This window comes from Mucilaginibacter sp., from assembly GCF_025362475.1.
Taxonomy (GTDB): Bacteria; Bacteroidota; Bacteroidia; order Sphingobacteriales; family Sphingobacteriaceae; genus Mucilaginibacter.
Map to the genome: position 1 here is coordinate 1 of NZ_JANYGH010000007.1, position 115343 is coordinate 115343.

Here is a 115343-nt window from a genome sequence, read left to right on the forward strand (position 1 = left end):
CCTCCGAAAGATGGTTGCTTCTACAGCATTTGCTACACGTTCAGGGTGGTCAGTTTGTCCCGGAATCCCCTGGTCAGTTTGCCCCGGAATTGGTGGTCAGCTTGCGCCGGAATCAGGTGGTCTGGTTCATCAGAATCTCCACTCTAATAACTTAACTATATCTGTTAATTCATTTTCATCAAAAATCACAAATCTTGATGAATCATTTTTGATGTTTTTCTTTTCGGATAGTGCCACTGGATTATCAGAAATTATTTTTTGTGTGACCAACGATTTAAAAAAAGTACTCAAATCCATTCGGTAACAATTGTATGATACTTTACCCCATTTCCTATCTTTTGCAGTAGTTTGTAAAAAATTATCAATATCCAGATACGTGAAGGAATTTGGTTTCCTATATAAAAACTGTTTAGCTGTTAGCCATTTCTTGAAGAAATCCATTAGATATGTGTTACTCTTTAAGGCTTTATCACCTATAGCTTCAAGTTTAGCAGCCTCAATACGGGTTTTCAGCCAGTATTCCATACATTCAGATATTGACGATAATGGTGTTATTGGTAAGTCGTTATAAGAATTGGTTACAGGGTTCCAACCACCGGAAAGTAAATCAGTTAAAGAATCAATTAATTCTTTAGCCTGTTTCTTTAGGGTTTTAACATCAGTGTACCTGTCCAGACCGACCGATTTTACAATTTTTTTCTTTTTGTTGGTATCAGGATTTAAATAATTGAAAAATACAAAGGGCTTATTATCTTTATCCCGGATAAATGGTATGTATAAATTGAACTCGATTTCTTCCCACGTTGAGACTAATATAGTCTGGCTTTTTTTCTCTTTCATTTTTTGTAAATTTATGATAATTAATAAAATTTTGTTCCCTGTTTCGTTCCCTACAACCTTAAAAAGTGCCTTAACGATATGAAAAACACACTATTTTGGTTAGTAAAAAGTGAGCCCGTAAAATATAGCTGGGAAAAATTTAATAAAGATGGACGTACCTTTTGGGATGGCGTACGTAACTACCAGGCCCGCAATAACTTAAAACTGATGCAGGAAGGCGACCTGGTGCTGTTTTACCATAGTAATGATGGTAAAGAAGTGGTAGGGGTAGCCAAAGTAGTAAAAGAGTTTTACCAGGATCCTACTACCGAAGACCCAAACTGGGTGGTAGTTGATCTTTCGCCGGTTGAAACGCTTAAAAAATCGGTAACTCTTGAGGTAATAAAAGCTGATGAGCAGCTAAAAGATGTTGGCCTGGTACGCCAGGGCCGCCTATCTGTGATGGCGCTTAAACGCGAGGAGTTTGACCGTATATTGGAACTGGGTAGTTAATGACCACCATATTTAAAATAGAGAGTTATATAAAAGCTGTTTTAATAACCGCCGTATTGCTTGCACCGCAGCTGGCAACGGCTCAATCACCCTTTGCGGGACTCGAAAACTTGTTTGCAGTTCCGCAAAATTATGTGGTAAAATACATTGCTAAGCCGCCGGTTATTGACGGGGATATTGACGATGCAATATGGCAACAGGCAAAATGGACAAGCGACTTTGTGGATATTGAGGGTGATTTGAAACCCAGGCCCCCATTGCAAACCAATGTAAAAATGCTTTGGGACGATCAATACCTTTACGTAGCCGCCCGTATTAATGATCCGCAGGTTTGGGCCACATTAAAAAATCATGATGATATCGTATATCACGATAATGATTTTGAGTTGTTTATTGATCCCTCAGCTACCACTCATAATTATTATGAAATTGAGGTGAATGCGCTGAACACTATTTTCGATCTGTTTTTAAATAAACCTTACCGTAACAACGGCGGCGGACTTATAGGATGGGATGCAAATGGGCTCCTATCGGCAGTAAAGGTGCAGGGTACGTTAAATAACACAGCTGATACCGATAAGGGCTGGACTGTAGAAATGGCTATTCCGTTTCGTGCTGTCACCATGGGGTTTAAATCTGCCCCACCCCAGCATGGAACTATATGGCGCGTTAATTTTTCGAGGGTGGAGTATGATACCAAAGTTGTAGATGGCCGCAACGTAAAACTTAAAGATTCACTCGGCCATGATCTGCCCGAGCATAATTGGGTATGGTCATCACAGGGCGAGATTAATATGCATAGTCCCGAGCATTGGGGATACCTGCTGTTTAGCAAACATGAGGCTGATGATGTGGTATTTACCATGCCTTATGCCGAGGAACAGAAGAAATACCTGTGGCTGGTGTATTACCGCGAAAAGTTATGGTACAAGCAACATCATGAGTATGCATCCTCTCTTGGTAAATTGGGTATAAAAGGCAAATATGATATTGCGGGGAATAGTAATAAACTAAATTTAGAAGCTACCAAAAGTCAGTTTGATGCTTCTGTAACGGATAAAAAGACTAACATAACCTATACCATAAACCAGGAAGGTTTCATAGAACAATTAAAACCGATACACCCATGAATAAGCGCCAATTTTTAAAAGCCGGTTTGTTGGCCGGCGTTGCTTCCCAATTACCTTTATTAAGCAATGCTGCTACGGTAAATACTCCGGTTGCAAAGAAAAAAGTAAAGAAAAACTGGATCTGGATAAACCCGAACCTGAAAGATGCAGACGAGGATTTGAAGGTCAACTATGCGGCTTATAAGGCAAAAGGGATAACCGGGATATTTTTTGAGAACGACAGTGAAAGGCATTTCCGGGCGGCTAAGGCAGCCGGAATAGAAGCTCACCGTTGGATATGGACCTTTAACCGCGCCGAGTTGCTTACCACGCATCCGGAATGGTATAGTAAAAACCGCAACGGCGATTCATGTGCCGATAAACCGCCCTACGTAACATACTACCGCTGGCTGTGCCCATCGCGCCCCGAGGTGCAGGATTACCTAACCAGTACCGTTGATAAGATATTGTCGCTGGATTACGTAGATGGTATTCACCTGGATTATGTGCGTTATTGCGATGTTGTGCTGCCGGTAAACCTTTGGGATAAATATAAAATTGAGCAGACCAGAGAACTGCCCGAATATGATTATTGCTATTGCGAGGTATGCCGGGCTAAATTTAAAGAGCAATACGGCCAGGATGTAAAAGCTATCCAATACCCGGATGCCAGTCTTTCCTGGCGGTTATTTAGGTATGGTAATATCATCAGGGTGGTAAACAGCATTTCGGCAATAGCTAAACAACATAAAAAAGCAATTACAGCGGCGGTTTTCCCAACCCCTGAGGTTGCGCGCCGCAATGTACGGCAAGACTGGACAAACTTTCACCTGGATGGTGTGTGCCCGATGATATACCACGGTTTTTATAAAGAAGGTGTAAGCTGGATAGGCGATGCCGTAGCCGAGGGCGTTCATTTCCTGGATGGAAAGTTTCCGTTATATGCAGGGTTGTATATTTCTGATTTTAAAAATGATGAAGAGGTGCGGGCCGGCATACAATACGCGTTGAAAAACGGTGCTGCCGGGATCTCATTTTTCGGCAGGGTAACACCGTCTATTTTAGATATCCTGCACGAGGAAACGAAGGGGTAGATGTGCAGATTTCAGATTTCAAATGTGCAGATGATGAATATACAGTAGCAGTAAGTTACTTCGCGATAACGGGAATAATTAAATTCAAATGAACAACAGAAATTTTAAAAACACTCCAATAGCCGAAGTAGGTCTGGGTACCTGGCAACTCGGTAGTGCTGATTGGGGGAATGTTAACGATGAAGACGCTTTTAACATATTAAAAGCTTACACCGATGCCGGCGGTAATTTTATTGATACAGCTGATGTATATGGCATGGGCGTAAGTGAATCGGTTATCGGTAAGTTTTTAAAAACTATTGATAAAGAAGTTTTTGTAGCCACAAAACTTGGCCGCAGGGGTGATGCCCCAAATGGCTGGCCACAAAATTTCACTTATGATGTGATGAAGCGGAACGTAGAAGATTCCCTAAAGCATTTAGATGTGCCGCAATTGTTTTTAGAACAACTGCATTGCATCCCAACGGATGAAATGAAGGCGGGTAAAGTGTTTGATCATTTGCGCAGCTTACAGCAGGAGGGGCTGATAACCCATTTTGGTGCCAGTGTAGAAACATCAGAGGAGGCTTTAATTTGCCTGGAGCAGGAGGGATTAGCATCCTTACAGATCATATTTAACTTGTTTAGGCAGCACGTAGCCGATGAGGTTTTTGCCAGGGCAAAAGAAAAAGGTGTTGCTATTATTGTTCGGGTGCCTTTAGCCAGCGGTTTATTATCGGGCAGGTTTAACGAGCAAACACAGTTTGCAGCAAATGACCATCGTAATTATAATGCCAACGGCGATGCCTTCAACACCGGCGAAACATTCTCGGGCATTGAGTTTAAAGAAGGGGTGAAGCTATCGCAAAAAATAAAAGGCTTGCTGCCAGATAACCGCATGCCGCAATGGGCAATCCGCTGGATCTTGGATCATCCGGAAGTGACCACGGTGATACCCGGTGCATCAAAAGTATCGCAGGTTAATAGTAACGTAGAAGCTTCTGCTTTGTCGCCATTGTCGGCTGATGTGCATCAGCATTTAAGAGAATTGTATGATGCAGAGATCTTTGGTAAAATAAGGGGGCATTTTTAAGAGAGGATTGTGCCTTCCCATAACATGTTTAAAAAACTTTTGTCATCCTGAGCGTAGCGAAGGATCTGTTAACAAACTTTACAGGGCGAAGAAGCATGGCGAATAACAGATCCTTCGCTACGCTCAAGGATGATGTTTTTGTTAACATAGTGCATTTAAAAAAAGCCTGTCACCCTGAGCCTGTCGAAGGGGCGCGCGCAGAGGCCTTTGCCCACATGCTTCGACAGGCTCAGCAGGACAGCCCTTTTTAAATGTCATTTTCCTTTCAGTGTCCCCGCGCTAGGATTTTAAAACGCAGGATGTTAAAAAATTTAACTTATCCCCTCAGCTTATCCAGCAGATCGCTGAGTTGGCCTGCTTCTTCGGGGCTCAAATTATCTTTAAGTACTTCACGGGTCTTAAATTCTTCATCCATTTTGGCCAGAGTTTCCAAACCAAGTTCGCTGATACGGATATCCACTGCGCGGCGGTCTTTATTGTTGGTGCAGCGCGAAACCAGTTCTTTTTGCATTAACCTGTCAACAATACGGCTGGCGTCAGACATTTTATCAATCATCCTCTCCTTCAGTAAATTGATTGTTGCCGGCTTAGGGTATTGACCCCTTAATATCCGCAGGATGTTAAATTGCTGCTGCGTAAGGTTATGCTTATCAAAATGACAGCGGAAAAAGTTGTTTAGCCAACCCGAAGTATAGGCAATATTAATAGCTACCTTATGATAGTTATCCTCAAACTTTGTACTTTGTATTTCGTCGTCTATCCGCATAATAGTTTTAATGACTAAAGTGCAAATATCTTTATTTATTTTTAAATTGTTGTTACCTCAAATGAGCTATCGATATTCGCTTAGTTTATATTCTTTGTATCCGCCTTGTTGTCAGGTGTTTTAGGCTTGCCGTAATCCCAGGGACAGTGCAGGCATTTGTTTTTGCAGCAATAGCCCCGGGTAAGGTGATATTGCTTTGTGAAAACAAAGTTACCATCCTCGTTTATGTAGTAATCAACCCCCTCCTGCAACATTAGTTGAGAATTTTTACAAATATCTGGTTATTGAAATGATTTTTTAAATGCTTGCCATCGCCATGCAGGGTCCATACCTGTTTGGGTTGAGTGCGGGCTATGGTTTCCAGGATGTCGTTCCAATCCACATGGTCGGATATGAACAGGGTATCCTGGTTGTTTACCTGCAGATTTTTCCAGCCCGAGGCAAACAGGCGTTTTACACCGGTAGCCCTGATGTAGCTATCAAACGTAAATGGCGGTACAATGTACACAAACTCGTCCTGTACCTTCATCAGCTTACGGCCATACATCTGATATTTACCCGGATGGAATCCCATCTTTTCGTAAATGGCATTAATGGGCATGATTTTATGATGCACCAAGATCTTTTTCTGCGGCGCGTGCTCGGTTATTAAATTGATGAGCCTTTGGCTTTTACCCAGGCCATAGGCACCCAGCAGGATATTGCTTTTAATAGCGTTTATTTTTTTGATCTCTTCAACCGGATCGGGATGAATTACAGCCGGATCGGCAAAGGTGCTTTCGGTGATCAGTACATCTGTAGTTACCCATTCTATAGGTTCACAGGTGGCATCGGGTTGCAGTTTATAGTCGCCGGTGTACAGGTAGCGGGTACCATCATATTCCATTAACACCTGGGCCGAACCCAGCATGTGGCCGGCCGGTATCAGGGTTATTTTTACATTGCCAACATTAAACGGTTCATTAAAAGGGATAATATTGAAAACTTTGGCCGCTGTGCGGTCGTACCGTAACTGCATAACAGATGCCGTAGCCCTTGTGCAAAAAACTTCGTTGTTACCACTTATGGCATGGTCTGCATGGGCATGGGTTATTACCGCGGTTTTTGCGGGTAATTTAGGGTCGAGATAAAAATCGCCGTATTTGCAATACAGGCCTTTATCATCTATCAGTACAAAATCATCAAGTATCATATATATAGGCTAAAAGCCGAATGCGTAAAGCAAAAAGCTAAGATTTGTTTATTGGGATAGCTTTCGGTTGATTTAATTATTAATGTACCAGGTTTAAACTTTTAGCCATTGCTAAATATTTATTGTGCAACGCAAGCACCTGCGGAATTACCAGTTGATGATCATCATTTATAATGATGTCATCGGCCATGTTTTTCTTTTCTTCTTCGGAGATCTGGCGGGCCTCGCGGCTTTCAACTTCGGTACGTAAAATGCCATCGCGCTGCATTACACGTGCAATACGTACATCAAGCGGGGCGGTAACCACTATGGTGCGTTGGCATGTTTTATAGGAGCCACTTTCAAATAATATGGCGGCTTCCCTAATGATATAGGGTGCGCCTTTGGCCTTTGCTTCCAGGTTATCAAAAGCTCTGAAAACTGCGGGGTGTACCAGCGCGTTTAATTTCTGTAATTGGGTGCTGTTATTAAAAACAATGCCAGCAATATGTTTGCGGTTAAGTGAGCCATCCTCAAAATAAGATTCGGAGCCAAAGGATTGTTTGATAGCATCAACCAGGATGGTATCGGTAACCATCACGTTTTTGGCTTCGTCATCAGCGTAAAAAACCGGGATCCCTAAAAGTTCAAAAACTTTGGCTACGGTGGTTTTACCGCTGCCTATATTACCTGTTAAACCTATTTTAAGCATTATTTTTTAATGATAAAATCAATATTAGCCGGGTTTACCTTCACTATTTTACAAAACGGGGGGAAACGGGTTAGCTGTACAGGCAGGGTTGAATAGCCATGATCGCGCCAGAGGTCCAGATCGGCAGTGGCTTCAAACAGGTCTTCGGTCATGTCCTTGTATCGGTTCAGTGAAGTTGTAAAAGTGACCTTAACCTTTTGCGGAAAAACCTTAACGTTATCAAAATGATGGTTATTGATTAGCTTAACCGGAATATCCAGCGTTTTTTCGGTGAACTCATCAACTGGGATAATTACCTGTACAGTTTTAGGGTAGATGTTTAAATTGCCTTCATTAACCGCCTGTAAATTTACACGGGTAGCTATGGTTTCATTAACATCAGCTGCCTGTATAGAATCGGTTTTCCAGGCACTGATTTTTTGCAGGCGATCCGCCGGGCCGCTTACGGTTATATAAGCCGGTTTTATAGTTACATTGCCCGATACTGCAAACTGTTTTTGGTACTTGATGTTCATCATGGCCTGTACAGGTACTTTCCTGGTTAAGCGGTTGCTGAAATCAAAATATAAGGTATCAGGATCAATAATAGTAATCTGCTGGTTGGCCTCCCGCTTGTTGTTAATCTGTTTAAGCTGGGTGCTTAACACCACATAATTGCGGGTCTCTAACGAAGCCAGATCCACCGTAATCGGCTTGCTTTCGGGTTTCATCCTCGAAAACAGCATCTGCCAGCCCGTACCCTGTATAGTAGCTTTAATAGTATCGGCCTGTAAGGAATGAAATGCGCGTTTTTGAGGAGCGTTTTTATAAGCTATAGTTTCATCAACAGTATATGGCAAAGGGCTTGAGAGCGTAGTAAATATCCATGCAATAACAGCCAGCCCCAGGCAGGTAAAAAATGCCGAAAGCCGTCGCCGTTCTGTTGTGGATAATTTTACTATAGCCATTTTTTTGGATCAAGGATTTTTGGATCAAGGATCAAGGATTTCTGGATCAAAGATCAAAGATTTTTGGATCAAGGATTTTGGATAACGGCTTAATAGTCAAAGACTTTTTTAAAAGCATAAAGGCGAAAGTTTAAGGTAAAATTACCGGTCATCTTTCGCCTTTTAAGGTTTTTAGTCTTTTGTCTTTCAGTCCTTATTCCTTGCTCCTTACATCCTTGCTCATAAAAGCTTAAGCTTTTACTACTGCAGGTGTATTTAATGCTTTTGAAGCATCTAAAGATATTGCTGATTTATCAAAACGGATCTTACCATTTTCAACTTCAACCAAAAATGTGGTATCATTAAGATCGATGATACGACCATGGATGCCGGCTGTAGTAACTACTTTGTCGCCTTTTTTTAGTTCATCCACATATTTCTTTTGATCTTTTTGCTTTTTAACCTGTGGGCGGATCATGAAAAAGTAAAATACCACTATAATTAATACCATTGGTATTAACATACCGTAACCACTTGAACCACCTGCCGGTGCCTGTAATAAAATAGTTGCTATCATTGTTTAAATTAATTGAATTATTTAGTTAAAACTTCGCCTATAAGGTGCACCATAGTTTGGGCAGGCACTGTATTGGCTGTAACTGTAATTTGCTTGTCTTGTAAACCGCTTTTACCGGCGCTGTTAAAAGTTACTTGTATTAAAGCACTTTCGCCTGGTTTAACGGGTGTTTTAGGCCACTGAGGTATAGTACATCCACATGTAGCATGCGCTTCTGAAATAATCAATGGCGATTTACCGGTGTTGGTGAATTTAAAATCGTAATTAACCTTATCACCCTGTTTAATTTTACCAAAATCATGACTGTCTTTTTCAAATTTCATGACTGGCGCGTTGGCTGCATTGGCGGTAGTAGTTGCCGCGCTGTCTGCAGCCGCGGTTTGGCCACTGCCTTTTGATTGATTACAGGCCGATAATAACAAACCTGCGGCTATTAAGCTTAAAAATAATTTCTTCATTTGGATGCTCTGCAATGTGGTTATTCTATTAATCCCCGGCCTATTTTACGTACTTTATTTTCGGCCTTAAGGTCTATCAAAATCTTGTCTAAGATACCGTTTATAAATGAATTACTCTTAGGTGTGCTAAACTCCTTTGAAATTTCAAGGTACTCGTTAATAGTTACTTTTACCGGGATAGATGTAAAGTTAATAAACTCGGTAATGGCCATCTTCATCAGCAGGGTATCCATCATCGCAATACGATCTGGTTCCCAGTTGGTAGTTTTGGCGGCTATCAGTTCCTGGTAAGGGCTATCAAAACGGATGCTTTTTTCAAACAGATCAACCACAAATTCGCGGTCTTCTACCCAGTTACCTGTAATTTCGGCCAGGTGATTTTGTTTGTAATCGTCGCTTGAAAAGTTTTTGAAAGTTTTGGCTATCAAAGCCTGCAATACATCACGATCAACCGGCCAAAAAATAAATTTATCTTCAAAAACCTGCTCGGCCAGTGATGATTTTAAAATTACTTTTTTGAAAATGAATTTGATGATGTCCTTGTCCGTTTGGATGGTATCGTCGGTTTTTGCCAGGTAAGCAATATACTCGGGCGAATTTTTAAGAATGGTGAACAACGATTTAGCCAGTTCTGGCTCAAACTGCCACTCTACTTTATATTTTTTTAAAGCGATGAGGTAGTCCCGGTTGTCATTTAAGGAGAGGATAAACCTGTTGCCAAGTATTTTAACGTCAGCATTCAAGTCTTCGGCGGAGGGTAAATATTTGTTGGCTCTTTCTTCCTTGTCGTTTGCCGCATAATTAACCACTTCGGATATTAATGATAACATCCAGATATACATTTCAAAAACCTGGTCGATACTGTGCAACATGTTTTTTTCATGGTGATTGATCTCCCTTGTATCTGACGAGTGGAACGCGTACAGTGCCTGTAATACTTTTACCCTTAGGTGCCTTCTGTTTAACATGTGTAAGAACGATTTGGTGAGCCATCAGGCTCACAGTTTAAATTATAATTAATATGATGATTTTACTTTTTTAATATCAGCTATCCGTCTTTCGGCTATCTTATTTGCCGCATCAATAGTTGAAATGTTTTCGAGTTTCGAAAGCTTTAAAATGTTACGCGTGACCTCGTAAATGTTTTCGGTAAGCTGCATGGTTCGTTTTTTACTAAAACCCTTTAACTCAGAATAGCAGTTGATGATACCACCTGCATTGATCACATAGTCCGGCGCAAACATAATGCCTTTATCCAGCAGCATTTCGCCATGCACGCTTTCATCCAGGAGCTGGTTATTGGCCGACCCTGCAATAATGCTGCATTTTAATTTGTTAATAGTTTCGCTATTTACGGTGCCACCCAACGCGCAGGGCGCATATATATCGGCATCTATATCAAATATACTATTATTTGATATAGCTTCAGCACCATATTTTTTTGCAATTTGCCCAATGCGTTCTTCCTGAATATCGCTGATGTAAACTTTAACGTTTTCATCTCTGAGCAGGCGCACCAGGTGCTCGCCCACATGGCCTACACCCTGTACAATTACCGATTTTCCGGTAAGGGTATCAGTACCAAACTGTTCTTTAACACATGCTTTAATACCCATCAAAACCCCTTGTGCCGCAACCGGGGATGGGTCGCCGCTACCGCCAATACTTTCCGGGATACCGGTAACAAACTCCGTTTCCATACGGATGTATTCCATATCGCGCGGGCTGGTGCCCACATCTTCTGATGTGATGAACTCGCCGTTAAGGTTTTTAATAAAGCGGCCAAACTTGCGCATCAACGCCTCCGTTTTATCCTTGCGCGAATCGCCGAGGATAACCGAATAGCCACCGCCCATGTTAAGCCCGGCAATAGCACATTTATAGGTCATGCTTTTTGACAGGCGCAACACATCATTCAGGGCATCAGCCTCTGATTTATAATTCCACATGCGTGTACTGCCAAAAGCAGGACCGAGTGTAGTATCATGAATAGCTATGATGGCTTTTAAGCCTGTATCCGGATCGCTGCAAAAAACAACCTTTGTATGACCGAATGTTTCGAGCTGGCCGAATATGGATTGTGATGGTAGTTGGACGGACATTGGATATGGCAGTAAATGTTTTTAAGGCGGTACAAAAGTAGCTGTTTTTTTTTGACTGACAAAGTTAATAAGACTGAAAGTAGTTAGCTCAAAGTCATAACTTAGATAAGGAACGTTAGTAAGGCAGCTATTTAACGGTAAAAATTGACCTTTAAAAAGGCCCGTCATATTGAATCCGCCGAAGGCATCCGGGCAGAGGGCTTTAACCGAGTGATGCTTTTACAGACCGGGGTAACAGCCCGGTTTAGAAGGCTGTATCAAATTGGCCGATATACCAAACGCAGTGCACGGCTCAAAACCATACAGCCCTTGTGTTTTGTAAGGGTGAGGGTGATAATCGTCGCAATATCACCCTTAAATTGTCTGTAATAGCCCCCTGCAATAAAAATATTTAATTTTAGGTTTGTATAGCAAAACCCTTCACCACATAAACCAAGCTGTATGTTACTCCAAAACAAAAATGCAATTATATATGGCGCAGGCGGCTCTTTGGGCAGTGCAGTTGCCAAAGCATTGGCCGCCGCAGGTGCCAGGGTATTTTTAACCGGTCGCAATGCTGGCCCGGTACAAAAAGTAGCAGATGAGATTATTGCCCATGGCGGGCTTGCCGAAGTAGATGAAGTGGATGCCCTGGATGAAAAAGCGATCAACGATCATATAAATAGCGTTGTGCAGCAAGTTGGTACGGTAGATATCTCTTTTAATGCTGTTGGGGTTGATGTTGTGCAGGGCATCCCCCTGGTTGATATGCCGGCAGATGACTTCATGAGCCCGGTAACCAATATGCTACAAACCCGGTTTTTGACCGCTACGGCGGCTGGCCGGGTAATGATGCCCCAACACTCGGGCGTTATTCTGTCGCTTACCGCAACGCCCGGAGGAATAGGTTACCCATATACAGGCGGCTTTGCGGCGGCATGTTGCGCTGTAGAAAGTTTTTCGCGGAACCTGGCCGCAGAGTTGGGCGTTTACGGGGTGAGGGTGGTAAATATCCGGTCTGGAGGTTCGCCCGATTCGAAAGTATTTGCGGATGCGATTGCCGCCCAACCCGAAGTAATGGCGCAGGTTCTTCGCCAAATGAAAGCCGACACCATGCTGAAAGAACTGCCATTGATGGAAGATATAGCCAATACCGCCGTGTTCCTTGCATCAGCTATGGCCGGCAAAATAACAGGAGTTACTATTGATGTAACCAGCGGCACGACAGCCGGGTTAAATTATAGGGTGGAACGGGTGGTGACTGATAAATAATCAATCGGCTAAGCATATCGGACGACTCACCCCGACCAGACTTCGCCGGTCGGCCCTCTCTTCAACTTCGTTGAAAAGAGGGCAAAACAGTTTTTTGATCAGAATTTTTAAATCCCCTCTATGCGCGAAGCGGAGAGAGGGGTGATAAGCGCAGCGATGTCGGGGTGAGTCGTCTGCGCACTGCAATCAAATATTCAATATAATAATAGATAACTATTAAAACTTATTCGCCATGAAAATAGTAAGAGTACAATACACCACCACAGCGCAATTTGCCGCAACAAACCAGCAAAACATTGCCGGCATTGTTGCCGAGTTAAAACAGCTTAACCATCCCGGTATAAAATATGGTGCCTGGTTACTGCCCGATGGCAAAACCTTTATGCACTTTGATCAGCTGGAAAACGAAGAAGCCCACCAGGTACTTACCTCCCTTCAATCATTCAAAAAATTTGACGAGGAACTTTGGGCAAGCCAGCTTGAAGTAGAACCGGTATTGAAGTTGTTAACCTTAGTGGCATCAACAGAGGAGTATTTTGGGTAGATAAGAATGCCCCTGTACTAAAGACGACCAGTCAAGATTTTACGCCAATACTGTTTTTTGTTTGATATCGATAGTTACGAAGGTATTTGGTATGCTAAAGACGTGATGCTTTATAATTTAGCGCGTATTAAATTATAAAGTATCTATATTTAGTGTAATAAACCTTTACAACAATTGATGAAAACTTATACCATTAAAGCAACAAACGGAATATCATTAAATGAACTATATAAAGGTTTAAATGAGGGTGCAAAAATTGTAATTTATGGTTATTGCATTTCGATTCTTGCTTTAACTTTCAGACTTATATCTCCCCCGTATTTTATAAGGCCCGGCGAACGGATATCCAAGTATCGATTGCGTTACAATATTCTTTCATTGATTTTTGGTTGGTGGGGATTTCCATGGGGGGCCTATTTATACTGTCGATATGATAAAGATCAACTTTAAAAATGGCGGTGGAATTGATGTTACTGAAGAAATAACAAGTAAGATGACGGAAAAATATAGCTCCTTTAATAAAGATGAAATATTTGTGGAAGGTATTACTGTTGATTTTGATGAAAAGGAACTAACCAGGTGATCTTCGGCGCGTCTTAGCATGTCGAACCTGAAGTACAACAAAAAAACAGAGTTGCGCTCTCTTATATCAGTCTGACATTTAAAGCTTTTTTTCATGAAATTCCCAATGCGTAAAATTCATTTATGTATTTCCATTTTATTTAAGCACATTTAGCGTTAAATACTGCCGCTTAACCATAACGGCATCATTAACCTGATTAAACCCAATTTTACCATTTATAATTATCACAAATTAAATGAATGCTTCGCCTGCTTATCCTGATTCAAAAAAACATTATCCAATTTTAGATGGCTTGCGTGGGGTTGCCGCGCTGCTGGTGGTGGCTTTCCACGTTTTAGAAACCTATTCGGGTAACCGTTTTAACCAGATCATTAATCATGGCTATCTGGCGGTCGATTTCTTTTTCTTGCTGTCGGGTTTTGTGGTGGCTTATGCTTATGATGATCGATGGGGAAAAATGAGCCAGTGGGATTTTTACAAACGCCGGCTAATCAGGCTGCAACCCATGGTTATTGTGGGTACTATTATTGGCGCCTTGCTTTTTTATTTCCAGGCAAGCCCGGTGTTTCCGCTGATAGCCGGTACGCCGGTTTGGAAGTTGCTGTTGGTGATGGTGGTTGGTTTTACAATGATTCCCTTGCCTATATCGATGGATATACGGGGCTGGCAGGAAATGCATCCACTGGATGGTCCGGCATGGTCGCTGTTTTTTGAATACATTGCCAACATCATGTACGCACTGTTTTTTCGCAAAGTTTCGCAAAAGGTGCTTGCGGTATTGGTGGTTATATTTGCCGGTTTACTTGTGCGCTATTTGGTAATGGGCCCGCAGGGGGATGTTATCGGCGGCTGGAGTATTGATAAAACTCAGCTTAATATTGGTTTTTTACGTATGCTTTACCCGTTTTTTGCCGGGATCCTGCTTTCGCGTATGGGCAAGCTGATTCGTATCAAAGGCGCTTTTACCGTATGTAGCCTGTTGATAGCCCTTGTTTTATTTATACCCAGGATTGGCGGTACCGAACATTTGTGGATGAACGGGTTGTATGAGTCGTTTGCTATTATTCTGATGTTTCCGCTGATTGTTGCCATTGGTGCCGGAGGCCACATAGACGGTAAGTTTTCGGCCAAGGTGTGCCGGTTTTTTGGCGATATATCATACCCGATTTATATTACGCATTACCCGCTGATATACCTTTATACAGGTTGGGTTTCAAAAAATAAGGTACCCATGGAGTATGGTATTTGGTTTGGCCTGCTTTTGTTTGTGGTTAGCATTGTCATTGCTTACGCCTCGCTAAAATTATATGACGAACCCGTTAGAAAATGGCTTGCGAAACGCTTTTTGGCGAAAAAAACAGTAGAGGCAAATATTGTAGCTTAACTGTAACTACCGGGGGCCCGCGGGCGTCTTTGCGGTATATTTAATAGTTTGATCATGAAAGCACCTCATTTGTTTTTCCGCATCTGTTTTTTTGTAATGTTTATTGCTGTTGGTTTTACCGCTAAGGCCCAAACCACAGCTTTTAAACCGAAGGACCCTGCGCTGTTTAAAACCATTGCCCGTATGGATAGCGTAATGTTTAACGCTTTTAATAACCGTAATATGGATGTGCTTAAAACCTTATTTGCCGCCGATGTGGAGTTTTATAATGATGGCAAAGGCGTTACCGGTTACGCTGCCACTATGGCCGGTTTTAAAGGGATTTTTGAAAATAAACAAGCGGCCGATCTGCGGCGTGACCTATTGCCCGAAAGCCTGGAAGTTTACCCTATGCCCGGCTTCGGAGCTATTGAAATGGGAACCCATCGTTTTACCCATACCGAAAACGGCTAGCCGGTGATAGGTGTCATGAAATTTGTACACATCTGGCAATATAAGGATGGCCAATGGAAAGTGACACGCGTTGTAAGTGTTGGGCATTGATGGGGCTGGCGCGGCCTGGTAAACTTTAACATGCTGCTTTTGCCGTAGCCGGCAACAAGATATAACACTCATGCAAAAACGGGCGTTAAATTATTTACATCCGTCAGACCTTTACCCTCGAACAATCCTCCCAAATTTTAATACTTTTGATCTGACGGATTTTCGGACTTGCCGGATTTTCGACTTTCGGACTAAAACATGAAAGACCTCGCGTACCTCAATAAGTTTTTTTACAAATACCGCTGGCGATTAATTCCGGGTGTGATGTTTGTAATTATATCCAATATTTTTGGTGTGCTGCCCGCGCAGGTTATCCGCGTAGCTTTTGATTTGGTTACCGAAAATATTGGCGCTTACCAGCTTTTTGCCGGCTTTAACCGTCAAAGTATGATCTATGATATTTTTGGCAGCAGCCTGATGCTTTTTGGCGCGCTGGTATTAGTGCTGGCGCTGTTGCGGGGGCTGTTTCTTTTTTTTATGCGACAAACCATCATCCTCATGTCGCGCCATATTGAGTATGATCTGAAGAACGAAATTTATAATCATTACCAGCTCCTGTCGCTTGCTTTTTACCGCCGTCACAACACCGGCGATTTGATGAACCGTGTTACCGAAGATGTAAGCCGGGTACGCATGTACCTGGGCCCGGGTATTATGTACACCATTAACACGGTGGTGCTATTTATTTTGGTGATATACGCCATGCTTACGGTAAATATAAGGCTGGCCATTTTTTCGGTATTGCCATTGCCTATACTGGCGGGTATTATTTACTACGTAAATAATATAATCAATTACCGCAGCGAGCAAATCCAGGAGCGGTTATCGGGTCTGTCCAGCTTTGTACAGGAAAATATTTCGGGTATCAGGGTCATCAAGTCATACGTGCGCGAAGGCTTTGTGCGCAAAAACTTCGCTGCCGAAAGCGAGAATTATAAAACTCATTCCATGGCTTTGGCCAGGGTGCAGGCTATGTTTTATCCTATTATGTTATTGCTGGTAGGTTTAAGTAACGTAATTACCATGTACGTAGGCGGGGTTGAGGTAATGAAAGGGAATATTACATCGGGTAACATTGCCGAGTTTATTGTGTATTTAAACATGCTTACTTTCCCGGTTATCTCACTTGGTTGGGTAACCTCACTTATCCAACGCGCGGCGGCTTCACAAAAACGAATCAATGAGTTTTTGCAACAGGAACCAGAGATTATGTCTGCTGATGGGGTGGTGCATACCATTAAAGGCGCGCTTGAGTTTAATAATGTGTCATTTACTTACCCGGATACCGGGATACAGGCCTTAAAAAATGTTTCGTTTAAAGTTGATCCGGGGCAAATGGTGGCCATTATTGGCCGTACAGGTTCGGGCAAATCAACCATTGCCAATTTGGTAATGCGCATGTATGATACTACCGACGGCGAAATAACTGCTGATAATATCCCCCTGAAGCAATTTAACCTGGAAGGTTACCGGTCGCAAATTGGTTTTGTGCCGCAGGAGGTTTTCCTGTTCTCGGATACCATAGCCAATAATATTGCCTTTAGTGCCGATGTGCTTGATTTGCCGGTTGTGGAGCAGGCCGCGAAAGATGCCGCTGTTTATAACAATATTATAGAGCTTGAGCATGGCTTTACCACCCTGATTGGCGAGCGTGGTGTTACACTATCCGGCGGCCAAAAGCAGCGGGTATCTATAGCACGAGCAATTTTTAAGCATCCGCAGATATTGATTTTTGATGACTGCCTCTCGGCAGTTGATACCCGTACCGAGGAGGAGATCTTGAATAACCTGGGCCGGGTAATGCAGGGTAAAACCAGTATCATTATCTCGCACCGGATATCGACGATAAAAAACGCCGATAAGATACTGGTAATGGACAAGGGCCAAATTGTTGAGCATGGCAACCATGAATACCTGATGCAGCTTAAAGGTACCTATTTTGACCTGTACGAAAAGCAATTGCTTGAAGAAGAGCAGGACGCGTAAACCAGGAAAATCGCTAAAAAAATCTCCATTTTGCCCTGTTTCTTAACATTTATTTGCGAAAATATTCGGTGCAAAAGTGTTTAAAAATCGGGTAAATTGAATCTCTAAACTGTAATAAATTTAACTTCAACACAAGTAAAGTGCCATTTTGTTTTAAAATGTGTAATAAAGTTGAATAAAATACTTGCTGTTTGAATTTTTATTTATATTTATGCCAACCAAAACTAATTACGGGTATATTCATATGGGAGATTTTGACAATAGAGAGCGGGAAGAGGTATTTTCAAAGAAGGTGAGAGCCGGGAAGAGAACATATTTTTTTGATGTAAAGGCAACCAGATCAAACGATTACTATGTTACTATAACAGAGAGCAAGAAACGTTTGGAGGACGGTGTGTTTATTAAACACAAGATTTTTTTATACAAAGAGGATTTTGAAAAATTTGCCGAAGGCTTAAAAGATACAGTTGACTATATAAAGGCTAACCAGGACGTTGTTGAAAAACGTTACGAATACAGCGAGAACTCTGAAGTTGCAAAAACATCTGCTGATGAGGATTTCTCATTCGAGATATAAGGCCGAACAACCACTAAACTATATTATTACAAGAAAACCCTGCTTTTGGCGGGGTTTTTCATTTTGTATAATAAGTAATACCAGTTCCTGATTCACATAGGTGCCTTTTTAAACACCAACCATAGAATTTTTCATGACTGCTGCAAATGCTATAAAGCCAATAATAGCTAACACATATATACATATGATAACTATGGTTACAATTCCCCATAATTTAAAAAAGGACTTTAGCTTGCCCAGGCCGGCAGTAATGTGAGTACTATCGCTAAAGTTGATACCCTTTTTAATTTTTGTTGCAAACTGATATATGTACAGTGCAAAGAAAAAATAAAGCAAATCAATCAGCAGATAAAAAATAGTAACGCCGCCGCCAAAACCCGCCATCATTTTTAGCCCCGGATTATAGGGCATCATTTCGGCCATTTTTGTAAAAATAGTACCTATTGATATGGCTACAAGTGAAAATAAGGCGCAAAATATAAAGCCAAGAATACCTAAAAAGGTAGCCCATTTACCGGCAGATAACAGATAGCTTTGAGCTTCGGGTGTTAAAATAAGATTGTTGTTTGGTTCTAAAGGAGCAACGTAGATTTCTTCGGTTTCCATTTTTTAGTTTAGGGTTTAAATATTTATATAGTTAGTACTAAAGATATAAATATTTAAACTAAACAATAATAGGATGCCATATTTATGTTAAAGCAACGTACCCTTCATAAACAGCAACGCTATCGAAAAGTAAATAATAAGCCCGGTAACATCAACCAGCGTAGCAACAAACGGCGCAGATGACGTAGCAGGGTCGGCACCTAATTTTTTGAGGATGAGCGGCAGCATGGATCCTGCTAACGACCCCCACAAAACCACACCCACCAGGGCGCAACCTACCGTTAACCCAACCAGCATCCAATACGGACCGTAAAGGTGAGGCCAAAGCATGGCAAAAGCAAAAATACGGAAGAAACCGATGATACCTAAAGTAGCACCCAGCATCAGGCCCGAGAGTAACTCGCGACGCATAACACGCCACCAGTCGGTTACGGTAACTTCGCCAAGCGCCATTGCCTGTATAATTAAGGTTGAAGCCTGCGAGCCGCCATTACCACCGCTTGATATAATAAGCGGGATAAACAGCGCCAGCACAACCGCCTTTTCAATCGACTTTTCAAAAAAGCCCATAGCAGTAGCCGTTAGCATTTCGCCTAAAAATAAAATGATAAGCCAGCCAACACGTTTTTTTACCAGTTTAAAAAGGTTAATATCCAGGTAAGGCTCATCCAAAGCCTCGGTACCACCTATTTTTTGAATATCTTCGGTATACTCTTCGTTGGCTATCCATAAAATGTCATCCACCGTTACTATCCCAAGCAAAATATTTTCGCTATCAACTACAGGCAAAGCCGTGCGGTTGTTCATCCTGAAAATATTGATAGCTTCTTCCTGCGGATCACTTGCACTCAGCGAAATCAGGCGGCCATCCATCAGGTCGCTCACCTTTGTTTCGGGTTTCACCAGCAATATCTCGCGGATGCGGATATCATCCAGCAACTGGCCATTCTCGTCTATAACGTATATTACGTCAATCGTCTCGGAGTTTTTACCGTAACGGCGAATGTGTGATAATACGCGGGTAACGTCCCAGGTTCTTTTTACGGCAATGTAATCAGGCGTCATCAAACGGCCAACGCTATCCTCTTCGTAACCTAAAAGGGATAAAGCTTCCTTGCGGTTTTCCGGCGATAGGTGCTGGATCAGTTTTTGAACCGCATCGCCGTGTAACTCACTAAAAAGCGATGTACGGTCATCAGGCGGGAGCTCATTAATAAGCTCTTCCACTTTTTGGCCCGAAAGTTTTTTGATAATACGCTCCTGTGTTGGGAAATCCAATATGCGGAACACATTAACGGCGCGGTTAATAGAAAGGATTTCAATAAACAGGGCACCATGTTCAGGAAGTTCATCAATCAGTTCTTCAACATCCGATATGTTAAGGTTGTTCAAATAATCCTGTAACCCGGTATTGTCTTTCGTTTCCAGCAACAATTCTATTTGCTCAACCATCTCTTCCATAAAACGCCCTCGTTTTTTTACATCTTATTATAAACTGTTTTCTGTTTTTTTAACGATGGCAAAAGTCGTTTATTTTTTCAAATTATTAGGCAAAAATTTCTGTTATCTTTGCAGCCTTTTGGTCGATAGTCCATAGGCCATGGTCTATAGCAAATATCGGCCTGATAGTCAACTTTAACTATGGTCTGCGGACCATTGACTATGGACATATTTTAGAATTTAGAGTATAACAAAATGGGTTTACAATGTGGAATAGTGGGTTTACCAAATGTGGGCAAATCAACACTTTTTAATTGCTTATCAAATGCCAAGGCGCAGGCGGCCAACTTTCCGTTTTGCACTATTGAGCCAAACGTAGGTGTAATTACAGTGCCGGATGAGCGCTTAACAAAGCTTACCGAAATAGTTCAGCCAAAGTCTATTGTGCCCAACGTTATCGAAATTGTTGATATTGCCGGCCTGGTAAAAGGCGCCAGCAAGGGCGAGGGCCTGGGTAACCAGTTTTTAGCCAATATACGTGCTACAAATGCTATTATCCACGTTTTACGTTGTTTTGATAATGATAATGTGATCCACGTTGATGGTTCTGTTGATCCTATCCGCGATAAAGAGATCATCGATACCGAATTGCAGCTTAAAGATCTTGATTCGATAGAAAAAAAGATTCAGAAGGTTGAAAAGATGGCTAAAACCGGCGGCGACAAAGAAGCCAAAAAAACATTTGATGTTTTAACCGTTTATAAAAACCACCTGCTGCAGGGTAAATCTGCCCGCACCGCGCCGGTGGCCGAAGAGGATAAAGAATACATTGCTGATATATGGCTGCTTACCGCGAAACCGGTAATGTATGTTTGTAATGTTGATGAGGGATCTGTAAGTACCGGCAACGCTTATGTTGACCAAGTGAAAGCTGCAGTTGCAGAAGAAAAAGCCGAAGTACTGATCATTTCGGCACAAATTGAGGCGGAAATTGCCGAGCTGGAATCATTTGAGGAACGCCAGATGTTTTTAAACGATCTTGGCTTAACCGAGTCTGGAGTTAATAAGCTCATTAAAGCAGCGTACCGTTTGCTTAACCTGGCCACTTACTTTACCGCAGGTGTACAGGAAGTACGCGCCTGGACAATTACCCAGGGCTTTACTGCGCCACAGGCTGCAGGAGTGATCCATACCGATTTTGAAAAAGGCTTTATCCGTGCAGAGGTTATTAAATATGATGATTTTGTAAAATACAACGGCGTTGAAGCTACCATTAAAGAGAATGGCAAGTTGGGCGTTGAAGGCAAAACTTATATTGTGCAGGATGGCGACATTATGCACTTTAGATTTAACGTGTAAGGGAATAGGGCGAGAAGCTTTAACATAATTAAAAAAGGGTTTGCTGAAAAGTAAACCCTTTTTTATTGCTACAAGTTTTTCTTTTATATTCATATAATTATAATTAAAGAATTGACTATGAATAAAGCACGTAGACATGAATTGAAAATGCTAAGGTTTAAAAGGAGACTTAAGAACAGAGGCATAGTGGATAATGCTTCGATAAATACAAATTGCTTTCGTACTACCGGTAAGCCCTGTTCATGCTATTTCTGCAGTAGCAGATCCTACAAAGTTACAGGCGAAAAGAAAAAACAGTTTTATGACTTTAACAATGAGCTAAAAGAGGCTCATGGATAAAATCCACTCAAGAACCGCCCTCTAATCTGTTTAAAAGCCCCTAATTGATACAATTAGAGGCTTTATTGTGCTCCCGACGAGATTCGAACTCATATCGATGGTACCGGAAACCATAATTCTATCCGTTGAACTACGGGAGCAGAGACGCAAATATATAAAAATGCCATTACCTATCCGGGCAAATTTAAAAAACGGCAATAATAAAGCTAAACAACAGGCTTACAATGATTTTGCGGATCTGCTTTTGATTGTGTGCCTCTGTTGTAACGGTTTGCTGCAGTGGTTTGTAGGTGCGACCCTCATCATACGAAACAAAAAAAGCAGAGTTTTGGTCTGCTTTTTTTGTTTTGTGCCATTTGTATGCTTACTTAGCCACATCATCATGATCGGTACCGGTTACCACATCATACCAGTTCTCGATATCTTTTTCAAACGCGGCGGTTTTTTCACGGAAACGTTTTAGGGTATCATTACCTAAGGGCAGGTGAACCGGTGGGTTTTCGGCAGCGGCTAGTTTGATAAATGCCTGGGCCAGTTTTTCGGGATCGCCGGGTTGTTTATAATTTGCCTCGGTTGCAAATTGACGCATGGCGCCAACGGTTTCGGCATAATCGGCAATTACATTTGCCGAACGGGTAAGCGACGACTCATCAAGAAAGTTGGTGCGGAAAAATCCCGGGGCCACTACAGTTGCATGAATACCCAATGGGGCAAGTTCCTGTGCCATGGCTTCTGTAATGCCTTCAATAGCAAACTTGGTTGAACCATATAATCCCCATCCATAATAAGCGCTTAATCCGCCTACTGATGATATATTGATCACATGGCCGGCGCGTTGTTTCCGCATATAGGGTAATATTGCCCGGGTGATGTTTAACATTCCAAATACATTAACCTCATAGTTTTGTTTTACCTCCTGGTCGGTAGCTTCCTCAACTGCCGATAGTAAGCCGTAACCGGCATTATTAACCAACACATCAATACGGCCAAAATGATTAATAGCCTTTTCTGTTGCTTCTTTAGCCTGTGCCTCGTTGGTGATATCAAGCTTTACTATGAATAAATTTTCGGGATGATTTAGCTGGTCGGCTAAGGCTTCCGGGTTGCTCCGTATAGCAGCTACTACTTTGTCGCCAGATGCCAATACGGCTTTGGTGATAACTAAACCGAAGCCTCTTGAGGCGCCGGTAATGAACCATGTTTTTTGAGTTTTCATTTTGCTTTTGTTTTTATACACCAAAGGTCGGCAGAAGCAGGAGGGGGGCTTGTAATAATAACAAAGGGCTTATTAATAATTTCAAAGATTGAAATATTAATTAAATTAGTTTAATGAGCTTAAGCCCTCAGGCAGCATGGTAGGCCTTGCGAAATTCGGCAGGTGTAACTCCCGTATTTTTTTTGAAAAACAGGTTAAAGCTTGGCTGTTCGGAAAACCCAATACTGTAACTGATGTTTTGCAGGGTCCAATCGGTTTGTAATAGCAGTACCTTGGCCTCTTCCAATATCCGGTTGCGGATGTGCGTACTTACATTTTGGCCTGTATGTTTTTTAAGCAAAGCGTTGAGGTGGTTGGGGTGTACGGCCAGCTGATCGGCAAATTCCTGCGCAGTTTTTAAACGGATGGATTTTTCAAAGTTGATATTGGAAGCTTCGCTCTCCAGTAAATTAAAAAACTGGTGAATATGACGGTATTCGTCAGATACATGGTCGGGCTTTGGGTAGCGGGCAACCTTCATGCTTTCAACCATCAGCAGTTGCAGGTACGCCTGCATCGAAAAATCCTTGTACTCGCTGCCCGATAATTCTTCTGATTGCATGCTTTCAAAAAGCTGGTTAAGCAAGGGCAGCTCGTTTTGGGCAAGCCGGATAACGCTTTTAGCTTTTTCATTAAACAGGCCAAACTGATCAATGGTAGCTTTTAGTTGCGGATGGGAATGAATGAACGATTTTTTAAAAAGTACATAATAACCGCCAGATTCTTCAGAAAGCTTTTTCCAGGAAATAATATCGTTGGGATGTATGTAAAGGAGGGTAGGTTCTTCAATAAAATAGGTGTTTAGCCCCATGGTAAACACGCCGGTACCTTTGGTAACAAACAATATTTTATAAAATTCGCGGCGGTTTGGAGATAGGTAATTGCGGCATTCGTGCTGCTCGCGATTAAAAACCCTGATGGTCCAGTCCTCAAAATAATCACGCATCACCGGGATCATATCCGGCAAATCGCGCAGGGTATCAATTACTTTACTATCCAGGGTGGCAGGGATCATTGGAGGAATGTTTACACAAAGTTAAAAAATTCCCCTGTTTACAAATACAGCTGTACCATCTGTTTCCAATACCTTGGCCTATGCGCGTAATTATCCCAAATGTATAACCTATGATCAATTCCTTTTGACGAGAGCACGTAGCTAAATTCGCGGTTGCTGGAAATAAAAGGGTCTGTTTGGCCAATAGCCATGATAATTTCTATTTTGCGGATAGCATCTAAATCATACCCTTCGCCGAGGTTGGCTACATATTGCAGTGGCATGTTGAAATAGATATCCTCGTTTCTGTAACCATCAAACAGATCCCTGAATTCTTCTATCTGCCGGGTAAGATCTTGCCGGCCGCTCATACATACTACCTTTTTAAAGATGGTTGGATGTCTTAGGGCCAGGTTTATAGCATGATAAGCCCCCATACTGCAACCGGCAACATCAAAAATGTTGCTGTCATTTTCAATTTTCATAAAGGGAATAACCTCTGTTAATATGTATTGCTCATACTGCTTATGGCGGTCGATACGATCAACAGGGTGTATCCAGGGGTTATAAAAACTTTCGGCATCAATACTATCTACACAAAAAAGCTGCAGTTCACCGTTTTCTATGCGGTGCTGCAGCGCCTCAACTATTCCCCAGTTCTCATAATCGAAAAACCGGGCCATCCGGGTTGGGAAAAATAACACCGCCCTGCCGCTATGTCCAAATATCAAAAGTTCCATATTACGGTGCAAACTTGCACTAAACCATTTATGGTACGCTCTTTTCATTTTAGGTTAGGTCTTTTGGTGCGGAATTTCCACAACAGATGTTACTTCAAATTAAATAAATAGTAATGCTTAGCGATTAATATGATCATTAATCACCTGTTTCCATAACTGGTAACCGGCCGGGCTTAAATGCAAACCATCACCCACAAAATACTCTTTTTTAGGATATCCTTTAGCATCAACCATCTCTTTATATACATTTATAAAATGCCAGTTATCGGTTTTCTTTACAATTTCTGTTTCGATGAGGTTATTGGCGTATTTAAACTTATCAATCATGTTCCAACGGCTGAGGCTCGGTTTTAGTGAAACATAATAGCAGGGCAGATCGCCAAAGCGCTGCTGCGTTTTGGTAACCAGTTGCTGAAAAAATATAAATACTTCCTCGGGGTGGCGGCCATCGCCAAGATCATTATCGCCGGCGTATACAATTAAACGTTTAGGGTGATAGCTGAACATCACCCGTTCAAAAAACCAAACACAGGCTGCTAATGTAGAACCGCCAAACCCAAGATTAATCGGTTTAACGTTTTTGAAATCTTCATTAAGGTTTGGCCATAACCTTACCGATGAGCTGCCATAAAAAATTGTTTCAGGTTCATATTCCCTATTCAAACTAACTTTTTCAAGTTGTTTAATGTCATCTTCGTACCAATACATGAAACTATTTTACTATGTTTTATTAAAAAATATTAATGAATGGTTATTAAATTCATTCGTTGGCAAGATAATATAATCATTTATGTATCATGTTAAATCATCCAACTTTTATAACCCCTGTTTTATACAGCTCAATACACTGTTTCAGGATATCAGTTATGGTTTCAACCGGCAGATCTTCATCTGCATTAAAAAGCATAATTTTCATGCGCGATCGTTTTTCTATGATCAGGGAGGGATGATCAAAGCGATGGCCTTCAACAATGCCGATATAAGGTTTCAGTAGTTTTTTGTGCACCCACAGGTAGCAAAACATTTTGCCCCGGTAACAAAAAAAAGGCATCCCATATTTCAAGGTTGCGGTAACAGCTTCGTCTTGTTTCAGGATGATCTCCCGGAGGGCCAGCAGGCAGCCCCTTATGGGTTCGTCCCTTTGCAGGTAAAAATTATCCAGTGGTGTTGGCATAGGTTTTACAGATCACGTTTTATCAACTCAATGGCCATATTCAAGACCTCTTCAATAATTTCAACGGGCAGCTCTTTTTCTGCATCAAGGATCATGATCTTGATACGCGAACGGTTTTCAAAAGTTAGACTGGGATGGTGCAGCCTTTTGCCCTCACTAAAGCCAATAAAAGGTTGTTGCAGCTTTTTATGCGTCCATATGTAACAAAACATTTTTCTCTTGTACAAAAAAAATGGCATGTTGAATTTCCAGGCGTTGGTAATAGCGGCATCATGGTTCAGGATTATTTGGCGCAGCGCTAAAAAACAACCTTTTAAAGGTTCGTCCTGTTGCAGGTAAAAGGTATCAAGTGCCGTTAGCATAGGCAAATACTTATTTCTTTTTTGATGCAGCTTTTACCGGGATTGTGCGCACATATTCAGCAGCACTTAGGGCAAACTCTTTCCACCGGTCATGATAAACATAGGGGATCTGGATCCATTCTTTCATGGGTCTGTTATCCATCGGATCAAAAAGCTGGGCGCCATCCAAGCTTAATGCTTCATCGCGGGCTTCACCATTAAGTTTTACTACCAGGGTATCCCGCCGAAAGATGGCCGCTGCTTTACCATTAGGCGTTTTAAAACATAAAGCGCCAAACATTTTGCCTGGTTCAACATCCGGGATCTGCCGGGTAAGTTCATGAAAGTATTTTTCTGCTTCGGTCATAAACGTCTCTTTATGTTATGGAATATATAATCACTCAGCGATGCCGGAAAATCCAATCAACCAAGCATCGATGGCGCTACCCCAAACGTTTTTTTAAATGTATAGCTAAAGTGCGAAAGATTCTCGAAACCTACATTCAAATAAACTTCGGAGGGTTTCTGGCCTTTTTCGCGGATAAGGTAATAAGCCTCTGCGAGCCGCTTTTGCTGTAACCATTGCCCCGGCGAAGCGCGGAACACCTTTTCAAAATCACGCTTAAAACTGGCCAGGCTGCGCCCGGTGAGCGTGGCAAACCGGGCCGTTGGCACGTTGTACATAAAATGCTGATTCATATATGCTTCCAGATCTATCTTGTAAGGTTCACTAAAATCGAAAAGGAAATCATAATAATCTGCGCCCAGCCTCAGCAGCAATTCAACGGCTTCCTTTGTCTTTAAGCTGGCCATGGCATCGGTTGCCAAAGCGGGGTGCTCAAAGTAGGGCACCAACGAATCAAAATAACCTTTCATAAAAGGATCCGGGGGTAATATCAGGATCTTGTCGCCTGTGTAGCTGTTTGCCGGCGCCAGTTTATGATCAGAGCTGTACCTGCGTAAAAAGGCCTGGTCAAGATATATGTTTATTGCCCTGAACTCTCCGCCGCCCAAAGGCGGCACTTTTTCTGCTTTCAGGAGCTGGTTCCTGCCTACCAATCCTATGCAGCCAACACCAAAAACGCGTATGCCATCATTCGTTTTTAGGTGGGTTTCGCCCGAAATTATATAGCCCAAAGCATGCTCCTGCACAAATGATTCATTGCTGCGCTGCTTTTTATCAACACAGGAGTATAGCAGGTTATTGAGCAGAATATGACTTTTATCTTCCATGTTGTTACGAACTAAATATACCAATTACTTTAATTGGCTCATAGCAAGCCTATCCATCATCCTATCGGATAGTATCTTCCTTAAAAACAACAACGGCCGGGCTAAAAAGCCACCAACATAGCGGGTTTTAGGTTGTTTGGCCCCAATTGCTTTTTGTACCAGTTTTACAATCACTTCAGGCTCTGCGGCGCGGTGCCCCTGGTTTTTAAACAGATCGATAAATTTTTGCACCATGTTTTTATAATAGCCACTGCCAGAAATTTTGAAAAGGTTTTCTCCTGCTATATCGCTCCATTCAGATTTTACACCACCGGGTTCTATCACTACCACATCAATACCAAATCCTTGTACTTCCATACGCAGGGCATCGCTCAGGCCCTCCAAAGCAAATTTACTGGCGTGGTACCAGCCGCCCAAAGCGCCGGCAAACTTACCGCCAATGGATGATATGTTAATGATGCGGCCAAATTTATGCGCGCGCATGGCCGGTATAACTAATTGCGAGAGGCGGGCTGCTCCAATAACATTTACCTCCAGTTGGTAACGGGCATCCTTCATGGGTACATCCTCCACCGCACCATATGAGCCAAATCCCGCGTTGTTTATCAATACATCTATCCGGCCCTCTGCCCTGATTATGGTTTCAATTCCTTTAACCATGGCGGCATCATCGGTTACATCCATGGCCAAAACTTTTACGCCCAGTTGTTGAATGTCGTCCATTTTTTCAACCCGGCGGGCAGCGCCATAAACTGTATGCCCGTCATTTAATAGCGCGATAGCCATTTCTTTACCCATCCCGGCAGATGCACCGGTTATTAATATGATCTTTTTCATTGTTTTTGCTTTGTTTTAATTACAAAACAAATGTCGTGGTAAAACAGGAGGGCAGGTTTGGTGAGAAGCTCAACTTTGCTTTGGTGTGGGGCTCAGAAAGGATGCGTGCAAAAATAGGTGTAGTAATGTTTCAATTAATGTGATAAGAGTAATTTGTGGGACTCAAACTACGGAAGTGGGAATTTTTTATATGCCTAAAACAAACACGCCAAAGGCACGCCCGAAACAATCACGAGCTATATTATCGCAGTTCGCGGTTATAGCGCTGTAATAGCCCCATTGGTAACGGTTACTTAAAACCTGCCGCTTACCAATCAGCATGTTCAATATCCCCCGTCTTTAATAAACAACCTCTTACTGTGTTCACAATATCAATAAGGTCAAAGGGTTTGGCAATAAAAGCATCAGAGCCATAGTTCCCTAAAGACTCCAGTACCCGCGGATAGGCCGAAACCATTACCACCGGGATATGGGATGTTACCGGGTTTGTTTTTAGCATGTGGCAAAGTTCGCCGCCGTTTATGCCGAAAAGGATGTAATCAAGTATCACCAGATCGGCATTAAATGCCATGGCAGCCTTGCAAATATCATCGGTGTAATTGATGGCTTTAATCTCGAAGCCTTCCATCTCAAGCACGTCTTTCATCACCTCAAGGATATCATCGCTATCATCAAGTATTAAGATCTTTTTAGACATAGACATAGTATTTATAATTGGTCAGATAATAACGTATTGCCTGTGTCCTTTGTTTTTTTTCCTATGAATTTATTTTTGTAATATTTGAGTTACAACTACGCGCGTTTAAGTGCCAAAACCAGGGCGTCAACGGTTTTTAAAACCTTATCGAGGCTGGCGGGTGTATTGGTTACTTTGGCTATCATGATACCGCCCTCAATCAGTGCTATCATAGATAGGGCAGTGCCGCTTATGTCCACATCTTCCTTAAATTCCCCGGCTTCAATACCGGCCTGTACCAGGTTTTCTATTGATTTTTTCCAGCGCAGAACCGCCTGTGCGGCCTTATCTTTTAATAGGGGGTTGGTATCATCAGCATCTACCGCTGTATTTAATATGGGGCAGCCACCAGCAGGGAAGTTTGCCCGGGTAAAGCTGTGGTAAACCTGGGCGTAAACCAGTAGTTTATCATAGTAGGTACTGGCTTTTTGAATGCGCTCCTGTACCTGTTTTCTTATTTTGGCGGAGTTATAGTCAAAGGCGGCTAATGCTACTTCTTCTTTATTGGCAAAATTGCCATAGATGCTGCCCTTGGTGAGGCCCGTAGCCTCTGTCAGATCAGACATGGAAGTGCCGGCATATCCTTTTTTATTAAAGATAGGAGCAGTGGTTTCTAAAATAAACAGGCGGGTTCTTTCTGCTTTTGATAATTCCTTTTCCATATTACAAATATACCAACTGGTATTTGAATGTTATAATTTTTGAGATTGAGAGCACTTTTTCCCCATTCCCCTCTGGAAAGGGGGCGCACCGGACTGTGAAATGGGAGGGGTGTGTTCTACGCGCAACTAACACAGCCCCTCCCTTTTTATCGTTTTTAATGATCACTCACCAGCACTATTGGCCCGGCTTGTTTTTTACGGTTAAGTACCAGGAATAACAAGGGCATAGCCATTAAAAAGAGCAAACCAACAAGTATGTACGCATCCAGATAACTTAACAGGAACGATTGCTTGTCGATACCGTTATTAACTAAAGCCATGGCTTTATTGTGCGCATCAAAACTTGATGATCCCTTCCCAGCAAAATATTGGGTTAAGTTATTAATGCGGTTGGTAGCCTGCGGGTTGTAAACGCTGATGTTGGAGATGAGATCATTCCTGTGCGATCCAAATCTTTTGGCCACATAGGTGTTGATCATTGCTATCCCGAATGAGCCTCCCAATTGCCGCATCATATTGTTTAAGGCCGAGCCCTGCGGAACGTCCTTAGCATCGAGCCCCGAAACTGCAAGCGCTGTTAGTGGAACCGTAAGAAACGCAAGCCCCATAGCCCTGTAAATAAGGATTAAAGCCAAATTGCCGGGAGTAGCTTCTAAATTCAATCCTGCCATTTTATAGCTAAATATCATGAACAGAAAAAATCCCGTGATAATTATTATTAATGGCGATACACCTTTTTTAAGCAAAGTGGCCGAAAATAGTAAACCAAAAATAGCCAGTATAGCACCAGGGAGCAAGGTAAGCCCTGTAATGGTGGGCGGGAATCCCAGTACCCGCTGCGCCAGCACCGGCGTTAAAAAAACGGAGGTGAACAGGCCAACGCCGGTTACAAAGGTAAGGATAGCCGCAACCGCCAGTGATTTGCTTTTTAGTACCCTTAAATCAATAACCGGGTTTGGTGTGGTAAGCTCCCACCAAATAAATGTAAGGATGCTAAATACCGCGGTCACCGTTAAAGCGATGATGTAATTGGCTGAAAACCAATCATCAGTTTCGCCACGCTCCAATACGGTTTGGAGCGAACCTATGCCAATAACCAGCAGCAGTATTCCCCACCAGTCTACCGCCTTGGCCTTAACTTTTATCTCGGGCTCGGTGACCAGTATTGTGCTTGATACGGCTACGGCTATACCAATAGGGATATTGATGTAGAAGATCCATGGCCATGAATAATATTCTGTAATGAAACCACCCAATGTTGGCCCGATGGTTGGGCCTAAAAATACACCTACTCCAAATAGCGCGCTGGCTATACCTGTACGCGCTTTGCCAAATACCTCAAATACAATAGCCTGCGATACCGATAACAAAGCCCCACCGCCCATGCCCTGCAAAAAGCGGAACAGCACCAGTGTCCATATATTGGATGCCAGACCACACATTGCCGAGAAAAAAGTAAAAGCGATAATAGAGCCGATGTAATAATTACGGCGGCCCAGCTTGGTGGCTAAAAAGCTGGTCATGGGTATTACTATAATGTTGGCAATAGCGTAGGCCGTTATTACCCAGGAAGTATCTTCCAGCGTGGCACCCAGATTACCGCTCATGTGCGATAAGGCTACGTTTACTATGGAGGTATCTATCAGTTCCATTACTGCCGCCGCGATAACGGTTATGATAAGAATGTTTTTTTTCATTGGAGTATAAAATTTGTCACTATAAAATATACTGATTGGTATATTTTATAGTGAATTTTTTAAATGGATTACCTTGGCAGGTTAATCACTCTTAAAGCTTCATCTGGGTTTGATAGGTATAAGCGGTAAAAATCCTCTGTATTACCTACCCTTATCTCGTATGTATCGGTTTCCAGGGCTGCAAAAAACTCGTCAGCAACCTGTGATGGTGGGATCCCATTTTTGCCGCCTATTTCTGCCGAAAATTCGGTATCAACCAATGGAGGCATCAGTTCAAAAACCTTCACCCTGGTTTCTGCCAATACCAATCGTAAAGCGCGGGTGTAGGCATGAAGCGCGGCTTTGGTAGCGCCATAAGTGGCTAATCTTGTGCTTGGTGCAAAGGCAACTACCGATGATACGTTCACTATAGCAGCTTCACTTTGGTTTTTGAGTGATGGTAACAGTTTTTCGTTAAGACGGATGACAGACAGGTAGTTGGTCAGCATTTCTTCGCCTGCTGTTTCAAAGGTATTGGTACCGGTAAGCAGGTTATTGAGGTTGGCTGCACCAGCGTTGTTGATCACTATATTTAGTTCAGGAAATTCGGTAGTTAACTTAGTAACCAACGCTTCTACATCTTCTGCATTTGATATATCGGCATTAATGGCTGTCACGTTTTTTAATTGATCGGCCGCTTTTTGCAAACGGTCATTATTACGACCAATAATGATCACATGATTATCTTGTTCTGATAGTTTTTTGGCTAACTCAAAACCTATGCCGGCACTGCCGCCAGTAATGAGTATGGTGTTTTCTGAAGTTTTCATTTTGATATGTTGAGTGATTAAATTCAACACCACAAAAATATACCAATCGGTATATTTTTACAATAGGGAAAATTCATTTCTGTGTCATCATTACAGGCTTGATTTTTAGGCTATGCTTTCGGTTTTTTTAAAGCTGCAAAACAGAAAATTTTGCGTGGTTTCAAATGGGGTAACATGATCTTCGGTAATGCACCTTATCTTTTTAAAGTGCTCGTGGAATTGGTTTTGTAATTGCAATTCGGAGTATTTTTTTATTGGTAAGCCGCTGCATTTTTCGGGGCCGTTTTCAGAAAAAGTACCAATCACTACATAATCACTAACCGCATTGGATACGATGTTCAAATAGTTGGTAATTTGATCTTCATGGGTTAAAAAATGGAAGGCTGCCCTATCATGCCAAAGGGTATAAGTTTCTGCGGGCTTAAAAGCGTTGATGTCGCAAACAATCCAGGTAACCTGGTCGCTTTTATCGCCAAGCCGGGCTTGTGCTTTTGCTAATGCTTTTGCAGATATATCTAAAACGGTAACATTGGTAAATCCCTCCTGCAAAAGGTAATCAACCAGCCTGCTGTCGCCACCGCCAATGTCAATAATTTTATCAGTTTTTGCCAGGTGGAAGCTATGAATAAAATCAAGCGAGGTTTGCGGAACCAATTGTGTCCAGCTTACTTCATTAGGATTTTTAGTTTCATATACCTGCTCCCAATGCTGTTTATTATTTTCTTCCATGGATAATGCTCATCTTTAAAAAATTAAAGTTCAAGATAAATATCCCAAAATGAAGAGAAATTGTTTGATTGCTATATTAAGTTTAATGTTTGTTGGTTTAATATCTATGAATACCCAGGCGCAGACCTCGCCGGCAACCATGCCAACGTTAAGCTCCACTAACCCCTGGACTGCCGATCAGTTAATGGAACCAGCCGAATTAGCTGCAGAAATTAAAGCAGGGGATGCGAAAGCGCCCGTCATTTTTAACATTGGCGCGGTAGAGGATATAAAGGGCGCTAAACATATTGGTGCAGTAAACAATGCCGAAAACCTGGAGAAATTCAAAAACGCGCTTGCTTTGCTGCCTAAAACTACAGTGGTGGTTATTTATTGCGGTTGCTGCCCTTTTGCTAAATGTCCCAATATTCGGCCCGCATTTCTGGAGTTACAAAAAGCTGGTTTTACCAATATAAAGCTGCTTAACCTATCAACCAATTTAAAAACAAACTGGGTATCCAAAGACTACCCTTTAGCCGCTAAATAATCACAAAAAAAAAGCCTGCCGTCAATCAAACGGCAGGCCTAATTAAAAATATATAACTCAAATTTAAATGGGGCTATGTTAGTATAAACACCGATAAACTCCTTGGCCCGTGTGCACCTATGACGAGGGACTGCTCGATGTCGGCTGTTTTTGAGGGACCTGAAATAAAGGCACCATAACCATATTCCGATTGGCCAATTTTTTGATAAGCCTGGGCCATGGTAGGTATAAGGCTGTTTTTACTGATAACTATGGCAAGGTGCTGGGCAATAAATGGCAATACCCTCACCGTCATTTGCTCCTCCGTTAACCAAAGTGCGCCATTTTCGGCCACGCCCAGGTTGGATGCCAGGATGCAAAGCTCTACATCGGCAAAACTGTGCGATAGATCGTGTTTTACATCATCAACAAAAGTATAATCTCCCAGTTCGCGAATGCCCGATATGATCTTTACGCCGGGTTTAAATTCTTTTTGCAGAATAGCTTTAATGGCATCATAATCGGCCACTTCATAAACAAAGCTGCCGCCGGCGCTGCCTACAGTGGTATATCGCTCAACTAAATTGTCGTTAGTGTTTGTTAACGAGCTTAATATTTCAAGATCGGGCAGTTCGGCATGGCTAAACTGGTTGGCTTTTACAGCCGCTAATATTTTTTCCCTGCTCATTTATGTTGATCCTTTCTTTTAGCATACCATTCGCCAAATGATTGCTCGGGTGCTTTGGGCATTTCGCGGTGTTTATACCATGGGTTTGCACCATTATTAACCGCGAATGGCGCATACTTAAATGTCCACCTGCCCATTTTACCAGCTGCGCGGTATAAGGCAGGGGAGGCCAGCGTAAAGGCCATGCCTTTCATAGCTAAAGTTTTAGCTTTGGGCGTGTACCCTGCCTTTACAATAACCTGCCGCCACTTATACAGCTGATCGTGAATATCAATTTTAACGGGGCATACATTACTGCATGATCCGCAAAGGGTGGAGGCAAAGGGCAGGTCGGCATATTTTTCCATATCCAGGTTGGGTGCCAAAATGCTGCCTATCGGGCCGGCAACGGCGGTATGGTAACTATGACCGCCACTTTTGCGGTATACCGGGCAGGTATTCATACAAGCGCCGCAACGGATACATTTTAAAGAGTTGCGGAAATCTTCCCTGCCTAATTGAATGCTGCGACCGTTATCTACAATTACAATGTGAATCTCCTTACCATCCTGCGGTTTGGCAAAATGGCTGGAGTAAGTAGTTATAGGCTGGCCGGTGGCGCTGCGGGTGAGCAGGCGTAAAAAAACACCTAAATGTTTTCTTTGGGGGATGATCTTCTCCATCCCCATAGATGCAATGTGGATCTCGGCCAGGTGGGCGCCCATATCCGCGTTGCCTTCGTTGGTACAAATTACAATTTCGCCGGTTTCGGCAATGGCAAAGTTTACGCCGGTAAGGGCGGCGCGGCGGGTTAAAAACACCTCGCGCAAATGCTGGCGGGCGGTTTCTGTCAGGATCTTGGGATCCGATTCGCCTTTGGCCGAGCCTAAATGCTCATGGAATATATCGCCTATTTCTTCCTTTTTTTTGTGGATGCAGGGCAATACAATATGGCTTGGCGGTTCGCCTGCCAGCTGAACAATGCGCTCGCCCAGGTCAGAGTCGATCACGTCAATGCCCTGTTGTAAAAGGTATTCGTTAAGGTGGCATTCCTCGGTAAGCATAGATTTGCTTTTTACCATGCGGTTGATGCCCTTGTCGCTTAATAGTTTATGGATTATCTGGTTATGTTCCCGGGCGTCGGCTGCCCAATGTACTGTAACGCCGTTTTTGATGGCATTGGCCTCAAACTGCTCCAGGTAGCTGCTCAGGTTTGATAATACATTGTTCTTGATCTGTGATGCGGTTTCGCGCAGTAATTCCCACTCGGGTAATTTATGCGCGGCAATATCTCTTTTGGCCCGTACCCACCACAGGGTTTCGTCGTGCCAGTCAACACGGGGTTCGTCCCGGTTAAATATGGCAGCTAATTGAGGGTGATCTTTTGTCGCGGTGCTGCTCATTTGATGCTGTGGTTTAAAATTTCGGCAACATGTATTACTTTAACATCGCTTCCCTGGCGACGTAAAATGCCTTCCATGTGCATCAGGCAGCTCAGATCGGCCGAGGTGATGTACTGTGCGCCATGCGCAATATGATCGTCAACCCTATCTTTTCCCATTTTGGATGATACGGCTTCTTCAACCACGCAAAAGGTGCCGCCAAAGCCGCAGCAATCATCGGCCCGGTTTAGCGGAACCAACTCCAGTCCCTTTACCATATCCAGCAGTTGTGCCGGTTTGCTGAATGGAGGCGCAACCAGCTCTGTCATTTGTGAAATGCGCAAGCCACGCAAACCATGGCAGCTTTGGTGCAAACCTACTTTATAAGGGAAGCTGGCATCCAAGCTCTCTACCCTTAAAATATCAACCAAAAACTCGGTCAGTTCAAAAACCCGTTTGCGGATGTCGGCCGCCATAGCCTCGTTTTGGTGGGAGTGGAGGTGTTCCTTAATATGCAGCGTACAGCTTCCCGATGGGCATACGATATAATCATATCCCGAAAAATTACCTATAAATAAATTATTGCAAGCGCCGGTAAGGTGCTCATAACCAGAGTTGGCCATGGGCTGCCCGCAGCAAGTTTGATTTTTTGGATAATGAACTTCGCAACCCAGTTTCTCCAGTAACTCCAATGTGGCAATTGCCGCGTTGGGGTAAAACTGATCAACATAACAGGGTACAAATAAAGCTACCTTCATTTTGTGTGCTTAATTAATTGGTTAAAGCAATATTAGCGCTTATGGTTTAAACAACTATCCTTGTGTATCTGCAAAAGTACGGTTGTATACAAGGTATCGAAATTACAGATATAGAGGGCAACTGTTATTCAGTTTTTTTTGCAAAAGGTTGAGTGGAATTAGCGTAATGGCGTAATGGGATAATCCATTAGGTAGATGGGAAAGTGAATGGGGTGATGTAAATATGATGATTGCTTTGTTTTCGTTTGTTATTTGAAAGGCTGTTTAAATTTGACTCATTAATGTTTTTATACTTCTAATGAAGCACTTAACCACCCGTCATTACGAGGCACGAAGCAATCCCAAACTATGCAGATCGGATTTGCAAAGCTTCTCTGCAAGGCCGGGATTGCTTCGTGCCTACCCCATGACGTATTGGATTTTGAAGTGTGTGGGCCTGTCAGTCTGAGCCTGTCGAAGACTCGCGCGTAGAGGCCTTTGCCCGCTATCCTTCGACAGGCTCAGGATGACAGCCATTTCTGTTACGTCATTTCCCCTTCAGAGGTCACCGGATTTTATAAACCGCAATGACGACCTGTTTCTTATTGTTAGACAGGCTCTGAGATGCAAGACCCTGCTTGTCCATATACATGGTGAAAAATAGATCCAATATAAACAGGAGTTTTTATGAGTTGTTGTTATTATGCGCTGAAATTTCGCGACAATATTTTGATTTATTAAGCTGATTTATAGTACATAATGAACTTATTTGAAAATATTCTACTATTCCTATAGGATTTATATAAATAATGTTTTATGTTTGCATCGTCATCAGAGACAAATCGTTCTTTATTTAACTTATCAAGAAAGACTGAGGGAAAGGCCCAAAGACGTCTTAGCAACCTCTACATCCGCATAATGTAAAAGGTGCTAATTCCTGCTCCATTCAACGGAGAAAGATAATAATACCATCTTCGCCCCCTGCCAATCTAATAAGTGATTTTATAGTTTTTTTAAGTCGCGTGACCGAGAGGATAGGTGGGGGTCTGCAAAACCCTAAACGGCAGTTCGAATCTGCCCGCGACATCAAATTTTTTACTACACATTTTCTTAAAAAGCTTTCTTTAATCTCCGTCATAGAGAGGTACGAAATAATCCCCTATTTAAAGGTCTGACTTGCAAGTTTGCTCTGTATCGTTAGGGATTGCATCGTACTTACTTATGACGTATTTACTAAAAAACTTTTGTCATCCTGAACGCAGTGAAGGATCTGTTATTCGCCATGCTTCTTCGCCCGGTACAGTCTGCGAATAGATCCTTCGTTCCTCAGGATGACAAACTTTTCAAACGTCATTTTCCTTTCAGTGTCGCCCCGAATTTTAACAACTTGCGGTGAGGCATGCAGAAAGCACTTTCCTTTCTCTTTTACAAATTCCCGATTGTAACTATATAAGTTATCTTACAAATACGACAGCCCATTATACCCGCTATTGGTATAATAAATCGGTTCAAAACCATCTTCGGCCAGTTCGCAGCTTACCTGCATGGTAGTAAAGGTAACATCCCCAAAAATGTTGGCTATGGCGGTATCGGCGGCATCGCGGCCGGTGGCAATTTTAATGAGTCCGTTAAGCGGCACCAGTTTGGTTGCATCAAACAAAACCCATTTACCACCCAGATAGGCTTCAAAACAAGCATGGAAATCGGCTGGTTTTAAATGATAGGCATAACCCGTAAAGTAGCGGGCAGGTATGGTTAAAGCGCGGCAAAGAGCAATACCTAAATGAGCAAAATCGCGGCATACGCCCACCTGCTCGGTAACGGTATCAAATGCCGATGTTTGGGCATTGCTGTAACCGCTCAGGTATTGTACATTGGTATGGATCCAATCGGTAAGGGTTACTACTTTTTCAAATGGGTTGGTGATATGCCCAAACAGGTTGTGCGATAAACGGTACAACTTATCCGACTGGCAATAGCGGCTGGGGTTAAGATAGGGGAGTACGGTAGCATCCAGCTGGGCTACCATTACCTCGTGCTGCTCGTGGTAATCTGTTAGTTCGTAACAATTATCAACCAGGGCTTTGTAGGTAACTTTAACAGTGCCTGGTTCGCTGATTTCAAAACGCATCAGGCGGTTTTCGCCCTGTGCAGATATTATTTCCTCTATCTTAACATAGGGTTCAACCGTAAACTCTTCGTTTAATACGGTTTGGTTTGGTGTGCGTAAAGCGTGTATGTTTAATATCAATGTGCCCGGCGACCGTACTACATATTCCATTTGGGTAAACACATCGAATTTCATTTGCTTAGCTTCCGGTTTTAATTTCTTCTAATCTGTTAAATGTTGTATCCATCCAGTCCTCGGAGATATGCTCCAGGGCCAGTTTCAATTCTTCGGCCCATTGTGCCGATATATATTCCAGGTCTTTCTTTTCGTACCGTGTTTCAATGATCTCGAAAGTATCCTTTTTGTAAAGGGCCACATCAATAGGGAAATCAACATTATTTGAACTTACCCTGGTTGAATCGAACGAAAGGAAACCTGTTTTCAATGCCAGTTTCAGGCTGCTGTCTTCGGTAAGTATGCGGTTTAAAATCGCCTTGCCATGGCCCGAGTTACCTATAACCACGTAAGGCGCACCCTGCCCCAGTTCAACCCAGTTACCTTCAGGATAAAGTAAAAACAGCTTGTGTTCATCGTCATCCTTTAACTGGCCGCCAATAATGGTGTTCAAATCAAACTTAAATCCGGCAGCTTCCAATGATGCCTTATCCTCAACAGCAACGCGCCTTACCTGTTCGCCAAAGGCATTTACGGCCTTGTACATTTTGTTAAACTCTTTGGTTTCCAGCAGCTCATTAAAATATACAATGGCTTTATCCCTTGCCGACCGCAAGCCGCTGGTCATGATAAAAAGGGAAAAATTGTCTTTTTGTTCTATGGTGATCTTCTTTTTTACAGTAGTATCTGTTCCCGAAGTTATCCGGGTATCGGCAATAGCCAATAAGCCTTCTTTAACCTTAATTCCGAGGCAATAAGTCATTTTAGTAAACCAGGATTTGTTATAAATTTCCCGATTGCCAAAATAGGGAAAAGAATTTTATTAAGACAGAGGATTTTTGGAGTAAGGAGCAAGGATTTTGAAGCAGGGGATTAAGACTTTTGGTGCATTTTGTAAGAACGTTGGAGTGAGGTACGTAACAAAGACTTTTTTATTTCAGGCGAAGTAATAGGCTCTGTATGCTGGCAACGACTCACCCCGACCAGGCTTCGCCGGTCGCCCCTCTCTTCACCTGCGGTGGAAAGAGGGGCGGGGAAGTTTTTTTCAAAGCCCCTCTATGCGCGAAGCGGAGAGAGGGGCAGACGAGCGCAGCAATGTCGGGGTGAGTCGACTCTGCGTCAAAAGGCAGACGTCTTAATTCTTGACTCTAACCTCTTGATTCTCTTCACTACAGTATATAAAATACTGCCTGTTTTTGAGGTTGGTTAGTTATCATGGCACCTATATCCTCTGGCAACTCATCCTTCATCATTTGTTTAAGGTTGTTTTCAATGGTACGGCTGATGGCAGTTGTGGGCGTATCGGTAGGCTTATTCTCGAACGGATCCTGCAGGTGTATGGCCATTTTTTCGATGAGGAAAAAAGCTGATGAAATGGCAATTACCAATGGAACCTGGAAAATACCAAAGAACTCTATAAGGCTAAACGGTAGCAACAGTACAAAAAACATCACCAGCCAATGGATATACACACTATAGGTAGATGGAAAAACCGTGTTTTTGATCCGCTCGCAGCCACCCATTGAGTTCATGAAACCTGTTAATGTACTATCCATAGCTACCTGCTGATATTCGTTTATCCAACCAAGTTTGTACAGCGTGCGCAGGTCATGCCCCTGCAGCTCGTTTATAGCAAGCGGGGTATGATCAAGGTTTTTGATGTTTTTTACATCATCATCACTTAAATAGGCTTCCAGGTTTTCTTTGGCGTTTTGCCCGCGCAGATGGCAGCTTAAACTGTAACACCAGGCCATTTGCCGCCTGATGATACGCTCTTTTAAAGCTCGCTTTTGTTCGCCATCATGACTGCTGTCAACAAAGGTTAACACCTGCCGGGCAAACGTGCGGCTATCATTTACTATGCCGCCCCACAAAATGCGGGCTTCCCACCAGCGGTCATAAGCCTGGTTTGAGCGGAAAGCCAGCAAGAGGGAGATGATAGTACCCAATATGGTTGATACGGTTAAAGGGATTGATACCGCTTTAAAATTATAATACTGGTGGATAAAATAAATTGCCGCAGAGTATACAGCCACCAGGATGAGTTCTTTTTTTATTTTACCGAATACGTAGCTTACCGGTATATTTTCTTTTAGTAGCATAGATGTTTTTTTAAGATGTTAATATTGATGTTCTGTTAATTCCGGCTCGGTAATCAAGATATCAGCCGGCATACCTGGAGTTTTGGGCAGCGCGATTATTTTAATGCTGCATTTGGATATCAGCATTTGGGGCGCGATACTGTTTTTAAAAAGCAACTGGTAGTTATCATGTGGCCTTACAATGGCATCAACCTCGTTAGCCTCCAGGTAATTATTAAATACAGCTACAGTGCTGCCATAAAAAAAGTTAATGGCAATACGGTTAATGAGGTGGCTATGCTTATTTTGCAGTTCGGTACAGCGGGTGTAAAAATTATCGGGGATATGCCTGTACTCCACACTGCGGCGCGATAACATCAGCAGCTCGCTTAATGAGTCGGTAATTTTAAGCATATGCACCAGTACAATATTTACCTTTTCGGGGTAATATTGATGTACCAATGCCGGGATGCCTTGAATAGATTGTTGGGTAAAATCGGTTGGGATTAATAGCGTTTTCATAGTCATGTTAATTATTGTTGAAACTTGTATCGTTTTGTTTGATACAAGTGTAGCAGCCAATAATTAGGATGATTTAAGAAACTTATTAGAATTTGATTAGAATTAATTTCAGCCCCCGGCCCATCCAAAGGAGCTACTGTGTGTGTACACATCTTTTAATAAAAGAAAATGTCATTTCGATAGAGCAATGGGAGGAATAAGTGGGGAGCGAAAGAGAAATCTTCTACACCTGCATAGTTGACTGCATGTCGTACAGGATTCTCCTCGTACCTCGTTCGAAATGACAACGTGTCTTTTACAAGCTCCCGTGGGGCTGAGGCTACTCCACCGGCAAAAAAATCTTAATCTCTGTACCAACGCCTACTTCCGAACTGATGCCCAGGCTGCCTTTATGCAGGCGGATGATGTTTAGCGTTAGCGGTAAGCCAACGCCGTGCCCCTCATAATCATGGGCGTTTGATGCCCTGAAGAAAGGCTCAAAAATATGCTGAAGCTCGGTTTTAGGGATCCCGATACCCTGATCCTTGATGGATACGATGATCTTGTTGTTTTCTGCCAGCAAGGCTACTGTTACCATACGGTTATCAGAGTATTTACAAGCATTGCTGATGATGTTGTTGATAGCCAGCCTTAACAGGTTACTATTACCTTTAACATATAGTAGCTTTTCATCATCGGGCAAATTTTCAAGGTTGATGAATATATTGCTATCCGGGTGGACTCTTTTAACCGATTCTGAAGCGGTAAGTAACAATTCATCCATCCTGATGCTTTCCCAGTTTTGCCTTTTACCATCAAAGCCCGACTGTGCAAGGGTGAGCAGGCTGTTCAGGATTTGTCCTAATTTTTCCGACTCGGCATAAACGGTGTTTAAAATTTCACGCTGATGAGGATTCAGGTCTTGCTTGTTTAAAGCCAGCTCAACCTCTGATGAGATGATGGTAAGCGGGGTTCTTAACTCATGCGACGCGTTGCTTACAAAATTATTCTGTGTTTCAAACGCGGTTTCCAGGCGGTTAAGCATGTCATTAAAAGTGAAGGATAGCTCGGCAATTTCGTCCTTGCCGCTTAATTCATCCAACCGGAAATGGAGGTTGTTTGCTGTAATGTTTTTTACGTTATTGATGATGCGCCGCACTGGCTGAAAGGTGTAAAAAGAAAATATCTTCCCAATAAAATAGATCAATATCATAGCTACCAGGAAGCCATAGATCAGGATCTCCTGCAGATCTTTCATCTCCTGGAAACCGGCCGGGTTTGATGCCGAGACAATCACAATATACCTGGAGCCGTCTTTGGTAAACACCGAGCCCGCGTAAAAAGTGTTATTATTTCTATACTGAGCGGACCCGTTGCTTAATATGTTTTGAATAAGTTTATTACGGATATTGCTGCCAGCCGGTGTTTTTACCTTATTGTTGCTATCGACACTTAAAAAATACCCTTTCTCCGAATCCAGCTTTTCCAGGTATTTGTTACGGACCTCTTGGGTGGCTTCGCTTTTGGCACCGGGGAAAAGATTCACTTCGGCCAGTATATTTACCCGGGCTTCCAGTCGTTTATAAAAATCATCAAAACTGAATTTATAAGCGAAATAAAAAATGGATGCACTGAGTAGTATCAGGATTCCGCCCGATAACAGGAGGAACAGCAGGGTGATCTTACTTTGTATTTTCATCGATATCTCCCTCTTTCATGATATACCCCATGCCAAAAACAGTATGGATCAATTTAATGCCTCCGTTTTTTTCGAGTTTTTTACGCAGGTAGTTTACATAAACATCAACCACGTTGGTCCCCATATTAAAATCAATATCCCAAACGTTTTCCAGTATTTGGATACGGGATAATACCTTTCTTTGATTCTTTATAAAATACTCCAGCAGCCGGTATTCTGTAGCGGTAAGTTTTAATACTTCGTTATTACGTTTAGCAATTTTTGATTCGGTATCAATGTGCAGGTTATCAATAGCAAAACTATTGTTTGCTTGTATTTCGGCACCGCTACGGCGCAGTAGCGTGCGCAGGCGGGCGGCAAGTTCGGCTATTTTAAAGGGTTTTACCATGTAATCGTCGGCGCCGCTATCTAAGCCGCCTACAATATTTTCGGTAGAGTCGAGCGCTGTAAGCATGATAATAGGGACAGTTTTTTTTTGCTCCCTAATGCGTTTACATACCTGTATGCCATCCATTAAAGGCAACATTACATCCAGGATAACGAGGTCGAAATTATTATCGAGCGCCATTTGCAAGCCTGTAACGCCATTAGCGGCAACACTTACCTCAAACCCGTATGTTGTAAGTCCGCGTTTTATAACCGATACCACATTAGGTTCATCCTCCACTAACAATATACCCATAAAAGGCCGATTTATTAATATTTGTTTAATCCTCCGGTTGCCAAAATAATTAAATAATCTGTTGATCAGGATATTTGTTGAAATATAGCGGCGGCATTATTTAACGCGAAGGCTCGTAATTGCCCGGTTAAGCGCAATATATATAGTACAGCAGCGCTATTGGGAATATCCTATTGCTAAACTTTGCCGGTTATATGGTTAACCATATAACCGATGAGTTCTTTGATATATGTATTCCATCCGGTTAGTACACCCGCTTCTGGTATCAGATCTCCAAAAGATAGGTTGCCGGTTCCTGCAAAATAATTGCACGGATAAGCAATTACATCAAAGCCTTTGCTTTTAAATATTTGTAGTGACCGGCGCATATGAAAGGCCGATGTTACCAATATATAGGGCCCTTTCAGTTTGTTTTTAATTAACAATGCTTTTGTTAAGGATGCATTTTCAAGCGTATTGCGCGATTGGTTTTCTACCAGTATACAACTATCCGGTATTTGTAAAGCTATTAGTTTCTCTTTTGCCCAATCAGCCTCCCTAAAGCCATCGGCGAAAAGGTGGCCGTTCCCGCCCGAGATCACAATTTTTTTTGCCTTTCCGGTGCGTTGCAGTAAAACTCCCTGTATAAACCTGTCCGCAGCCCAGTTAAATGCCCACTTGCCTTTGCCGTTATCGCCGGCAAAGCCTCCCAATACAATAACAGCACTGTAGGTTTTGCCCGCATCCAACTTTCCCGGTGCAACGTCCCAGGCTTTGGCGAATAAGTTTAAGAATAGTGGGGCCGAGAAGATCCAAAGTAAAACAAGTCCTGATAACAGGCAGTTACGCTTAGCTTTGGGCTTTTTTGAAAAAACGGCAATAGCCAGTAAAACAAAGATATATAGCAGTGGGATAAGTAAAAATGCCAGTACTTTTGAGAGGATAAAAAACATAGTTGAAGTAAAAATAGTTAAAACATTAAACTTTTTACAACGCTTTGTATCTTATCATAACGGTGCGTAACAAACTGGCACCATCATTGTCATATACTTACTCAATAAACAAATAAAAATATGGGCTTTATAAAAACACTTGCCATTGGTGCAGCAGTTGCGTACGGCATAAATTATGTTACCAAAAAAGGACCAGATGGCAAATCAATCATAGATAACCTGGTGGATGAAGCTCCCGAATGGCTGGACCGCGCTAAAAAATATGGTGAACTTACTTTAGAGCAAATAGCTGTACGCGCGCAAAATTTTAAGGATAATACCAGATATTAATTTTGCACCTGCGCATTTCACTATATGCAGAATATCCTTTTTTTTGGCGATAGCCTAACGGCAGGGTATGGTTTGCCGAATCATAAAACCGAATCGTTCCCTGCCTTAATACAACAAAAAATAGATGCGGAAGGCTTGCCATATCATTGTATTAATGGCGGCCTCAGCGGTGATACCTCCTCCGGCGGGCTTAGGCGATTGGATTATTGGATGAACCGCCCGTTGCACATTTTTGTACTGGAGCTGGGAGTTAACGATATCATTAGGGGGATACCACCTCAAGCCACCGCTAAAAACTTACAGGAAATTATTGATAAGGTAAAACTCAAGTATCCCGGTATAAAACTGGTGATGATGGGCATGGAGATTCCAATGTTTATTCCCGGCTCATTAGGTATGGATTTTAAAGCGATCTTCCGTAAGCTGGCCGATGTTAACCAGATGGTTTTTGTTCCCTTTTATTTGGATGGTGTGGCAGGTAAAGCGCACCTTAATTTACCGGATATGCTACATCCCAACCCGGCAGGGTATAAGGTAATGGCTGATAAGGTTTGGCCGGTGCTGAGAAGAAGCCTCATTTAAAAGTGTACCGGTTAAACAAAGCGCAGCAAAAGTTTTAAAGGTGTCAAATATAACATGGCAAATAAATGATGAATAATACAGCGCTAATACCTAATATTTCTGTGGGTCTTTTCAAACTTGGTGACAATATTAATAATTACAACAGTTATAAATCTGATTATAACAAAAAGAGTCATAACGACGAATACATGGAGGACTATTATGAGTTTGTTGATCCACCTCTTATTGTGTTTGTAAATGGCAATAACGAGATCACGACAATTAATTGTAACGTAGAATGTTTATGGGAAGGCATTAACTTAATTGGATTTTTGTTTGATGCATTTTTAAAGCTTGCGAGTATAAAACCTAATAATCATGAATTAATTTACGTTTTAAAAAATGCAGATAAAGGTCAGAATCAACATGTGTATACTTTTGAAAATTTTGGCATTCAGGTATGGACTTGGAGAAATAAGATTGTTACAGTAAGTTGTACATCTTATAATGTTTAACTGGTCAAAATAAAGGCTTTGACTTATTAACCGCGGATATTTATGTTGTTTTTGGCTTCACAATATTGGCCAAAATTATCTTCCTATTGCTTGAGTCTATTCCGTATACCCACCTTAAAATTTCCATCATACCCAGTTACTCCGTCAGGAGTTACCTGTTTGTAGAAATAGAACATAGCTTTTTTTGCATCATAGATGCTACCCTTCTTTGACAGATCTGTTGATTAAGGGTAGCACCTGCGGCGCAATTTTGCGTTTTTTGGATGTGTGCTACAAACAGGTAGCACCTACGGCGCAATTTTGTTTTTTTTTGCAGGTTCTACAAACAGGTAGCTCCTGACGGAGCATTTTGACATGAATACATGTTAGCCTCTATCAACTTGAACGCTCCAAGGTCTTCAGTCATCCGTACAAGACAGTGCAGGACGCGCAAATAAAAATATCACTTTACATTGCCAATCGTATTTTGAAGGCCCGCTTTCGGGATGTTATTTTTCTATGTTTTTGCTAAAAGCTTTTACTACTTTTATAAACCGATATATCTTGTTCCCATATGAAACAACCTTTATGTAAGCTCATGCTTTACATCGCGTTATTATTCAACAGTATTTTAATAATCCAATCCGCTAAAGCTGCCGAACCGGCCCAGGCAGTTAACCTAAAGTGCGAATATCTCAGCAATGCCATAGGTATTGATGCCAAACACCCGCGTTTAACCTGGGCCATGGCCGATGCACAGCAGGGAGCTGCTCAAACGGCCTATCAACTTTTTGTGGGTACTGATTCTGTTGCTGTTGGCGCTGGCAGGGGAGATAGCTGGACAACCACTAAAATTACATCCGCGGCAAACCTGGTTACCTATGGTGGTAAGGCTTTACAGCCTTTTACCAAATACTACTGGCGTGTTCAGTTATGGGATCAGGCAGGCAAAAAGCTAAGTTCATCGGGAATAACCAGTTTTGAAACCGGTATGATGGAGATGCGCAACTGGAAAGGCTCCTGGATCAGCGATAACAAAGGTATCGCGGTAAATCCGGCCCCGTATTTCAGGAATACATTTAAGGTGGGCAAAACCATCAAATCGGCAAGGGCCTATATCGCGGTGGCGGGTTTGTATGAGCTATATATCAACGGCAAAAAAATAGGTAACCATCGGCTCGATCCTATGTATACCCGGTTTGACAGGCGCACCCTTTATGTAGCTTATGATGTTACTGCCAACCTGCAAAACGGCAAAAATGCTATAGGGGTGCTGCTGGGGAACGGCTGGTATAATCACCAAAGTACAGCCGTATGGTATTTTCACCAGGCACCGTGGCGCAACCGCCCAACTTTTTGTATGGATCTGCGCATCACTTATACCGATGGTACGGTAGAAACCGTATCATCTGATACGCAGTGGAAAACAGCTTTAAGTCCGGTAGTGTTTAACAGCATTTACACAGCCGAACATTATGATGCCCGTAAAGAGCAACCAGGTTGGAACACGCCCGGTTTTATTGATAGCGCCTGGAAACCGGTTATCAACCGCTCGGCGCCATCTACGAATATCGTAGCGCAAAGCCTGCAGCCGATTCGCAATGTGGAGGAGATTGCCAGTAAAACCATCACCAAAATCGACAATAATTTATGGGTGTTTGATATTGGCCGCAATATCTCCGGTGTAAGCCAGATCACCGTAAAGGGCGATTCGGGCACTATCATCCGCCTTAAACATGCAGAACGCCTCAACAAGAACGGTCATGTAGATCAATCCAATATCGATCTGCATTATCGCCCAACGGATGATAAAGATCCATTCCAGACAGACATTTTTATTCTTGGCGGCAAGGGCGAAGAAACTTTTATGCCGAAATTTAATTATAAAGGTTTTCAATATGTGGAGGTAAGCAGCAGCAAACCTATTCAGCTTACCAAAGAGAGTTTGAAGGCTTATTTTATGCATAGCGATGTGCAGCCCATCGGTGATGTGAAATCATCCAACCCAACCATTAACCAAATATGGAGTGCCACTAATCATAGTTACCTGAGCAACCTGTTTGGTTACCCTACCGACTGCCCGCAGCGTGAGAAGAATGGCTGGACCGGCGATGCCCACATAGCCAGCGAAACCGGGCTATATAACTTTGATGCCATCACCATTTACGAAAAATGGCTGGCCGACCACCGTGACGAGCAGCAGCCTAATGGTGTGCTGCCATCCATCATCCCAACCGGCGGCTGGGGTTACGAGTGGGGTAACGGTCCCGACTGGACCAGCACCATCGCTATCATCCCATGGAATATTTATATGTTTTATGGCGATAGCAAACTGCTGGCCGATAGCTATACCAGCATTGAAAAATACGTGAATCATATTGATGAGCTGTACCCAACCGGCCTCACCAGCTGGGGCCTTGGCGACTGGGTGCCAGTAAAATCAGTATCGCCGGTGGAGTTGACTTCTTCGGTTTATTATTATGCCGATGCCAGCATACTGGCCAAAACTGCCAAAATATTAGGCAAACAGGCCGACTTTGTAAAATACTCGGCCCTGGCTACTAAAATAAAAAATGCCATTAACGCCAAATACCTTAACACGCAAACGGGCATTTACGGGCAGGGTTTGCAAACAGAACTGAGCGTTCCGCTGTATTGGGATGTAGTGCCGGAAAATTTAAAAGGTAAAGTAGCCGCCAACCTGGCCCAACGTGTAGCCGCCGATAATTTCCATTTGGATGTGGGTATCCTGGGCGCTAAAGCGATATTAGGGGCGCTGAGCGATAACGGCTATCCCGATGTGGCCTACAAAATAGCATCGCAGGAAACCTTCCCTTCATGGGGCTGGTGGATGGTTAACGGCGCTACTACCCTGTATGAGAACTGGCAGATAGATGCCAAATCGGATATCTCCCTTAACCACATTATGTTTGGCGAGATTGGAGCATGGCTATACAAAGGCATCGCCGGTATTCACCCGGATGTTAAGCAGCCGGGCTTTAAGAACGTGATCCTGGCGCCGCATTTTGTAACCGGATTAAATGAGTTTACCGCCACGCATGATGGTCCGTACGGAAAGATAATTTCTTCATGGGTGCGAACCGGTAATGGTGTCACCTACAAAGTAACTATCCCGGCCAATTCAACGGCCACCGTACAGTTGCCGGCAGGCAAAGCTTATTTGGGTGGCAAGCCGATTGCTAACGTTTACCAGGCAAAAGCAGGAAGCTATGTGTTTGAGGTGAGGTAGGAATACGATTTGCGTGTTGTTACGAACTTCTTAGCATAATTACAACAAAGACCACATCGCTAAATTGATGTGGTCTTTGTTGTTTACAGTGGCATGAATTTTCCAACCTCACCTACTGTATGGATAACGTCTTCGTTTTAAGAAAACGCTTACTTCCGGGTATATTCTTCTCTTCAGCAACTGGCACAGGCGTATACAGTACGATCTCAGTTTGTTTTTTGTCGATAAACACCGGAACTAAAAGATTATCCTTAACTAAAAAGCACTGATGATCTGCAATGGACAGGTAGTATAAGTTGTTTTGTTTTTTATTGTAGCTGATCTTGAAAAAGTAGATTTTGTTTTTGTGCAACTGTAATTTAGGGTTAAAGAAAAAGTCTAGTTTGCCATTTGGATTTTCACTCACCTTAATTTCCACTACATCTTTAGGCTCAATTTCAGGATATGACGGATACTTTTTTCCGGCCTTTGGATACCAACTCAAATCATACCCATTAGCTAAACTATCCATATATTTATTGCAATCGACGATATTGTTCACTGAAATATTGAGCTCATTCAAGCTAGACGTTAATTCTTGGCGACTGGAATATACCGCCAGTAGCTTTGAATTAATATCAAACGCAAACCAACCTTTTTTTTGTTGCCCATCAATAATTACTTCGTCCCCATAGCCATAAATGAAGTTTTTAGAAACACCAAAGCGTGAAAGCATTACTGTATTAGCAATATCCAATTCAAGCAACCATGAACGGCTGTTATCCGTACTTCCGGCTTTATATGGTTTAATGATAGGGATGCATACATAATCCCAGTCTACGGAAATAGTATCGTAAAATTTATCTGTATGTTTTTTACTGTGTGAATTGCAGGCAAGAGTGCATGGCATGACAGCTATCATTAGTATCAGGAACTGAAAAAATTTAGGTCTACAAAGCATGGTCTAATGTATATAATTTTGACCACCATATGGAAAGGTTGCTTATTTATGTCCCTGCATAGTCTCCCTAATATTATTAAGTTAAAGTTTTGCCTGCTCCAGGGGAGCAAAAGCTTTGTAGAAAAACATAAATAATAATTTAGCGTGCCAGAGGTACGCCACATAATGGGCCGCACCTCTGGAGCGGAAAATATCCTGTTTGATTTTTCTACAAAGCTTAGACCTCTCTGAGGTCTTATTTCCTTAGCTTAATAACATTGGAAAGAGCCCTGTTGCGACAAAATTTTCAACATCATGTTTTCGCAGCCCTCACTACTTGCTGAGAAAAAATTTAACTTTAATTATTAATACAAGTAAGATGGATAATTCAAGAGTATACAGAATGTCTTTTGCCAGTGTATATCCGCATTATATCAAAAAAGCAGAGAGAAAAGGTCGCACGCAAGCTGAAGTGGATGAGATCATCTTTTGGCTAACAGGATATAATAAGCAAACACTGCAAAACCATATCGACGATAAAACTGACTTTGAAACCTTTTTTGCCCAGGCACAAATAAATTCAAATGTGTCAAAAATTACAGGTGTAATTTGCGGCTATCGTGTGGAGGAAATTGAGGACAAACTCATGCAAAAAATTCGTTATTTAGATAAGCTGATTGATGAATTAGCAAAAGGAAGGACTATGGATAAGATCTTAAGGAAGAATTGAAATAAAACAATTTGAATGGACAAATCAACGGAAGCTTCAGAAACGCTCTATCACGGTACTAAGGCAAATCTAAAAGATGGGGACCTTATTGAACCTGGTTTTAATTCAAACTATGGGCAAAGAAATAAGGCCAGGTTTGTTTACCTGACGGCCACCTTAGATGCTGCAACCTGGGGTGCAGAACTCGCTGCAGGCGAAGGACCTGGCAGAATCTATATAGTAGAACCAACCGGATTGTTTGAAGACGATCCCAATTTGACGGATAAGAAATTTCCGGGTAATCCCACCAGGTCATACCGCACTAAGAATCCGCTTCGGGTGATTGGTGAAGTCGTGGATTGGAAAGGACATCCCCCGGAACAGCTTAATGCGATGAAAGATCACCTGGAGAAACTTAAGCAACAGGGTATTGAGGCCATCGAGGACTAAAAAAAGGGAAATAAGGCAGGTAAATACTTAGTTATCTCGTCATTACCACTTTGCTAAAACTACGATGTTATAAGTTTGTAACAGCGATTGACTTATAATATTTCAAATGGATACATATACTTTCCATGTTAATACCTACGACCTGGCTCTCTTTGGTACGATCTTTATCGCGCTCACTTTTGTCCTGCTTTTATGGTTCACCCCAAAAATAAACCAGGCTGCAAACCGGCTTTTGGCCCTGGCAATGGTTACGATTGTTTTGTGGATAGCCCGGATATTGGGTATCGACATCGGGCTGTCAACTTATATTACTAATTGGAGCCGGCTACCGCTGCAATTTTCGCTTGCTCTTGGTCCCCTTATTTTTTTTTTCGTGCTTAAAATAACCCGGCCGGAATATAAATTCCGGTCTAAGGATCTGCTGCATTTTAGTCCGTTGCTGCTGGAATTGGGTGCCCAGGCATTGGAAGTTAGGGATAGTATAAATACCGGTGCAGCTACTTATGAAACGCCGGCCTTTAAGCAACTGAACCCGGTATTGCAACTGCTGGCGTTTGTTTCCGTGGTAATTTACCTTTACCTGGCTCACAGGCACATAGGAAGCTTTTACCAGCGGTTAAAATTTAATGGGGGTGACCGTTACCGCAACGAGTTACTATGGATTGATCGTTTGCTTACCGTATTCGGTATGCTATGGTTACTATGGATACCGTTTACAGCGGTTGACTATTTTTATTACCATGATAAATCAGGAGCACAGTATTATTTTCCTTTGTACCTTCTTTTCATATCCCTGATCATTTGGATTGCTGCGAAGAGTCATTTAAAAGCAGAAACTCCTGAGAAGACGGATACTACAGTAAAGCTATTATTACCGGCAGATCTGAAGCTAAAAGGATCCTGGTTAAAAATGGAAGTAAAGGAAAAAGGCCACTACCGGGATGCGGAGTTAAGCCTGAGCTCTCTTGCTGAAAAACTTGGATTGCATACCCATGAAGTATCCCGAATTATTAATACAGTTTTCAAAAAAAGCTTCAACGATTTTATCAATGAATACCGTGTTCGGGAGGTTGCCCTTAAAATGCAGAACCCATCCTATGATCATATCACGCTGCTTGGTATTGCTTACGAATCGGGCTTTAATTCACAAAGTAGTTTCCATCGTGTTTTTAAGCAATTTACAGGTGAAACCCCTTTGGAATATAAAAACCGTATTCAAAAAGTTCTCCCATCTTATAACTTGAGAGGTTTTACTCAGCATATGCCGCTAATATTGAGCCATGTAAACTCTCCGGGGTGGACACATGAAAAATTAACCGGCAGTCGTATGTTTAAAACTTATTTTAAAATTGCATTCCGCGGATTTTGGAGGCATAAGCTATTTACACTGATAAATATTATCGGTTTATCCATCGGTATAAGCGCTTTCCTGGTCATTTACCTTATTGTACACTACGATTTTACGTTTGATAAATTTCACAAGGACAGCGACCGGATTTACCGCGTTGTTATGAATATATCATCTCAGGGGCATAAAATTTATTCGAGTGGCGGACCTGGCCCACTGGCGGATGCGATTAAAAGACAGGCCACAGGAATAGAGAAAATTACGCCGGTATATTCACTGTCGCCTCATTTTGTCTATATCGATAAAGATAAAAACGCACAAAAACGGTTCAAAGATCCGGACAGGATAACACTTGTCGATCAGCAATATTTTAAAATTTTTAATTATGCATGGCTTGCCGGCTCGTCGCAACACGCGCTTGATGCGCCCGGCCTGGTAGTGTTAACATCCCAACAAGCCAGGCTTTACTTCCCATCGTTATCCTATCATGAAATGATTGGTAAAGTAGTTATATATGATACCCTTAAGACAACAGTCAGTGGTATAGTTGAAACGTTTACCGAAAATAGCGACTTTACCTTTCACGATTTTATTTCCTTTAGTACCGCCACAACTAATAAACATTTAGCTGATGATCTGCATATAAACAATTGGGGCAGGTTTTCTTCGGCATCAGAGGTTTTTGTAAAGCTGGCGCCTGGCGCCCCGTTACCCGGGGTTGTAAAACAGATCAATACCATTTTCAGGAAAAGTAATCCGCCGCGTGCCGAACAAAAAATGCCTGCACCCATCGTGGATCTGGCCTTGCAGCCATTGGATGATATTCACTTCAATCCCGACTACAATATTTTTAATTTCTCATGGCCAGCCAGCAAAACAACACTTTACGGATTATTGGCCAGCGCTATCTTTTTGTTGTTGCTGGCATGTATCAATTATGTGAATTTAACTACCGCCCAGGCAGCCCAAAGGGCAAAAGAAATTGGGATCCGCAAAACTTTGGGTAGCAGCCGGATGCAATTAGTTGTTCAGTTTTTAGGCGAAACATTTTTTATAACATTCTTTGCGGTTTGCATATCGGTGTTGCTTGCCCCAATTATTTTAAAAATGTTTGCCGACGTTGTATCCCCCGATATTCATGCGAATATGCTGCAGCCGGATATCATACTCTTCCTGCTGATATTAACTATTGTGATAAGTACTTTGTCGGGTTTTTATCCCGCAGTTGTGTTATCGGGCTACAAGCCGGCATCGGTGCTAAAAAACCAGGTGCAGGGCAATAGTAATAAAATGCGGAACGCGTGGCTCCGTAAGTCGCTCACGGTTTCGCAGTTTGTCGTAGCCCAATTTTTTATAATGGCTACCATTTTGGTAAGCCAACAAATTTATTACGCCTTGCATAAAAACCTCGGGTTTAAAAAGGATGCCATCCTGGTTATTAATACACCCTGGCAAACCAGTAAGGCCAGCACCAACCTGGTATTGCTGAACGATTTTAGGTTGATGCCGCAGGTTGCCCTTGTGGGTTTGGGTAATGACCCACCTTCGGCTGATGCATTTAACAGGACGCGTATGACTTATAACGATGGAAAAAAACAAATTACAACAGAAGAAATAATAGTTAAGTCTGGTGATGAAAACTACATCAAAATATATCAGCTAAAATTGCTTGCCGGCAGAAACATAACCGAAGCCGACACCGGGAAAGCCATCATCATTAACAATACTTACGCTAAGTTATTAGGGTTTACTAACCCCCATGAAGCTATCGGGAAGCAGTTGAGTTGGTTTGGTGGCCGAAATATTAGTATTATTGGCGTAGTTGCCGATTTTAATCAGCGGTCGCTGCATTCCACCATTTATCCATCAATCATAACATCAGGAAGTCCAATCCCCCGGCCAATGATGACCTTACATGTTAGTTTGAAACCTGAAACCGCAGGCGGTAGTGAGTGGAAAACCGCAATTACAAATATGGGAAAGGTTTGGAAGAAGGCTTATCCCGACGATGATTTCGATTGCCATTTTTATGATGACACGATAGCCAGATTTTACGACGAAGAACAACACACATCAACCCTGCTTACCTGGGCAACGGGTCTCTCGATATTGATTAGCTGCCTCGGGCTGTTAGGACTTGCCATTTACACCACCAATCAACGAACAAAGGAAATAGGCATACGCAAAGTATTTGGCGCAAGCGTTGCGCAAATAGTAACCCTGCTATCAACCGAACTGATATCGCTTATTTTATTGGCTTTTATCATAGTAACGCCGATTGCATGGTACGCCGTAAATAAATGGATGGAAAGCTTTGCTGACCACGTAGCTATTAGCTGGTGGGTATTCGTTATCAGCGGCGCAGGGATGCTGCTAACAGGATTATTTACCTTAAGTTTCCGAACCATTAGGGCTGGCATGGCGAACCCGGTGAAGAGTTTGCGAAATGAATAAATTTATATTGCCCGTATCCCGTATCAGTTAACATATTATTTGAAACCATATACGTTCCATATCACCCTTTATGACGCTGCATTCTTTGCAAAGATCTTAGTCGGGCCTAGGATTGCCGTTTTTTGTATAAAGATAAATAGTACGCATGTGATAAACTTTGACCTCTAATTTATTCAAAAAATTTATTTACTCCGATATTTTAAAGCCACGATCGTCTTTATGTCCCCGCAGGGTCTCTCCAAAATTCTATTAAGTTAGGGAGTTAAGACCTCAGAGAGGTCTAAGCTTTGTAGAAAAAGCAAAAATGAAGCTCCGTGCCAGAGGTACGGAACCTTAGGTAGCGTACCTCTGGCACGCAAGACAATTTATTTATGTTTTTCTACAAAGCGTTTGCTCTCCTGGAGCAGGCAAAAACCTTAATTTAACACCATTAGAGATTTCCCGAGGTTCCCTGCGCTTGAGATCGGTCTCCTACGGCATTCAGCCCTGTGATTATTGAAATATTACTTTTCGCCGCCCAATTCTTCGATAGTTCTTTTTGCCTTTTTTAAACGTATCTCCTTGTTTTTAGCAATAAGTTTTTCAGTAGCAAGCTTTTTAAGTTTGTGGTGCAGGGGTACCAGTAAGGCTGCTATAGCAACCAAAGCCAGTAGCATCAATGCCGGAGAATGATGAGTTAATTGCTCCAAAAATGGGTGAAATATTAAATTGATAAATTCAAAAAGAATCAATAGGGTAATCACCCCTAAAAACTCAATCCATTTTGAATTGGTGATAAAACTCCGGCTTAGTAATAAAAACAGGGTTGTAAAAATGAAAAGTCCGACAGCGATCAATGCATATTGGATATTTTCTTTTCGTTCCTGAGCAGCCAGTTTTTTCTCGGATGCGACCTCCCGCTGCCGCAATTGTTCGTTAAATTCCAGGTTTTGTAACCGGGTGATCTTATCAAGGCTGAATACGCTATCTCTTATACCGATCATTAACTGTTGGTATTTAAAAGCGCTGTCAATATTGTGTCTTTCGTTATACAGTTTTGACAGCAGGGTACTTGCGGCCAGTTGCTGAACAAGGTAATGGTATTTTTTATCCATTAACAGACCCTTTGTTGCATAGTAAATAGCTGAGTCACGCTGATGATACCGGTCAAAATGTTCTGCAAATTCAAAATAAGACCTTGCAAGCAATCTGTGTTGATTTATTGCTGAATTTAGTTGAAAAGCCAGCCTGAAATAATCATCAGCCAGTTTTTCTTTACCCATTTTTGAATAAATGATGCCCATTTCAGCATGGATACCCCCGCCTGTCACATTTTTATTATGATGCTTACTCATAATTATTGCCATGGATTCCTGCACATAGATAAAGGCAGAATCTAATATGCCGAGTTGCTCGTAAGCTTTTCCTTTGTCAATGATGGCGGCAAGTAATAGACCATTATCAGGCAGGTGCCTGGCCAAAGCTTCAGACTTTGAATAATAATATATAGCTCGTCTGAAATTGCCTTCGTTCCTGTTAACAGCCGCTAATCCGTTGTAAATTTCGGCTACCAATATGGGGTCGCCAATAGTTTCTGCTTTGGCCAGTGCTTTAAAATAGGTCTCCTGGGCATCAGGATAATTTCCGGCATACCACAATTGGCCGGCCAGGAGAGCTAAAGCATCCACTTCAAAATCCGCCGGATAAATATTTCTATTTTTTATGCTTAGCAGCACTACCCGCTGCGCATAATATACCATTGAATCGGGATTAACATCCTGGTAGCTGGAGCTTTGATCGGCTAAAATCTGCATCCTGTCACTGTCTGTTTTAGCGGCAGCCAGCTTTTGTTTCAAATCTGCGGTGGTGGCTATCTGTGCATAAGCGGCAAATACACCAAACGAAAAAATAATTGTAAATACATGTTTGATCTTTAGTACAGACATGGTTCGAATTACGTAAAAGCAGTGCATTTTCCGTTGCTTTATTATGAGGTATTATTTTGATGTAATGATCATTGTGATGTATAAAGATAAAGGTTATCAGTGACTTATGTTTTGTCTTGCATTTTATTTCTTGCTTTATTGAACTTTCGGAAACAGCTTGATTTCTTTGTCAAGGCAAAAATAACAGTATTCTCCGCGGCTACCGAGCGAGCCAATGCTGTTACTACCACCAGGCAAACTCACAGCCCGCACACCCAATTGCCACGCCAATTTCACATTTATGTTAACCCAATGAGCAAATGACCCTGTGTTGACAGGTAAAATGAGCATTTGGCCTGTTTTGTATATAGATTTGTTACATTGAATATCGAAACTCAATGAAAAACATGTACAAAAAACTAACCTTATTATTACTGCTGATAGTAAATGTTGCTTTAGCGCAGGGCGACGAAAACTGGGTGTTAAAAACCAATAACGATGGCGTAAAGATTTTTACCCGTAAAGTAGCCAATTCAAGCATTAAGGCCATAAAGGTGGAGTGCTCTTTTGATGCCACTCCTTCACAGTTGGTAGCGGTATTATTGGATGTAAAAAACAGTGAGGATTGGTTGTATCATACCTCATCAAACTATATTGTAAAGCAGGTGTCACCATCGGAGTTATATTATTACTCGGTTGTAGAAGTGCCCTGGCCGGTACAAAACCGCGATTTTATTGCCCACATCAAGGTATCGCAGGATACCGAAACCAAGGTAATTACCATTGATGCCCCTTGCGTGGCCGATATGGTGCCCGTGAAACCTAAAACAGTACGTGTTGCCGATTCAAAAGGCAAATGGGTGATTACCCCTATAAGCAAGCACCAGGTAAAAATTGTATATACGCTGCATGCCGATCCGGGAGGTAGTATTCCCGCATGGTTAAGCAATATGTTTGTAACACAAGGTCCGGCAGAAAGCTTTAAAAAGCTAAAGCTGCAATTACAAAAGCCGGCCTATAAAAATGTAAAGCTTGCTTTTATAGCAGAATAATTGCTGATTGTAAATGTTTATTTCGCTGTGGTGGTAAGGCATGTAATGTGGCGTGCCGCTGGCACGCAAAAAATATTATTTTGTTTTGAGCTACAAAGCTTTGGCTCCTCTGGAGCGTGCGAATCTCAGCTCAATAATATTTAAGAGTAGTTAGTTGTCCTTTGTCCGGCATCCCTCATCCTTGTTTCATCTAACGAAAACCCTCGTGAATAAAATAACTTTTGGTAACGGTGCGCATACGGCTTTTGAGCATAACGTTGAGTTTAAGGGTAGTTTTCCCGTTTCTTAGCAGGCCATCTTTTATAATCAACAATGCCTTTTTTACAAATAGCAGTTGATTTTTTTCGCCCTGCACGTAGGCAAAGGCAGTAAAATAATAATCCTCATTAAAGCGCGTAAGATCAATAGTGAGGCCGGTATGCAGATTGAGCCTAAACAGCTGCCTGGCGTTTTTGCCAGTAATGTTTTCGTTGGTTTTGGGGTTACTCATAACCCAATCTACCAGCCCGGCCTCTAAAACCGGGAAAATCTCGTTTAAATAAGCTTCGGCCATGGCTATTCAAACAGGAACAGTTTCAACTCTTTTGTACATAGGCTGCTGCACCGGGGTATGGTTTGCAAATAGTATTCTGTTTTAAGTACCCTGGTAAAAAAATAATCAACCGCGGCCTTAAAATGATCAATATTTACATCCGCGCTTATGGGTAGGTTTTGGGTATCAATAGCCTCAAAAAGGTAGCTGCTATCTTTCACAAACACACCATCTTCAACGTACAACGTAGCCTCCAGCAAAGCCGAATTAGTTTCCTGCAGCGGCTTCCGGTTTTTTTTAACACTCATTTTAAACGGGTTATGCAACCGCTCTACAATGGTTAACCCGTCCTCTACCGTTATTGTGTACTCTTCCATTTGCCTTTGTATTTAATAAAACAAAATTGCTAATAAAATTAGCAAAATAGCAAATGGAAAGAAAGTTTATTTTCCACAAAATGAAAACGGATTTTGGTTTTATTTCAGTTTCTCAATTCTATATATGGTCGTTGCCTGCGACAAAAACTACTGATCATTTTGCCTGAATACCCTGATGGTTTTTAAATACCTGCCGTTGTAATAGGAGTTAAAAGGCGTTTCGGTTACGCCCTGGGCCTTGCCGGATGTGGAATGTAAAAAAGTGAGCGTTTTACCTGCGCTTACTTTTAAGATACCCATATGCCCCGGCACCCGCAGCGCGCTGTCGAGGCCGGTGAAAAGCACCAGGTCGCCGGTTTTGGCCTGGGCAATGGGAATCTGCCGGTTTACATATGTAAAATCAACCGAGCGCCGGGGTACAGCAATATTGAAATGGTTAAAAACATAGGTAATATAGCCAGAGCAATCAAAGCCACGGGCAGGATCAGTAGAGGCATACAGGTAAGGGATACCCTGCAGGCTTTGGGCAAATGCAATTAGTTGAGCCGGTGTTGTACTCCCGGTAACTACTCGGGTTACAAAACCGGCGCTGTCGGGTGGCGGGGGCGACAGGGTATCACGGCGTAATCCGCTCGCCGAACCAATCACCAACGCCTCTTTGCCACAACCATGGCAGCCGCTCAATGCCACAGCAACAATAAATAACAAAGCCAGGTACCGCATACAGGGTACTACATGCTTATGGCTTTAAATGTTTCTGCTTTCAGTTTTTATATAGATTGGGGTGGTAATCCATCAATAAAAGCGTATAACTTTTGTATTCGCCCATCCTTAAGCACTACCACATCCTGCCCTGTGACAGTATCTGGTTTATCCGGAGGCCCAAAATGCCAAAATATGCTGGCAATATGGTGGTGACTATTCACTGCACCCGCAGGCGTAAATACAAATCCCGGATTTTTGCTTTGCAGTTCATCAATAAAATGGTCAAGCTCCCGGGCGCCGGCAAAGAGTGAAAACGGGTCAATAAATTCCACATCGTTGGTGTAAATTTCCGCTATGCCGCTTTTGCGTTTTTCCGCATCGGTTTCGCTCCATATTTCCAAATGCTTTTTAAGCAATTGTTCTGCTGTCAGGGTTGCCATTGTATTATTTGTTTATTTGGTGTGCATCAAAATGAGCAAATGGCGTATATACTGTCGGTTCGCGTGTAACGCCCAGGTCTGCCAGGGTTTTTTCAAAAGCCACAGTTTCGGGTTTCTTCATCTGGATATTTAAAAAATCTTCCATGCTATAATTCCATGTTTCGTAAACCAGGAATTCTTCTGGTTTTTCAAGCCCTTCATGAAGGGTCGCATTTACAAAGGTGGATTCTTTGCTTATGACGTGGAAAAGATCAGTTATAACCCTTTTAAATTCATCTTTAGTTTCGGGAGTGGCCGTAAACTTTATGGATAATGTGAGCAGTTTCATTTTTTTGTTTTTATGAGCTGATAGATGCCCGGTTAATTGATGACATAAAGGTACAGTAGCAAAAAAAGACTGAGATTGATTGAATGTAAAAATTGAACTGATTTAAATGGTGGGCATCCTCATAGCGAGAATGCTGACATTGACTTAAACCAGATACTATTGTCCCTAATATCTTCGGCAAAAACATAAATTGCTGATTTTAATTTTTTTATCCAATATAATTATAGATATTTTCATCTTGATTCCTCCATCGTATTTTAATGAGTGAAGCTCTCCGATTATTAGCTGTTGAACGATTTGTAAATTATAATTTACAGCTCGACAACGAATTACAACAGCTCACCTTAATGGCATCCGAAATTTGCGAAACACCGGTTGCTTTGATTACGCTTATTGATAAGGATAAGCAATGGCTGAAAGTAAGACTCGGCACCGATGAAACAGTTCTTCCGCGGGAATTTTCGTTTTGCAGCCATGCTATTGAGCACGACCGGATTATGATAGTGCCCGATATGCTGAATGATGTTCGCTTTGTTGATAATCCGCTGGTTGTTAACGATCCCAATATTCGGTTTTATGCAGGGGCGCCATTGATTTCACGTGATGGATTTCGTCTGGGAACACTGTGCGTAGTTGACATGCAACCGCATGAGTTAAACAAATATCAACAGTTGATGCTTGAAATACTTTCAAGGCAGGCTATCAACATTATGGAGCTTAAGGTAAGCCGCGATTTACTCAGCAAACATGCGGCGGAGGTAGCAGAACAGAGAAGAATAATTGAACATGCCGAAACCAGGTTGCGGTCGTTTTTTGAAAGCTCTTCCAGCTTTCATGTTCTGTTGGGTGCCAGGGGCGAAGTGCTGGACTTTAATAAAACAGCCTATAATTTTCTTAAACGAATTCATAATGCCGAAATAAATATTGGTTGCCAGATGATCAGTTTCATAGATATGGGGTTTAAGAACGCGTTTTTAAAAAAGTATAATTTAGCCTTATCCGGAAAAAAATCTGTAGCAGAAGGTAAAACAGACTATCATAAGCACGGCTTAATTTACTGGGAAGCAACTTTTGAACCGGCAAAAAACAATGATGATAAAATTATAGGTGTATCCTATTTAATACAAAATGTTACCGAGCGAAAACTACAGGAATTGAAGATCATAGATCAAAATGAATCATTAATAAATATAGCCTATATTCAGGCACATGAGTACCGTGGGCCGCTAACGTCCATAATGGGCATGGTGAACGTAATTAAAGATGAATCTTATAACTTACCCGATGAAGTAATAAGTTTATTAGACGGTGCCGCAAATAAACTTGACAGAAAAATAAACGAAGTGATTAATACTGTTAATAAGATAGTTGAGACGGGTAATTAATTTGCTTCGTTTATAGTCAGTAGGGTAATTTTAAAAAGAATACTGTATGGCATTCACTTGCCTGCATTGGAATGGCAGGCCTCCCATGAATCCAATTATGAAAGGACAAAAAATATATGCTTTAGCCCTGCTCGTAAATGAAACATTGATTGGAATGTCAAGTAGTGTAACAGAAGAAGAGAGGAGGGGGAAGTATGACCAATATTTGAAATTTATTAGGATAGCTGCCTATCAGGGCCATGTGGAGGCTTTATTTGATATGGGGCAACAATATGAAGATATTGGTTTTCTGGGTATGCCCAATCCCATGTATAATGCTAAAAAATGCGTATACTGGTATACTAAAGCAGTTGAGAAAGGACACGCTGAGGCTTGCAATAATTTATCGAATTTTTATGCTTTAGGTGATGGCTGTAAACAGGATTTTGACATGGCCCTGGGATTGCTTAAGCGATCTGCTGAATTGGGATCTGTTCTTGGTAAAAAGAATTATAAGATGAAGCTTAAAGATTTGGCTAAAACAGGTAGGTACTTAAAATAAATAATAAGATTGCTGCTGCTGTGCGCGCTGCTCGTGTCATCATCATACAAACTATTTCATAACCAGATATTTTTTTAATTTAAGTAATTTTAATGCAGGTATAAAAAAAGCCAATTCGTTTTTCCGTTAAATTTATCAATCCAAGGCGTCAAATGGTTAAGCAAAATCCAACAACACGAAACCACATCCTGATCTTCAATTGGATTTTTATTGCCGGGCTGCTATTATTAGCGCTTAATGACCATTTCTTCAAGTGGAAATTCTCCAATTGGTTTACAGAGAAAATATCTGATTTCGCCGGGTTGCTCATCTTTCCTATGTTTCTGCAATTCCTGTTTCCGCGGCTTTCCAGGGTATCAGTATTGCTGACGGGGCTGTTGTTTGTTTTTTGGAAATTGCCTGTTTCAGCATGTTTTATCGATATTTATAACAAGGTTGCGCTTATCCCCATTATCAGAACAGTTGATTACAGCGATTTTATTGCCTTATCAATCCTTCCTTTCTCCCAATATCTTATTCGGCGGATTGATCAATACCGGGTAAGCCGTATTTCGGGCAGTTTTGCCGGCTACTTAATGGTAATACCAACAGCTATAGTTTTTATGGACACATCGCCTCCAATAAGTTATTATATGCAACCCGGCGGGGATATTCATATAGGTAAATCCTACAAAATGAAAATATCCGGGGAGCAAGCCTTAGCTAAACTTAAAGCGAAGGGATTTTTCATCACCCCAGATACCTCACAACATACCGGGACAAAGGCCGATTATTATATCATGAAAAACGTTGTTTTGGATGGTGGAAAAGATACCATTGAAGCCATACAATTCGGTTTTTTGGGGCATGGAGAAAAGCCCTCGTTATTAATTAACAATGTGAAACTAAAGCATGGTAGCAAAGTGAGCGATTTGAAAGTATTAAAGAAATATTATCAGCAACTTATTCGGTCGGAAATTGTTGAAGAAGTTAAGTGAATTTTGGCCTATGATTGTCGTCATCAATCCTTTTTTGGATTGGGGGCAGGCAGATAACATTTATAATTAAGGGAAGGCTGCCTTTAATCAACCTCCCCAACCCTAATTATTAAATCGTTTATCTAAATATCAGGATAACCATTTGATAATTAATAAACTATTGTTAAATTGTAACATAAGTGCGAAATTTTGTACAGGTAATGTGAATTGATTTCTTGGATAACTGTTTGGCCGGTAAATGTGATTTACTTGCACACAAACGATATTGTTAGATTGTTAATTGTGGCACCAATCCAACTCACTCAACAAATAAAAAACCATAAACAGCACAAATGAAGACAACAAGTAACACCATCCTCATCACCGGCGGGAGTGCCGGCATCGGATTCGAAATGGCAAAACTGTTTTCAGAAAACGGCAACCAGGTCATCATCACCGGTCGTAACCAGGAAAGAATGGCACAAGCCATCTCCAAACTAAAAAACACCAGTGCCATAGTAAGCGACGTAACAAACGCCGAAGACGTAGAAAAACTGGTAGCGCAGCTAAATAAAGATTTTCCCGGACTCAACGTATTGATCAACAACGCAGGTACCGCCAATTATTACGATATGACTATACCTGGCATTAACGCGTTCGGCAAAGCCAGCGAAGAAATACTAACCAATTACCTGTCTGTTATCCGCCTGAACGAATTGCTGCTGCCCCTGCTTAAACAACAGCCCGAAGCAGCCATTGTTAATGTATCATCTATAGTGGCATTTGCTGCAAGGGCCAATAGCCTGCCCACTTATGGCGCCAGCAAAGCCGCGTTGCACTCGTATACCAATAGTTTGCGCATTATGATGGAAGATACCCCGGTAAAAGTATTTGAGCTGATGCCACCGTTGGTAGATACTGAGTTCTCGGCAGAAATTGGCGGCGCCGCCAACGGCATCCCTCCAAAACAAGTGGCCGACGACCTGCTTACCGCCATGCAGAACGACGAATTTGAAATACACATAGGTCGCACGGCGGAAATATTTAACAACTTTTTCCCGCTATTTCCCCAGGCTGTACTGGCAATGAACGGGAAAACCGAATAAATGGAGGGGGATATGGAAGAAGAACAAATACGCGAAGCCCTGAATGCGCACTGGCAGGCGTCGGCAGCGGGCGATGTAAACGCTGAACATGATATTTACGATGATGATGCCATCTGTGATTATCCCCAGTCGGGCGAGCGAATCCTCGGGCGAAACAATTTGCAGGCTTTGCGGAGTCATCATCCGGGTAAGCCATCAGGCTTCAATGTAAGGCGGATTGTTGGAAAAGGTAATCTCTGGATCACCGAATATACCATCACCTACCAGGGGCGACCAGCATTCACCGTTAGCATAATGGAGTTCAGCAACGGTAAGGTAGTTCATGAAACACAGTATTTTGCAGATCCTTTCGAGGCGCCAGCCTGGCGAAGTCAATGGGTTCAGCAGATGGCCTGATGGCTCATTCAGGCAAGATTGATGAAGGTGTGCGGCTATGCTGTGCCTATCTTAACGTAAAAACGATAGCCTATGGCTGCCACTTGAGCCATAAGCCTTTTTAGGAGAATGGCTCAATGTGAATAAGCACATCTCTGATGGAAAGACTGCTTGCTAATAATTTATCTTTTGCCTGATGCGCAATACGGTGCCCTTCTGCAACGGACAAATGTTGATCTACCTGGATGTGCAGGTCGACAAAATAATCAAAGCCCATCTTTCTAACATAGCATTTTTCTATAAGTTTTACCTCATTAACTTCGGCTGCCAAATCCCTCACCTGGTTTACGATCTCGCCCGATGGAGCGGCGTCCATAATTTCGGCCAGGCCGGGGCGTAAAAGCTGTATGGCATTATAAAATACAATTCCAGATGCCAAAAGCGCTGCCCAATCATCCGCTCCTTCGTAGCCCTTACCGGCAATCAGTGCGATAACAATGCCAATAAAGGCCGCTATGGATGTAATAGCGTCGCTCCGGTGATGATAGGCATCGGCCTTCACCGCATTACTGCCAATTTGCTTTCCTACGTTCAGCACATATCTAAACATGCCCTCTTTAATAATGATAACCGCCAAAAGGATATACAAAGTAAATTTTTTTGGCATAGCATGCGGAGTAGCCACAAATGTTATCGCGTGCCAGGCAATCCATACGGCGGCACCCATCAGGAAAAAAGAGATTATAATTGATACAATAGGCTCAGCCTTGCCATGCCCGTAGGGATGTTCCGGATCTGCCGGTTTCATGGCAATTTTTAATCCTATCCACAATAAGGTAGAGCTGAATACGTCTGCACCTGTTTCTGTCGCATCTGCAATCAGGGCGTAGGAATGCCCTAAATGACCCGCAATGGCTTTTATAAAAACCAGTATAATACTGATCCCTATACCTATTTGGGTAGTTCTGATCGCTTTTACCGATGGATGGACATCAATTGCAGCCATAATTCAAATATTTCAAATTTAGGCGGCAAAGGTAAAAGCTTAAACCGTAATTATCCTACTTATTGTGATGTAATTGTTTACATTTTTTTTGGGGATGCCAGTAGCCATACCCTAAATGTGCAAATCCCAGATCAAATAACTATCCGGGATTTGCATATGCGGACACACAAGCCCGGAGGCTTAGGGCAGCGAAAAAAACACTTAGGGTAGCAGAAGTCATTATTACCTTGCTACAACAATTGATGTAATAATTGCGGCTAATTTTGACCTTTATAATTTTAATCATATATATTATGAAAACCATATTAGCCGCTACCGATTATACAGATCTGGCGGAAAACGCAGTTAGGTATGCGGCTGGCGTAGCCCGCCTAAACAATTATAAATTAATCCTGTTGAATGATTTCGCCATCTCTGTACATGCTACAAATGGACTTCTTTCGGCGGCGGGAGTTGAGGAATTAATAGATGAAAACAGGATACTCCTGGAATCAAAGGCTTTATTACTCGCTAATGAATATGGAATTGAAGTACTCGCCAAGACTACTTTTTCCTTTATCGATAATGCCATTAAGGAAGTGGTTTCCGAATACCAACCCGAGATGATCGTGATGGGAATGGAAGAAAAATCACTTGAACAGGAACTTTTAGGAAACACCACCACATCCATTATCAAAAAGTTACGGTCGCCGGTGTTGGCGGTGCCTGCCAATGCAAAATTCAAGATCCCCAAAAAGGTGCTTTTTGCGTGTGATGTATTAAATGGAGTTTCTGAACAAATATTGGCACGGATCAAAAATGTGGCCTTAACTACTCAGGCCGAAGTAGAAGTGCTTTTAATTAACCAAACCGTAGCGGAATTGAAAGAAATGGGCGTTGATGCAGCGGCATTAAACCGCATTGACGATGGTTTGGAAGGCATTGATTACTATTATAAAAATGTGAAATCAGATTCCATCATCGAAGGGATTGCCGACGAGGTGAAGAATTTATCAGCCGACCTGTTAATTATGGTGCCCGAGCAGCACGGATTTTGGGGCTCGATGGTGCATCGCAGCAAAACACGCATCATGGCCTCCGGCCTCAATATTCCCTTGTTTTCAATTCCTGTATAAACAGAACGATGAAAGCCAGGAGTATCGGATAACTCCTGGCTTTTTTATATCAGGAAAAACCTGTTAAACAACATTTAGCAATGAAGACACCGACCATCAACTAACCGGGCGTTTCCCTCCTGCGTCGGGTCAGGCTGTACGTTCATGCGCCTGCAGGCCTTATGCGCTTTGGCCGGTATCCACTTCCATCCCTAACGCGAAGTTGCAGGGTGTTTTAAGCTTATTGCTTGAAAAAGACATCTTTCGCTACGGCAAGGGTCTTCCCAATGTTATTAAGTTAGGAGAGTGATGGGGTGCTCCAGAGGAGCAAAAGCTTTGTAGAAAAACATAAATAAATTGTCTTTTGCGTGCCAGAGGTACGCTACCTAAGGTTCCGTACCTCTGGCACGGAGCTTCATTTTGGCTTTTTTGCTACAAAGCTATTTCCCCGCTGGGGGAGAAACTCATTAACATAATAGCATTGAGGGTCTTCCCTTGTGGTCCGTTCGCAAGGTCTGCGCTATGCCTTCGGAACAATCCACTATGTAATTATAATATTAACCAATCTATTGATTTTTATATAATTATTGGAATTGCTATGTAAATATTCGTAGTCGTTTTCTACAAAGCCAGCTACAACCGGGTTATTAAATTAATACATCGGGGTTTGCATATTTATATCAAATATGGTTAAAAATATAAAGACTCTGTATGGCGGCTCTGTGAAGTGTCTCTGTACAGCGTGCCACAAGGGAAGAGCCTTGCGGCAGCGAAAATGCTTGCGGGAGCGGGGGTGTATTTTAAGCTTATTGTTTTAAAAAGCATCGTGATGGCATGCGGGGGACAAGGCAAGGGCTTATTGCAGCGGCAATATATTTCCCATTATGCCAAATTGACGCTTTTTAATTTAATAAAACTGACAGTGATAAATATTTTAATACACTATAGTTAAATAAGTAAAGATGGAAATAATAAATCAGATAATTTTTAACTGAAAGGTTATTATTTGATAATAAGTTATTTATGGCATAATATTTAAGTATTAGGAATTAAAATATTAAACCTGAAACTTATGACATATTTAACATTTGACAATCTAACAAATCAATCTTTTATTAAAGCGGAAACATTTAATCTGAGTTTAAGCTCAAGAACTTATGTCGAAAAAATGGTCTTTTTATCTTATCGCAGAGAAGATAAGCAGTGGGTTGCAGGCATTGTTAGATTTCTAAAAAGTCTTGGTATATCAGTTTATGTAGATTATTTAGATGAAACTCTTGAAGATAAAGCCTCTGATGCTGTTGCCATGACATTGAGAAGCAGAATTAGTAAATGTTCTAAATTTATTTGCCTTGCTACTTCTAATAGCTCTAAGTCAAAATGGATGCCTTGGGAACTTGGACTTGGCGATAGAATAGTTAATTATCTAAATGTTGCAATGCTTCCATTAACAAATGATCCGAATCAATGGGGTGATCAGGAATATGGTAATATTTATGGAAAAGTAACAAGTAATTATTCTTATTCAGTTTCTGATTCAAATGATTGGTATCTCACATATCCCAACGGCAATAAAGTAAAGTTAAAAGATTGGTTAAATAATTAAATATCAAAAATGAAAAGAAAATGTTTTATTTCATTTAAAACGGAAAATAAAGAGTACAAAACATATATACAAGATTACTTGGATATAGATATGATTGATAAATCTTTAGATACCGCTATTGATTCAGAGGATGAAGAACACATTATGCGTAAAATTCGTGAAAATCATTTGCATGATTCTACAGTAACAATCCATTTGATTGGTAAATACAGTGCTGAGAGTTTGGGTACAGAAGAGCAAAAATTCATAAAAAAGGAGTTACAAGCTTCATTATATCATGGACGTGGCAATACTCAAAACGGAATACTTGGTGTAGTCCTCCCTGAAGCCTATGATCAAATATATGGTGGGTCATATCAATGTACAAGTTGTGGAGGTTCTCATAACAGCATTAATATTAATGATAATTCTGTCATAAAAGAGTTTAGTTATAATTTTTACATACCTAACGGAAAATGCTCGCATACAGAAGATGAAAGATTTTGCGTGTTGGTAAAGTGGGACGATTTTACCGTTGATCCTGAAAAATATATTGAACAGGCATTTGATAAAAGAAACCAATCCATTTCAGAAAAAACTCGTGTTAGACCTTAGTTAATAAATTAGTATGCCGAAAGAATTATGTTTTGTTATTATGGGGTTTGGTAAAAAGAAAGACCCAGATTCTAACCGTACTATCGATTTAGATGAAACCTATAAAAAAATTATTAAACCTGCGGTTATAGCTTGTAACTATAATTGTGTAAGAGCAGACGAGATCACAGATTCTGGTTTAATAGACCGAAGCATGTTTGCGTTGTTAATGAACGCAGAATTAGTAATCGCGGACATAACAACTTACAACCCTAATGCTATTTATGAACTAGGTGTGAGGCATGCAGTTCGGCCCTATTCTACAATAATTATTAAAGAAGAAGGCGGAAATATCCCCTTTGATTTTAATCATAATAGAACACTAACCTATAAGCACCTTGGTAGCGAGATCTCGGCAAGTGAGGCAAAGAGATGTATACGCGATTTAAAAAATCTGATAAATACCGTAACCCAGTCGCCACTGATTGACAGCCCTATGTATTCTTTTATACCCAAGGTGCAACGCCCACTGCTATCAGAAGAGGATTTTGCGGAAATAATTGGAGAACTGCGCAATAAGGAGAACACAATATATTCCTTAATGGAAAGCGCTAAAGACTTTATGGCGGAGAAAAAATTCACTGAAGCAGCTTTAAAATGGAAAAAATTAAGTGAATTGGTCGACAATGATTTATTCTTCATTCAACAATATGCATTATGTGTTTATAAAAGTAAGTCACCCACTCAATTGGTTGCTCTAACGAATGCTCTTAATATAATGGAGCGAATAAAACCATTTAATGATGCTGAATCCCTTGGCATTGCTGGCGCAATTAACAAAAACCTATGGAAAGAAACCCAAGAACTTGCATTTCTAAATATAGCTATTGAAAACTATAAAAAAGGATGGAACCTATTCACGGATTATTATACGGGCGAAAATTATGCACACTGTTTGGAACAAAAAGCTCTTCGTGAAAACGAGGTAAATTTAAAAAACTATTACCGAGTGGAGGCGCAGTTGACGCGACAATGTATCATTGATATAGTTCTACCAATGCTATCAGTACCGAAGGATGAGTTGGAGGATATAATGTGGAGATCAGCGACATTATCTAATTGTTATCTTGCACTGGGAGATACAGAGAATGCTAACATTTTTGAGAAAAAGTTTTTGGCGGCATCTCCCGTATCTTGGGAGATTGACACATTTACCACCTCAAAAAACGAATTAATTGAATTATCCTGTCAATAGCCATGGCCACAAATTTTAAAATTTTTATTAGCCATTCGTGGACATACCATCAAGACCTAGTAAACTTGAGAAATCTGTTAGAAGCGAGGGGATATTTTAATGTTGAATTTTTAGAGGCAACATCGGATGTGCCTATAAACTCAACAAATGCAACCTACATTAAACAGGCTCTTAAAACTAAAATATTAAACTCCCATATAGTTTTGGCGATTGCTGGTGTATATGCTACTCATAGTAGTTGGATGAATTATGAATTACAAACGGCTTACGAATATAAAATCCCCATAATAGGAGTTGCTCCACACGGCCAGGAAAGAGTTTCTGCAATAGTACAAAGCTTTGCTAGGCAAACTGTAAGATGGAATACAGAAAGCATTGTACAGGCTATAAGAAGATATTCTATATAATTAAAAGTGATAAATTTAAACTATGAAAATTCAAGAGAACGAATTGCCTTGTTATTATATCGATAGTGATAATGCTTCAAAGAGAGCTCAAAACGTTTACAAAAGAATAACTTGGGGGGCTCTTATTTTGATGTTTATTTCAACAATACTTGTTAGTCTCGCCTCATCGATTACAACTCAAATTTCCAATTTTGATAAGATCAATGGGGTTATCCTTTTTGCTTCTGGCACAATATCTTTATTTTTGGCCTACACTAAACCTGAAAGAAATTGGTACTTGGGCAGGGCCATTGCAGAATCAATAAAAACCCTAAGTTGGCGTTACATGATGCACGCTGAGCCGTTCCAACCTGATGATAAGAATCTTGATTTGAAGATTTTTATAGAAAGAATTGAAGCTATTAATAAACAAGCTAACGAAGATCGCTTTATACCTAAGCCAAACAAGAAACATTCTGATATTATCACTAAAAAAATGGAAGAAATAAGATCCTTCGATTTTTTGGAAAGAAAATCTTATTATGCCACAAATCGCATCGATGATCAAATTAAATGGTACGGCGATAAAAGTGAAAGTAATAGATGCTATGCCAATATTTGCTCTTTTTTAATAATAGCATTTCAATTTATAGCAGCTATATATTTATTCCAATTCTTTGATAAAATAAAAATCATCAATTTAAACAACATTATGGTTTTTCTTGCCACTTCGATTATTGGCGTTATAGAAATGAATAAATACAAAGAGCTATTCCAGTCTTATGGATTTACTAAACAGGAATTAAATATCATAAGGACTAAGTTTGGAACTGTTAATAGTGACGAAGAACTGAACCGTTTTGTTTTGGAAGCAGAACAAGCAATTTCAAGAGAGCATACCACTTGGTTAGCGAGGCGGAGTAGTTCACATTATTAATCAAGGTTACTTTCAAACTATATGTTGGTTCTATGCCTTGTCATCAAAAAGGCAAAGGCTTTAAATTAACATCAATTGCTATCTCTTTTAATGACAGTGGCGATCTGACAAGGGTAAGGATAAGAATGATTTAAGACTTTTCAACTATAAACATAAGGATGCTCAGTTCGAGCTAATCGGATATGAGTATGGTCCTTCTTTAGCTATTAAAACTCGGGGTGGAGCACAATTTAACATTTTATATGAAATAACTGATGACGCTCTCCGCTGCCACAAGGCTCCAGCCTTGTGTGCCCGCATGCAAATCACAATGTTTTTTATAAAGCAATAAGCTTAAAATTTCCCACATCTTCGCGTTAAGGATGGAAGTGGATACCGGCCAAAGCGCTTAAGGCCTGCAGGCGTATGAACGTACAGCCTGACCCGACGCAGGAGGGGAACGCCCGGAGAAAGTATCAGGTAGTTAGTATCAAGTATCGGGATTTTTGGATGTGCGGACAATTTTGTCGGAACCTGGATTAAACGAATTAAGGAATGCACAGAATTATTTGAACGTTGAATATTCAGCTCAGGATAAAATTCTGTCAATTCTTTAATTCTGAAAAACGGCGTCGCCCTCTTGAATTCCTTAAAGATAGACAATACATGAAAAATTCTGATTTAGACAATGTGTTAGGAATTGAAACTAATACCCAACAAAGCGCTTGCTTTTTTTAACTTCTGATATAATGTGCTTATAATCAGTGTTTTTATTGATTGTAAAAAACTGAATGATTAAATTTACCCTGAATGTAAGTATACCGAACACGCTAATACCGCCCCCCTTACCGAACACCAAAACCTGGAAGATGAAAACACTGTTCGCCCTGATGGCGCTGCTGTTGATGCAGGCCTGTAAACCGGTAAAGAAATATGACCTGGCCATAATCAATGCCAGCGTGTTTGATACCGGGAAAGGTATTGTAATAATGCATCGAAGTATCCTGGTTAACGCGGATACCATAGCCGAAGTAACAGAGAGCGACATTTCTGTTAAAGCCAACGGAATTATTGATGCGGGTGGCAAACTGGTTACGCCCGGCATGATCGACGCGCATATTCACCCAACCCATTTCTTTGGCGACTACGATGCTGCACCAAAATACCTGGCCAAAGACTCGCTTAACTTTTTAAGAAAAAAATTCTCTGATAACTACCTGCCTTTTGGGGTAACCGCAGTGATGATTATGGGGCAGCCCGAAACATGGCTCGGCCCGGTTTTAAATTGGTCGGCACATCCGTTGCCTCATTATACGGATATTTATACCGTAGGTGGTGCATTGATCTCGCAGGAGGATCGCAAGCCTTATATCTGCCATACCATAGTCGCATCTCCTGAGGCGGCGAGGCAAAAGATGCTGGCCTATCACCGGATGGGGATTCGGCATATCAAGCTCTATTGGCGATTACGCAAGCCGGAATTTGAAGCTGCCTTTAAAACAGCCGACAGCTTAGGCATGCGGGTGTACGGTCATATTGATGAAGGTATTATGAATATGGATACCACACTCCGGATAGGTTTGATAAACTATGAGCATATCTTTACCATAATCCATAGCCTGCCATGGACGGAAAGTGATGATAAAGCGTTTGTTGCCTGGATGGACCGGTTTTACGGCAAAGGAAAAGGGCAGACCTTACCTTTCTGGGAAGTTACACTGAACGAAATCCGCTGGAGTGTTGACTATATGCCCGGCAGGATAGATGCTTTGATCGGGAGGCTTGCAAAACATCATGCCACATTTTCTACCACTATTCACCTCCCTGGTGAAAAATTCGGGCTAACTTATTTTTCTAACCCCGGTAACCGACCGGATACAGGTGTAAGTAAGGAGCGGGTGCAGCGTAACCGCGATAATTTCAAGGGCCTCATGGCGTTGGTGAAAAAAGTATACGACAGCGGTATCAAGATCAGGATCGGGACAGATGTTCCCAATGGCGGCAAGGCTGTTCTGTCCGAACAGGTATTATTGGCACAATATGGCTTTACGATTCCCTCAATCATCCAGATGGCCACCGTCAACGGGGCCACTGCTTTAGGGATGGCCAATAAATATGGCGCCATTGAGCCCGGCAAAAAGGCCGACCTAATCATTTATGACCAAAACCCGATGCAGAACTACCGCAATTTCCTTTCAAAAAGAACAGTGATCAAAGATGGGATCGTCGGATTTTAGGACTATTGGACGTTCGGACTATCAGACGTTCGGACAAAGGATTTTCGGACTATCGGACTATCAGATTTTCAGACAAAGGACTTTCGGATAAAAGATTAATGGAGCAAGGATTGACCGGATTGGCAGCTTACGTCATTTTGAGAACAAGTATTGTTAAAATCCTTGTTCCTTTATCCAAAAATCCTTTATCCAAAAGTCCGAACGTCCGATAGTCTAAAAATCCGAACTTCCGATCGCCCAAAAGTCCGATCGTCCAAAAATCCAAAAAATCTTATATTTGGCGATATACAGTGCTACCTTACATTAGCTGTACTCTATGCTAAAAAAAATAAACAATCTATGGTTTAGCCTGATTGGCAGCCGGCAGGCTTTCCCGTTAGAGAGCCGGATCTTCCACTCCATTAGTATCGGGTTAATTATAATAGCGCTGGTGTATGTTCCTTATAACTTTTTTGCAGGGCTGTACATTGCTTCATTATCAAGTTTTACCCTCGCCTTTTTTTTTGCGTACCAGTTTTATTATTCCCGTTTTCATGGCAGGCCGCATAATAGTATTGTATTTGGCCTAGCCGGTGTGTCAGTATTTTCGGTCAACTATTTTGCCAATTCGGGCATCAACGGCTCAACCGATTTAATATGGCCGGCTTACCTGCTGCTGGTATTTGCCATTTCGCCCTACCGGCAGCATATATACTGGCTACTGGTTTATTTAGTATCCTTCCTGGTGCTGCACTGGGTAGCATTTCAGTATCCATTTTTGGTTAAATACCCTTTTAGCGCAGGGAAGGGCGAACTGATAGACAGGATTACGGCATTCCCATTACCCGTGATAACAATTTACATTATCATCAATTTTATCAGGAAAAGTTACGACAAGGAAAAAACTATTACCGAAGAAAAAAACTTAGCCATTGAAGTGCGCAACCAACAGATCTTATTGCAAAAAAATCAGCTGGAACAAAGCGACGCCGAAAAGAATAAGTTAATGTCCATTATCTCGCACGATGTGCGGGCACCTCTTATACACATACAAGGCTATCTTGAACTACTAAAAGATCATGAACCAGATCACGAGCACCGCCGGATACTGGAAAACGAATTGCCTGACGCTACCAATAGCACTATGGATATGCTAACCAACCTGCTGCAATGGTCCAGATCGCAAATGGAAGGTTCGTCTGTTAACTTATTGAAATTGAACCTGCTTGCGGTCATAACAAGCACACTTGAAATGGGGAAAACCCAGGCAGAGAAAAAAGATATTACTTTTAACTATGTTATTGAACCTGGAATAACGGTTGTAGCCGATACAGACATGCTGCAATTGGTGGTCCGCAACCTGGTAAGCAATGCCATAAAATTTACGCCGAGCGGCGGCATCATTAACATAAACGCAGCGTTGCTACAGCAGGAGTGCAAAATAACCGTCAGCGATAATGGCAAGGGTATTGATCCGCAAAAACAGGAAAATATTTTTTCTATCAACGCTAAACCGACATTTGGCACCAATAACGAAAAAGGGGTTGGTTTGGGCCTACTGCTATGTAAAGAATTTATTGAACGCCAGGGTGGCCGTATAGGCTTTGAAAGTATTTCTGGGCAGGGCTCCAGTTTTTTTATTTTTATACCCGCGCTACCGGTCTGAAGACAGGGATTTTCAGACTATCGGACTTTCGGACTTTTAGACAAAAGACTAACCGAGCAAGGATTAACAGATTTAGGGTTTGCGGCATGTTTGGAGCAATGATTTTTAAAGTCCTTGTTCCTTTATCCAAAAATCCTTTATCCGAAGGTCTGAAAGTCCGATAGTCTGAACGTCCAAAAATCCAAAAGTCCAAAAGTCCAAAAGTCCCAAAAAATCACTTGATTCGGGCAAAGGCCATAGCATCTGCTTTATACCTGATATGTGATGAAACTGCTTCGCCATTAACATCAGCCTCAATGGTATAGATGTAGTCGTTATCGGTGCTTGATACTATACCGCATTGTTCGGCTCCCTTATTTTCCTGGAAATTAAAGAAAACAATATCGCCGGGTTGGGGATGGTCGGTAGGGGGGATAATATAATTTTTTTGTTTCAGCTGTTTGTAAAAAGCGGTGAGATCACTTGTTTTTATATCGGGCATTTTTGTTTGATTGGTTTGAAAGCACCAGATAACAAAAGGCACGCTCCATTGCGCGCCGTTGGGAGCGCCGGCTGTGTTCAAATATTTGCCTACCAGATTGTGACTGTTATTAGGATTTAATTTGGCGCTGTTGAGCTCAATGAATGCGTTGGAAAGTGCAATACTGCCGGGAGATGCCACTGCAGCACTATTGCCGGGAGTGGCAGCCGACTTACCCACCGCCTTGGATTTGCGCAAAAATATGGTGTTTAAAGCGCCTTGGGCACCCTGGGTATTTAATGTGTTTGCGGTGTTGATGGCAAAGGTGGTATCCATGGTATAAAAACTCAGCAGCGCCAGTTTTACCGTTGTTGAATCTTTACTGAGGATAAAGGGCATGAAGGATTGTATGAGCTGTGCTTTTTTAAAATTATAATCCATGGTAAATAAGGAGTCGTCATGCCGCTGTTTTAGGGTTTGGTGTTTGTAGTCTTCCATTTTTTCGAGCGACGAGCCATGGAGGGTTAAGTAAGCAACCAAAACGGTTGTGATGGTGGTGAGCACTATCGCGATGTTTTTTTCTATCCAGAAGAAAAACCTGTTTTTTGATCTTACAGTCATTGGCTTAGGATTATAAGTTCTAAGCTATGAAAATATTTTTACTGCATCAATTAGGAGGGGACTGTCAGATTATCAGACTATTGGAGGTTCGGACTTTCGGACAAAGGACTATCAGACAAAGGACTATCGGACGTTCGGACAAAGGACTAATGGAGCAAGGGTTTTTGGAAACCTTAAACCGGGTTAATTCTTACGCTATTAGTCCTTTGTCCGAAAATCTGAACGTCCGATAGTCCTTTGTCCGAACGTCCGAAAATCCGATAGTCTGACTGTCCGAACATCCAAAAATCCGAAAGTCCAAAAAACCTTCCCCCGTTCATCCATCTTTTTATATTTTTGTTTACAATCAAAAAAGATCATTACCATGAAAAAATTAGTTTTAGCCCTAACATTAACGATTGCCAGCAGCGCGGCTTTTTCGCAAAGCTTTTTAAAAAAGGTGCAAAGCGCCGCGTCGTCAAATAAAATAAGCACAGCGTCGTTGCCGTCGCTGAGCAATATAGGTGGTGTAAAAGATGCCATTATGGGCAAGCTGACACCAGCATTGGCGCTCACCGCGATTGAAAAACCTTCGGTAGCATCAACCATTACCGATTATTTGAAAAGCAAAGCCGATATTATGCCTTTGGCCAATACCGATAAAACTGCTTATGCCAGCAAATCATCAAGTTTAATCAGCGGCTTATCGGGCAAACTGAAAACCATACTTACCGTTGCGCAATACTCCAAGTTTTTAGGCCTGAAACCTAAAGCGCCAAGTGCCAGTAACGTGCTGTCGAGCCTATTTTTTTAAAGCATAGGGTAGTTGTATGCCGGTAACGATTCACCCGGTCTACGCTTCGCTGGACCACCCTCTCTTCACCTGCGGTGGAAAGAGGGTTGAAAACATTTTTTTACGAGGTTTTCAGCCACAGTGGAAATTGTCTGAACCGGAATTAATAGAATGAGAATTGCTGTTGTTTCCCTTCCCGTCAGCAGATAAGTTTCGGGCGAAAGCGGGCAGAACTTGGTGGGATAGTGCGCAGGAGGGGCATAGTGAACATTGCCGAAGGGTAGGCCTAAAGCGAACGAAGTGGAGGCAAGGTTTAACAGCCCGTGGTTCTGTCCGGTTTGCAGGGCAGAGGCCTGTGCGGCAAAGAAACCTATCTGCTGACTTGATTTTTTTGTTACTTTTGTATCAAGACAAAAGTAACAGCCCTCCCGCGGCAACTGAGCGGGCCAATGCTCTTTCATTCCCACAAAATAAATTCAGCCCCCAAACGGCCTTCCCGAGGCAACTGGCGCTGACTTTTCAGGGTGTTCGGGTCAGTACAATAGGACTGTTCGGAGGTGTTCGGCTACTGATTTCTTAAAATTATAAACTACTGATAATCAGTGTATTTTTATTTCGACTAAAAATAATCGAACGCTTAATTGATTGGCTATCAATAAACTAATTTTTACCAAATCCACCAACACCTGTACACCCACCAAAAAGCGAACACCCGGTAATAATATCCATTACCATGACCCGACAAAACCCTCCTAAAATCTTGCTACATGATACTAACTACTTGCTACTAAATTTCACATCTTTGCACTATGAGCAAGTTATGGCAAAAAACCACTAATGTTAATCAACTGGTCGAGAGTTTTACCGTCGGCCGCGACCGTGAATTCGACCAGGAAATGGCCGCTTTTGATGTGCTGGGTTCCCTGGCGCATACCCGCATGCTGCAAAGCATCGGCCTGATGGATGTTGCTGATCTTGAACTTGTACAGCGCGAACTGAAAGCCATTTATGCCGATATAGAGGCAGGCAACTTCACCATCGAAGATGGGGTAGAGGACGTACACTCCCAGGTAGAGATGCTGCTTACCCAACGCATTGGCGACGCCGGTAAAAAGATCCACTCCGGCCGTTCCCGTAACGACCAGGTGCTGGTTGATCTGAAACTATTCTTCCGCCACCAGCTGCAACAGGTAGTTGAAGAAACCGAAACCTTGTTTCGCCAGCTTATAACGCTAAGCGAAAAACATAAGGATGTATTGTTACCAGGCTATACGCACCTGCAGGTAGCCATGCCATCATCATTTGGCCTCTGGTTTGGCGCCTATGCCGAAAGCCTCTCCGATGACCTGGAACTGGTGCTGGCGGCGTATAAGATCACCAATAAGAACCCTCTGGGTTCGGCAGCCGGCTATGGCTCGTCGTTCCCCCTTAACCGTACCCTAACCACCGAGTTATTGGGTTTTGATAGTCTTAATTATAATGTTGTATACGCCCAGATGGGCAGAGGTAAAACCGAGCGTATTATAGCGCAGGCGCTCTCATCTATAGCCGCCACCCTTGCCAAAATGGCTATGGACCAGGCGTTATACCTGAGCCAGAACTTTGCCTTTGTAAGCTATCCTGATACGCTGACCACAGGCAGCAGTATTATGCCCCATAAAAAGAACCCCGATGTTTGGGAAATTATGCGTGGTAAATGCAACCGCCTGCAGGCCCTGCCAACAGATGTAGCCATGATGACCACTAACCTGCCATCGGGCTATCATCGCGAGCTGCAATTACTTAAAGAACTCCTATTCCCCGCCTTTGCCGATTTGAAGAGCTGCCTGCATATGGCCACCTTTATGCTGCAAAACATTACGGTGAATACCGATATATTAAAGGATCCTAAATATGCCTACCTCTTCAGTGTAGAGGAAGTGAATCGCATGGTGCTCAGCGGCACGCCGTTCCGCGATGCCTACAAACAAGTGGGCCTGGCCATTGAGCAAGGCGACTTTAACCCAGATAAAACCGTTAACCATACCCACGAAGGCAGTATAGGTAACCTGGGCAATGAACATATCACTGCCGCATTTAACAAACTGTTATCAAACTTTGATTTTGGAAAAGTTGAAGGAGCGATAAAGGGGCTGGTAGGGAAATAAATCACAACATATGAACGGACAGAACAGAAGTGACATATACCCGGGGCTTGAAGTAGATATCATCCTGAAAAAAGATCAGCGTAACGGCACCCTTACCCGGGGAATAGTAAAAAGGTTGTTAACCAGCGCAACCTACCATTCCCGTGGAATTAAGGTTCAGCTGGATGATGGGCAGGTTGGCCGTGTGGCCTGGATTGTGGAAGAGGAGGATTAAATTTTCTATAGTTCATCAATTCTACATAATTCATCTCCATATTTACATTTATACTTACCATAGTATAAACCTATATGCCTGCAAGCCTTCAAAAAAAATCGAAGTTATGGTTACGGATAGATGCTCATCACCGTTTACTTGTTTCCTTGTGTCTAGGCGCAGGTACATTATTTTTTTCCTGGGGACGGTTTAGCGCACCAGCCCTGGTATTGGTTACCTGGATTGGTTTTGCCTTAATGATTATTTTGATGGACTGGGTAATTATCCTTTCCTCTCATCCTATGGAGATTCGCAGGATAGCGAAGATTGAAGACTCCAGCCGTACCTTGATATTCTTGTTTGTTATAATAGCATCCTTAATTAGTATGCTGGCTATTTTCTTCTTGCTAAAATCCTCCAAACAGTTGTCACCCGCGGTAGTAACTGGTCACGTTTTACTGGGGATGGCATCGGTAATTGTATCATGGGTACTTGTGCATACTATTTTTACGCTGCGCTACGCGCACATGTTTTATGCCACTGATCCCGATGACGATAACAAGAAAAAACCTTTAGGAGGCCTTGAGTTTCCCGGCGATGAAAAGGAGCCGGATTACCTTGATTTTGTATATTTTTCCTTTGTTATCGGGATGACGTTCCAGGTATCTGATGTGGAGATCTCGTCGCGTAAGATCCGTCGCCTGGCCTGGATACATGGTATGATCTCCTTTGCTTTCAACACTGCCATCGTGGCGCTAAGCATCAACGTTATATCGGGCCTGGTTTCAAATTAAAACAAGCTGCTTTGTGCTTCAATAAATTGAGGCCGTTTCAATTGCATGCCTAATTCTTGGTTAAGTTTTTCTACCACATAATCGGCAAGTCTCGGTGAAAATTCCTCTTCGTGCTGGTGCATTAAAAACCATACCGATCTTAAACCCAATTGTTGCCAGATTTTGATCCGTGAAACCCATTCGTCTACACGGGCATAGTCAGAAGGATGCAGGCCATTACCTACAAAGCGGATAAACGCGTGGGGTGTAGGCAAGGTCATGTGTACCACATCACGGCGTCCGGTAGCATCGGTTATTACCGCGCCAATATTAAGATCATGAAGAAGTTGAAATACCTTGTCCCGGTTTTCAGCTACAGAAAACCATTCTTTGTGCCGAAGCTCAACAAAAACCGGCACATCCTTGGGTAAAGTTTCCAGGTAGGCTTTCAATTCCGGGAAGCTTTTAGGCGTATAATTATCGCTCAGCTGCAAAAACAAAGGTCCCAGTTTTTCGCCAAATGCCAAAATGCCTTCATAATAGCTTGTGGTGATCTCATCCGCATTTTTTAGCCTTTTAATGTGGCTGATGCTTTGCGAAAACTTGGGGCAAAACTTAAAATCGGGGTTGCTATCGGCTTTGGCTTTCCATTTACCAATAGTATCCGCCCCGTAAACATTATAAAATGTGGCGTTCAGTTCAATACAATCAAAATGCTTTACATATTCATCCAAAAAATTAGCCTCTTTGGTTTTAGGTGGATAAATCTGCCCCACCCATTCTTTACGGCCCCACTTGGCACAACCCACATGTACCTTTAAAGGTTCATTGCTTTTGGAAGCTTTTAGTGTGCTAAGCGTTGATTCTGTATCAGGCGGCAATGTAAAAAATGTAAAATCTGTTACAGCTAATTCTTCGGGAGATACACGGCCAAATTCCATGGTTTGTTGGTTTAATTATATTGCGCTAAGTTGCAAAAAAGACAGTCAATTTTTAAAATTCTGATTCAAGCAAAATTATCCTAATAAATCAACCTTAAACAAAGGCTTAACCCTTTTTTTGCTGACCTGCTCATAGGCATATCCCAATTTAATAATATCCCCCTCTTTGTAAGCAGTGCTAAAGAATGACAGGCCAATGGGCAAGCCCTGCACTAAACCCATAGGCACAGTGATATGCGGATAGCCCGCCATAGCTGCCGGGCCAGAAAACGAGAAGCCATTATCATAATCGCCATTCACAAGGTCGATGCAGACAGCGGGGCCATTGGTTGGGCCGATGATGGCATCCAGCTTATTATCAGTGAGAATTTTATCAATAGCTTTGCGGGTACCGATGTTGGTTTGTTTTACAGCGTCCAGATATTCTTTACTGTTCAAACCACCTTTGGCTTGTGCAAGTTCCAGCGTTTCCTGCTTAAAAAAGGGCATGGCTTTGGCCTCGTTCTGCTTGTTAAAGGCAATTACATCTGCAAGAGTTTTAACTTTCCCATTGGCTGTACTTAAATACTGGTTAAGGCCGTCTTTAAATTCATACAACAACACGTTAAATTCATTTTTGCCAATTTCTTTCAACTCTTTGTTCAGCTCTATTTCAACCACTGTAGCGCCCTTGCTTTCCAGGGTTTTAATGGCATCTTTAAGTAAAGCTACCATGCCGGCGTTGCCTTCCAATGCCGATTTTTCAACCCCGAGACGTTTACCATGAAGGCCGTCGGCATCCAAAAATTTAGTGTAGTCTGTTTCAGCTTTTCCCTTGCTGCCAATAGTAAAGCTATCCTGTGCATCTATACCCGCTAATGCTCCCAGGAATATGGCGGCATCTTTAACGGTGCGGGCCATTGGTCCGGCGGTATCCTGGGTTTTAGAGATGGGGATAATCCCCGTCCGGCTCCACAAACCTACAGTAGGTTTAATGCCCACCAATCCGTTCACGGATGATGGCGATACTATTGATCCATCTGTTTCGGTACCGATGGCTATGGTGCATAAATTGGCTGCAACCGCCGATCCTGATCCGGCGCTTGAGCCACTGGGGTTACGATCAAGAATATATGGGCATTTGGTTTGCCCGCCCCGGCTGCTCCATGCACTGGTAGAGTGCGTGGACCGGAAGTTGGCCCATTCGCTCAAATTGGTTTTTCCCAATAACACGGCACCGGCTTCGCGCAGTTTATGTACTATAAAGGCATCCTGTTTGGCAAAATTATCGCCCAGCGCCAATGAACCGGCGGTAGTATGCATATTATCGCCGGTGTTGATGTTGTCTTTTATCAGTACCGGTATGCCATGCATCGGGCCGCGTACTTTGCCTTGTGAGCGCTCTTTATCCATGGCATCGGCCATACTGAGGGCATCCTTATTAATCTCGATAACCGAGTTAAGTTTTGGGCCATTCTTATCAATTTCATCAATACGTTTCAGGTAAAGCTCGGTTAACAGGCGCGAAGTGTACTGCTTGGATTTCATTTTTTCCTGCAAATCCGTTATCGTAGCCTCCGAAAGTTCAAACAGGTCATCTTTACTGTCGGTTGCCGTAGTATCCGTTTTTTTATTATCGGTAGATGGCTGGCTGCATGATGCAGCAATCAAAGTTGATATGGTTAAACCTGCTAATGAGCCTGTTTTAATGAAATTTCTTCTGTGCATAACCGGGTTTTGAAAAAGCTTCTACAAATAACAAAATATTTAGCTAATTAAAAACTATCAGTCTAAAAATGTTACAACATATAATGGCGGTATTAACTGCTGATAGAGTCAGATTTTAACATATTATAATGCGATTATTACAAATCGGCATTTATAAATTTTCATTATTTACATTGTCTCATCTAAATATAAAATGATGAGGCTTCTTTTAATTATTCTATTGGTTTTGGCCATTACTACGGCAACATTTGCTCAAAACTTAAGCCCCGTAGCCCGTAATGGCGCGTTAAAGGTGCAGGATGGTAAATTGGTAAACCAGCAGGGGATTGCGCCACAGCTGCGGGGTATTAGCCTTTCATGGAGTTTGTGGCAGGGGCGTAAATATTATAACCCGGGGGTAGTTAGCTGGCTTGCCGGTGATTTCAAAATCTCTATGCTCAGGGTGGCAATGGGTGTTGAGCCCGATGGCGGTTATTTACAACAGCCCGATGAGCAGCAAAAATTGGTAACAGATGCGGTGGACCAGGCTATAAGGGAGGGTATTTATGTACTGATAGACTGGCACGACCATCATGCCAACCAACATTTAAGAGATTCGAAAGAGTTTTTTAAGCAGATGGCAAAAAAGTATGGCGATGTACCCAATGTAATTTATGAGATATGGAACGAGCCGGCAAAAACCGATTGGAAAACTGTTAAAGATTATGCCATGCAGGTAATCCCCATTATTCGTAAATACGATAAAAATAATGTAATTGTGGTGGGCAGCCCCAATTGGGATCAGGATGTGGATATAGCCGCTGCCGATCCGATTAACGGTTTTAGTAATATTGCTTACTCCTTTCATTTTTACGCCAGCGACAACTATCACCAGGAAGCATTGCGCGCGAAGGCAGATAAAGCTATAAAACTTGGGTTGCCACTCATCATCACCGAATGGGGCGTTGGCGAAGCTAGCGGCGACGGTGAATTTAATATGCAAAAAACTCAAATCTGGCTAAAATGGATGGAAGATAACCAGCTCAGCTGGGCCAATTGGAACATTACAGATAAACACGAAACCACGGCCATTTTACAAAAAGATGCTCCCATATATGGCGGCTGGACTGATGCTAATTTAACACCTGCTGGCGCGTATATCAGGAATGTGTTAAGGGAGTTGAATAAATAAATGACTTCATTATAGGATATGGCGCAACCATTACATGAATTTAAAGCAGGTGGCTTTGTATAAATTGCATTACAAATACTTAAGCAGATTAGTTTTGGGTATATTCATGCTCAGGAATGTACTTTGCTTTTTTATTGATGATGATGCCCAGATGTCCGATCAAAATGTTGCTCCCCGCTGTTTTAATGGCATTGTTATTTGGCTGCAACCGCGGTAAAAAGATTTTTAAAAGCGATTGTAATGATGATTATTCGCCGGTTTACAAGCGTATTGCTTTTACAGAGCTGGTAAATCACCTTAAAAAATACGATAGGCAATACGTGGAAGTCACCGGCAAATATGTTGAGGCACCAGAGCAGTCGGCTTTATTTAATGATAGCCTTTTTGCAGATCATTCAATTACGCAAGCCATCTGGATAGATTTTAACCCTGATTGCCCGCTTTATTTAGAGGGTACACGAATAGGCCTGTTTCAATATAATGACGGTCAGTTTATCCAGATAAATGACAAACATGTCACCATAAAGGGGAGAGTTGATGCTCATGATACCGGCCATTTAAACCAATATAAAGGTGCGATAGAAAGAATAAGTTATATCGCTTTATAACGCTAAACAAGCTAAGTAATTAAATCGTCAGCTTTAAGCCATCATAGGCCAAATGGATATTTGGAGGGAGCTCTTTTGTAATATCCTCATGCTTACCCAAGCGGTGACTAATATGTGTGAGGTAAGTTTGTTCGGCGCCTATTTCCTGTGAAAAGGCAACAGCTTCGGCAAGTGTAAAATGCGAGATATGGGTTTGTTTCTGCAGTGCGTTTATTACCAATATTTTACTTCCTCTTATTTTTTCCTTTTCTGCTTCTGATATAGTTTTAGCATCAGTGATATAGGTAAAATCATTTACCCTGAAGCCCATTACCGGGAGCAGGTAGTGTAACACCTCAACCGGCGTAAATGTTACGCTGCCGATAGAAAATGGATTTAAACCTATAGGATGTACGGTTACCTGCGGAACTCCGGGATAACCATTGCCATCAAAAATATAAGGAAATTCGCGGATAAGCGCCCGCTGCACGCGGAAATCGGCATAAACATCAATCGGTGTGTTTTGGCGGTAATTGAAGGCACGGATATCATCCATACCGGCAATATGGTCTTTATGTTCATGCGTAAATACAATAGCATCAAGATGCTTTACACCGGCGCGCAGCATTTGGTACCTGAAATCCGGCCCGGAATCAATAACGATGGTCTTATCTTCGGCTTCAATTAAAACAGAAGTACGCAGGCGATTATCGTAAGGGTTTGCAGAGGTACAAACCTCGCATTCGCAGGCAATAACAGGTACGCCCTGTGAAGTTCCGGTTCCTAAAAATGTTATGGTCACAGTTGCAGTTTTGTTTGTTTAATATCTTGCAAAAATGCAATCTGTTTTTCGTCAAGCAGTTTAAAATCTACTTCCAGCTCGCGCAAAAGTTCAACAAGAGCTAATATTTTGCTTTCCAGATTCGAGAAACGGTTAACTATTACCATCCGGCTATTGAGTAACAGGCAGGCGCCTGTTTTAAAGTTCCCTTTTTCATACCGCACCCGGTAACCTGCTGCTTTAAGCAGCATCTCCAGTTTTTCGAGGGTGTGGTTAGTAGGAGGAAGCATTATTTCAAAAATAGTAAATTAAGTGTAATTGCAGATTCATTTTTAGATATCGCGATGGTTGTTATCAATAATCAATATCCCTATATTTATTAACCAATTATAAGCCCAATATCACAATGAAAAAACTCATTCTGTTTGTTGTAGCCATTGCTGCATGTTTAGCAAGTTATGCTCAGCAAACTAAAACCTATGCCGAAAAACTTGGCTGGCCCCAAGGAGCACGCGTAATTATTTTGCATGTAGACGATGCGGGCATGTCGCACGAATCAAACGATGGAGTAGAGACAGCTATTGATAAGGGCGTAGCAACATCAACCAGCGTGATGATGCCTTGCGCCTGGGTACCCGATTTTAAAAAATACCTGGATAAACATCCCGGTACAGACGCCGGCTTACATTTAACTCTAACATCTGAGTGGGATAACTATCGCTGGGGGCCATTAGCCGGTAAAGCCGCGGTACCCGGCCTTACCGATAAGCAAGGTTGTTTATGGCCATCTGTTGTGGAGGTGTATTTCAAGGCATCGGCAGATGAGGTTGATAAAGAGATAAGGGCGCAGCTGGATAGAGCTTTGAGTATGGGCTTTGTGCCTACGCACCTCGACTCGCACATGGGTACGCTCTTCGCCAAGCCATCTTATATGGAAAAGTATATTAAACTGGGTATCGAAAAACAGATCCCGGTTATGTTTCCCGGTGGAGATGACCTGTTTTATCGCGCAGAAGCAAAAGCCGCTACCATCGCCGATTTGAAAAAGCAAGGTAAATACACTGAAGGAATGGTTATTGCCGAGCCTGCTGCCTTAGCGCAAGCTAAAGAAGTTGGCGCCATGATCTGGAAGGGTGGTTTGCCTGTTTTGGATGATCTGCATAATTCAAGTTATGATTGGCAAATGCCTGATATTGATAAGATGACGGATACCCAAATTCAAAAATGGTACACTGATCATTACATTGAAAGCATCAGGCGTTTATCGCCGGGATTAACTATGGTAATCATGCATTGCACCAATCCAACGCCAAATTTTAGCTATATATCTGATACAGGCAAAAAACGCAAAGGTGATCTGCTGGCCATGACCGACCCACGTTTAAAAGCATTTTTAAAACAACAAGGATTTATTTTAACTACCTGGCGCGAAGTAATGGAACGGAGGATTAAAGCAGGGGATATTGAATAGTGTATCTGAACCGGGATTAAACAGATTTTTTGGATTATCGGATTTTAAAACTTGTATTTTTCTGAAATGGGTTTAATAAAAGAATCAGGGAAATCTGAAGAATCTGTTTAATCCCGGTTCAGACAAATAATCTGCACATGTAAAATCTGCACATCTGCACATCAAGTATTAGTTCTGTATCAGTTTATATCTGCCAGATTTGATGAGTTTTTGTTGTTCGGCGGTAAATGAGGTTCGGCCGCCAAAATCCTGTACCCAGTACGTTTTATATTCGGCTATGCCAACCTCCTTAAAGTCGCGGTTCATGAGGTTTTTGCAATGGCCTTCGCTTTTAAGCCATCCATCCATTACTTCGGCTATACTTTGCTGTCCCTGGGCAATGTTTTCGCCTATGGCGAAGCTTTTAAAGCCTTTAAATTTATATCCTGCAGAAACTACTCTATCCTCCATGCTGCGGCCATCTTTGCTGGTATGGCTAAAATAACTGCTTCTTGCCATATCTTTTGCATGGCCTGTAGCGGCATCAAATAGTTTATTGTTCCAGGTGAGGGGTGGGGCCGGCGGAAAGTAAGTATTGCCGCAATTACAGCCTTTACTGCGGGCTGCATTTATACGGGCTAAAAATTCACTTTTAAACGGCTCGCTTTGCCCGTAGGCGGTTCCAAACGATAATGATATAGTAAGTATGCAAATTACTTTTGCAATTAAATTCCTCATATGGTGTATGACAAATTAAATGAAACGAGGTTTAATTTTCAATAGTATGGCGGGCTGCACTTATTATTTGCGTTTCCTGAGCCGGAGGCGCCAGCGACCACGTTTTTTACCTCGCCAGTAATAAACCATAACAGCTATGGCCATTAGGGCAAGGGCGATAATAAGCGTTATAAAGAGACTGTATGCCTTGCCGAGCTGAGTTTGGGCCCTCTTTTGTAAGTCGAGGTATATACTTTTTTTTTGACGATGATTGAATCTTGTTTTTTTATCTGTACCGAGTCCTTTTTATTTATAAGTGCAAGGCGGTCTTCCTCGGCCTTGTGTAAGATGCTATCATCCAAAAACTCGTGCCTTTTTATCGCGATAGTGGCTTTTTCATAATCTTTCATATGCCGGTACAAAGCCGCATAACCTACCTGTACGGTCGATTCATTTTTAGGATCAATATTTTTAACTGCAAGTTTAAGGGCCTCGTTCAAATCGCGCATGGCCAGGGTATAGTCCTTAATGTCGGTTTTTATGGCCGATAGTTCAATTAAGGAGGCTATTATATTTGGTACATCGTTCTTTAATCGCGATATGGTATTTGATTGCAAAATAAACCATTTAGCCTGGCTGTATTTGCGTTGCGAACGGTAAATTTTCGACAGGTTATTATAACATGTACGTAAGCCCAATGTATCATTAAAGCGTGAATAGCTATGCAGCGCCAGCATGGTATAGTTTAAAGCTTCGCCCTGGTAATAATACCTTACGTGCCTGTTTAAAACAGTATCATAATTTAAATATTGAGCAGCTATCTGGGTGTATATAGGTCCTTTTAACGAATCGCTGGTGAGTTGTAGTTTTTGTTTCAAACTATCAAGGTCACTGGCAGATGCAGATAATTTTGATCCGGCTAAAAGGATGAAGATGAGACAGGTAAAAAGTTTTTTCATATAGGGGCTATCGAATACCAATATATTTTGAATATTGAATAGTCAAATAGTGTGCCTGTTTTATCAAATACTTTGTACTAAATAATACACGGTGGATAGAAACGACGAATACGGGGTGGAAACGGCGGTTTTTAAGAAAAAGTGCAGGGCCAGGATTATAAAGCGCAATCTCTCTGCTTTAATTGCGCGTTATAAGTAGTATAGTAAACAGTACAGTTATTACTCAATAGCAGTACTAAACAATAACCTGCTCGTACCGGCTTATGAAATGCTGTAGTGGCTTAAACCTTGAAAGTATGAAATTGAACAGCGTAATACCGATGCTGGCGCAGATGATACCTGCTAATACATCAAGCACATAATGATGACTTGCATATACCGCGGTAAACCAAATACCAAGCATTACAATTGCAAAAAAAACATTAACAATGCCCAGGCGGTTTTTAATGCCATAATATAAAACAATTACCGGGTATGATGAATGTAAGGATGGCATTGCCGCAAAAACATTTGAGCCTTTAGCGTAGATAGATTTAAATATACCCGCGTTAAAATAAGCATCAAACTTTGCCAGGCCGGCAGTATTGCCTTGTGTTAGTGGATGAAAAAGTAACCCATGATATTGCACATACCATGGCGGAGCAGCCGGGAAAGTATAATATATAACAAAGCCCAGTAAATTTACCAGCACAAACGTAAGCGAGAATTTAAGAAACTGCCTTTTGTTTTTAAAAAACAGGAAGGCTGCAAAAGCAAGTGGTACCGGAATCCAGCATAAATAAAATATACCTGCAGCCACATCAATAAATGTATTGCCATTTACCCGCCAGTATTCGTTGGGTGTTAACAGGTTGCCTTTGTATTGAATGCCAAATAAATGCTTCTCGAAATTGTAAATATCGGCTATGTGTACAGCGTTGAACTTATAGTTTGGAAAGGCTTTCATATAATCAAATATGATCCAGTATACAATGAATATACTAAAGCCAAGGATAAACTTGCGGGTAACTGCCGAAGCGTAAAAAAGAGAATTGAATATTAAAACCAATACCAATTCATCGGTTTTGTAACCTATTAAAAAGTAGGAGAGTATTAAATAACCTAATGAAATCAGCGAAACAACAAGTACAGTTTTGGTATTGATTGTTACACCAGTGTGTGCCGTGTTATTCACCTTATTTTTTTAAGAATCCTGAACGGAATATTTTATCCCACAGTGGTGAACTTACACCGTAACCCCTATCGGGATCCTGGTAATGATGTAACATGTGGTGCTGTTTAATTTTTTTAAATAAGCCGCTTTTAAAGTTAAAATGATGCATAGCGTAATGCGATATATCATAAAACAGGTAGCCTAATATAAAACCAGGGAAAAAGCCGAAAACATGGTTTACAGGCAATATCGCCTTAAATAAAAAGTAAAAACCTGTAGCTAAAGGGATACTAAGCGATGGTGGCAATACCAGGCGTTTGGCATCGCTGGGGTAATCATGATGCACACCGTGCATGATAAAATGCAGTCTTTTTGCCCAATCCCAGTTTTCGTTTGGTTTAAGATGGAATACAAAACGGTGCATAATGTACTCCGTAATGGTCCACACAAATAAACCTAAAATAAATAGCGCAATGTATGTTAATATATCAATGCCCTTATCAAAAGAAAGGTATGTTGAGTATATAATAACGGGTACAAAAATATACAGGGGCACAGTATAATGCACCTTTGATAAACCCTCTAAAAAGTCGCTTTTAAACATCCTCACAGACTCTTGTGAGTTTGATACATAATTCTTTTTCATAGCATATCAGGTTTAAAATGTTTAATGATTTGTCTGCCTGTTATTTTATTTTTTAGTTGAATGTATTAGCCGGAACTAATCATTTATCCGGTTAAATTTTAATAAACATTTACCCAAAGTAAACGCAATTATTTAATTGTCGCGAAGATATGATATTTTGCTCAGCTCTGAAGCCTGAAGTGCTAAGTCTTGAGTGTGCTCCGAAATCAAAATTTCGGATAAACCTTTATGGATACTATTAAACTTACGCCCTATTAAAAGCTTATAACCTATCTTCTTCCTCTTGTTTTATTAAAGCCCTTTTAGCTTCCCTAAGCCTGTTAAAAGCGGTAATGTTGGTTAATACAGCCAGTATAACAATTGGAATGGTAAATATCGATATGGTTTCAAATACATGGAATTTGATGCCTGGAACAAATAATTTATAATTACCTCCAATATACTGGGCTACAATTCCGCTTAATGCAGCACATAGGCCAATGGTAACTACACGCTCTGGCCTTTGCATTAAACCTCCTTTAACCTCAACGCCTAAACCTTCGGCACGTGCCCTCACGTAGCTTACCATCATAGAACCTATTAAGGCAATAAAAGCAGCTATCGAACTTAAAAAATAGTGGTGGGCAACCAAATAATAACAAATGCCCAGGAACATGATGAGTTCGCTGTAACGATCAAGAACAGAATCATACAGCGCTCCGAAGGTTGATTTCATATTACCCAAACGCGCCACCTGCCCGTCGAGCATATCAAATAAGCCTGCAAACAGTATTAAGCCACCTGCCCAGCCCACATAGCGCAAATCGCCACGGTTACCTTCTTCGGCACCTAAAATAAATATTGCGGCTACGCCTACGTTTAACACAAAGCCAATTGATGTAACTGCGTTTGGTGTTAAACCAACCTTGATCAGAATTTTTACAACGGGATCAATTACCCTGTAAATACCTAATTGCAGGTTTGTTCTGAGCGATATTTTCTGTTCCATCTTTGTAATAGTTTTATGTTACAAAATTAAAAATCAAATTTAATCCTTACACGGAAGCCCCATGAGGAGATATCCGGATGATCTAAATAATTTAACCTCTTAACAAAATCAATTCGTATAAATTTAAATATATTTTCAACACCAACGCTACCTTCCACGTAAGGTGTTTTACCAAGCGTATAAGTAATAGGAACGCCATTGCCATCAATTGGAAACTGATATAACGACGGATGGAGGTTTGGATTGTTTTGATCACTTAAACCACCATACAAAACTTTTGCCGAAAATACTTCGCGCCACTTTAATTTTTTGAACAAAGGTACTTTATTAAAAAAGAAACCCATAAAGTGCTGATCTATCCTGAAGCTCGCGTATTTATCACTCGCAAACTCCAAAAAGTTCATTAAGTTGTATGAATCAATATCATACGCATATGTTTGGTTGGCCTGGTGAATAGTTAATAATGGATACGGTACCGAACCAAACGTTTTACCGCCGCTTAAATTAACATCGGCATAGCCCAGCTGCGATTCATAAACACGCTTATCAATACGTGCATCTAGTTTTTGATAGCCGTACTCGCCGCCTAACAAGCTTTTTACAGCTGCAGTATATTGTAATTGAAAAGTTGGGTATTTATTTGGTATAGGTATACGGTAAATTTTGCCCTGGTAAAATTCTTCATGCGGTGCATAACGTAACCCGGCAGTAAACTGCGTGGTGGTAAGGTCATGAACCGAATTTGGCTGTCCGTTTAAAATATTGTTAAAATAGAGTGAGCCTGCAGGTTCCTGTGTCCATCTGTTGAAACCGGCACTATATGAAAAGTGACTTTCAAATTCGTGTACATAATCTATCTTGTAGTTATCATTGTACAGATATTTATCATTTACACCACGTTTAAATGATAGCAATAAATTGTCTTCCTGAACAAATTGCAGGTTTAACCCCGGAATTTTGGTATCCCGCTGAAAGCTTGCCCTGATATAATTTTGAGGGAATTTGTAAATTGATTTTTTGTTTAAAGAGTACGTACCGCTCAGGAAATATTTCCAGCGTTGATCTTTAAAACCGTAGGCGGCATACGTTTCAAAGTAATAACGTTTGCTCAATTCCGGCGTAGTACGGCCACCAAATCTTAATTTTAATCCTTCTACAGGGTTAAAGCTGTAAAATGTATTCGCGGGGCCAATTTCAAACTTACCAAAGCCCTTGTAGCCTGCAAGTAGCAGGGTGGCAATATCAACGGTACGCTTAAAGGATGGCATGTTTTTTAAGCTGTCGATGTTTTTGTAAACCTTTGATTCGGCAGTTGTTAAAGTATCCAGGCGGTTTTGTGCCCAGAAAGCTTCACTCCGGTTGCGTGCTTCATCTGATGCTTCTTCTGATTGCTTGGTATATGCTGTATCCGGGCGGGGCTTGTTTACAATGTAATTGCCGAAGGTTATGGTACGCATACCAAATAAACTGCTTTTGGCATCTTTTTTTGATGCGCCAAAATCGGCAGTGGTATTGCTCTTGCTTAAGTGGTAACGGCCATCAGGGTTTTGTTCAAAATCAAGGTCGACCTGGATCGATCTGATGAAGTTGATATTGATGTGCTTATTTACTAATAAGGTAGCTTTTTGAACCGCATAATTACCATCAAGCGTTATATAAATACTTCCCTCAAATAATACATCATTGCTATTGCGGGGCGTAAAACTTAATTGAACCAGTTTTTGGTTTTTACTATCAGTAATTGTATCAGTGATAAAGAACTTATAATAATTAGGAGAGTTGTTTGATATCGGGCTTAAAAATTGGCTTGTGATCAGGAAAACATTGTTATCGTAAATATCAACCTTGCCATAAAGGTGTTTAAAATATTGCGCTAAACCAGCGTTATCAACCGCGGGGCCAAAGTTTACATTTTTTTCGCCCAAAATTATCTCCCGGTTTTTTTCCGGATTTTTGCGGTAATAGTTTTGCAAAATTTTCTCGTTCAGGAAAATAGGGAGTATTGATTTACCCGGCACGGAGGTGCTATCCCGGTTATCTAAAATGAACTTATACTTTCTGAAAAACTTACGGTCAGAAAACTGTGCCGAAACATTGGCAGCGCCAAACATCATTTTATCATATTCCCTATACTCTACATAGTCGTAGTGTTCGGGGCGGTTTTTCTCTTTATTTTCTATAACCTTACGAATCAATTCAACCGCGGGGTTATCCTTGTTGCGGTATTTAGGCTTTTTACCGGCTTTAATATTAACCTCGTTCAGTTGCTGAGCCGAAGGGAATAGCTTTACATTGATAACTTGCTCTTTACCGGGTACAACTGCTAAAAAAGCATCTTTATAACCTAAAAACGATATTTTTATTTGTTTGTATGAAAGTTGGTTTGTTGAAAGGCGGTACTTACCATTATTATCAGTGGTGACACCTGTAGTGGTGCCGGTAAAACCAACCACTACGTATGGGAGGGTTTGTTTATTGCTTGCATCAGTTACCGTTCCCGTTATTATAGTAGTTTGGGCAAATAATGATGTAGCAGATAAAAGAAATATTGAAAAGAATAAACTTTTGTAAAATTTTTTAAACTCCATGTACTTTATGCAATTATGCAGATACAAACTTTTTTTGATTGATAAATAGTAACCAGCAACCTGAACACTGAAACCCCTTTTGATTGCTGATATTGTAAATTATCAGTCCAAAATTATAGATCGATCAATCGCTTAGCACTTTTCTATCCAGTCGATCTGTCTGGTGATTCACCTGCTTTTTAGCACGTTTCCTGCACCCTTTACAACCTTTAAACATGGCCTGTAACCGCGTTTCAAAGGTAAAAAAAATCCCTACAGACTAATGTGGTCAAAAAGTCAAATATTGCCTACATCAGTTGCAATGCCATTTACCTTCAAATAAATTACCTTTAAATTATACTAATGCGCAAACGATACTAATTAATTTATATTATAACTTTTGTTGAAGGTAATATATGCAAATTACGTAAAATGTTGATTTTTAGATGTGATTATTAAGTTCGGGTGCAATTTTAAGTAAAATGATATGTTTTACAGCTATAGACAGCTGTAATTTAACAATTATTAACAGCTTAACTTAAAGGATATTGTTAACTAAAAAGTATGTTTAAATAAAACAGCCGCACCAGGTGATAAATCCCAATGCGGCTGTTTTTGTTTTATGGTATTTTATTATGCCTCTTCGGCAAACATATCATCATAGTAATCTAAACCAAGGTGGGTTATCAAATCCTCGCCCATTAAATAGCGGAGGGTGTTTTCTAACTTAATCAGCTGTTTAAATATATCATTTTCAGCATGTAAGCCCGGTGCAGTTTGCGGCGATTTCAGGTAGAAGGATAACCACTCCTGTATGCCACTCAGGCCGGCTCTTTTTGCAAGGTCGCTAAATAAAGCAAGATCAAGCGCTATAGGAGCAGCCAGGATTGAGTCGCGGCAAAGAAAGTTAATCTTGATTTGCATTTTGTAACCTAACCAGCCAAAAATGTCAATGTTATCCCAGCTTTCTTTGTTATCGCCATGCGGCGGGTAGTAGTCGATACGGATTTTGTGGTAAATGTTACCATAAAGTTCCGGGTTATCTTCTGGTTTAAAAATATCTTCCAGTACGCCTAATTTTGACACTTCTTTGGTTTTAAAGTTATCCGGATCATCCAATACCAAGCCATCGCGGTTACCCAGGATATTGGTAGAGAACCATCCACGTACACCCAATGAACGTGCAGCCAAGCCGGGGGCTAAAACTGTTTTCATTAAAGTTTGACCGGTTTTAAAATCTTTACCGGCGATAGGGGTTTTGGTTAGTTTAGATAGCTCAATTAAAGCCGGGATATCAACTGTTAAGTTAGGGGCGCCGTTTGAAAAAGGTACACCTAATTTTAAAGCAGCATAAGCATATATCATACTTGGCGCTATCAGTTTATCATCATCCTTTAGGGCTTGCTCAAAAGCTGCAAGTGATTGGTGGATAGCCGATGCTTCGTAATAAATTTCTGTTGATCCACACCAGATCAATACAACCCTGTCAAGTCCGTTTTTTTCTTTGAAGTTTTTAATGTCCTCCATTACCTGTTGGGCAAGCTCATAACGGGTACCGGTTTTAACATGGGTGCCAATAAGGTTTTTGGCGTAGTTATGGTCAAAAGCCGCCTTCATAGGCACAATGGCTTCCAACTCGGTTTTTACGGCGTTTAATAAAGAGGCATCAAGCACTTTAGCGTTTGATGCAGCTTCAAAAACGTTATCTTCATAAACATCCCATCCGCCAAAAACAACATCGTTTAATTGCGCAAGCGGAACAAACTCATTAATTTTAGGGTTGCGGTTTTCGGTTCTTTTGCCTAAACGGATGTGTGCCATTTGTGTAAGGGAACCAATTGGCTGCGAGATGCCTTTTTTTACAGCTTCAACGCCGGCAATCAATGTGGTGGCTACTGCGCCTAAACCAGGGATAAGTATACCCAGCTTGCCTTCGGCAGGAGAAATTTTGATTTTCATTGTAATTATTTATTGTTTTAATTGTTGTTTCGTGGCCAAGCCGCTACTGGGCTTTACCGGTTTTTCTTGCTTGTTTTAATATGAAATATAAACTGTGTCAGTTTATGCTAAGTACTTGATTTTAAAGTCACTTAAACGTTTAAGTAAATGATTTTAGTTTCTCTTTTTGTCAATTTAAAATATTCGTTTTTGTAATGATTATTTAATTACAGTGCTACAGCCAGTCATTGGCTCTATACCATTTCAGCGTTTCAGTTAGGCCCTTCTTTAAGTTGTAGGCAGGATAGAACCCAAGTTCTGATTTTGCCTTTTCAATATCAACAGACCAGTTTACGGCCATAAGCTCGTTTAGCTTTTCTGAATTTAAGATAGCAGCTTTATTGGTCAAATAACTTACTTTTTCTGATACCAACGCTATTATTTTTATAAATATTACAGGCAAATGAAATTTGATGGTTTTTAAGCTCAGTGCTTCCTTTGCTAAATTAGCTAACTCATATTTGCTGTAAAAATTGCCATCGCTTAAATTATATGCTGTAACATTCCAGTCATACAATGATTTTATGGCTGCTTTTGCAACATCTTTAACATATATAAAGGTGAGCTTTTGCTCGGCACTGCCCATGTAAGGTTCAAGGCCACGGGTAAGCTGCTTAAAAAATATGAATATGCCAGTATCCCGCGGGCCGTAGATGGCAGTAGGGCGTAAAATGGTATAACTTAAGTTTTGTACGGTTTTAAGTTGTTCTTCGGCCAATAGCTTGCTTCGGCCGTAAGCTGTTACCGGATTGGGCTTTATGTTTTCACTAATTGTGCCCACCAATGTTTTAAGCGGGCCAAGTGCAGCAAGGCTGCTGATGAGCACGAATTTTTTTAGATTGATATCTGCCTGTGTGGCCGCCGATGCCAGGTTAAATGTATGAGTGGCATTAATATGGTTGTACGCTGCCTCTGATTTGGCTGCTGTAACACCCGCGGCATGAATTATATAATCGGGCTTCATATCGGTTAATTGTTGTTTTAGGACAGAAAGATCATTATAATCAAGATTTATAAACTTGATGTCAAAATGTTTCAAATGATCTGTCTTGCTGCTTTTGCGCACTGCGGCATACACCTCGAGGTTGTTTTGTAACGCTTCCTCAATAATGTGAAATCCTGCAAACCCACTTGCCCCGGTTATTAAAACCCGTTCCCTCATATCGCTTTCTGGTATAACCTGTATTTTTTGTACGGATCGCCTTTAATCGCTTCAATTGCGCGGTTCACCATTTCATTATGTTCCAAAGTCCATCCGGCTTCGGCGTGTTTAAAACCTTTAGCTTTGTACTCGCGAATGATGGTGCCGTATAAACAAGCTTCGATGCCCATTTTACGGTAGCCATCTACCACACCTAAAGCATAAATGCGAATGCTTTGAATGCTTTTTTTGCCAAACAGTAATTTGAAAATACCTGTAGGCAATAAGCGACCGCGTTTTATTTTTTGAAAGATCTCGTTATAGTTGGGTAAGGCTAAACCAAAGGCGACTATCTTGCCATCCTGCTCGGCAACCAATGCGAAATCGGGGTCGAGGATCAGCTTAAGATCTTTGGCCAGGTAATCAAACTCATCATCTGTTAATGGTACAAAGCCGGTATTTTGATCCCAGGCCGAGTTGTATACCTCGCGCAGTTTAATGGTTTCTTCTTTGAAGTTTTTAAGGCTAACCTTGCGGATGATGATGTTATTGCGTTTTAAGCGTTCCTCCAGGGAGTTTAACAACCTTACCGATTTATCGTCATATGCCTGCCCATCCCAATGCCAGGCAATCAGGTCGACATCTTTATCCAAACCATAGCTTTCTATCAGCTTAGCATAATAGGGCTTGTTGTAGGTTTGCATTAAAAACGGAGGGCTATCAAAACCTTGTATCAGTAAGCCACAGGGTTCATTGGTGCTAAAGTTTACCGGGCCTAATAATTTGCCGGTAACACCTTTATCTTTAAGCCAGCCCGTAACCACATCAAACAGCAGGTTTGAAACTTCAGTATCATCTACACAATCAAAAAAACCAAAAAAGCCATCGTTCTTTTTATTGTATTGGTTGTGCGCGTTGTTAAGGATGGCGGCTATCCTGCCAACTATCTTACCATCGCGGTACGCTAAAAGAGGCTGTACTTTATTGTGCTTATGAAAAGGGTGTTTGGTTAACAAATCGCGCTGGGCTATGAACAGCTCGGGAACGTAATTTGGGTCGCCCTCATACAAATCATGCGGAAAATCAATAAAGGAGGCCAATTCGCTTTTTGAACTAACCGTTACAATTTTTATCATGAGTAGTAGTGTATACTAATTGAATGCCCTTGGGCTATATGAACGTAAAAGTCCGTGTGTATAGGCTTGTTTTGTTAAACAGCAGCCAAATATACACCCGGACATTTTATTAGATTATTATATTTTTTCTTTAACAGAAGTAACGCCTACTTCTTTAAATGCTTTTGCAAGTTTTTCAACGGCTTCATCAATTTGTGCAAATGTATGAGTTGCCATTAATGAGAAACGCAGTAATGATGAATCTGAAGGAACCGCAGGTGAAACTACCGGGTTAACAAAAACACCATCGGCCTGTAATTGCTTGGTTACAAGGAAAGTTTTTTCGTTATCACGTACGTAAATAGGTAGTATCGGGCTTTCAGTAGGGCCAAGGTCAAAACCTTCATCCAGTAACAATTTCATGGCATAATTGGTATTATCCCAAAGTTTCTGGATTCTTTCCGGCTCCGTTTCAACAATATCCAATGCTGCAATAACGCTGGCAACAGATCCCGGCGGCATACTTGCGCTAAACATCAGTGATCTTGCACGGTGCTTGATGTAATCAATAGTATCCTTATCGCTGGCAATAAAGCCACCTAATGATGCCAGTGATTTACTAAAGGTACCCATAATAAGATCAACATCATCTGTAAGGTTAAAGTGCGAAGCGGTACCGGCACCTTTGTGACCAATTACACCAAGGCTGTGCGCATCATCAATCATGATGTTGGCACCAAACTGATCGGCAAGGGCAACTATTTGCGGTAGTTTAACAATATCACCTTCCATGCTGAATATACCATCAACGGCAATGATTTTCACGGCGTCCTCTGGCAATAAGGCCAGTTTGCGTCGCAGATCATTCATATCGTTGTGAGCATATTTGATTACTTTGGAAAACGAAAGCCTGCTGCCATCAATGATACAGGCATGATCATACTCATCTAAAATGATATAATCATTACGGCCGGTAATGCATGATAGTACACCCAGGTTTACCTGGTAACCAGTGCTGAATAGTACGGTGGCTTCTTTCCCAACATAGTTGGCAAGCCTGTTCTCCAGCTCGATATGGATATCGAGCGTACCATTTAAAAAGCGCGATCCGGCACATCCTGTGCCGTATTTATCAATTGCCTTTTTTGAAGCTTCCTTAATTTTAGGGTGATTGGTAAGGCCTAAGTAGGAGTTAGAACCAAACATTAACACTCTTTTGTTATCTATTAAAACTTCAGTGTCCTGAGCAGACTCAATAGGCCTGAAATAAGGATACAATCCCTTTTCCCGGAGCATATTTGCAACCTGGAACTCGGCGATCTTCCCATGTAGTTTTTTAACCATGTATTAACTCTGCTTAAATTTTGCGTAAAAATACCATGAATAAGCAAATAACTTATACGGTAAGTGTAATTTTTTTAAAAATAGCTTATCATTAGTTTAACCTAACAGGTAAAGCTGTGCTCATATCACATGGCAAATTAATTAATTTTTTTGTTTATTTCGCACCTAATATTTTCATTTTTTTGTAAAAACGAGAAATTCATAGGTTTTTGCCACGCTTTTATATAATTTACGTAATATTTTGGTGGTTCACAATATTTTGTTGATATTAATCACATATTCGCACGTCCCCTGTGTAATTGTATAAAACTATAACGATTTTGTTTTTTAGTTCATGTCGGTTTACATTGACATCTATTTTCTACAGCATGAAAAAACTAAAGTACCTATCCCTCTTAACAGTAATCAATTTAACATTAATTTTACATTTGCCGGTTTTTGCGCAAGGTGGTGCTGATACTATTGGTGGGCCGGTATCGCTTAAACAGGCAGTTGATTACGCGTTGCGCAATCAGCCGGCAGTACGGCAGGCTTCTATTGATGAGCAAATCAATGAGCGCGATATCAGGATAGGGCTATCAGGTTGGCTTCCGCAGCTTAACTCATCGGGTATATATAACTACTATTTTAAGGGTAACCCGCAGGCAGGCGCATCAGGTGCAAACATTCCGTCAAACAGTGGCAGTATCCGTAACCTGTCAACACTGGGTGTTACCGCATCGCAGGTATTATATAACAATGATGTATTCCTGGCTTCAAAGGCATCCAGATACTCGCGCGAGTATTATAGGGAGAACACACTGAGCACGCAGATATCGGTTATATCAGATGTGAGCAAAGCTTTTTTTGATGTTTTGTTATCGCAAAAACAACTTGACATAACCAACGAGGATATCACCCGGTTACAACGCAGCTTAAAGGATGCCACCAACAGATACCAGGCCGGAGTATCTGACAAAACAGATTATAAGCAAGCCACCATCGCCCTGAATAATTCATTAGCTACACGCAAGGCAACAGAAGAATCAATAAAAAGTAAAACGGCCTATTTAAAACAGATCATGGGTATTGGTGGCGAAAAGCCATTAACACTGGCATATGATTCAACGCGGTATGAACAGGAAGCTTCTATCGATACCAATCAAACGCTGGATGTAAATAACCGCATTGAATATAGGTTGCTGCAAAGTTCAAAAGCACTTAAAAATTTAAATATTAATTATTACCGCTACGGTTTCCTGCCTTCAATATCCGCGGTTGGCAGTTATAATTATGCATACTTTAATCATGATTTTAACAATCTTTATAGTAATGCCTATCCAACAGGCTACGCGGGCCTTTCTTTAAGTTTGCCCATTTTTCAGGGTGGTAAGCGCCTTCAGAATTTAGCCAAAGCAAGATTACAGGTTGAGCGTACCGATCTGGATATAGTAAACACCAGGAACAGTATCAATACAGAGTATGTGCAGGCTTTGGCCAGTTATAAAAGCAATTATACCAGCTACCGGCTGGTAAGGGAAAATGTTGATCTGGCAAAGGATGTATATAAAATAGTAAGTCTGCAATACCGCGAAGGTGTTAAAACCTATCTTGATGTTATTGTAGCACAATCAGACTTGCGCACTGCCGAACTGAACTATTATAATGCCTTGTTCCAGCTGCTGGCCAGTAAAATTGATCTGCAGAAATCATTGGGAACATTAACTGTACAATAGCTATACGATCACGCTTTTTTTTAATAAGAACTCAAACAAACAAATCACTATAATGAAACACAGATATATATATTGGTTGGCCCCCGCGGTATTATTAACATGGATGTCATGTGGTAAACCCGGAAAAAAGGGCGCCATACTGCCACCAACACCGGTTGCAATTGCCGAAGCCAAAACCGCCCAGGCGGTATATTATGACAGTTACCAGGGAACAGTTGTATCCATCAATACAGTTGAACTGCGCAGCCAGGTTCCTGGTTTTGTAACGGGTATCTTTTTTAAAGAAGGTGATGTTGTTGAAAAGGGTAAGGTGCTTTATGAAATTGATAAACGTAAATATGATGCGGCTTACCAACAGGCCCAGGCCAGTGTTTTAAGCGCCCAGGCCAATTTGATAAAAGCGCAAAAAGATATTGACAGGTATAATATGTTGTTAAAAAACGATGCTATTGCCCGTCAAACGGTTGACCAGGCTACGGCGGTTTATGAAACCAACAAAAGCCAGGTAGCGGTAGCCAAAGCGGGGCTTGCTTCGGCTGCTACCGATCTTTCTTATGCTACCATCAGGGCGCCGTTCACGGGCCGGATAGGGATTTCGCAGGTAAGGCTGGGTACACAGGTTGCTGTGGGTACCACCCTCATGAATACCATATCTGCCGAGCATCCTATTGGTGTGGATGTAGTAATTAACGAGCAGGATATTAACCGTTTTTACGGCCTGCAAAAAACAAGCAGCGATACCACTTTTAAATTGCGGTTGCCGGATGGTACCACTTACAATAAAACAGGTAAAGTTTTAGCTATTGATAGGGGGGTAAGCAGCGGAACCGGAAGTGTTAAAGTAAGGATCCAATTCCCAAATGAGGGCGATGTGTTGAAGGATGGTATGAGCTGCGTTTTACAGGTGCTCAACGAACAGTCTGGTAACAGGGTACAAATACCTAATAAAGCGGTAACTGAGCAAATGGGAGAGTTTTTTGTTTTTGTGACCAAGGATACTACAGTTAAAGATACCGCCCAGGATAAAAGTATAAAAGACAGGCGTGATACCATTGCCAAACAGATAAAGGTAAAGCTTGGTCCGCGTGTTAATACTGATATTGTTGTTATGAACGGTATTAATGCAGGCGACAAGGTGGTAACCGATGGTTTTCAACGTTTGCGCGATGGGGGTAAGATAACTCTTGGTTCTGGCGCGCCACCGCAAGGCGCTGCACCTAAAAAATAAGTTTGTTATAAAAAAAGAGAATTTAAGCGAGTAGCGGGGGCAATTCCCGAAAAACTTAATTTAAAAAAGAATGATCGCAGATACTTTTATACGACGACCGGTTACCGCAATAGTGATCTCCATAGTGATTGTAATTGTGGGTATACTGTCAATGACCAGCTTACCTATTGGGCAATATCCTGATATTACTCCGCCAACAGTATCTGTTACCGGAACCTATACCGGTGCCGATGCATTAACGGTGGAGCAAACTGTTGCAACCCCTGTAGAAGTGCAGGTAAACGGTGTGCCGGGAATGACCTATTTGCAAAGTAACAGTAGCAGTAACGGCCAAATGAGCATGACTGTGAACTTTGATGTAGGTACCGATATTAATATAGCAGCGCTTGATGTGCAAAACCGTGTGGGTATTGCATTGCCAACTTTACCGCAGGAGGTGCAGCGTTTAGGTATGATTGTGCGTAAACGTAACCCCAGTATATTAATGCTGGTGGCCATGTACGCGCCTAAAGGCAGCCACGATGTTACTTTTACTGATAACTATACCAACGTTTTTATAAAGGATGCCATATTACGTACCAAAGGTGTGGGCGACGTAGTTACACGTGCCGATGATTTTAGTATGCGTATATGGCTTAATCCTGATAAGCTGGCATCGTTGGGGATGACCGCCGGTGATGTTACCGCGGCATTGGCAGAGCAAAATGCCCAGGTAGCCCCTGGTACAGTTGGCGCCACACCCCAGCAAAAAGCGCAAACCTTTGAATATTCTGTACTGGTAAAAGGCCGCTTAAGCAAACCCGAAGAGTTTGGTAATGTGATAGTGAAAACGGTGCCAAGTACAGGTGCAATTGTACATTTAAAAGATGTTGCACGTATTGAATTGGGTAAATTCAATTACTCTGGTAATTCATTTGTTGATGGAAAAAGGGCCTCTTACTTATTGGTATACCAGGCGCCAAACAGTAACTCGCTTGAAACTGCCGAAAATGTATATGCCACTATGGAGGAACTTAAGAAAAGCTTCCCGGCTGATATTGATTATGTAGTGCCTTTTGAAGCGGTAACAGTTGTAAAGGTATCCGTGAGCGAGGTGGTTGATACACTCGTTATAGCATTAGGGTTGGTTATTGTGGTGGTATTTTTGTTTCTACAAAACTGGCGTTCTACACTAATCCCGGTTTTAGCCATTCCGGTTTCCATTATCGGTACATTTATATTCTTTATCCCACTTCATTTTACTATTAATACGCTTACGCTATTTGGTTTTGTACTGGCCATTGGTATTGTGGTTGATGATGCCATTGTGGTGGTTGAGGCTGTACAGCATTATATGGATGAGGAGGGCATGACTCCACGGGAAGCCACGGAACACGCCATGCGCGATATATCGGCGCCGGTAATTGCCATTGCATTAATATTAGCCGCGGTGTTTGTGCCGGTAGGGTTTGTGCCCGGTATAGTTGGGCGTCTTTACCAGCAGTTTGCTATCACCATTGCTATATCTGTATTGATCTCGGCTTTTGTGGCACTTTCACTAACGCCTGCACTGTGTACATTACTGCTTCGCCCGCATAAAATTGATGAAAAATCAAAAGGACTCAACAAATTCTTCTTTGTGTTTAATGAGTGGTTTACCCGCCTAACCGGCAGGTACCGTAAAACAGTTGATTTAGGTATAAAAAATTCAAAGTTCATCGTTATTATACTGGTGGTTATTATCATAGGTACCATCCTTTTATTCAGGGGTAAGCCATCAGGTTTTATTCCGCTGGAGGATGATGGCCGTGTTTATATCACCTATGATTTGCCCGAAGCGTCATCAACGGTAAGAACGGTTGATGTGCTGCACCAGATGATGAAAACCCTGGATAGCGTTCCCGAAATTGCACATTACGCGGCATTGGGCGGATTGAACGCCATCAGTTTTGCCAGTAAGGCCAATAGTGCTACCATGTTTGTTCAGCTTAAACCCTGGGACGAACGTAAAGAAAAATCGCAGCAGATAACTGCTCTTGTGGCCAAGCTTACAAAAAAACTGGCCCGGTTTAAAGAGGCTAATGTTATTGTAATTCAACCGCCTGCTATACCTGGTTTGGGCAGCACCGGTGGCTTCTCGTTTATATTAGAAGAAAAACAAGCGGGAGGCGATATAAAGGTTTTTGAAAAAACACTGAAAACGTTTGTAGGCGAGATTAATAAACGGCCCGAAATTGCCAGGGCATTCACCTTTTTTACCGCGAGTACACCAGCCTACCAGTTAACTATTGATAGAGAGAAGGCTAAAAAATTAGGCGTTTCTATAGCTGATGTTAACAGCGCCCTGCAAACTTATATGGGAAGTACCTATATAAATGATTTTACCATCTATGGGCGAAACTTTAGGGTGCTTGCACAGGCTGATACCGCTTACCGGAGTAATATCGGCAATATTGGGCAGTACTTTGTGCGTAATCAATTTGGTACCATGGTGCCGCTAAGTACTCTAACTTCATATAAAGTTATTGAAAACTCGCCGTTGATAGCCCACTATAACCTGTTCAGGTCGGCGGAGATCAATGGGAGTACAAGGCCCGGTTATAGTAGCGGTGATGCCATTACAGCTTTGAAAGAGGTTGCTGCAAAATCATTACCACAGGGTTTTGGTTATGAGTTTTCTGGCCTTAGCCGTGAGGAGTTATTATCCGGCTCAAAAACGGTTTATATTTTTGCCCTTTCCATAGGCTTTGTATTCCTTTTCCTGGCCGCACTGTATGAAAGCTGGTCAGTTCCGTTTTCAGTACTGCTTGCCGTGCCTTTAGGAGCATTTGGAGCTATCCTGTTCTTAACATTCTGGCCCGATTTAACCAATAACGTATACGCGCAGATAGGTTTGATAACGTTGATAGGTTTGGCGGCAAAGAATGCTATTTTGATAGTGGAGTTTGCCAAAGAACGTGTAGATAAGGGTATGAACCTTGAAAAAGCTACTCTTGAAGCGGTAAGACTGCGTTTACGCCCCATCATTATGACCTCGATGGCATTCATATTGGGAGTAGTGCCATTAATGATAGCCTCAGGAGCGGGTGCCGAAGCCAGGAAAACCATTGGGTGGACAGTGTTTGGCGGTATGCTTGGAGCTACCTCCCTTGCCATATTTATAGTGCCGGTTTTATATTATGTAATTACCAAATTTGCTTATGGTAAAGATAAACTGGCCGAGATGGAAAAAAACTACAAAGCTGATCCAAAACATGATTCGCACTTATAATATCGATTTATAAAAACAAAAAAAGAGAGGTAAAGCCTCTCTTTTTTTGTTTTTGGCAAGCCATAAGTCCAAATCGCGATACCCTTATTTTATAATTTTTAGCCAAAATCCTACAAAAATCTTCAATTGCGTACACTCCCTGTACTGTGTAGGTTCTGTTTTTCTGTACATTAATTTGATGTTAAATTAGTTTCAATAAATAGTATATAAATATCCTTTTAATACAAAAAACAATATTGATAATCAATATTTAAGCTGAAAACCTGCTTAAAATAAAGGGTACAAAACAGGGTATTCAAATGGTCATGCCAATCTCACAAGCGTTAAATATTGTCATAATGGCAAAGTATTTGTAAAGGAGGTATCAATACAATGAAAAAATTGTAGAGTTAATCTAAAAATTACAACTATGAAAACAATGACAAAAATTTTAGCAAGTGCTTTTACAGCAGCAGCTATATTTATCGGGACAAATGTTAAAGCACAAACTACTCCAGCTAACGCTCTTCGTTTTGGTGTAGGTTTAGAGACAGGTATACCAACAGGTAATGCCCATGACGGATCGAATTTTGAACTTGGTGGTACTGCTCGTTTGCAATATGGTGTAAATAAAAATGTTGCATTAACACTTACTTCGGGTTATTATAATTTCTTTGGTAAAACTTATTCTCAATCTGTAACAACCAGCACAGGTACATCAACTGTATCATTTAAAGGCAGGTCACTTGGAATGATCCCGGTTAAGGCTGGTATTAAAGCCTTTGTTTCTGATGGTTTTTATATTTCAGGCGAAGCGGGTGCAGGATTTGAAGTACATCCTACAGTAGCCGGTGGTACTAAAGATACCAAACTTATTCTTTCTCCTGGTTTAGGTTATGCAACCAAATCATGGGATGTAGGTGCACGTTATGAAAACTTCTCTGGCCAGGGTAACAACTACGGCCTGGTAGGTTTACGTATAGCTTACGGTTTCGGTTTATAATATTCCAAAACGCTAATAATAACAAAGCCCCTCGTCATGATGATGAGGGGCTTTGTTGTTATTATCTGAACCGGAATTTACAGAATTATCGAATTAGCAAAATTCTGATTCTGACATCTACGCCAGTTTCCCAAGCGCTTCTTTAATCCTTCTTACAGCTTCAATCAGTTTATCCTCAGCGGCAGCATAAGAGATCCGGATAGAAGTAGGATCGCCAAATGAATCGCCGCCAACGGTGGCTACGTGAGCTTCTTCCAACAAGAAAATGCTCAGTTCATCAGCATCCTTAATTGTTTTGCCGTTATAGCTTTTACCAAAGAACGAGGTAACATTTGGGAAAAAGTAAAACGCGCCATCGGGCAGGTTTAATTTAATACCATCAATTTCGCTCAATAGTTTATACACAATGTCGCGGCGTTTTTTAAAGGCGGCACGCATTTCAAGAACTGATTCCAAACCACCTTCGTAAGCGGCAATACCGGCACGTTGGGTGATAGAGCAGGTTCCGGAGGTTATTTGTCCCTGCATTTTATCGCAGGCAGTTGCAATCTCTTTATTGCTTGCGGTGTAACCAATTCTCCAGCCGGTCATGGCAAATGCTTTTGACCATCCGTTGATGATTACCACGCGATCTTTTATATAATCAAACTGAGCTATTGATTCGTGTTTGTCAATATAGTTGATGTGTTCATAAATCTCATCGCTCATGATATAAACATGAGGATGTTTTTCAAACACTTTGGCCAGGCCTTCCAACTCATCTTTGCTGTAAACACTGCCAGTAGGGTTACATGGCGATGAAAACATAAATAATTTGGTTTTCGGCGTAATGGCTGCCTCTAATTGCTCGGGAGTAATTTTAAAGTTTTGTTCAACAGTAGTGTTGATGAAAACACTTACGCCTTCGGCAAGCTTAACAACTTCACTGTATGATACCCAGTAAGGAGTAGGGATGATCACTTCTTCGCCCGGATTTACCAAACATAATACCGCGTTGGCAATAGCCTGCTTGGCACCTGTGGAAACTACTATTTGGCTAACATCGTAATCAAGATTGTTTTCGTTCTTTAACTTGGCAACAACAGCCTTACGCAGTTCGGGATAACCTGCTACCGGGGTGTAGTAGGTAAAGTTTTTATCCATGGCCTGCTTTGCAGCTTCCTTTATGTGTTCAGGGGTATGAAAATCAGGCTCGCCAAAGCTAAGACTGATCACATCCACGCCTTTTGCGGCAAGTTCACGGCCCATCTTGGCCATTTTAATCGTTTGTGATTCGGACAGATTATTTATCCGGTTACTTAATGCGCTCATATAAATTATGTTATCGCGGCAAATATAGAAAATAACTTTACTGCTACTTACGCTTGTTATTTATAAATTTGTCGCCTTATTCAATTTGCTTTGAAGGAACAGAAAAGGATCATATTAATTTCGTTGATAACGGGTATTGTGTTGATGATGGCAAAGTTTGCCGCCTACTTTTTAACCGCCTCCAATTTTGTACTAACAGATGCAGCCGAAAGCATAGTTAACGTAATAGCCAGCTCCTTCGCTTTTTTTAGTATTTACCTTTCTTCGCTGCCGCGAGATGAAAACCACCCTTACGGGCACGGTAAAGTTGAATACTTTTCGGTTTTTATTGAGGGAGCGCTTATAGGTATTGCTGGGGTTATCATCATCATTAAATCAGCCTACAGCGTATTTTATCCCAATATTATTCATGATCTGCTCATCGGTGCGGCCATCATCGGCGCTACCGGCGTTGTAAACGGTGCTTTGGGTTACTATATGATTCATAAAGGCAAGGCGCTGCATTCCATTACTTTGGATGCTGATGGCCGCCATTTGCTTGCAGATATGGTAACCAGCAGTGGTTTGGTGGTTGGTTTAATGCTGATTCATTTTACCAGCATCCTATGGCTGGATAGTGCCTTATCTATTTTAGTTGGCTTATATATAATATATAGCAGCTATAAGCTGATCCGTAAATCAGTAGCGGGATTAATGGATGAGGCCGATTTTCAGGTGGTAAGGGATGTGGTTAAAGTTTTAGGCCATCAACGCCGGGATGCCTGGATAGATGTACATAACCTGCGCGCCCAGAAATACGGTAACGAATTGCATATAGATTGCCACCTTACGCTGCCAAATTATTTTGATTTAAATACAGTGCATACCGAAGTATCACTGGTTGATAAAATGATTAATCAGGAGGTTGGTATAAAAACCGAACTGTTTATCCATACAGATCCTTGCGTACCAAATTGTTGCCACTATTGCAGCATGCCCAATTGCCCTATACGCTCGGAGGCCCAAACAGAAACTATTGAATGGACCCTGGATCTTGTTGTACGCAATAAAAAACACTTTGAGTAATGGCAGGTTATTTTAATGTACGTGTTTATGGTTTGCTCATTAATGATGATAATGAGGTGCTGGTGAGTGATGAGCAGGAGTACGGCATGCGCTTTATCAAATTCCCTGGTGGAGGATTGGAATTGGGAGAGGGATTAGCAGACGGATTAAAGCGTGAGTTTGTAGAAGAATGCGATTTGCAGGTAGAGATCATCGATCACTTTTATACAACCGATTTTTATGTGCTGTCGGCATTTAATAACTCACAAATAATCAGTGTTTATTATAAAGTTAAAAGTATCAGCCCTATCAACTTCACCATAAAAACGGTGGAGTATGATTTTGATGGAGAGGGTGACGTATTGCAGGCCTTTAGGTGGGTGAAACTTGACGATCTGTATCCCGAACATGTAACCTTCCCGGCTGATAAACGTGTGGTAGAATTATTAAGAGAACAATTATGACTTTACAGGAACGGGATTTAAAAGTAATATGGCACCCATACACCCAAATGAAAACTGCCGCGCCGCCTATTCCTATTGTGAGGGGCGAAGGGGCTTTGTTGTTTGATGAAACGGGGAAACAATATATAGATGCCGTATCATCATGGTGGGTAAATATCCATGGGCACGCGCATCCTTACATCGCTAAAAAAGTTGCCGAGCAACTGCAAAAGCTGGAGCATGTAATTTTTGCTGGCTTTACGCATGAAGGCGCCGTTGAACTGGCCGAGCGTTTATTGGCTATTTTGCCCGATAATCAGCAAAAAGCATTTTACTCAGATAATGGCTCAACAGCTATTGAAGTGGCCATTAAAATGTGCCTGCAATATTGGCTAAACAAAGGCGATCAGCGTACAAAAATACTGGCCTTTAATAATGCCTATCACGGTGATACCTTCGGCGCTATGGCCGTGAGCGGCCGCAGCGCGTTTACCAAAGCTTTTGATAGCCTGCTGTTTGAGGTAGAGTTTATTGATACACCAAATAAGGAAAATATAGATGATCTTAAATCTCATATCTCCAATCTGAAATCAGAATTAGCCTGTTTTATTTTTGAGCCATTGGTACAAGGATCAAGCGGAATGCTGATGTACGAAGCAGAGTATCTGGATGAGCTGATGGCCCACTGCAAACAGGAGGGGGTGCTGATGATAGATGATGAGGTATTTACCGGCTTTGGCAGAACAGGGAAGGCATTTGCCTGTAATTACCTGGAAACCAAGCCCGACATCATGTGTTTTTCCAAAGGCTTAACCGGCGGAACTATGGCCCTGGGTTTAACAACCTGTACCCTGCAGATCTACGATGCTTTTTTATCGGACGATAGATTAAAAACCTTGTTTCACGGGCATTCATTTACAGCTAACCCTATTGCCTGCGCTTCGGCTTTGGCAAGTTTAGATCTCTTTCAGCAGCCGGATACTGAAGCCAATATTCAACGCATTGTAGCTGCGCACGCTCAGTTTGGTAACAAGATCAAACATCACCCTAAAATAAAAACCGTAAGGCAAACAGGCTCCATTTTAGCTATGGAATGGGAAACCGGGGATAATACATCGTACTTTAATTCGCTGCGCGATAAACTATATCATTACTTTTTAGCTGCCGGTATTATACTGCGCCCGCTGGGCAACGTAATTTACATTTTACCCCCATATTGCATTACCGACGATGAACTGCAGTATGTTTACAATAAAATAGAGCAGGCCCTTCAAGAACTATAACATGATGTTAAATAAACTTTTACCTCAAATAATAGCCGACAATCAGTTACACTCACGGTGGTTAAACACGCTGTCGCTGATGGAAAATACCGGTGCGCGCAAGATCTCGGCAAGTGAAGATCCGCTGACGGTGACTTATATCATCCTGAAACATGCTGCCGAGGAGCATCGCCATGCCTTCTATTTAAAAAAACAGCTGGAAAAAACGGGAGTTGAATTACCAACCTATGCTGCTGAATACCTGCTGGCCCCCGGTTCAAGCAAATATTATTTAAACCAGTTGGATATTGATGTTTGCCGGTACCTTAAAACCGAGTTAAACCTTACCGGTGCCGAACTTCGCTTTGCCGCCTACCTGCTGGTAACTTACGCCATTGAAGTACGTGCTGATGAACTTTACCCTATTTACCAGGCTGCCCTTGACGAAGCTGGCAGCAAAGTGAATGTAAAATCAATCATCCTGGAGGAAGAAGGCCACCTGGAAGAAATGCTGAACCAACTGCACAAATTCTCGCCCGACTGGGAAAAGCACGCCAATAAAGCTGTCGCGTTTGAAACCAGGTTATTTAATATGTGGGTAGAGCAGTTGGGGACTTCGCTGAAGTAAAGCGCCGGAATCAGAATTTACAGAATTTGAAAATCCACAGAATTTCTCATCATTCTGCTCATTCTAAAATTCTGTAAATTCTGATTCAGACAGTTAATAACCCATATACTCCGTATACACCTCCTGCAAAAATGCCTTGCCATATAACAATGCCCTTTCAGTATCTTTTTGATCGGCATTTTTATTACCGGTATAAACTATCCTTTTGCCAGAGTTATCATAGGATACCGTTTGCTGAGGCATCATAAAACAAAAACCGTTATCCCAGTTAAAAAAAGCAAAATCGGCCGTGCCGGGGTTAAGCAAATCTTTTGACCATTTAAATTGCTTATGGGGCAGATTCAACTGCGCAAACAGGGTGGCGGCAATATCTGTTTGACCTCCTAATTTGCTGATTTTTTTGCCGCGGTATGCTGGTTTTATCACATCGCCAAAAAATAAAAGAGGGATATGGTATTTTACCGGGTTGTAGGCCTCTGATATATTATGAGGCAGGCGATGGCCATGATCGGCCACTAAAATGAATAGCGTATTTTTATACCAGTCCTGCAGTTTGGCCTGCTCAAAATAAGCGTTAAGGCATGAGTCGGTAAAGTAAGCGGTACTCCTGAATTTGTTGCTCGCGTCTCCATCCTTATCGTCTTCAGGAAAATGCCCTTTTACGGGTAATATAAAAGGTTCGTGATTGGTTGAAGTTTGCAGGTATGTAAAAAAAGGCTGTTTTTGCTGTTGCGCGTATTGCAGATGCTTAGTTAACAGTAGATCATCATATACACCCCATTGGGTTTTAATCTGGCTTTTGGTAAAGGTAAGCTCATCGGTAATTTGATCAACCTGGTGGCTTTTCATAAAGGTGTTAAAGTGCATATAGCTGCTTTTACCACCATAAAAGTATGATGTTGCGTAACCGGCATTTTTTAAAGTTGTAGCTATGGCCGGCAGTTTTGCCTGTTTCAATGTATCCGAAACTATGGTACGTATAGCTTGCGAGGGGAAGCCACTCATAATGGAGATGATACCCTTATCAGTACGATCTGCAGAGGAGTAAATGTTATTAAACAGGATGCCGTTTTTAATGAATTTTTCAAAATTTGGAGCAACACCTTTATCGCCTCCTAATGATTCAATAACATCCGCGGTATAACTTTCCATCTGGATGATCACCACATTGGGATGATTGGTGGTTAATATCCTTAAGGTGCTGTCGTTTTTAACGTTGTAAGCTTCTGCTACTACTTGTGTTGCACTGCCCGGTTGCAAAAAAAGGAAAGGATTGTATGGCGTACGCAAATTTTCAACCACATTATTAAACAGGTTCCACTCGGTATTGAGGGCAGCCTGGTTCAGAAACTCATGGTCGGAAAAATAGGCCGAGTTTTGGTTTACAGGTACGGATTGAAGACCTCCCCGTATCAGCAGGAAATTAAAGAACAGCAGCAGGATAATAAGCACCGCTTTAAGCCGGGGTTCAATCTTAGGCTTTTTAAACTGGTAGTCAATTATCTTGTTGGACAGCAATATGCCGGCTCCTAACAATGCCAGGCAAATAATAATACATCGGCCAACCGGAGACGATCCCGAAGAGGCCAGTGCTTCTGAGGGCGCATTGTACAGTGATGCAAATACCCTGAACACAACTTTGGTGCCCCATTCGCGAAATATATTGAAGTTAAGCCCTGTATTTAGCGAGATGCAAAACAGGCAAAACCAAACATATACTTTAAGCCAAATGGGTTTTATATATGATTTTGGGAAACACCAGTTAACAATAAATACCAGTAGGGGGATGGCGCTGATATATGCCGCTGCGGATGCATCAAGCCTTAGGCCATAGTAAAAGGTTTGCAGTATTTCGCCCAAACCGGCTACTTTAAGTTTAGGCAGAAAATATAATTCAAATGTTACCCTGGTTATTGCAAAGAACAATATCCAGAACACAAAAAATCTGATTAAACTAAAAAGGTTTCTTAACATAAGGGGTACAAAAGTAGTACTTTAACCCCAATGTTAAGAAACCTTTAATGAATAGTTAATGAAGTGGATTATCTTCCTCCACGCATCGCTTTCAAATCATCCATGGTGATCTTTTCAAAATCAGCAGGAATGCTAAATGTGCCTGCAGGTACTTTCTGCTCGGTTACACTTTTTACAGTAACCTCGGTTGATCGTCCTTCGCTAAATGAAGTATACTGAACTGGGAAGCCGCCAACACCCGCGTAATATTTTGCAATACCTGCCAATGGGATTTCCACATCATTGGTAACCCATATATCATAAGTTTTGCTGGTTTTTGAATCTGTAGCTACTACCTTTTTGCAGTTAAAGCCCGAGATTACTTTAGTTTCGGTGCTGGGTGCAAAGGTAAATTTAGGCATACCCGCTATTGCCTGGTCAATATCATCGGGGCTGGCTATCGCTGCTTTTTTGATGTTTGCAACAGCAACATCAACTAATATCACCATCGATTTGCTATTTGCGTCGGTAATGATCTTGATATTGGCCGGGCCATTTGAAAAAGCAAACGCGTTTGAATCGGCCCTGAAATAGCTTTTAGCGTTTATTTGTTGCCCCATCATTGATGTAGTAAAGTCAACTACGCCTTCGGTGTATTTTTTTTGTGCGCTTGCACTCATGGTGGTTGCGGTAAGGGCCAAACCCAGGGCAACATTTAAAAATTTTATCCTCATTTTTTTAGTTTGATTAATACCAATTTACTTGTTTTTAGTTAAAAGACAAATTTATCGGCGTTTAGTTTAATGTTGGTAATTAGATGCTGTTATTAATGAAATGTTACGTTTTAATATTTGGCACTTTATATGCAAACGTTTTGCTTCGCTTTCAAACTTAACAATAGTTTGGTTGCTGTTGCTGCCATCAATTACAAGCATTTGGTAATCAAAGTACTTGTTGATTGCAAATAAGCTTGAATGCGGATTGCCCGTTATATAAAGAAAATTGGTTTTTAATTTTTGTTGTAAAGGCTGGTTTTGTAATTGCTTATCAAATATAATTATTCTTTTATCGTAAAACTGGATAAGAGCGCCCTGTTTTTTTAAGTAAGGCAAACCGATGTTTTGATTCGGTTTTATAATTTGAGCATCGTTTACCTGCGTGCTATCCAGGTATGGCCTTACCGAATAATTGAAGTTTCTGTCTGTATCGGTAAGGTTGGTTAATATAACCGCGCTGTTGCCGCTTTTAAATACAATGCCGGTGTTTTTACGCAGGTTTAAAAAGGCTACGGAATTAGCAGTTTCGGCACGGTATTTTTTTATGCTGATACTGGTACAAACCAGCAGCATGCAGACTATCGCCAGCTTTATCAGCCATGATTTTTTATCATACAAAAAGTAAAACAGGCTAATGATAATGATATAAAGTAACAGGTACTCGGGTATGGTTAGCCATATTTTACTGATGCCTGCAAATGGGGCATGTTCTATTAAGGTCAATGCCTTATTCATGAACAGTATGGTTTGCTCCAATACATAAGCTAATGCACCCGATAGCATCGGTACCCACGAAAACATAAGGTAGGCAATTCCACTATACATAATAATAGTGGTGGGGATAATGATAAGCAAGTTGCTGAGTAAAAAATAAACCGGGAACTGGTGAAAATATAGCGCGCTCAATGGAAAAGTTATCACCTGTGCCGCTATAGATATGGAGCAGGCTGCCCAAAGCTTATCGGCCCATTTGTTTTT

113 protein-coding genes, 2 tRNA genes and 1 riboswitch (1 of these 116 running past the window's edge) are annotated in these 115343 nt (G+C 41.6%); of the genes, 50 read left to right on the plus strand and 65 right to left on the minus strand.

From position 1 onward, the window contains the following. Positions 1-129 precede the first annotated feature (129 nt). Positions 130-840, minus strand: a complete 711-nt coding sequence (locus Q0R88_RS03115; RefSeq protein ID WP_295712114.1) for a hypothetical protein — start codon at positions 838-840, stop codon at positions 130-132. 78 nt (positions 841-918) lie between these two features. Here Q0R88_RS03115 and Q0R88_RS03120 point away from each other — a divergent pair, with 78 nt between their 5' ends. From Q0R88_RS03120 to Q0R88_RS03135, 4 genes are all read left to right on the plus strand, one after another. Continuing rightward, entirely contained in the window at positions 919-1332 is a 414-nt protein-coding gene (locus tag Q0R88_RS03120) for an EVE domain-containing protein (protein ID WP_295712117.1), read from the plus strand. Continuing rightward, positions 1332-2462 (plus strand): carbohydrate-binding family 9-like protein, encoded by a 1131-nt coding sequence (locus tag Q0R88_RS03125; RefSeq protein ID WP_295712120.1) that lies wholly within the window; start codon positions 1332-1334, stop codon positions 2460-2462. Before Q0R88_RS03120 ends, Q0R88_RS03125 begins: the two co-directional genes overlap by 1 nt. Further along, positions 2459-3535 carry a family 10 glycosylhydrolase gene (locus Q0R88_RS03130; protein WP_295712123.1) on the plus strand — a complete coding sequence of 359 codons (1077 nt, stop codon included), beginning with the start codon at positions 2459-2461 and terminating at the stop codon, positions 3533-3535. Before Q0R88_RS03125 ends, Q0R88_RS03130 begins: the two co-directional genes overlap by 4 nt. A gap of 88 nt (positions 3536-3623) precedes the next feature. Next, positions 3624-4607 carry an aldo/keto reductase gene (locus Q0R88_RS03135; protein WP_295712127.1) on the plus strand — a complete coding sequence of 328 codons (984 nt, stop codon included), beginning with the start codon at positions 3624-3626 and terminating at the stop codon, positions 4605-4607. A 316-nt stretch (positions 4608-4923) separates the two neighbouring features. Here the strand turns inward: Q0R88_RS03135 and Q0R88_RS03140 are convergent, their stop codons facing one another. The 9 genes from Q0R88_RS03140 to Q0R88_RS03180 all read right to left on the minus strand — a co-directional run bounded on the left by Q0R88_RS03140 (position 4924) and on the right by Q0R88_RS03180 (position 11319). Beyond that, the gene (locus tag Q0R88_RS03140; RefSeq protein WP_295712130.1) at positions 4924-5373 is read right to left on the minus strand and encodes a MarR family transcriptional regulator; all 450 of its coding nucleotides are present in this window, start codon (positions 5371-5373) and stop codon (positions 4924-4926) included. 80 nt (positions 5374-5453) lie between these two features. Next, on the minus strand, positions 5454-5627 hold the full coding sequence (locus Q0R88_RS03145; protein WP_295712132.1) for a DUF5522 domain-containing protein: 174 nt from the start codon (positions 5625-5627) through the stop codon (positions 5454-5456). Beyond that, positions 5627-6565, minus strand: coding sequence for an MBL fold metallo-hydrolase (locus tag Q0R88_RS03150; RefSeq protein ID WP_295712135.1), 939 nt, complete (start codon positions 6563-6565; stop codon positions 5627-5629). Before Q0R88_RS03150 ends, Q0R88_RS03145 begins: the two co-directional genes overlap by 1 nt. Before the next feature lie 79 nt (positions 6566-6644). Continuing rightward, a complete protein-coding gene (coaE, locus tag Q0R88_RS03155; RefSeq protein WP_295712138.1) occupies positions 6645-7256 on the minus strand; it encodes a dephospho-CoA kinase in 612 nt (203 codons plus the stop codon). Next, positions 7256-8203, minus strand: coding sequence for a YbbR-like domain-containing protein (locus Q0R88_RS03160; protein ID WP_295712141.1), 948 nt, complete (start codon positions 8201-8203; stop codon positions 7256-7258). The genes coaE and Q0R88_RS03160 overlap by 1 nt, the downstream gene beginning before the upstream one ends. Positions 8204-8432: 229 nt before the next feature. After that, positions 8433-8759, minus strand: a complete 327-nt coding sequence (yajC, locus tag Q0R88_RS03165) for a preprotein translocase subunit YajC (protein ID WP_295712144.1) — start codon at positions 8757-8759, stop codon at positions 8433-8435. Between the two features lie 17 nt (positions 8760-8776). Further along, positions 8777-9217 carry a DUF1573 domain-containing protein gene (locus Q0R88_RS03170; RefSeq protein ID WP_295712145.1) on the minus strand — a complete coding sequence of 147 codons (441 nt, stop codon included), beginning with the start codon at positions 9215-9217 and terminating at the stop codon, positions 8777-8779. Between the two features lie 20 nt (positions 9218-9237). Further along, complete coding sequence (locus tag Q0R88_RS03175) at positions 9238-10185, minus strand: transcription antitermination protein NusB (protein ID WP_295712148.1); 948 nt, start codon at positions 10183-10185, stop codon at positions 9238-9240. Positions 10186-10233: 48 nt separating this feature from the next. Then, entirely contained in the window at positions 10234-11319 is a 1086-nt protein-coding gene (locus Q0R88_RS03180; RefSeq protein ID WP_295712151.1) for a Glu/Leu/Phe/Val dehydrogenase, read from the minus strand. 441 nt (positions 11320-11760) lie between these two features. Here Q0R88_RS03180 and Q0R88_RS03185 point away from each other — a divergent pair, with 441 nt between their 5' ends. The 7 genes from Q0R88_RS03185 to Q0R88_RS03215 all read left to right on the plus strand — a co-directional run bounded on the left by Q0R88_RS03185 (position 11761) and on the right by Q0R88_RS03215 (position 18187). Then, complete coding sequence (locus Q0R88_RS03185) at positions 11761-12570, plus strand: SDR family oxidoreductase (protein WP_295712154.1); 810 nt, start codon at positions 11761-11763, stop codon at positions 12568-12570. Between the two features lie 232 nt (positions 12571-12802). Beyond that, positions 12803-13114 (plus strand): hypothetical protein, encoded by a 312-nt coding sequence (locus tag Q0R88_RS03190; protein ID WP_295712157.1) that lies wholly within the window; start codon positions 12803-12805, stop codon positions 13112-13114. Positions 13115-13544: 430 nt separating this feature from the next. After that, entirely contained in the window at positions 13545-13697 is a 153-nt protein-coding gene (locus tag Q0R88_RS03195) for a hypothetical protein (RefSeq protein WP_295712160.1), read from the plus strand. Positions 13698-13932: 235 nt separating this feature from the next. After that, positions 13933-15081 (plus strand): acyltransferase, encoded by a 1149-nt coding sequence (locus Q0R88_RS03200; RefSeq protein WP_295712164.1) that lies wholly within the window; start codon positions 13933-13935, stop codon positions 15079-15081. A gap of 54 nt (positions 15082-15135) precedes the next feature. Continuing rightward, entirely contained in the window at positions 15136-15534 is a 399-nt protein-coding gene (locus tag Q0R88_RS03205; RefSeq protein WP_295712167.1) for a nuclear transport factor 2 family protein, read from the plus strand. A 288-nt stretch (positions 15535-15822) separates the two neighbouring features. Next, positions 15823-17610, plus strand: coding sequence for an ABC transporter ATP-binding protein (locus Q0R88_RS03210; protein WP_295712170.1), 1788 nt, complete (start codon positions 15823-15825; stop codon positions 17608-17610). 244 nt (positions 17611-17854) lie between these two features. Further along, on the plus strand, positions 17855-18187 hold the full coding sequence (locus Q0R88_RS03215) for a DUF3276 family protein (protein WP_295712463.1): 333 nt from the start codon (positions 17855-17857) through the stop codon (positions 18185-18187). A gap of 108 nt (positions 18188-18295) precedes the next feature. Here the strand turns inward: Q0R88_RS03215 and Q0R88_RS03220 are convergent, their stop codons facing one another. Next, positions 18296-18793 (minus strand): DUF5362 family protein, encoded by a 498-nt coding sequence (locus Q0R88_RS03220; RefSeq protein ID WP_295712172.1) that lies wholly within the window; start codon positions 18791-18793, stop codon positions 18296-18298. Positions 18794-18880: 87 nt separating this feature from the next. After that, positions 18881-20254 carry a magnesium transporter gene (gene mgtE / locus Q0R88_RS03225; RefSeq protein ID WP_295712175.1) on the minus strand — a complete coding sequence of 458 codons (1374 nt, stop codon included), beginning with the start codon at positions 20252-20254 and terminating at the stop codon, positions 18881-18883. Positions 20255-20488: 234 nt separating this feature from the next. On the opposite strand from mgtE, the gene ychF reads away from it, so the two are divergent. Further along, on the plus strand, positions 20489-21592 hold the full coding sequence (ychF, locus tag Q0R88_RS03230; RefSeq protein ID WP_295712178.1) for a redox-regulated ATPase YchF: 1104 nt from the start codon (positions 20489-20491) through the stop codon (positions 21590-21592). Positions 21593-21999: 407 nt separating this feature from the next. Here ychF and Q0R88_RS03235 read toward each other — a convergent pair. The 15 genes from Q0R88_RS03235 to Q0R88_RS03305 form a co-directional block, all read right to left on the minus strand. Beyond that, a tRNA-Arg gene (locus Q0R88_RS03235) sits at positions 22000-22071 on the minus strand. A 224-nt stretch (positions 22072-22295) separates the two neighbouring features. Further along, positions 22296-23147 carry an oxidoreductase gene (locus Q0R88_RS03240; protein ID WP_295712181.1) on the minus strand — a complete coding sequence of 284 codons (852 nt, stop codon included), beginning with the start codon at positions 23145-23147 and terminating at the stop codon, positions 22296-22298. Between the two features lie 127 nt (positions 23148-23274). Then, positions 23275-24201 carry an AraC family transcriptional regulator gene (locus Q0R88_RS03245; protein WP_295712184.1) on the minus strand — a complete coding sequence of 309 codons (927 nt, stop codon included), beginning with the start codon at positions 24199-24201 and terminating at the stop codon, positions 23275-23277. Between the two features lie 38 nt (positions 24202-24239). Further along, positions 24240-24968, minus strand: coding sequence for an alpha/beta hydrolase-fold protein (locus Q0R88_RS03250; RefSeq protein ID WP_295712187.1), 729 nt, complete (start codon positions 24966-24968; stop codon positions 24240-24242). Between the two features lie 69 nt (positions 24969-25037). Further along, entirely contained in the window at positions 25038-25628 is a 591-nt protein-coding gene (locus Q0R88_RS03255; protein ID WP_295712189.1) for a GDSL-type esterase/lipase family protein, read from the minus strand. Between the two features lie 97 nt (positions 25629-25725). Next, the gene (locus tag Q0R88_RS03260) at positions 25726-26094 is read right to left on the minus strand and encodes a DUF1801 domain-containing protein (protein ID WP_295712191.1); all 369 of its coding nucleotides are present in this window, start codon (positions 26092-26094) and stop codon (positions 25726-25728) included. A 5-nt stretch (positions 26095-26099) separates the two neighbouring features. Further along, on the minus strand, positions 26100-26456 hold the full coding sequence (locus Q0R88_RS03265; RefSeq protein ID WP_295712192.1) for a DUF1801 domain-containing protein: 357 nt from the start codon (positions 26454-26456) through the stop codon (positions 26100-26102). 10 nt (positions 26457-26466) lie between these two features. After that, positions 26467-26802 carry a hypothetical protein gene (locus tag Q0R88_RS03270; RefSeq protein ID WP_295712194.1) on the minus strand — a complete coding sequence of 112 codons (336 nt, stop codon included), beginning with the start codon at positions 26800-26802 and terminating at the stop codon, positions 26467-26469. Between the two features lie 56 nt (positions 26803-26858). Then, positions 26859-27668 carry an AraC family transcriptional regulator gene (locus Q0R88_RS03275; protein WP_295712197.1) on the minus strand — a complete coding sequence of 270 codons (810 nt, stop codon included), beginning with the start codon at positions 27666-27668 and terminating at the stop codon, positions 26859-26861. Positions 27669-27692: 24 nt separating this feature from the next. Further along, positions 27693-28505 (minus strand): oxidoreductase, encoded by an 813-nt coding sequence (locus tag Q0R88_RS03280; RefSeq protein WP_295712200.1) that lies wholly within the window; start codon positions 28503-28505, stop codon positions 27693-27695. A gap of 307 nt (positions 28506-28812) precedes the next feature. Further along, positions 28813-29202, minus strand: a complete 390-nt coding sequence (locus tag Q0R88_RS03285) for a response regulator (RefSeq protein ID WP_295712203.1) — start codon at positions 29200-29202, stop codon at positions 28813-28815. 95 nt (positions 29203-29297) lie between these two features. Beyond that, positions 29298-29903, minus strand: a complete 606-nt coding sequence (locus Q0R88_RS03290) for a TetR/AcrR family transcriptional regulator (RefSeq protein WP_295712205.1) — start codon at positions 29901-29903, stop codon at positions 29298-29300. A 155-nt stretch (positions 29904-30058) separates the two neighbouring features. Continuing rightward, positions 30059-31600: a DHA2 family efflux MFS transporter permease subunit gene (locus tag Q0R88_RS03295; protein ID WP_295712208.1), complete on the minus strand. Its 1542-nt coding sequence runs from the start codon at positions 31598-31600 to the stop codon at positions 30059-30061. A gap of 68 nt (positions 31601-31668) precedes the next feature. After that, entirely contained in the window at positions 31669-32409 is a 741-nt protein-coding gene (locus Q0R88_RS03300) for an SDR family NAD(P)-dependent oxidoreductase (protein ID WP_295712211.1), read from the minus strand. A gap of 105 nt (positions 32410-32514) precedes the next feature. Then, complete coding sequence (locus Q0R88_RS03305; RefSeq protein WP_295712214.1) at positions 32515-33138, minus strand: class I SAM-dependent methyltransferase; 624 nt, start codon at positions 33136-33138, stop codon at positions 32515-32517. A gap of 49 nt (positions 33139-33187) precedes the next feature. On the opposite strand from Q0R88_RS03305, the gene Q0R88_RS03310 reads away from it, so the two are divergent. After that, entirely contained in the window at positions 33188-33664 is a 477-nt protein-coding gene (locus Q0R88_RS03310) for a rhodanese-like domain-containing protein (protein ID WP_295712216.1), read from the plus strand. Positions 33665-33737: 73 nt separating this feature from the next. Here the strand turns inward: Q0R88_RS03310 and Q0R88_RS03315 are convergent, their stop codons facing one another. From Q0R88_RS03315 to Q0R88_RS03325, 3 genes are read right to left on the minus strand one after another with little or no spacing between them, the layout of a single operon-like run. Then, positions 33738-34331 (minus strand): LUD domain-containing protein, encoded by a 594-nt coding sequence (locus Q0R88_RS03315; protein ID WP_295712219.1) that lies wholly within the window; start codon positions 34329-34331, stop codon positions 33738-33740. Continuing rightward, a complete protein-coding gene (locus Q0R88_RS03320; protein ID WP_295712222.1) occupies positions 34328-35713 on the minus strand; it encodes a lactate utilization protein B in 1386 nt (461 codons plus the stop codon). The genes Q0R88_RS03315 and Q0R88_RS03320 overlap by 4 nt, the downstream gene beginning before the upstream one ends. Beyond that, entirely contained in the window at positions 35710-36450 is a 741-nt protein-coding gene (locus Q0R88_RS03325; protein WP_295712224.1) for a (Fe-S)-binding protein, read from the minus strand. Before Q0R88_RS03325 ends, Q0R88_RS03320 begins: the two co-directional genes overlap by 4 nt. Positions 36451-37284: 834 nt before the next feature. After that, a riboswitch (SAM riboswitch) is annotated at positions 37285-37395 on the plus strand. Positions 37396-37445: 50 nt separating this feature from the next. On the opposite strand from Q0R88_RS03325, the gene Q0R88_RS03330 reads away from it, so the two are divergent. Continuing rightward, positions 37446-37516, plus strand: a tRNA-Cys gene (locus Q0R88_RS03330). 372 nt (positions 37517-37888) lie between these two features. Here the strand turns inward: Q0R88_RS03330 and Q0R88_RS03335 are convergent. The 7 genes from Q0R88_RS03335 to Q0R88_RS03365 all read right to left on the minus strand — a co-directional run bounded on the left by Q0R88_RS03335 (position 37889) and on the right by Q0R88_RS03365 (position 44608). Next, positions 37889-38734, minus strand: a complete 846-nt coding sequence (locus Q0R88_RS03335; RefSeq protein ID WP_295712227.1) for a transglutaminase family protein — start codon at positions 38732-38734, stop codon at positions 37889-37891. Positions 38735-38738: 4 nt separating this feature from the next. Next, positions 38739-39476 (minus strand): peptidase, encoded by a 738-nt coding sequence (locus tag Q0R88_RS03340; RefSeq protein WP_295712229.1) that lies wholly within the window; start codon positions 39474-39476, stop codon positions 38739-38741. 406 nt (positions 39477-39882) lie between these two features. Further along, a complete protein-coding gene (locus Q0R88_RS03345) occupies positions 39883-40815 on the minus strand; it encodes a bestrophin family ion channel (RefSeq protein ID WP_295712232.1) in 933 nt (310 codons plus the stop codon). 18 nt (positions 40816-40833) lie between these two features. Beyond that, a complete protein-coding gene (locus Q0R88_RS03350; RefSeq protein WP_295712234.1) occupies positions 40834-41316 on the minus strand; it encodes a hypothetical protein in 483 nt (160 codons plus the stop codon). A gap of 319 nt (positions 41317-41635) precedes the next feature. Next, positions 41636-42994 carry a HAMP domain-containing sensor histidine kinase gene (locus Q0R88_RS03355; RefSeq protein ID WP_295712238.1) on the minus strand — a complete coding sequence of 453 codons (1359 nt, stop codon included), beginning with the start codon at positions 42992-42994 and terminating at the stop codon, positions 41636-41638. Next, positions 42978-43676 carry a response regulator transcription factor gene (locus tag Q0R88_RS03360; protein WP_295712241.1) on the minus strand — a complete coding sequence of 233 codons (699 nt, stop codon included), beginning with the start codon at positions 43674-43676 and terminating at the stop codon, positions 42978-42980. Before Q0R88_RS03360 ends, Q0R88_RS03355 begins: the two co-directional genes overlap by 17 nt. A 176-nt stretch (positions 43677-43852) precedes the next feature. Next, positions 43853-44608, minus strand: a complete 756-nt coding sequence (locus tag Q0R88_RS03365; protein ID WP_295712244.1) for a YdcF family protein — start codon at positions 44606-44608, stop codon at positions 43853-43855. 120 nt (positions 44609-44728) lie between these two features. Here Q0R88_RS03365 and Q0R88_RS03370 point away from each other — a divergent pair, with 120 nt between their 5' ends. The 4 genes from Q0R88_RS03370 (at position 44729) to Q0R88_RS03385 (ending at position 49243) form a co-directional block, all read left to right on the plus strand. Continuing rightward, positions 44729-44938, plus strand: a complete 210-nt coding sequence (locus tag Q0R88_RS03370; RefSeq protein WP_295712247.1) for a YtxH domain-containing protein — start codon at positions 44729-44731, stop codon at positions 44936-44938. 24 nt (positions 44939-44962) lie between these two features. Continuing rightward, positions 44963-45520 (plus strand): arylesterase, encoded by a 558-nt coding sequence (locus tag Q0R88_RS03375; RefSeq protein WP_295712249.1) that lies wholly within the window; start codon positions 44963-44965, stop codon positions 45518-45520. Positions 45521-45585: 65 nt separating this feature from the next. Next, positions 45586-46014 (plus strand): hypothetical protein, encoded by a 429-nt coding sequence (locus tag Q0R88_RS03380; protein WP_295712252.1) that lies wholly within the window; start codon positions 45586-45588, stop codon positions 46012-46014. Between the two features lie 553 nt (positions 46015-46567). Then, positions 46568-49243 carry an alpha-L-rhamnosidase gene (locus tag Q0R88_RS03385; RefSeq protein WP_295712255.1) on the plus strand — a complete coding sequence of 892 codons (2676 nt, stop codon included), beginning with the start codon at positions 46568-46570 and terminating at the stop codon, positions 49241-49243. Positions 49244-49355: 112 nt separating this feature from the next. Here the strand turns inward: Q0R88_RS03385 and Q0R88_RS03390 are convergent, their stop codons facing one another. Then, positions 49356-50132 (minus strand): hypothetical protein, encoded by a 777-nt coding sequence (locus Q0R88_RS03390; RefSeq protein ID WP_295712258.1) that lies wholly within the window; start codon positions 50130-50132, stop codon positions 49356-49358. A 409-nt stretch (positions 50133-50541) separates the two neighbouring features. Here Q0R88_RS03390 and Q0R88_RS03395 point away from each other — a divergent pair, with 409 nt between their 5' ends. The 3 genes from Q0R88_RS03395 to Q0R88_RS03405 all read left to right on the plus strand — a co-directional run bounded on the left by Q0R88_RS03395 (position 50542) and on the right by Q0R88_RS03405 (position 55123). Then, positions 50542-50892 (plus strand): DUF2200 domain-containing protein, encoded by a 351-nt coding sequence (locus tag Q0R88_RS03395; protein ID WP_295712261.1) that lies wholly within the window; start codon positions 50542-50544, stop codon positions 50890-50892. A 15-nt stretch (positions 50893-50907) separates the two neighbouring features. Further along, a complete protein-coding gene (gene arr, locus Q0R88_RS03400; RefSeq protein WP_295712263.1) occupies positions 50908-51321 on the plus strand; it encodes an NAD(+)--rifampin ADP-ribosyltransferase in 414 nt (137 codons plus the stop codon). A gap of 106 nt (positions 51322-51427) precedes the next feature. Beyond that, the gene (locus tag Q0R88_RS03405) at positions 51428-55123 is read left to right on the plus strand and encodes an ABC transporter permease (RefSeq protein ID WP_295712266.1); all 3696 of its coding nucleotides are present in this window, start codon (positions 51428-51430) and stop codon (positions 55121-55123) included. Between the two features lie 503 nt (positions 55124-55626). On the opposite strand, the gene Q0R88_RS03410 is transcribed toward Q0R88_RS03405, so the two are convergent. Next, positions 55627-57048 (minus strand): tetratricopeptide repeat protein, encoded by a 1422-nt coding sequence (locus Q0R88_RS03410; RefSeq protein WP_295712269.1) that lies wholly within the window; start codon positions 57046-57048, stop codon positions 55627-55629. 386 nt (positions 57049-57434) lie between these two features. Between Q0R88_RS03410 and Q0R88_RS03415 the strand changes: the two genes are divergently transcribed. Beyond that, entirely contained in the window at positions 57435-58079 is a 645-nt protein-coding gene (locus Q0R88_RS03415; protein ID WP_295712273.1) for an START domain-containing protein, read from the plus strand. A 190-nt stretch (positions 58080-58269) separates the two neighbouring features. Here the strand turns inward: Q0R88_RS03415 and Q0R88_RS03420 are convergent, their stop codons facing one another. The 5 genes from Q0R88_RS03420 to Q0R88_RS03440 all read right to left on the minus strand — a co-directional run bounded on the left by Q0R88_RS03420 (position 58270) and on the right by Q0R88_RS03440 (position 60461). Further along, positions 58270-58632, minus strand: a complete 363-nt coding sequence (locus Q0R88_RS03420) for a hypothetical protein (RefSeq protein WP_295712276.1) — start codon at positions 58630-58632, stop codon at positions 58270-58272. A 2-nt stretch (positions 58633-58634) separates the two neighbouring features. Then, a complete protein-coding gene (locus Q0R88_RS03425) occupies positions 58635-58988 on the minus strand; it encodes a hypothetical protein (protein WP_295712277.1) in 354 nt (117 codons plus the stop codon). Positions 58989-59135: 147 nt separating this feature from the next. Then, positions 59136-59711 (minus strand): NlpC/P60 family protein, encoded by a 576-nt coding sequence (locus tag Q0R88_RS03430; protein WP_295712280.1) that lies wholly within the window; start codon positions 59709-59711, stop codon positions 59136-59138. 47 nt (positions 59712-59758) lie between these two features. Next, the gene (locus Q0R88_RS03435; RefSeq protein WP_295712283.1) at positions 59759-60133 is read right to left on the minus strand and encodes a nuclear transport factor 2 family protein; all 375 of its coding nucleotides are present in this window, start codon (positions 60131-60133) and stop codon (positions 59759-59761) included. 4 nt (positions 60134-60137) lie between these two features. Beyond that, entirely contained in the window at positions 60138-60461 is a 324-nt protein-coding gene (locus Q0R88_RS03440; protein ID WP_295712286.1) for an antibiotic biosynthesis monooxygenase, read from the minus strand. Positions 60462-60721: 260 nt separating this feature from the next. Here Q0R88_RS03440 and Q0R88_RS03445 point away from each other — a divergent pair, with 260 nt between their 5' ends. The 5 genes from Q0R88_RS03445 to Q0R88_RS03465 all read left to right on the plus strand — a co-directional run bounded on the left by Q0R88_RS03445 (position 60722) and on the right by Q0R88_RS03465 (position 64845). Next, positions 60722-61846, plus strand: coding sequence for a GAF domain-containing protein (locus Q0R88_RS03445; RefSeq protein WP_295712289.1), 1125 nt, complete (start codon positions 60722-60724; stop codon positions 61844-61846). A gap of 46 nt (positions 61847-61892) precedes the next feature. Beyond that, positions 61893-62387, plus strand: a complete 495-nt coding sequence (locus tag Q0R88_RS03450; protein WP_295712292.1) for a tetratricopeptide repeat protein — start codon at positions 61893-61895, stop codon at positions 62385-62387. Positions 62388-62539: 152 nt separating this feature from the next. After that, the gene (locus tag Q0R88_RS03455) at positions 62540-63364 is read left to right on the plus strand and encodes a hypothetical protein (RefSeq protein ID WP_295712295.1); all 825 of its coding nucleotides are present in this window, start codon (positions 62540-62542) and stop codon (positions 63362-63364) included. A 332-nt stretch (positions 63365-63696) separates the two neighbouring features. Further along, positions 63697-64449, plus strand: coding sequence for an SDR family NAD(P)-dependent oxidoreductase (locus Q0R88_RS03460; RefSeq protein ID WP_295712298.1), 753 nt, complete (start codon positions 63697-63699; stop codon positions 64447-64449). A 12-nt stretch (positions 64450-64461) separates the two neighbouring features. Then, a complete protein-coding gene (locus Q0R88_RS03465; protein ID WP_295712300.1) occupies positions 64462-64845 on the plus strand; it encodes a nuclear transport factor 2 family protein in 384 nt (127 codons plus the stop codon). 100 nt (positions 64846-64945) lie between these two features. Here the strand turns inward: Q0R88_RS03465 and Q0R88_RS03470 are convergent, their stop codons facing one another. Beyond that, positions 64946-65830 (minus strand): cation diffusion facilitator family transporter, encoded by an 885-nt coding sequence (locus tag Q0R88_RS03470; RefSeq protein ID WP_295712302.1) that lies wholly within the window; start codon positions 65828-65830, stop codon positions 64946-64948. Between the two features lie 293 nt (positions 65831-66123). Here Q0R88_RS03470 and Q0R88_RS03475 point away from each other — a divergent pair, with 293 nt between their 5' ends. From Q0R88_RS03475 to Q0R88_RS03510, 8 genes are all read left to right on the plus strand, one after another. Beyond that, on the plus strand, positions 66124-66945 hold the full coding sequence (locus Q0R88_RS03475; protein ID WP_295712304.1) for a universal stress protein: 822 nt from the start codon (positions 66124-66126) through the stop codon (positions 66943-66945). 1051 nt (positions 66946-67996) lie between these two features. Further along, positions 67997-68530 (plus strand): toll/interleukin-1 receptor domain-containing protein, encoded by a 534-nt coding sequence (locus Q0R88_RS03480; RefSeq protein WP_295712306.1) that lies wholly within the window; start codon positions 67997-67999, stop codon positions 68528-68530. Between the two features lie 9 nt (positions 68531-68539). After that, positions 68540-69124 (plus strand): TIR domain-containing protein, encoded by a 585-nt coding sequence (locus tag Q0R88_RS03485; RefSeq protein ID WP_295712309.1) that lies wholly within the window; start codon positions 68540-68542, stop codon positions 69122-69124. 13 nt (positions 69125-69137) lie between these two features. Continuing rightward, entirely contained in the window at positions 69138-70358 is a 1221-nt protein-coding gene (locus Q0R88_RS03490; RefSeq protein ID WP_295712312.1) for a tetratricopeptide repeat-containing protein, read from the plus strand. Positions 70359-70360: 2 nt separating this feature from the next. Continuing rightward, entirely contained in the window at positions 70361-70765 is a 405-nt protein-coding gene (locus Q0R88_RS03495; RefSeq protein WP_295712315.1) for a TIR domain-containing protein, read from the plus strand. Between the two features lie 22 nt (positions 70766-70787). Then, positions 70788-71681, plus strand: a complete 894-nt coding sequence (locus Q0R88_RS03500) for a DUF4231 domain-containing protein (RefSeq protein WP_295712317.1) — start codon at positions 70788-70790, stop codon at positions 71679-71681. An 848-nt stretch (positions 71682-72529) separates the two neighbouring features. Beyond that, on the plus strand, positions 72530-73897 hold the full coding sequence (locus tag Q0R88_RS03505) for an amidohydrolase family protein (protein ID WP_295712320.1): 1368 nt from the start codon (positions 72530-72532) through the stop codon (positions 73895-73897). Between the two features lie 316 nt (positions 73898-74213). Next, positions 74214-75542 carry a HAMP domain-containing sensor histidine kinase gene (locus Q0R88_RS03510; RefSeq protein WP_295712322.1) on the plus strand — a complete coding sequence of 443 codons (1329 nt, stop codon included), beginning with the start codon at positions 74214-74216 and terminating at the stop codon, positions 75540-75542. Between the two features lie 214 nt (positions 75543-75756). On the opposite strand, the gene Q0R88_RS03515 is transcribed toward Q0R88_RS03510, so the two are convergent. Further along, positions 75757-76623, minus strand: coding sequence for a CHAP domain-containing protein (locus Q0R88_RS03515; protein ID WP_295712325.1), 867 nt, complete (start codon positions 76621-76623; stop codon positions 75757-75759). Between the two features lie 364 nt (positions 76624-76987). On the opposite strand from Q0R88_RS03515, the gene Q0R88_RS03520 reads away from it, so the two are divergent. Continuing rightward, positions 76988-77416 carry a hypothetical protein gene (locus Q0R88_RS03520; RefSeq protein WP_295712328.1) on the plus strand — a complete coding sequence of 143 codons (429 nt, stop codon included), beginning with the start codon at positions 76988-76990 and terminating at the stop codon, positions 77414-77416. 65 nt (positions 77417-77481) lie between these two features. Here the strand turns inward: Q0R88_RS03520 and Q0R88_RS03525 are convergent, their stop codons facing one another. Continuing rightward, entirely contained in the window at positions 77482-77856 is a 375-nt protein-coding gene (locus Q0R88_RS03525) for a hypothetical protein (RefSeq protein WP_295712332.1), read from the minus strand. Between the two features lie 348 nt (positions 77857-78204). Here Q0R88_RS03525 and argH point away from each other — a divergent pair, with 348 nt between their 5' ends. From argH to Q0R88_RS03540, 3 genes are all read left to right on the plus strand, one after another. After that, positions 78205-79542 (plus strand): argininosuccinate lyase, encoded by a 1338-nt coding sequence (gene argH / locus Q0R88_RS03530; RefSeq protein WP_295712335.1) that lies wholly within the window; start codon positions 78205-78207, stop codon positions 79540-79542. A gap of 10 nt (positions 79543-79552) precedes the next feature. Then, positions 79553-79756, plus strand: a complete 204-nt coding sequence (locus Q0R88_RS03535) for a YwbE family protein (RefSeq protein ID WP_295712337.1) — start codon at positions 79553-79555, stop codon at positions 79754-79756. A gap of 74 nt (positions 79757-79830) precedes the next feature. Then, positions 79831-80529, plus strand: coding sequence for a DUF1345 domain-containing protein (locus Q0R88_RS03540; protein ID WP_295712340.1), 699 nt, complete (start codon positions 79831-79833; stop codon positions 80527-80529). On the opposite strand, the gene Q0R88_RS03545 is transcribed toward Q0R88_RS03540, so the two are convergent. Then, positions 80526-81449: a DUF72 domain-containing protein gene (locus Q0R88_RS03545; RefSeq protein ID WP_295712343.1), complete on the minus strand. Its 924-nt coding sequence runs from the start codon at positions 81447-81449 to the stop codon at positions 80526-80528. The two genes, Q0R88_RS03540 and Q0R88_RS03545, sit on opposite strands and share 4 nt — an antisense overlap. 75 nt (positions 81450-81524) lie before the next feature. Further along, complete coding sequence (locus Q0R88_RS03550; protein ID WP_295712345.1) at positions 81525-83156, minus strand: amidase; 1632 nt, start codon at positions 83154-83156, stop codon at positions 81525-81527. Positions 83157-83349: 193 nt separating this feature from the next. Here Q0R88_RS03550 and Q0R88_RS03555 point away from each other — a divergent pair, with 193 nt between their 5' ends. After that, positions 83350-84327, plus strand: a complete 978-nt coding sequence (locus Q0R88_RS03555) for a glycoside hydrolase family 5 protein (RefSeq protein ID WP_295712349.1) — start codon at positions 83350-83352, stop codon at positions 84325-84327. 185 nt (positions 84328-84512) lie between these two features. After that, positions 84513-84935, plus strand: a complete 423-nt coding sequence (locus Q0R88_RS03560) for a hypothetical protein (RefSeq protein ID WP_295712352.1) — start codon at positions 84513-84515, stop codon at positions 84933-84935. Between the two features lie 19 nt (positions 84936-84954). On the opposite strand, the gene Q0R88_RS03565 is transcribed toward Q0R88_RS03560, so the two are convergent. Further along, positions 84955-85716 carry an MBL fold metallo-hydrolase gene (locus Q0R88_RS03565; RefSeq protein WP_295712355.1) on the minus strand — a complete coding sequence of 254 codons (762 nt, stop codon included), beginning with the start codon at positions 85714-85716 and terminating at the stop codon, positions 84955-84957. Then, positions 85713-85985, minus strand: coding sequence for a hypothetical protein (locus Q0R88_RS03570; protein WP_295712357.1), 273 nt, complete (start codon positions 85983-85985; stop codon positions 85713-85715). Before Q0R88_RS03570 ends, Q0R88_RS03565 begins: the two co-directional genes overlap by 4 nt. 116 nt (positions 85986-86101) lie before the next feature. On the opposite strand from Q0R88_RS03570, the gene Q0R88_RS03575 reads away from it, so the two are divergent. Next, a complete protein-coding gene (locus Q0R88_RS03575) occupies positions 86102-87166 on the plus strand; it encodes a polysaccharide deacetylase family protein (protein WP_295712360.1) in 1065 nt (354 codons plus the stop codon). A gap of 168 nt (positions 87167-87334) precedes the next feature. Here Q0R88_RS03575 and Q0R88_RS03580 read toward each other — a convergent pair whose 3' ends face one another. The 10 genes from Q0R88_RS03580 to Q0R88_RS03625 all read right to left on the minus strand — a co-directional run bounded on the left by Q0R88_RS03580 (position 87335) and on the right by Q0R88_RS03625 (position 99773). Continuing rightward, on the minus strand, positions 87335-87883 hold the full coding sequence (locus Q0R88_RS03580; RefSeq protein ID WP_295712362.1) for a CAP domain-containing protein: 549 nt from the start codon (positions 87881-87883) through the stop codon (positions 87335-87337). Positions 87884-88050: 167 nt separating this feature from the next. Further along, positions 88051-88821, minus strand: coding sequence for a hypothetical protein (locus Q0R88_RS03585; protein ID WP_295712364.1), 771 nt, complete (start codon positions 88819-88821; stop codon positions 88051-88053). Positions 88822-89056: 235 nt separating this feature from the next. Beyond that, the gene (locus Q0R88_RS03590) at positions 89057-89995 is read right to left on the minus strand and encodes a phosphatase PAP2 family protein (RefSeq protein ID WP_295712367.1); all 939 of its coding nucleotides are present in this window, start codon (positions 89993-89995) and stop codon (positions 89057-89059) included. 1 nt (position 89996) lies between these two features. Then, a complete protein-coding gene (locus Q0R88_RS03595) occupies positions 89997-90620 on the minus strand; it encodes a sterol desaturase family protein (protein ID WP_295712369.1) in 624 nt (207 codons plus the stop codon). 262 nt (positions 90621-90882) lie between these two features. After that, positions 90883-91608: a CDP-alcohol phosphatidyltransferase family protein gene (locus Q0R88_RS03600; protein ID WP_295712371.1), complete on the minus strand. Its 726-nt coding sequence runs from the start codon at positions 91606-91608 to the stop codon at positions 90883-90885. A 26-nt stretch (positions 91609-91634) separates the two neighbouring features. Next, positions 91635-94196, minus strand: coding sequence for a DUF5686 family protein (locus Q0R88_RS03605; protein ID WP_295712373.1), 2562 nt, complete (start codon positions 94194-94196; stop codon positions 91635-91637). 612 nt (positions 94197-94808) lie between these two features. Beyond that, on the minus strand, positions 94809-96134 hold the full coding sequence (locus Q0R88_RS03610) for an inositol-3-phosphate synthase (protein ID WP_295712374.1): 1326 nt from the start codon (positions 96132-96134) through the stop codon (positions 94809-94811). Positions 96135-96348: 214 nt separating this feature from the next. After that, positions 96349-97335: an NAD(P)-dependent oxidoreductase gene (locus Q0R88_RS03615; RefSeq protein WP_295712377.1), complete on the minus strand. Its 987-nt coding sequence runs from the start codon at positions 97333-97335 to the stop codon at positions 96349-96351. Continuing rightward, the gene (locus tag Q0R88_RS03620; RefSeq protein WP_295712380.1) at positions 97332-98450 is read right to left on the minus strand and encodes a GNAT family N-acetyltransferase; all 1119 of its coding nucleotides are present in this window, start codon (positions 98448-98450) and stop codon (positions 97332-97334) included. Before Q0R88_RS03620 ends, Q0R88_RS03615 begins: the two co-directional genes overlap by 4 nt. Positions 98451-98567: 117 nt before the next feature. Further along, positions 98568-99773: a pyridoxal phosphate-dependent aminotransferase family protein gene (locus Q0R88_RS03625; protein ID WP_295712383.1), complete on the minus strand. Its 1206-nt coding sequence runs from the start codon at positions 99771-99773 to the stop codon at positions 98568-98570. A gap of 368 nt (positions 99774-100141) precedes the next feature. On the opposite strand from Q0R88_RS03625, the gene Q0R88_RS03630 reads away from it, so the two are divergent. The 4 genes from Q0R88_RS03630 to Q0R88_RS03645 all read left to right on the plus strand — a co-directional run bounded on the left by Q0R88_RS03630 (position 100142) and on the right by Q0R88_RS03645 (position 106948). Next, entirely contained in the window at positions 100142-101488 is a 1347-nt protein-coding gene (locus tag Q0R88_RS03630; RefSeq protein ID WP_295712386.1) for a TolC family protein, read from the plus strand. A 52-nt stretch (positions 101489-101540) separates the two neighbouring features. Next, a complete protein-coding gene (locus Q0R88_RS03635; RefSeq protein WP_295712388.1) occupies positions 101541-102716 on the plus strand; it encodes an efflux RND transporter periplasmic adaptor subunit in 1176 nt (391 codons plus the stop codon). A gap of 70 nt (positions 102717-102786) precedes the next feature. Continuing rightward, positions 102787-105966: a multidrug efflux RND transporter permease subunit gene (locus Q0R88_RS03640; protein ID WP_295712390.1), complete on the plus strand. Its 3180-nt coding sequence runs from the start codon at positions 102787-102789 to the stop codon at positions 105964-105966. A gap of 409 nt (positions 105967-106375) precedes the next feature. Next, positions 106376-106948, plus strand: coding sequence for a hypothetical protein (locus tag Q0R88_RS03645; protein WP_295712393.1), 573 nt, complete (start codon positions 106376-106378; stop codon positions 106946-106948). Between the two features lie 117 nt (positions 106949-107065). Here the strand turns inward: Q0R88_RS03645 and Q0R88_RS03650 are convergent, their stop codons facing one another. Beyond that, a complete protein-coding gene (locus Q0R88_RS03650; RefSeq protein WP_295712395.1) occupies positions 107066-108259 on the minus strand; it encodes a pyridoxal phosphate-dependent aminotransferase in 1194 nt (397 codons plus the stop codon). A gap of 90 nt (positions 108260-108349) precedes the next feature. Between Q0R88_RS03650 and Q0R88_RS03655 the strand changes: the two genes are divergently transcribed. Genes Q0R88_RS03655 through Q0R88_RS03670 form a run of 4 tightly spaced genes read left to right on the plus strand, consistent with a single transcriptional unit; the run spans position 108350 to position 111636 of the window. Further along, on the plus strand, positions 108350-109324 hold the full coding sequence (locus Q0R88_RS03655; RefSeq protein ID WP_295712397.1) for a cation diffusion facilitator family transporter: 975 nt from the start codon (positions 108350-108352) through the stop codon (positions 109322-109324). Continuing rightward, entirely contained in the window at positions 109324-109767 is a 444-nt protein-coding gene (locus tag Q0R88_RS03660; RefSeq protein WP_295712399.1) for an NUDIX hydrolase, read from the plus strand. Before Q0R88_RS03655 ends, Q0R88_RS03660 begins: the two co-directional genes overlap by 1 nt. Then, the gene (gene bioA, locus Q0R88_RS03665) at positions 109764-111029 is read left to right on the plus strand and encodes an adenosylmethionine--8-amino-7-oxononanoate transaminase (RefSeq protein ID WP_295712401.1); all 1266 of its coding nucleotides are present in this window, start codon (positions 109764-109766) and stop codon (positions 111027-111029) included. The genes Q0R88_RS03660 and bioA overlap by 4 nt, the downstream gene beginning before the upstream one ends. Position 111030: 1 nt before the next feature. Further along, positions 111031-111636 carry a hypothetical protein gene (locus Q0R88_RS03670; protein WP_295712403.1) on the plus strand — a complete coding sequence of 202 codons (606 nt, stop codon included), beginning with the start codon at positions 111031-111033 and terminating at the stop codon, positions 111634-111636. Between the two features lie 93 nt (positions 111637-111729). On the opposite strand, the gene Q0R88_RS03675 is transcribed toward Q0R88_RS03670, so the two are convergent. From Q0R88_RS03675 to Q0R88_RS03685, 3 genes are all read right to left on the minus strand, one after another. Beyond that, positions 111730-113610 (minus strand): LTA synthase family protein, encoded by a 1881-nt coding sequence (locus Q0R88_RS03675; protein ID WP_295712407.1) that lies wholly within the window; start codon positions 113608-113610, stop codon positions 111730-111732. A gap of 68 nt (positions 113611-113678) precedes the next feature. Next, positions 113679-114323, minus strand: coding sequence for a DUF4412 domain-containing protein (locus tag Q0R88_RS03680; RefSeq protein ID WP_295712410.1), 645 nt, complete (start codon positions 114321-114323; stop codon positions 113679-113681). A 66-nt stretch (positions 114324-114389) separates the two neighbouring features. Beyond that, positions 114390-115343, minus strand: partial view of a ComEC/Rec2 family competence protein gene (locus tag Q0R88_RS03685; protein ID WP_295712413.1) — the end only. Its footprint extends 1158 nt past the window's final position; 954 of the gene's 2112 nt are visible here — the last part of the coding sequence; the start codon falls outside the window, past its right edge; its stop codon occupies positions 114390-114392.

Bases quoted from the DNA above. Each gene is read 5' to 3' on its own strand.
- Q0R88_RS03115 (WP_295712114.1), bottom strand. From the start codon at position 840: ATGAAAGAGAAAAAAAGCCAGACTATATTAGTCTCAACGTGGGAAGAA.
- Q0R88_RS03120 (WP_295712117.1), top strand. From the start codon at position 919: ATGAAAAACACACTATTTTGGTTAGTAAAAAGTGAGCCCGTAAAATAT.
- Q0R88_RS03125 (WP_295712120.1), top strand. From the start codon at position 1,332: ATGACCACCATATTTAAAATAGAGAGTTATATAAAAGCTGTTTTAATA.
- Q0R88_RS03130 (WP_295712123.1), top strand. From the start codon at position 2,459: ATGAATAAGCGCCAATTTTTAAAAGCCGGTTTGTTGGCCGGCGTTGCT.
- Q0R88_RS03135 (WP_295712127.1), top strand. From the start codon at position 3,624: ATGAACAACAGAAATTTTAAAAACACTCCAATAGCCGAAGTAGGTCTG.
- Q0R88_RS03140 (WP_295712130.1), bottom strand. From the start codon at position 5,373: ATGCGGATAGACGACGAAATACAAAGTACAAAGTTTGAGGATAACTAT.
- Q0R88_RS03145 (WP_295712132.1), bottom strand. From the start codon at position 5,627: ATGTTGCAGGAGGGGGTTGATTACTACATAAACGAGGATGGTAACTTT.
- Q0R88_RS03150 (WP_295712135.1), bottom strand. From the start codon at position 6,565: ATGATACTTGATGATTTTGTACTGATAGATGATAAAGGCCTGTATTGC.
- coaE (WP_295712138.1), bottom strand. From the start codon at position 7,256: ATGCTTAAAATAGGTTTAACAGGTAATATAGGCAGCGGTAAAACCACC.
- Q0R88_RS03160 (WP_295712141.1), bottom strand. From the start codon at position 8,203: ATGGCTATAGTAAAATTATCCACAACAGAACGGCGACGGCTTTCGGCA.
- yajC (WP_295712144.1), bottom strand. From the start codon at position 8,759: ATGATAGCAACTATTTTATTACAGGCACCGGCAGGTGGTTCAAGTGGT.
- Q0R88_RS03170 (WP_295712145.1), bottom strand. From the start codon at position 9,217: ATGAAGAAATTATTTTTAAGCTTAATAGCCGCAGGTTTGTTATTATCG.
- Q0R88_RS03175 (WP_295712148.1), bottom strand. From the start codon at position 10,185: ATGTTAAACAGAAGGCACCTAAGGGTAAAAGTATTACAGGCACTGTAC.
- Q0R88_RS03180 (WP_295712151.1), bottom strand. From the start codon at position 11,319: ATGTCCGTCCAACTACCATCACAATCCATATTCGGCCAGCTCGAAACA.
- Q0R88_RS03185 (WP_295712154.1), top strand. From the start codon at position 11,761: ATGTTACTCCAAAACAAAAATGCAATTATATATGGCGCAGGCGGCTCT.
- Q0R88_RS03190 (WP_295712157.1), top strand. From the start codon at position 12,803: ATGAAAATAGTAAGAGTACAATACACCACCACAGCGCAATTTGCCGCA.
- Q0R88_RS03195 (WP_295712160.1), top strand. From the start codon at position 13,545: ATGATAAAGATCAACTTTAAAAATGGCGGTGGAATTGATGTTACTGAA.
- Q0R88_RS03200 (WP_295712164.1), top strand. From the start codon at position 13,933: ATGAATGCTTCGCCTGCTTATCCTGATTCAAAAAAACATTATCCAATT.
- Q0R88_RS03205 (WP_295712167.1), top strand. From the start codon at position 15,136: ATGAAAGCACCTCATTTGTTTTTCCGCATCTGTTTTTTTGTAATGTTT.
- Q0R88_RS03210 (WP_295712170.1), top strand. From the start codon at position 15,823: ATGAAAGACCTCGCGTACCTCAATAAGTTTTTTTACAAATACCGCTGG.
- Q0R88_RS03215 (WP_295712463.1), top strand. From the start codon at position 17,855: ATGGGAGATTTTGACAATAGAGAGCGGGAAGAGGTATTTTCAAAGAAG.
- Q0R88_RS03220 (WP_295712172.1), bottom strand. From the start codon at position 18,793: ATGGAAACCGAAGAAATCTACGTTGCTCCTTTAGAACCAAACAACAAT.
- mgtE (WP_295712175.1), bottom strand. From the start codon at position 20,254: ATGGAAGAGATGGTTGAGCAAATAGAATTGTTGCTGGAAACGAAAGAC.
- ychF (WP_295712178.1), top strand. From the start codon at position 20,489: ATGGGTTTACAATGTGGAATAGTGGGTTTACCAAATGTGGGCAAATCA.
- Q0R88_RS03240 (WP_295712181.1), bottom strand. From the start codon at position 23,147: ATGAAAACTCAAAAAACATGGTTCATTACCGGCGCCTCAAGAGGCTTC.
- Q0R88_RS03245 (WP_295712184.1), bottom strand. From the start codon at position 24,201: ATGATCCCTGCCACCCTGGATAGTAAAGTAATTGATACCCTGCGCGAT.
- Q0R88_RS03250 (WP_295712187.1), bottom strand. From the start codon at position 24,968: ATGAAAAGAGCGTACCATAAATGGTTTAGTGCAAGTTTGCACCGTAAT.
- Q0R88_RS03255 (WP_295712189.1), bottom strand. From the start codon at position 25,628: ATGTATTGGTACGAAGATGACATTAAACAACTTGAAAAAGTTAGTTTG.
- Q0R88_RS03260 (WP_295712191.1), bottom strand. From the start codon at position 26,094: ATGCCAACACCACTGGATAATTTTTACCTGCAAAGGGACGAACCCATA.
- Q0R88_RS03265 (WP_295712192.1), bottom strand. From the start codon at position 26,456: ATGCTAACGGCACTTGATACCTTTTACCTGCAACAGGACGAACCTTTA.
- Q0R88_RS03270 (WP_295712194.1), bottom strand. From the start codon at position 26,802: ATGACCGAAGCAGAAAAATACTTTCATGAACTTACCCGGCAGATCCCG.
- Q0R88_RS03275 (WP_295712197.1), bottom strand. From the start codon at position 27,668: ATGGAAGATAAAAGTCATATTCTGCTCAATAACCTGCTATACTCCTGT.
- Q0R88_RS03280 (WP_295712200.1), bottom strand. From the start codon at position 28,505: ATGAAAAAGATCATATTAATAACCGGTGCATCTGCCGGGATGGGTAAA.
- Q0R88_RS03285 (WP_295712203.1), bottom strand. From the start codon at position 29,202: ATGTCTAAAAAGATCTTAATACTTGATGATAGCGATGATATCCTTGAG.
- Q0R88_RS03290 (WP_295712205.1), bottom strand. From the start codon at position 29,903: ATGGAAAAGGAATTATCAAAAGCAGAAAGAACCCGCCTGTTTATTTTA.
- Q0R88_RS03295 (WP_295712208.1), bottom strand. From the start codon at position 31,600: ATGAAAAAAAACATTCTTATCATAACCGTTATCGCGGCGGCAGTAATG.
- Q0R88_RS03300 (WP_295712211.1), bottom strand. From the start codon at position 32,409: ATGAAAACTTCAGAAAACACCATACTCATTACTGGCGGCAGTGCCGGC.
- Q0R88_RS03305 (WP_295712214.1), bottom strand. From the start codon at position 33,138: ATGGAAGAAAATAATAAACAGCATTGGGAGCAGGTATATGAAACTAAA.
- Q0R88_RS03310 (WP_295712216.1), top strand. From the start codon at position 33,188: ATGAAGAGAAATTGTTTGATTGCTATATTAAGTTTAATGTTTGTTGGT.
- Q0R88_RS03315 (WP_295712219.1), bottom strand. From the start codon at position 34,331: ATGAGCAGGGAAAAAATATTAGCGGCTGTAAAAGCCAACCAGTTTAGC.
- Q0R88_RS03320 (WP_295712222.1), bottom strand. From the start codon at position 35,713: ATGAGCAGCACCGCGACAAAAGATCACCCTCAATTAGCTGCCATATTT.
- Q0R88_RS03325 (WP_295712224.1), bottom strand. From the start codon at position 36,450: ATGAAGGTAGCTTTATTTGTACCCTGTTATGTTGATCAGTTTTACCCC.
- Q0R88_RS03335 (WP_295712227.1), bottom strand. From the start codon at position 38,734: ATGAAATTCGATGTGTTTACCCAAATGGAATATGTAGTACGGTCGCCG.
- Q0R88_RS03340 (WP_295712229.1), bottom strand. From the start codon at position 39,476: ATGACTTATTGCCTCGGAATTAAGGTTAAAGAAGGCTTATTGGCTATT.
- Q0R88_RS03345 (WP_295712232.1), bottom strand. From the start codon at position 40,815: ATGCTACTAAAAGAAAATATACCGGTAAGCTACGTATTCGGTAAAATA.
- Q0R88_RS03350 (WP_295712234.1), bottom strand. From the start codon at position 41,316: ATGAAAACGCTATTAATCCCAACCGATTTTACCCAACAATCTATTCAA.
- Q0R88_RS03355 (WP_295712238.1), bottom strand. From the start codon at position 42,994: ATGAAAATACAAAGTAAGATCACCCTGCTGTTCCTCCTGTTATCGGGC.
- Q0R88_RS03360 (WP_295712241.1), bottom strand. From the start codon at position 43,676: ATGGGTATATTGTTAGTGGAGGATGAACCTAATGTGGTATCGGTTATA.
- Q0R88_RS03365 (WP_295712244.1), bottom strand. From the start codon at position 44,608: ATGTTTTTTATCCTCTCAAAAGTACTGGCATTTTTACTTATCCCACTG.
- Q0R88_RS03370 (WP_295712247.1), top strand. From the start codon at position 44,729: ATGGGCTTTATAAAAACACTTGCCATTGGTGCAGCAGTTGCGTACGGC.
- Q0R88_RS03375 (WP_295712249.1), top strand. From the start codon at position 44,963: ATGCAGAATATCCTTTTTTTTGGCGATAGCCTAACGGCAGGGTATGGT.
- Q0R88_RS03380 (WP_295712252.1), top strand. From the start codon at position 45,586: ATGATGAATAATACAGCGCTAATACCTAATATTTCTGTGGGTCTTTTC.
- Q0R88_RS03385 (WP_295712255.1), top strand. From the start codon at position 46,568: ATGAAACAACCTTTATGTAAGCTCATGCTTTACATCGCGTTATTATTC.
- Q0R88_RS03390 (WP_295712258.1), bottom strand. From the start codon at position 50,132: ATGCCATGCACTCTTGCCTGCAATTCACACAGTAAAAAACATACAGAT.
- Q0R88_RS03395 (WP_295712261.1), top strand. From the start codon at position 50,542: ATGGATAATTCAAGAGTATACAGAATGTCTTTTGCCAGTGTATATCCG.
- arr (WP_295712263.1), top strand. From the start codon at position 50,908: ATGGACAAATCAACGGAAGCTTCAGAAACGCTCTATCACGGTACTAAG.
- Q0R88_RS03405 (WP_295712266.1), top strand. From the start codon at position 51,428: ATGGATACATATACTTTCCATGTTAATACCTACGACCTGGCTCTCTTT.
- Q0R88_RS03410 (WP_295712269.1), bottom strand. From the start codon at position 57,048: ATGTCTGTACTAAAGATCAAACATGTATTTACAATTATTTTTTCGTTT.
- Q0R88_RS03415 (WP_295712273.1), top strand. From the start codon at position 57,435: ATGTACAAAAAACTAACCTTATTATTACTGCTGATAGTAAATGTTGCT.
- Q0R88_RS03420 (WP_295712276.1), bottom strand. From the start codon at position 58,632: ATGGCCGAAGCTTATTTAAACGAGATTTTCCCGGTTTTAGAGGCCGGG.
- Q0R88_RS03425 (WP_295712277.1), bottom strand. From the start codon at position 58,988: ATGGAAGAGTACACAATAACGGTAGAGGACGGGTTAACCATTGTAGAG.
- Q0R88_RS03430 (WP_295712280.1), bottom strand. From the start codon at position 59,711: ATGCGGTACCTGGCTTTGTTATTTATTGTTGCTGTGGCATTGAGCGGC.
- Q0R88_RS03435 (WP_295712283.1), bottom strand. From the start codon at position 60,133: ATGGCAACCCTGACAGCAGAACAATTGCTTAAAAAGCATTTGGAAATA.
- Q0R88_RS03440 (WP_295712286.1), bottom strand. From the start codon at position 60,461: ATGAAACTGCTCACATTATCCATAAAGTTTACGGCCACTCCCGAAACT.
- Q0R88_RS03445 (WP_295712289.1), top strand. From the start codon at position 60,722: ATGAGTGAAGCTCTCCGATTATTAGCTGTTGAACGATTTGTAAATTAT.
- Q0R88_RS03450 (WP_295712292.1), top strand. From the start codon at position 61,893: ATGGCATTCACTTGCCTGCATTGGAATGGCAGGCCTCCCATGAATCCA.
- Q0R88_RS03455 (WP_295712295.1), top strand. From the start codon at position 62,540: ATGGTTAAGCAAAATCCAACAACACGAAACCACATCCTGATCTTCAAT.
- Q0R88_RS03460 (WP_295712298.1), top strand. From the start codon at position 63,697: ATGAAGACAACAAGTAACACCATCCTCATCACCGGCGGGAGTGCCGGC.
- Q0R88_RS03465 (WP_295712300.1), top strand. From the start codon at position 64,462: ATGGAAGAAGAACAAATACGCGAAGCCCTGAATGCGCACTGGCAGGCG.
- Q0R88_RS03470 (WP_295712302.1), bottom strand. From the start codon at position 65,830: ATGGCTGCAATTGATGTCCATCCATCGGTAAAAGCGATCAGAACTACC.
- Q0R88_RS03475 (WP_295712304.1), top strand. From the start codon at position 66,124: ATGAAAACCATATTAGCCGCTACCGATTATACAGATCTGGCGGAAAAC.
- Q0R88_RS03480 (WP_295712306.1), top strand. From the start codon at position 67,997: ATGACATATTTAACATTTGACAATCTAACAAATCAATCTTTTATTAAA.
- Q0R88_RS03485 (WP_295712309.1), top strand. From the start codon at position 68,540: ATGAAAAGAAAATGTTTTATTTCATTTAAAACGGAAAATAAAGAGTAC.
- Q0R88_RS03490 (WP_295712312.1), top strand. From the start codon at position 69,138: ATGCCGAAAGAATTATGTTTTGTTATTATGGGGTTTGGTAAAAAGAAA.
- Q0R88_RS03495 (WP_295712315.1), top strand. From the start codon at position 70,361: ATGGCCACAAATTTTAAAATTTTTATTAGCCATTCGTGGACATACCAT.
- Q0R88_RS03500 (WP_295712317.1), top strand. From the start codon at position 70,788: ATGAAAATTCAAGAGAACGAATTGCCTTGTTATTATATCGATAGTGAT.
- Q0R88_RS03505 (WP_295712320.1), top strand. From the start codon at position 72,530: ATGAAAACACTGTTCGCCCTGATGGCGCTGCTGTTGATGCAGGCCTGT.
- Q0R88_RS03510 (WP_295712322.1), top strand. From the start codon at position 74,214: ATGCTAAAAAAAATAAACAATCTATGGTTTAGCCTGATTGGCAGCCGG.
- Q0R88_RS03515 (WP_295712325.1), bottom strand. From the start codon at position 76,623: ATGACTGTAAGATCAAAAAACAGGTTTTTCTTCTGGATAGAAAAAAAC.
- Q0R88_RS03520 (WP_295712328.1), top strand. From the start codon at position 76,988: ATGAAAAAATTAGTTTTAGCCCTAACATTAACGATTGCCAGCAGCGCG.
- Q0R88_RS03525 (WP_295712332.1), bottom strand. From the start codon at position 77,856: ATGAAAGAGCATTGGCCCGCTCAGTTGCCGCGGGAGGGCTGTTACTTT.
- argH (WP_295712335.1), top strand. From the start codon at position 78,205: ATGAGCAAGTTATGGCAAAAAACCACTAATGTTAATCAACTGGTCGAG.
- Q0R88_RS03535 (WP_295712337.1), top strand. From the start codon at position 79,553: ATGAACGGACAGAACAGAAGTGACATATACCCGGGGCTTGAAGTAGAT.
- Q0R88_RS03540 (WP_295712340.1), top strand. From the start codon at position 79,831: ATGCCTGCAAGCCTTCAAAAAAAATCGAAGTTATGGTTACGGATAGAT.
- Q0R88_RS03545 (WP_295712343.1), bottom strand. From the start codon at position 81,449: ATGGAATTTGGCCGTGTATCTCCCGAAGAATTAGCTGTAACAGATTTT.
- Q0R88_RS03550 (WP_295712345.1), bottom strand. From the start codon at position 83,156: ATGCACAGAAGAAATTTCATTAAAACAGGCTCATTAGCAGGTTTAACC.
- Q0R88_RS03555 (WP_295712349.1), top strand. From the start codon at position 83,350: ATGATGAGGCTTCTTTTAATTATTCTATTGGTTTTGGCCATTACTACG.
- Q0R88_RS03560 (WP_295712352.1), top strand. From the start codon at position 84,513: ATGGCATTGTTATTTGGCTGCAACCGCGGTAAAAAGATTTTTAAAAGC.
- Q0R88_RS03570 (WP_295712357.1), bottom strand. From the start codon at position 85,985: ATGCTTCCTCCTACTAACCACACCCTCGAAAAACTGGAGATGCTGCTT.
- Q0R88_RS03575 (WP_295712360.1), top strand. From the start codon at position 86,102: ATGAAAAAACTCATTCTGTTTGTTGTAGCCATTGCTGCATGTTTAGCA.
- Q0R88_RS03580 (WP_295712362.1), bottom strand. From the start codon at position 87,883: ATGAGGAATTTAATTGCAAAAGTAATTTGCATACTTACTATATCATTA.
- Q0R88_RS03585 (WP_295712364.1), bottom strand. From the start codon at position 88,821: ATGAAAAAACTTTTTACCTGTCTCATCTTCATCCTTTTAGCCGGATCA.
- Q0R88_RS03595 (WP_295712369.1), bottom strand. From the start codon at position 90,620: ATGAAAAAGAATTATGTATCAAACTCACAAGAGTCTGTGAGGATGTTT.
- Q0R88_RS03600 (WP_295712371.1), bottom strand. From the start codon at position 91,608: ATGGAACAGAAAATATCGCTCAGAACAAACCTGCAATTAGGTATTTAC.
- Q0R88_RS03605 (WP_295712373.1), bottom strand. From the start codon at position 94,196: ATGGAGTTTAAAAAATTTTACAAAAGTTTATTCTTTTCAATATTTCTT.
- Q0R88_RS03610 (WP_295712374.1), bottom strand. From the start codon at position 96,134: ATGAAAATCAAAATTTCTCCTGCCGAAGGCAAGCTGGGTATACTTATC.
- Q0R88_RS03615 (WP_295712377.1), bottom strand. From the start codon at position 97,335: ATGAGGGAACGGGTTTTAATAACCGGGGCAAGTGGGTTTGCAGGATTT.
- Q0R88_RS03620 (WP_295712380.1), bottom strand. From the start codon at position 98,450: ATGATAAAAATTGTAACGGTTAGTTCAAAAAGCGAATTGGCCTCCTTT.
- Q0R88_RS03625 (WP_295712383.1), bottom strand. From the start codon at position 99,773: ATGGTTAAAAAACTACATGGGAAGATCGCCGAGTTCCAGGTTGCAAAT.
- Q0R88_RS03630 (WP_295712386.1), top strand. From the start codon at position 100,142: ATGAAAAAACTAAAGTACCTATCCCTCTTAACAGTAATCAATTTAACA.
- Q0R88_RS03635 (WP_295712388.1), top strand. From the start codon at position 101,541: ATGAAACACAGATATATATATTGGTTGGCCCCCGCGGTATTATTAACA.
- Q0R88_RS03640 (WP_295712390.1), top strand. From the start codon at position 102,787: ATGATCGCAGATACTTTTATACGACGACCGGTTACCGCAATAGTGATC.
- Q0R88_RS03645 (WP_295712393.1), top strand. From the start codon at position 106,376: ATGAAAACAATGACAAAAATTTTAGCAAGTGCTTTTACAGCAGCAGCT.
- Q0R88_RS03650 (WP_295712395.1), bottom strand. From the start codon at position 108,259: ATGAGCGCATTAAGTAACCGGATAAATAATCTGTCCGAATCACAAACG.
- Q0R88_RS03660 (WP_295712399.1), top strand. From the start codon at position 109,324: ATGGCAGGTTATTTTAATGTACGTGTTTATGGTTTGCTCATTAATGAT.
- bioA (WP_295712401.1), top strand. From the start codon at position 109,764: ATGACTTTACAGGAACGGGATTTAAAAGTAATATGGCACCCATACACC.
- Q0R88_RS03670 (WP_295712403.1), top strand. From the start codon at position 111,031: ATGATGTTAAATAAACTTTTACCTCAAATAATAGCCGACAATCAGTTA.
- Q0R88_RS03675 (WP_295712407.1), bottom strand. From the start codon at position 113,610: ATGTTAAGAAACCTTTTTAGTTTAATCAGATTTTTTGTGTTCTGGATA.
- Q0R88_RS03680 (WP_295712410.1), bottom strand. From the start codon at position 114,323: ATGAGGATAAAATTTTTAAATGTTGCCCTGGGTTTGGCCCTTACCGCA.